Here is a 115,343-nt window from a genome sequence, read left to right as displayed (position 1 = left end):
CTGGTGGTGCTGTTTATCTATTTCGGCGCCTCTCAACTGCTGCTGACGCTCTCCGACGGCTTTGTGATTAATCTGGGCCTGGTATCACTGCCGGTACAGATGCAGATCGATAACTTTGACGTTAGCCCTTTCCTGTGCGGCGTGATTGCGCTGTCGTTCCTCTACTCCGCCTACGCTTCGCAAACGCTGCGCGGCGCGCTTAAGGCGGTGCCGGTCGGCCAGTGGGAATCGGGTCAGGCGCTGGGGATGAAAAAATCAGCGATCTTCTTCCGCCTGATTATGCCGCAGATGTGGCGTCACGCCCTGCCTGGGCTGGGTAATCAGTGGCTGGTGCTGCTTAAAGATACTGCGCTGGTTTCGCTGATTAGCGTCAACGATCTGATGCTGCAAACCCGCAGCATCGCGACCCGCACGCAGGAGCCATTCACCTGGTATCTGGTGGCGGCGGCTATTTATCTGATTATTACCCTGCTGAGCCAGGCGGTGCTGAAGCGTATCGAATTACGCACCACACGTTTTGAACGGGGGAACAGCTGATGCTGGCCTATCTTCCAGAACTGCTGAAAGGGCTACAGACCAGCCTGACGCTGACCATCGCTTCGCTGTTGGCGGCGCTGTTCCTTTCTCTGTTGTTTACCATGGTGCTGGCGCTGAAAACGCCGGTGGTAAGCCAGCTGGTGAAGGGGTATATCACGCTGTTTACCGGTACGCCGCTGCTGGTGCAGATCTTTTTGATTTATTACGGCCCAGGCCAATTTCCTGCATTGCAGAAAATTGACTGGCTGTGGCAGCTGCTTTCTGAGCCCTGGCTCTGTGCCCTGCTGGCTCTGTCGTTAAACAGCGCAGCCTATACCACCCAGCTGTTTTACGGTGCGGTACGCGCTATTCCTGCTGGTCAGTGGCAATCCTGTGCTGCGCTCGGCATGACGCGACGCGATACCCTGCGTATTCTGCTGCCCTACGCCTTTAAGCGCGCCCTTTCCTCCTATTCCAACGAGGTCGTGTTGGTATTTAAGAGCACCTCACTGGCTTACACCATTACGCTAATGGAAGTGATGGGCCACGGGCAGCTGCTGTATGGCCGCACCTATGATGTGATGGTCTTTGCCGCCGCCGGTCTGATTTACCTCTGCGTTAACGGTTTGCTTACGTTGCTGATGCGTGTGATTGAACATCGTGCGCTGGCCTTTGAGCGGCGAAACTAACAGCCGATCATCGCGATGCTGGATAAAAAAAGGGTGGGGAAACCCACCCTTTTTAATTATTTACCCACTTAAGTTGCATAATAATGCATTAAATGGCATCTTGTTCCTCGCCGCTGGGCACAAAATCATAATGAGAGACAGGAGCATTCGCGATGAAAAAATGGTTACTGGCCGCCGCGCTGGCAGGCATAGCGCTTAACGCAAGCGCAGCGGAAAAAATCCGTTTCGCCTCTTCGGCCACCTATCCGCCGTTTGAGTCCCTGAATAGCGAAAACAAAATCGTCGGCTTCGATATCGATTTGGCGCAGGCGCTCTGCGAAAAAATGAAAGCGGAGTGTACTTTTACCAACAACCCTTTCGATAGCCTGATCCCGGCGTTGAAATTTCGGCGCTATGATGCAGTAATTTCCGGCATGGATATTACGCCAGAGCGCAGCAAGCAGGTCGCCTTTACCCAGCCCTACTATGCCAACTCGGCGGTCGTGATCGCCGAGAAAGGAAAATATGCCGATATCACGGCGCTGAAAGGGAAACGCATCGGTATGGAAAACGGTACCACGCATCAGCGTTATCTTCAGGATAAGCACCCGGAGGTAAAAACCGTGGCCTACGACAGCTATCAGAATGCCATTCTCGATTTGAAGAATGGCCGTCTCGACGGCGTATTTGGTGATACGGCAGTGGTTAATGAGTGGCTGAAAGCGAATCCACAGCTGGGTACCGTTGGCCAGGCCATCACCGATCCGGACTATTTCGGTACCGGCCTGGGTATCGCGGTGCGCCCCGACAACCAGGCGCTGCTGTCCAAACTGAACGCCGCGCTGTCAGAGGCGAAAGCAGACGGCACGCTGCAAAAAATTAACGATAAGTGGTTTGCCCGGTAAGCATAAAATACGCGGATCGGAGAGCTCTTTCCCGTGGGTTCTGCACGCTCCCGGGAGTCGGGAAAGCGTCTCCGATCTGCTACTGACGCCGCTGTAACAGCGTCAGCACTTCGTAATGCGCGGTATGGGGAAACATATCAAACAGCTGTATCCGCCGAATCTGGTAATGTTCAAGACGCGCAATATCCTGTGCCATGCTTTCGGCATTACAGCTGGAATAGAGCAGCCATGAAGGCGCCATGCGGTTCAGATAGAGACACAGCTCAGCGCCAATGCCACGACGCGGCGGATTCACCAGCACCAGCTCCGGCACATCTCCTTCTCCTGTGGCAAAGCGCGTCGAATCCAGCGCCGCGAACTGTACCTTTTCCAGCCCAATCTGCTGCGCTGAACGCTGTGCGCAGGCAATCGCCTCAGCGCTGATCTCAATGCCGGTCAGCTGCATCTCTGGCGTGGCGCAGTGCAGGCCAAAGCCACCCACACCGCAAAAGAGATCCCACATCGACGCGACCTGTAACTCGCAGACCCACTGACGTGCGGTATCATACAGCCGCGCCGCTACGCCGGGGTTGGTCTGAAAGAAGCTGCGCGGTCGAATATAGAGCGGAACATGATTAAGTTGTTCTGCCAGTAGCTGATTTTCCGTTAGCGCAATCTCCTCTTCTCCTTCGAGGATCGCCATCGGCACCGGCTGGATATTGGCAGAAATCACCGACAGCTGCGGCAGCTGTTGCTGTAACCACGGCAGCGCCGCGCGCAGCTGTTCCAGCTTGGCAGTCGAGCGCAGCACAAAGCGCAGCATCAGCTTGCCATCCAGTGAACTCTCGCTGAGCAACAGAAATTTCAACTCGCCACGGCGGCGCGCCACGTTATAGGGTGTCAGGCCAGCACGCGCGATAAACGGCTTCAACAGCGCAAAAACCGGAGCAAAGCTGGCGGGATAAAGCGGACAGGCGGTTAAATCCACCGGCCCGTCAGGTTGCATAATGCCCAGCACCGGACGCTCCACGCTGCCGCTCACGACCATTTTGGCTTTATTGCGAAAAGCCTGCTGTGCGGAATCGACCGGCGGCCGCCAGTCGTCAACGGAAAATGCCTGCAGCAGCGCCTGCAAATGCGTCTGTTTCATTTGCAGCTGCTGAGAATAAGGTGTTGTCAGCCACTGACAGGAACGACAGCGGTCTGCATCGTAAAGTGCGCAATGCATGATTTAGCCTGTAATGAATGGTGGTGCCAGTTGCGGGGCTGGATTGTAGCACCCAGCGCTCAGCGGCGCTGGAAAAATTGCCGACTGCTGGCGGGAAGAAACAGCAGCAGCAGCACCAGCAGATCGGGCGACTTATGCAGAATCAGGCGATGAAAGATCTCTCCATTACTGGCACCGCTAATACTGAAAATCTCTGGGTAGATCCAGCCTATAGAAGCGGCCCACAAATAGAGCAGCACAACTGCCTGGCTGAGCGCATAGAGCAGGCGACCACGGCGCGAGCCACGCATCAGCGTCAGCGCGCAGCGCAGTTCGATAAAAAACAGCATCTGGCTGGCGACAAAAATCAGCGTGGAGTCCCAGGCCTGGGCACTACGATGAATAAAATCGGCTATGCCGTCATACCCCAGTTCATTAACCAGCAACAGCACGCTAATACAGCGAGTGGCGATAATCGCCTGACCGGCAATCATGACCGGCACCGGTGCCTGCTGCGGGCGAACTGCCGCCTTACCGAATCTGAACACTTCCGACATTCACCGAACTCCTCCCATTGCGACAAGGCGACTAAAACGGCGGAAATCCGCTCCATAAAGAAAACCGGACCGGACTAACCGCCTGTACAGCCTGTTGTTATAGTGGCAAAGGTTTCGGATTTTAGCTACGTTTCGCTTTCTGAATATCCCGCACCCGCTGTTTTTCTTCATGGGCCATAAAGCGCCAGGCGATAAAGCCCACCAGCCCGACCACAAACAAAATCAGCGACGCCAGCGCGTTGATTTCCGGGTTCACCCCGCGCCGCACGGTAGCGAAAATCGCCATCGGCAACGTTGTAGCGCCAGGTCCGGTAACGAAGCTGGCAATCACCAGGTCATCCAGCGATAGCGTAAAGGCCAGCAGCCAGCCGGTTACCAGCGCTGGCGCGATCATCGGTACGGTGATCACGAAAAATACCTTCAGCGGCGTTGCGCCAAGATCCATCGCCGCTTCCTCAATAGAGCGATCCAGCTCGCGCAGACGCGAATTAATCACCACCGCAACGTAAGCGGTACAGAAAGTGACGTGCGCCAGCCAGATGGTAAGCATGCCGCGATCGCTGGGCCAGCCGATTGCATGCCCCATCGCCACAAACAGCAGCAGCAAAGACAGGCCGGTGATCACATCCGGCATTACCAGCGGCGCGGTCAGCATAAAAGCGAAGCCGGTTGAGCCTTTGAAACGACCAAAACGCACGATCACCACCGCCGCGATAGTGCCCAGCACCACGGCCATGGTGGCGCTGAGCGCAGCAATAGTCAGGCTGAGCGTGACCGCGCTAATCATCGCGCTATCCTGAAACAGCACCTGATACCAGTGCAGCGAAAAGCTTTCCCAGACGGTAACCAGCTGCGAACTGTTAAAGGAATAGATCACCAGCAGCAGCATCGGCGCATAGAGGAAGCTGAAGCAGAGCAGCAGGATCACCAGCCGCCACGGAGAGCGAACCGCGGGCAGATTACTCATGCTTTTTCTCCCAGAGTCTTATTTTGATGCTTATGGAACCAGATAATCGGCAGGATCAGGATCAACAAAATAATGACCGCCAATGCCGACGCGACCGGCCAGTCACGGTTATTGAAAAACTCCTGCCACAGGATCCGGCCAATCATGATGCTATCCGGTCCGCCCAGCAGTTCGGGGATCACGTACTCCCCCACCGCCGGAATAAACACCAGCATCGAACCGGCAATGATGCCGTTTTTGGTCAGCGGCACAATCACGCTAAAAAAGGTTTTTAACGGGCGCGCGCCCAGATCGAGCGACGCCTCAACCAGCGAATAGTCGATGCGCGTCAAAGCGGTGTAGATCGGCAGCACCATAAATGGCAGATAGCAGTAAACGATACCGATATAGACTGCGGTATTGGTATAGAGGATCGCCAGCGGATGATCGATCACGCCCAGCCACAGCAAAAAGCGGTTAAGGATACCGTTGCTGTTCAGTAACCCCATCCAGGCGTAAACGCGCACCAGGAAGGAGGTCCAGGAGGGCAGCAGCACCAGCAGCAGCAAAATATTGCGCACCGAAGGTTTACTGTGCGCCACCGCCCAGGCCAGCGGATAGCCCACCAGCAGGCAGATCAGCGTGGAGATCGCCGCCACCTTCAGCGACTGCAAATAGGCTTCGATATAGAGCGGATCGTCCGTCAGCTGCAGATAGTTCGCCAGATTAAACACCAGCGTCAGCTGATCGTCCGCCCAGGAGAGCAGCTCGGTGTAGGGCGGGATCGCGCGCGCGATCTCAGCGAAGCTGATTTTCAATACGATCAGAAACGGCAGCAGGAAAAACAGCGTCAGCCAAAGATAAGGCAGCGCGATCGCCAGTTTGCGCCCGTGAGCGGTTTTTAGCCGGGTCAGCGTACGACGCAGGTTGCCGGAATGCGCAGCAGCAGCAGGTTGTTTCATATCGGCTCTCTTATACTGTCAGCACGACGCAGCTGTTGGCGTCCCAGCTAAGGCGCACTTCATCGCCCCAGGTCGGCGCGCCTTCGCGGAAACGATGCGCGTTTTGCAGCTGCGCGCTGATCATCTGTCCGCTATGCAACCGCACATGATAAATCGACAGATCGCCCAGATAGGCGATATGCACCACTTCACCCACGGCAAAGTTGCAACCGTCCTCCGGTACCTGATCGCACAGCATCACCTTTTCCGGACGCAGCGCGATAGAAACCGGGACGTTATCCATCACAGAGACGTCCGAAGCCACTTTCAGCGGATGCACCAGTCCGGGACTGTCGATCACCAGCCCGTCCGTGCGGCGTTCGCGCAGCAGGCCTTCAAACACATTCACGGAGCCAATAAATTCTGCGCTGTAGCGACTGGTGGGATGCTCGTAGATCTCTTCCGGCTCGCCGATTTGCACAAACTTGCCGCGATTCATAATGGCGATACGGCCAGCCATGGTCATCGCTTCTTCCTGGTCGTGCGTTACCATGACGCAGGTAGCGCCGACACGCTCCAGGATATCCACTACTTCAAGCTGCATACGATCGCGCAGCTTTTTATCCAGCGCGCCCATCGGCTCATCCAGCAGCAGCAGCTTCGGTCGTTTTGCCAGGCTACGTGCCAGCGCCACGCGCTGACGCTGGCCGCCGGAAAGCTGGTGGGGTTTGCGTTTGGCGAATTCCTGCATATGCACCAGCGCCAGCATCTCCGCCACGCGCTCGGCGATATCGCTCTTCGACAGCTTGTCCTGCTTTAAACCAAAGGCGATGTTCTGCTCTACCGTCATATGCGGAAAGAGCGCATAGGACTGAAACATCATATTAATGGGGCGCTGATAAGGCGGCACGTGGGAGAGATCCTGACCGTCCAGCAGAATCTGCCCTTGAGTCGGTGCTTCAAATCCCGCCAGCATACGCAGCAGGGTGGATTTACCACAGCCTGATGCGCCAAGCAGCGCAAAAATCTCGCCTTTATAAATGGTCAAACTGACATCGTCTACGGCGTGCTGTCCATCAAATGACTTGGTCAGATTACGGATTTCCAGCAGCGGCGTCAGGGCCTTTGCCGTTTTTTGGGGATGACGGGGGATCGCGTCGTTCACTAACATCTCTCTCCGGCAATTAGCGGAAACTCGCGGCACGCAGCCGCACAAATGAGACAACAGAGGCCGATACCGCGCCTCTGTTGTCGTTAACCTGCGATGATGATTCTTGTTAGTCGAATTACTTACCGCTTTTCACTTTGGTCCATGCACGGGTACGCACACGATCAAGTTTAGGTTCCTGTACTTTCAGCACGAACAGTTTGGACATGGTTTCCGGTCCAGGGAAGATGCCTGGGTTATTGCGTATTTCTTCACTAATCAGCGGCAGCGAGGCCTTGTTACCGTTAGCGTAGAACATCTTGTCGGAAATATGCGCAATCACTTTCGGATCCATGATGTAGTTCAGCCATTGATAGGCGGCATCCAGGTTTTTCGCATCTTTTGGAATCGCCATCATATCGAAGAAGGCCAGCGCGCCCTCTTTCGGAATGCTGTAGGCGATATCGACGCCGTTCTTCGCTTCCGCCGCACGCTCTTTCGCCTGCAGAATATCTCCGGCCCAGCCGATCGCCACGCAGGTATTGCCGTTGGCCAGATCGTTAATGTACTGAGAAGAGTGGAAATAACGGATGTTGGGTCGCAGCTTTAACAGCAGATCGGTCGCCGCACCTGAATAATCTTTCGCATCGCTGCTGTTGGGATCTTTGCCGAGGTAGTTCAGCACGGTAGCGAAAATCTCTTCTGGCGCATCCAGGAAAGAAACGCCGCAGCTTTTCAGCTTCGCAAGATTTTCTGGTTTCAGCACCAGATCCCAGCTGTCCACTGGCGCATCTTTGCCCAGCGCCGCTTTCACTTTTTCGACATTGTAGCCGATACCGGTGGTTGCCCAGAGGTAAGGGATCGCATACTTATTGCCCGGATCGTGCTGCTCAACTTTTTTCAGCAGCTCAGGATCAAGGTTTTTATAATTGGGCAGTTTGCTTTTATCCAGCTCCTGAAACACGCCGGACTGCAGCTGACGCGCCAGGAAGCTGGACGACGGCACCACAACATCATAGCCGGTGCTGCCCGCCATCAGTTTGCCTTCCAGCACTTCGTTGGAATCAAAAACGTCGTAAACCACTTTAATTCCGGTCTGCTTTTCAAAGCCCGGTACGGTATCCGGCGAAATATAATCCGACCAGTTATAGACATGCAGCGTTTTCTGCTCCGCCATCGTGCCGGCGGAAACCGCCATCAGCGCACCAGCTATCACACCAGACAACCATTTTTTGCTGTGGTTGTTTAACATGTTTTCCTTCCTCCAGAAACGGGGTCAATCTCAACGATGCAGAACAAAAGAAACCGGATGGCTTCCTGCGTGTAAAACAGAGAATGAATCATTATTCACCACAGGCATAACAGGAAAAGCGTATTGCTCAGTGTGGTTTAAGAGACTTCTTATGCAGCCTCGCAAGCATAGCCGCAGCGTGCCCTTCAGGCTATACCTCAGAGTAAAAAACGCCTTTTATCGATTATTTATGCATGTTTCATCTATGTGATACGCCAGACAGGGCATAAACGGCGATAAATATCTGGCATTAAAGGGCAAACTGCAGAATAAAAATGTGAATTGCGCCGCTTGCCCGGTAAGAATATCGGGAAGCGGTGCAAAAAGGGAAAGTGGGGTGTGAACAGAACTCAGTGCAGCACCGGCAGGCGGTTTCCGGGAACCACCAGATCGTCTTCTTCAGCCTCGCCGTTTATCAGCAGATTATTGGCGAAGGCTTCCATAATCACCATTGAGATCTGCTCTTCGCTCTGGCGCAGGAAATGCACAAACTGGCCATAGGTAATGCCCGCATTGGTCATTAACGACTGGCAAACAATCAGCTTGGGTAAATTATCGTCCTGAATATCAAGAAAGGCTTTTACGGTTAGCGAGGCGGCATTGATTTGTGAAAGATCGCCTACCAGCGGGATCAGCGCCGTTGGTTTAACCTCGGCGAGGGCGGAGAAAAGAATGACGTTATCTACCAGATCGATCTTGGCATCGAAAACGCCATCAAAATTCTGCATGTGCGGCAAATGTAGCGCCTGACAGGCGTCACATTCAAACCAGGTAATGCTCTGCTGATCCAGCCAACGTCGTAATACGTCTAAGTCTGGAACGACGAGTGAATCCATATGCTACTGCCCTATAATACCGCGATGAAATAAGCGCAATAGCTTACGGAAAAAGCAACCTGAAAACCACGTCCGAGGGTCAAAAAGGCGGGTTACCCGCCGGTTTTCAGACTGAAACCGGGGCGAGCATGTTGCTCTATCCAGTCAATCATCATCGCCGCGATATTCAACCCGGTAGTTTTTTCAATGCCTTCCAGACCCGGCGAGGCATTAACTTCCATTACCAGCGGGCCGCGCCGGGCGCGCAAAATATCCACCCCCGCTACGTCCAGCCCAAGCGTGGCCGCCGCCCTGACCGCAATCTCCCGTTCACGCGGCGTAATTTCGACGCAGCGAGCGCGGCCGCCACGATGTAAATTAGAGCGGAAATCGCCCTCTTTCGCTTCACGCTCAATGGCTGCCACCACTTCATCGCCGATCACCAGGCAGCGAATATCACGCCCCTGCGCCTCTTTAATAAACTCCTGCACCATAATGTGCGCGTTCAGACCGCGAAAGGCGTCAATCACGCTTTCCGCCGCCTGACGCGTTTCTGCCAGCACCACGCCGATGCCCTGGGTCCCCTCTACCAGCTTTACCACCAGCGGCGCGCCGCCCACCATCTCCATCAGATCGTGGGTATCGTCGGGAGAATGGGCGAAACCAGTAACCGGCATATCGATGCCCTGGCGCGCCAGCAGCTGCAGCGAACGCAGCTTGTCGCGCGCCCGGGTAATCGCCAACGATTCATTCAGCGGATAGCTGCCGCACATTTCAAACTGACGCAGCACCGCAGTGCCGTAAAAGGTGGTTGCCGGACCGATACGGGGGATCACCGCATCGTAATGCGGCAGCAGTTCGCCACGGTAGTGCACCGCCGCCGAAGCGGGATTGATATTCATATAACAGGAAAGCGGGTCGATGGTATCAACCTGATGACCGCGCGCCAGCGCGGCCTCGCGCAGCCGCTTACAGGAGTAAAGCGTTGCATCACGGGAAAGGATGGCAATTTTCACCCAGCGGTCTCCGCATCCAGTTATCGCGTTGCCCAACCCTGCTTATGCAGGTAATCCAGAATAAAAGGACGGCTTTCACGCACGATAGTGCGTCGAATATGGTTGCTGAAATTATCGCTGCGTTGATTGCTGTCACGCTGCTGATAGTAAGCCTCCAGCTGACGATCGTACTCATCAAGCTGGTGACGATCCAGCGGCTGATAGCGGTTTTCATGCACCAGCATCGTGGCGGGCATACGCGGTTTCACATCGGGTTCATGCTGCGGCCAACCCAGACACATGCCAAACAGCGGCAGCACATGCTGCGGCAAGCCCAACAACTCTGTGACCTGTTCAATGTTATTACGGATCCCGCCGATATAGACGCCGCCCAGCCCCAGCGACTCGGCGGCCACCATCGCATTCTGGCCCATGATGGCGGTATCAACGCAGCCTAACAATAGCTGCTCCGCCAGGCCCAGCTGCGCCTCGGGACAAATTTGCAGATTGCGCTGGAAATCGGCGCAGAAAACCCAAAACTCCGCCGCCTGCGCCACATATTGCTGACCGCCGCTGAGCGTCACCATCTGTTCCCGTAAGGCTTTATCGGTGATACGGATAATAGAAGAGCACTGTAAAAAGCTGGACGTAGAAGCCGACTGCGCAGCGGCGATAATCGCCTCACGCTGTTCATCGCTAATCGGTTGATCGGTAAAAGCACGAATCGAACGATGCGTACGTAACAGTTCAATAGTCGGCGTCATGTAAATCTCCGGAATTTTTTGATGAAGTATCGTCCCCACTGCAGCCAAAAACGTCAGGCGCCATCACCTGCTTAGGGCAGCGCATCAGCGCGATGGCGGCGGACACATCAGGACGATACGCTTAAAATAAGCGCACGGGGCTTAATAGTAAAACGTCCTTCCCGTTCTGGCGCATAGCCTCTGCACATTGTACCAACAGGCAGAGCCTTCTTTACAATGGTGAAGGTTGCGGTTCATGATGCGTTTACTGAGCTTAAAAGTGTGACATAATTCACACAAAAATATGACATAAAGGAGATAACGATGCTTGCAGTCATTTTTGGTCGCCCCAGCTGCCCTTACTGTGTGCGTGCAAAAGAACTGGCGGAGAAGTTGACCGCAGAGCGTGACGATTTTAATTTCCGCTACGTTGATATTCAGGCCGAAGGCATTACCAAAGCGGACCTGGAAAAAACCGTGGGCAAACCGGTAGAAACGGTCCCCCAGATTTTTGTTGATCAGCAGCATCTCGGCGGTTTCACTGACTTCAACGCCTGGAGCAAAGCGAACCTGGGCGTCGCACTGTAAATTACAGGCATAAAAAAACCGGCCCGCTACAGAGCGCGTCGGTTTTTTTATGGCGGTTAGCGTGTAATGCGCGAAGCCGCCAGCGTACGCCACAGCATCACCAGCAGCGCGCCAAAGCCGCACCAAAAGATGGCGCTGGTCATCCATGCCAGCTCCTGCAGCAGCGGAAAAGGCATAAAGGTGCCGCTGATGCCCATCAGCATGCAGAAGGGCGTTGCGGCTACCGCGGCCATTAAAGCCTGTGCCAGCGGCGTATGACGATTGATCATCGCGGCAATCAGGCCTGGCAACATAAACAGCAGCAGACCGGTTTGCTCAGAGGTTTGCCCTGGCGTCTCTTCAGCGCCGCCATAACGAGTCACGAAAAATGTTGCGCAGTAAAGCGTCATACAAATTACGACGCCCGGCCAACGGACGCTATACAACAGCATAATCTTTCCTCGTTTATTTGTGCGAACCAGGATTGTCAAAATAACTATTCACGCCAAAGGCTGTTAAAAAATTAACGAGTAAAAGTTAATAAATATTTTGTTTTGCTGCGGCTTTCTGCTGGAGGTCTGCTGAATAAATGAATAAAATGAATGCCACTCTATACTTACTCCTGAATACAGCTTTCCAGACGCTAACCTGTCTGGCTTACCATAGCGGCCACAGGAATAAACGTTAGCCTGGAATGCCATGAATTTCAACAAGTTACTGGTAAACAAGAAGTTAATACGTGAATATAAACGTCGCAGATTTGTTAAGTCGGAATGATATATTGTTATTATTCGTTGTGCTGGCTTTAGGACTGTGCCTGGGCAAATTACGCCTGGGGTCAGTGCAACTGGGTAATTCCATTGGTGTTTTAGTGGTTTCACTATTACTGGGCCAGCAGCATTTCTCAATTAATACCGATGCGCTTAGCCTGGGTTTTATGCTTTTTATTTTTTGCGTGGGAGTGGAAGCCGGTCCCAATTTCTTTTCTATTTTTTTCCGCGACGGTAAAAACTATCTGATGCTGGCATTGGTGATGGTGTCCAGCGCCATGCTGTTAGCGCTGGCGCTGGGCAAAGCCTTCGGCTGGGATATTGGACTGACGGCGGGTATGCTGGCGGGCGCGATGACCTCAACCCCGGTGCTGGTGGGCGCGGGCGATACGCTGCGACAGTCAATGAGCGACAGCCATCTGCTTGACCAGATGCAGGATCACCTCAGTCTTGGCTACGCCCTGACCTACCTGGTTGGCCTGGTCAGTCTGATTTTTGGCGCGCGCTATCTGCCGCGCCTGCAGCATCAGGACCTGCCGACCTGCGCCCAGCAAATCGCGCGTGAGCGCGGTCTGGACACCGACAGCCAGCGCAAAGTTTATCTGCCGGTGATCCGCGCCTATCGCGTAGGTCCGGAGCTGGTCGCCTGGGCGGATGGAAAAAACCTGCGTGAGCTGGGCATTTACCGTCAGACCGGCTGCTATATTGAGCGTATTCGTCGTAACGGTATCCTGGCCAGCCCTGACGGCGATGCGGTGCTGCAGCTGGGCGACGAAATTTCCCTGGTGGGCTATCCCGATGCCCACGCGCGGCTCGACCCCAGCTTCCGTAACGGTAAAGAGGTTTTCGATCGTGACCTGCTGGATATGCGCATCGTAACGGAAGAGATCGTGGTCAAGAATAACAATGCGGTGAACCGACGCCTGAGCCATTTGAAGCTCACCGATCACGGCTGTTTTCTTAACCGTGTTATTCGCAGCCAGATTGAAATGCCGATTGATGAAAGCATTATGCTGAACAAAGGCGACGTGCTACAGGTAAGCGGCGAAGCCCGTCGAGTGAAAAGCCTGGCGGATCGCATCGGCTTTATCTCTATTCACAGTCAGGTCACCGATCTGCTGGCCTTCTGCGCCTTTTTTATTATCGGCCTGATGATTGGCATGGTGAGCTTTCAATTCAGTGCGTTTAGCTTTGGCATTGGCAACGCGGCCGGTCTGCTGTTTGCGGGCATCATGCTGGGTTTTTTACGCGCCAACCACCCTACTTTCGGCTATATCCCGCAGGGCGCGTTAACCATGGTTAAAGAGTTTGGCCTGATGGTATTTATGGCGGGCGTCGGCCTGAGCGCTGGCAGCGGTCTCGGCCACGGGCTGGGCGAAACCGGTCTGCTGATGCTGCTGAGCGGGCTGCTGGTCAGCCTGCTGCCGGTGGTGCTCTGCTACCTGTTTGGTGCCTACGTGCTGCGCATGAACCGCGCGCTGCTGTTCGGAGCGATTATGGGCGCGCGTACCTGTGCCCCGGCGATGGAGATCATCAGCGATACGGCGCGCAGTAATATACCGGCGCTGGGCTATGCCGGCACCTATGCCATCGCCAACGTTTTGCTGACGCTGGCGGGTACGCTTATCGTGATTATCTGGCCGGCGCTGGGTGGTTAAAAAATATTTGAATTCGGCTGCGAACTTCTTTAGCGAGAGACAGTCTGAATAAGTGCCACTGCTTTTCTTTGAAATCCCAAATTGTGGAGCCCGTTAATCAATGATTAGCGGGTTTTTTTATGGCTGTTTCCCTGCCTCTTAATGTTTTCCTAAGCGCCGCTGCGCACTATAGCCTGTCTGTAATGAGCTATGGACACTGTCATGCAACTTTCTTCAAAGTTAAACCAACACGAAACATTACCCCCGATTAGGATTAACGCGCTTTACCCTTTATCCGCACGCTTTTACGCTATCCACGCTGTTTTACTGGCAGTTTTTGGCCTGCTGTTTTTATGGCTCGCTCGTGACGGCACTCTGGACAATGCGCTAGCCGGTTACTGGTTCGATCCACTGACGCAGCGCTTTCCATGGAAAGATAATCGCTGGCTGGATCTTATCAATCACCGGCTGCTGAAGGATATGGTGATCGCGACCGGCGTTACGCTGTTGATCGCCGGGTTGCTGCGTCGCCAGCCTCGCTGGATTCTGGTGGCATTGCTGACAGGTATCGGTCCGCTGGTGGTGGGCGTGCTCAAAGCGACCAGCGCGCATTCGTGTCCGTGGGATCTGGTGATGTTCGGCGGCAAGGCCGTTGCCTGGCCGCTGTTTGGCGTTGTGCCGCCAGATAGCGGGCCTGGCCGCTGTTTTCCGGGTGGTCATGCTTCAAGCGGCTTCAGTTTAATGGCGCTGTTTTTCCTTTACTGGCCGACGCGCCGACGCCTTGCCTGGCTGTGCTGGAGCGGAGCCGTAGTGCTGGGCTTAGTGATGGGTTACGGGCAAATGATGCGCGGCGCGCACTTCCTTACTCATAATTTATGGGCAGGCTGGTGGGTTTGGCTGGCGCAGCTGTTGACTTACAGGTGTGTAACGTACCTGATGAATAAGATGAGGAAGAAATAATGATGGAAGAGTTGAACCGGATGCTGTTTCTCTGGATCAACGCCACGCCGCAGTCAGCGGCCTGGTTACTGGAACTGGCGATCTTTATCGCCAAAGACTTAATCGCTATCGTCCCGCTGCTGATCGCCGTGCTGTGGCTATGGGGGCCGCACCTTGGCATTCGGACATTGGTATTGAAAACCGGTATCGCTCTGCTTTATGCGCTGGCGATCTCCTGGTGCGTGGGACAGCTGTTTCCGCATCCACGTCCTTTCGCCATTGGACTGGGCCATCAATTTCTGTCGCATGCGCCGGATGACTCTTACCCCAGCGACCACGGCACCACCATCTTTACTTTTGCCCTGGCCTTTATCTTTTGGCATCGCATCTGGTCTGGCATGGTGCTGATGGCGATCGGCTTAGCTATCGCCTGGTCACGAATTTATCTGGGCGTACACTGGCCGATGGATATGCTGGGCGGACTGCTGGTAGGCCTGCTGGGCTGCCTGTTCTCGCAACTGGCCTGGCCGTGGTACGGCGAGCCGCTAATGAAATTACTGCATCAGATTTATCGCCTGCTTTTTTCCCTGCCGATCAGAAAAGGCTGGGTGCGCAATTAATTTACCTTCTTTCACAGGCCTGTTTAACAGGCCTTTTTTTATCTCTTTTTATTTATCGCCAGTTGTATCTTTGCCCGTTCTTATTGCGCAAAAGATGCCTTTTCTAATTAAATAGGTTGCGCAAAAGGGATAAATATTAAACAAATGATATTTTAATTGATTGATTTAAATAGAAATAAAATCTTAAGCGCTTAAAAATCGGACAAAAGGAGACGCTATTTGCTACCGCTAAAAAGATAAGAGTTCAGCCTTATCCTCTATGTTTCACAACAAACTTAGACAATTAAATTAAAAATAATTAAACATCCAGCTTATCAAGCCTAATTTATTCTTTGTATTGTGATCGTTATCACCTGATAGCGCTCTGCTGGCACTTTTAACTTATTTAGATGGTGGTAGAGTGTGCCGCGAAAATGGAGAATTCCAATATTCATTCTGTTTGCCGACGGCGGAAATTTCGCAGGATTTAACTGAGCGCTGGCGGTTTTATATTCATACGTTACTCATGGAGATGGTAATGGCTTCACAGCAAACCGCAATCCAGAACGGGCGGACGGCAGCACGCGTTAGCAGCTGGCGTAAAACCGATACCATGTGGATGTTAGGACTGTACGGCACCGCCATTGGCGCGGGTGTCCTCTTTTTACCGATTAATGCCGGCATTGGTGGGCTAATTCCGCTGATCATCATGGCCCTGCTGGCCTTCCCAATGACCTATTATGCGCACCGTGGCCTGTGCCGCTTTGTGCTTTCCGGCAGCAAGCCAGGCGAAGATATCACCGAGGTAGTGGAAGAACATTTCGGCGTAGGCGCCGGTAAAGTCATTACCCTGCTCTACTTCTTCGCGATTTACCCTATCCTGCTGGTCTACAGCGTGGCGATCACCAATACCGTAGAAAGCTTTCTGACCCACCAGCTGCACATGCAGGCACCGCCGCGCGCGCTGCTGGCTCTGCTGCTGATTGTCGGCCTGATGATGATTGTGCGCTTCGGTAAAGAGGCGATTGTGAAAACCATGAGCATGCTGGTATTCCCGTTTGTTGGAGTGCTGATGCTGCTGGCGCTGTGGTTAATCCCTAACTGGAGCACAGCGATTTTCCAGCACGCCTCATTAAGCGGCAGCGGTAGCGGCCTGGGAATGACCTTATGGCTGGCGCTGCCGGTAATGGTTTTCTCTTTTAACCATTCGCCGATCATCTCCGCCTTTGCCGTAGCTAAACGTCAGGAATATGGCGAAGAGGCTGAAGCAAAATGCTCACGCATTCTGGCGCTCAGCCATATGATGATGGTGCTGACGGTAATGTTTTTCGTCTTTAGCTGCGTGCTGTCACTGTCGCCAGCCAACCTGGCGGAAGCCAAAGCGCAAAATATTTCGATTCTTTCCTATCTGGCTAACCACTTTAATACGCCGATGATGGCGTGGATGGCGCCGATTGTGGCTATCGTGGCGATCACCAAATCGTTTCTGGGCCACTATCTTGGCGCGCGCGAAGGCTTCAATGGGTTAATTATCAAAAGCCTGCGCAGTCGCGGCAAAAGCATGGATGAGAAGAAGCTGAACCGCTTTACCGCCCTGTTTATGCTGCTGACCACCTGGCTGGTGGCGACCTGGAACCCCAGCATTCTTGGCATGATTGAAACGCTGGGCGGTCCGATTATTGCGGTCCTGCTGTTCCTGATGCCGATGTACGCTATCAATAAAGTACCGGCGATGCGTCGCTACAGCGGTGCGCTGAGCAATATCTTTGTCACGCTTATTGGCCTGATCTCCATCTCCGCTATCGTCTTTTCCCTTCTGGGTTAATTCGCTACAAGCCAGGCCAGCACACTGCTGGCCTTCCTTATTTTCTACGGCAGTCCAGGCCTCAACTATCTCCGGAACACAAAGCGTGGAAAGTTCAGGCCACAGCTATCGCGAGCACAAGGCGCAGAAAGTCCAGACAGAAGAGTAAAGCGTCCCGCGCCATGGGCGGCGCGGGTCGAGCTGTCAGGGATGACATATTTTGCGTTTTTACGATCGACCTGAACTTTTCACGCAGGCGTCTATCAATCTGGACTTTCCGTGCTGACACCGAAAACTCAGACTTCAAACAGACACAGAACGGCCTGAACTTCTCTCGCCGGCGGCAAACGCGCCTACGAGAACCACTGACCAAACCAGCCGTTCAGCTTCATCATCACAAAATCAAACATCCGGCTAAAAAAACTGCCCTCCTGCACCGGCTCCAGTACCACCAGCGGCCGTTGCGCAATCGTCTTGCCATCCAGCTGGAAATTAATCGTTCCCACCTGCTGATGCTTTTTCAGCGGTGCCTCCAGCTGCGGCGAACTCAGGGTAAAACTGGCTTTCAAATCTTTCATTTGCCCTTTCGGGATAGTCAGGGCAGCATCTTTTGCCACGCCAAGCGCAACCTCATTGCGATCGCCAAACCAGACGCGCTGCTGAGTAAAAGGCGCATCGGCCTTAACCGGCGTGACCGTTTCATAAAAACGGAAGCCCCAGGTCAACAGCTTTTCACTTTCGCGAAAACGGATACTGTCGGTCTCCGCGCCCATAACCACGGAAATCAAACGCATATCCCCTTCGGTAGCCGAGGCCACCAGATTATGGCCTGCGCCTGACGTATGACCGGTTTTAATCCCATCAACATGCAAATTGCTGCTCCACAGCAGACGATTGCGGTTACGCTGGGTAATGTTATTGAACGTAAACGACTTCTCTTTATTCAACGCATACTCTTCCGGCACATCACGAATCAGCGCCTGCCCCAGCAACGCCATATCGCGCGCGGTACTGTACTGACCTTCCGCATCCAGCCCGTGAACGGTTTTGAAATGGGTATTTTTCAGCCCCAGCGCGTTAGCATAATTATTCATCAGCCCGACAAAGGCATCCTGACTGCCCGCCACGTAATCCGCCAGCGCAATACTGGCATCGTTACCTGACTGAATCACTATGCCTTTATTCAGCTCCGACACCGGAATCCGGTCGCCGGGCTTGAGAAACATCAGCGACGATCCCTTAAGAACCGGATTACCGGTCGCCCAGGCATCCTGCCCTACGGTAACCATATCGTCGCGGGTAATCTTGCCGCTTTTAAGCGCCTGACCAATCACATAGCTGGACATAATTTTCGTCAGGCTGGCGGGATCGAGACGCTGATCGGCATTGGCCTCCGCCAGCACCTGGCCGCTGGCGTAATCCATCAGTACCCAGGCTTTAGCCTCAACCTGTGGCGCAGCAGGCGCCTGTACGGCATTAACAACAACGGGAAGCAGCAACAACGTGCCGCAGAGCGCCAGCGAACCAACGCCGGCGTGAAGACGCAATTTTTTCATGATGGAATCAGATAACCTGTAAAAAATATCATAAGTTTCATTAGGATATGAAACGCAGCGTCTTACGCTAACCTGTCGGCGCGCTGATTAAAACGGCTGCATCGTAAAGTTTCTTAGAGTTTATTAGATAAACCTTATCCTGTGCCTTAACACAAATCACACAGACCAGGGTTGATTCTGATTTTGCATAAATCAAGTAAGACGATCACAAAATTCCGCTAATCTGATTAAACCCGCTCCGAGGAGAATCACCATGGATTTAGCGCTTTTCGATCTTGATGAAACGCTGATTTGTGCAAACAGCAACAGCCTGTGGATGCGCTGGCTGGCATCGCAAGGCTACGCGCCTGAAAGCTTAATTGTTGAAGAGCAGAGATTAATGGCGCAGTATCGTCAGGGAGAGATCCCGCTGGAAACCTATATGAACAGGACGCTGGCACCGTTAACCGGGATGGCGACGCTAACCGTCAGCGGTTGGGTTCGCCGCTTTATACAGCGTGATATTGTGCCGCGCGTCTACCCCGCCGCCCGTGAACGGCTTGCCTGGCATCAGCAGCGCGGCGACACCATTATGCTGGTCTCCGCCGGAGGCGAGCATCTGTTAACGCCCATAGCGCAGCGGCTTGGGCTACACGGCGCGCTGGCGGTGGGCGTGGAGATTATCAACGATCGCTACAGCGGCCAGCCTTGCAGCACCCTAGACGGGCGAGCAGGCAAAGCGCCTCATTTGGCTGACTGGCGATCGCTGCAACATGAGAAACGTTTTCAGCATACCTGGGCCTACAGCGATTCGATTACCGATCTCCCGCTGCTGGAACAGGCGGATCACGCCTGCGTTATCAACCCTGATATTCAGCTATTGCAGGAAGCGCGGCAGCGCGGCTGGGAAGTCACACACTGGGAAAAATAATCCCGCCAGCCTGACCCGCATGCCACAGGGTCAGGCTGGATCCCGTCTGTTGGCTCAGGGCTGCAAACCCACCTTCAGCAGCTTGCCATTGCTCTCATCGGTCAACACATAGAGATAACCGTCCGGTCCCTGACGCACATCACGGATCCGCTCGCCGCGATCCTGCAACAAACGCTCTTCTTCAATCACCTTGTCGCCATTCAGACTCAGACGAATCAAATTTTTCTCTTTCAGTGCGCCGATAAACAGCGAATTTTTCCAGGGCTGAAAACGTGCGCTATTGTAAAAGGCCATGCCGCTGATGGCGGGTGAATTTTTCCACCAGTAAACCGGCTGTTCTGTACCCGGCGCTTCGCCGCCTTTTGATTCAGGCACCTTATCGCCGCTATAGTCAACGCCCCAGGTAGCCAGCGGCCAGCCATAGTTTTTGCCTTTTCGCGGAATATTGACCTCATCACCGCCGCGAGGGCCATGCTCGCTTTCCCACATCTCCTGCGTCCAGGGGTTAAGCGCCAGCCCCTGTGGATTACGCAGACCATAGGCCCAGATTTCCGGGCGCGCATTGGGCCGCGTAACAAAAGGGTTATCCTGCGGTACCGTACCATCGCCTTTCAGGCGCACCAGCTTGCCGGTGAGCTTATCCAGATCCTGCGCGGTTGCGCTCTGGAAATTATCGCCAAAGGCGATCCACAGATACCCTTCGCGGTCAAAGGCGAGACGGGTGCCAAGGTTAGCACCGCCGGAAAGCCTGGGCTGCTGACGCAGCACTACCCTGAAATCCGCCAGCCGACGCCCGTCTTCGCTCAGCCTGCCGTAGCCAACCACCGCTCCGGCGCGCCCGCTTTTATCCGCTTCGGTATAGCTGAGCCAGACGCGGCGGCTTTGGGCAAAATCGGGCGCCAGCGCCACATCCAGCAGGCCGCCCTGACGCTGATGCCATACCTCCGGCACGCCTTCAACAGGCTGCGACAGCCCTTTTTCCGGCTGCCACAGGCGTAGTGAGCCTGACCGCTCGGTCAACAGAATGGTTTTATTATCGGGTAAAAAAGCCAGTGACCAGGGGTGATCGAGTTTGTCCTGCAGCTGCTGCACCGTAACCTGCGCCGCCAGAGAGGAGGCTGAAAACAGCAGCGCCCCGCTTAATACCAGAGAGATTAATGGACGAGACATCATGCACTCCTTCAGGAATCAGAGAGTAAACTGTGATTATTTTCACGCTTTGGCGCTTAAAAAAGCTAAAAATTCGCCAAAAAGTCAAAGTTAACTAATCTTTTAACTAACGTTAATATTTAGTTTCCCTGGTGTTTGGCCCGTCCTGTTGGCGGGCTTTTTTTTATCCTGCAACGGCTCTATTCCTGCTCTGCGGCTAAATCGGTGCTCACGCGCAATTTATATAAATCGATCGCTTTGTCCCGGATCACCTTTAATTTTGATTCTGCCGCCACCAGCGGCCATACCGTTCCCTGCTGCTGCTGATAATAGGCGGAAATCGCCGCGTTATAGCTGTCACGATAGTGCAACCAGCTACGCTGCGCTGCGGTTATTTTCTGCCTGACGCTCTGCGGCTGCGCGTTAAGCAATAGCTGATACTGCTTATTCAGCTCACCATCCCACTGCTGAATGGCACTGCTGTAGCACTGCGCATTATCGGCCGTGCTGTTGGCATGCAGCTTACACGCCAACAGCTGCTGATCAATCTCCTCGCCCGGCTCTGCCGCCAGGCCAACCACGGGAAAGGTCAGCGACAGCAGTACTAATGCGGTTAACTTCATTTGATTACCTCAATCGGTGCCGCAATGTAATCAGGATTCAAAGGGGTAACAGATCCCCCAGCGCTGACGAATCTCCGTCATCAGGGCCACCACATCATTGGTGAGATAGTGCAGCGGATTTACGCCTTCGGCGGCATATTTTTCCAGCGCCAGAATTTCATACTGTAGCGCACGCCCGCTTTGCCCCGCTTCAAGGGTTTGCGTGGTGCCATCCGCCCAGCTTAACTGCGCCTGCTGCGCGCGCGGAAAATCATCAACGGTAATAAAACCATGCTCGCAGGCGATAATGCCGCGCTTCGGCATTTTGGCGCGAAACGCCAGCGAGATGGTGGCCATTTCGTTTTGGCTGTTTTGCAGCAGAATGCCGCACTGTTCGTCAACGCCGGTGCTGAATTTAGCCACTGTGGTAAACAGCTGGTTCGGCTGCTCGCTCAGGAAAAAGCGGGCAAACGAGAGCGCATAGGTGCCGATATCCAGCAACGCGCCGCCTGCCAGCTGTGGATTAAAGAAACGGTTATTGGGATCGGCTTCTTTAACGGTGCCAAAAGAGACCTGAATCATTTTCAGCTTGCCCAGTTTTCCGCTTTCAATCAGCGTTTTTAGCTGATGAAACAGTGGCATATGAAACAGCGTCATCGCCTCGGCTACGATCAGCTTCTTCTCTGCCGCCAGCTGGTTAATCTCACTCAGCTCATCGCTGCTGACGGTTATCGCCTTTTCCACCAGCAGATGCTTGCCCTGCTCCAGCGCCTGCTTCATCCAGCTGAAATGGCTGGCGTGTGGCGTAGAGATATAGACCGCGTCTATTTGCGGATCGGCCAGCATTTGGGGAATATCATCAAATACCCGCTCAATACCGTAGCGTTGCGCAAACGCTTCACCTTTCTCGCGGCTTCTGGCGCCTACCGCATAAATTTGCCTGCCCATTGCGCCCTGAGCGGCGGCAAACTGATGCGCAATGGCGCCCGGTCCAATAATTGCCCATGTTAACGGCTTCATTTTTCCTCTCTTTTTGCTGTCCGAAGGGTAAGTGTAGACAGCGAAAGGCGCGACGGGTGAATTTGCCCGTCGCGGGCAGTTTTCAGCTTTTCAGTTTCGGATCGAGCGCATCGCGCAGGCCATCGCCCAGCAGGTTAAAGGCCAGCACCGTCAGAAAAATCGCCAGGCTGGGGAAAATCGCCACGTGCGGCGCCATCACCATATCTGCTCGCGCCTCGTTGAGCATCGCACCCCACTCCGGCGTAGGCGGCTGCGCGCCCAGCCCCAGAAACGACAGGCTGGCAGCGGTGATAATCGAGGTGCCAATGCGCATGGTGAAATAGACCACAATCGATGAGACCGTGCCGGGCAGAATATGGCGCACCATCAGAGTCCAGTCCGATGCGCCGATACTACGTGCCGACTCGATAAAGGTTTGATGCTTCAGCACCAGCGTATTGCCACGCACCAGACGGGCAAAGGCGGGCACGCTGAAAATCGCTACCGCCACGATAACGTTGGACATACCGCTGCCCATGATCGCCACGACCGCAATCGCCAGCAAAATCCCCGGAAAGGCGAACAGCACATCGCAGATGCGCATAATAATACGGTCCCACCAGCCCTCATAGTAACCTGCCAGCAGACCAAGCGCGGTGCCGATCGCTCCGCCGATAGCGACGGAAAAAAAGCCCGCCAGCAGCGAAATGCGGGTGCCCACCAGTACCCGACTAAAAATGTCGCGGCCAAGGGAATCCACGCCGAACCAGTGCATCGCGGAAGGGCCTTCTGTCAGCCGGTCATAATCAAAGTAATTTTCAGCATCAAATGGCGCAATCCACGGCGCGCATATTGCCAGCACAATCAGCAATAACACAAAAACGCCAGCCGCCAGCGCCACAGGCTGACGGCGGAAACGTCGCCAGAATTCGCGCCACGGTGTACGTACCCGCTCGTTCTGTTGCAGGGGCATCGCCTTCAGAGCTGCCTCTCGTCGCCAGTTTTTCATCGCAGCTCCTTATTTGTACCGTATCGCCGGGTTAATGGCGGCATACAACATATCCACGATCAGGTTGATCAGGATAAACTCCAGTGAAAACAGCAGTACCTCCGCCTGTATCACCGGATAGTCGCGCATCTCCACCGAATCCACCAGCAGGCGTCCCAGGCCTGGCCAGTTAAACACCACTTCCACGACAATCGAACCGCCCAGCAGAAAGCCAAACTGCAAGCCCATCATGGTGACTACCGGAATCATGGCGTTGCGCAAGCCATGTTTAATCAGCACCTTCGACTCGCGCACTCCTTTGGCACGTGCGGTGCGCATATAGTCTTCCTGCATCACCTCAATAAAAGAGGCGCGGGTAAAGCGCGCCATAATCGACGCCACCGCCGCGCCCAGCGTAATAGAGGGCAAAATATAGTGCTGCCAGCTCTCCGCGCCGACGGTCGGTAGCCAGCCCAGCTCCACGGAGAAAACCTGCATCAGCAACATGCCGAGCGCAAAAGCGGGAAAAGAGATGCCCGATACCGCCAGCGTCATGCCGATACGATCCGGCCAGCGATTACGCCACACGGCGGAGATAATCCCAATCCCCATGCCAAAAATTACTGACCAGATCATACTGGTCAATGTCAGCCACAGCGTCGGCAGAAAGCGTGAAGCGATCTCCTCCGATACCGGCCTTTTCGATACCATCGACGTGCCAAAATCCCCCTGGAGCGCGTTGACCATAAAATGCAAAAACTGCTGCGGCAGCGGCTTATCCAGTCCCAGATCCTGACGCACCAGCGCAACCACGCTGGCATCTGCTTCAGGCCCGGCCACCAGCCGCGCCGGATCCCCTGGCAGTAAATGAACAAACAGAAAGACCAGCACCGCCACGATCAGCAGCGTAGGTATCAATCCCAGCAGGCGTTTAAGGAAATAGTTCAGCATGCGTTTCCCTGCGTCGCAGACGCCAGCCTCAGCGGCTGGCGGCGCGGACATTACTTCAGATCGGCTTCATCAAAATTAAAAGAGGTGTCAGGCATCATGTAAAAACCGCTCAGCGATTTGCTATGAGCCGACACCAGCTTTTCCACCACCAGCGGCGCCCAGGGGCGATCGTTCCAGATACGGTCCTGCGCATCTTTATACAGCTGCGCTTTTTTCGCCGTATCGGTGGTTTTCAGCGCGTCGTTCAGATCTTTATCCACCTGTTCATTGCTGTAAAAGGCGGTGTTAAAGATTGCTGGCGGCCAGGAGCCGGTGGCAAACAGCGGCGTCAGCGCCCAGTCAGCTTCACCGGTCGAGGCGGACCAGCCGGTATAGAACATCCGTACGCCGCTCTCTTTTTGCCCTTTCCCTTCTACTTCCGCCGCGCGCTGCCCGGCATCCATCGCCGTGACCTTGACTTTAATGCCCACCTGCGCCAGCTGCTGCTGAGTAAACTGCAGCACTTTCTGCGCGGTGCTGTGGTTGTGAGAAGACCAGAGCGTGGTGCTGAAACCGTCCGGGTAGCCCGCCTCTTTTAGCAACTGCCGCGCTTTCGCCGGATTGTACTCCATCGCCGGATAGCTTTGCGCAAAGGCAATCGACGGCGGCACGATGCCGGTTGCTGGCGTGGCGTAACCGGCAAAGGCGACTTTGCTCAGCGCCTCGCGGTTAATCGCGTAGTTAATCGCTTCGCGCACTTTCGGGTTATCGAACGGCTTCTGCGTGACGTTAAAACTGATATAGCGCTGCATGATCGACGGCGTGCTGACTAAATCGAGCTTGCTGTTTTGCTCCAGCCGTTTCGCCTGCTCATAAGGGATCGGGAAGGCAAAATTGGCTTCACCGGTTTGCAGCATCGCGGCGCGGGTATTGTTATCCACAATGGGTCGCCAGGTGATGCTGTCGAGTTTCGGATAGCCCGGCTTCCAGTAGCCGTCCCACTTTTTCACCTTCACAAAATCGGTCTGGTTCCAGGTCACAAACTGATAAGGACCGGTGCCGACCGGATGGAAGCCGATCTCCTTGCCATATTTTTTCAGCGCGGTAGGGGAAATCATCGCCGCCGCCGGATGGGCCAGAATATTAATAAAGGCGGAGAACGGCTGCTTCAGGGTAATCTTCACCGTGGTGTGATCGAGCACCTCGGTGGTGGCGATATGTTTAAACAGGTTATAACGCTTCAGATGGTTATCCTGGTCGCTGGCGCGATCGAGATTCACCTTTACCGCCTCGGCGTTGAACAGGGTGCCGTCCTGAAACTTAATACCGGAGCGTAGCTTGATGGTCCAGGTCAGGCCGTCGGGGCTGGCCTGATAGCTTTCCGCCAGCACGTTTACCAGCTTCATGTCCTTATCAAAGCCGAACAGCCCCTGGTAGAAGGATTTCGCCACCGCCTGCGACAGGGTGTCATTGGCATCATAAGGGTCGAGCGTGGTGAAGTTAGAGCCTACGGCGATCACGGCATCCTTTGCTGCCCAGCCGGGCGCAGCGGCGAAACTACTAAGCAGGCCGGCGGTTATCAGCCATCTGCGGGTCGTGAGTTTGGTCATATGCTTGTTCTCCTTAGTCCCTTGCGGGTTGTGCAAAAGCCGGGCCGTCAGGCGCCGCTGATGATATGCCGGGCCACGTAATGATCTGCCCCAACCTGGATTAATGGCGCAACCACCGGCTCATCGCCGGGCGTGCGCAGCGGGCTGGGCAACTCATCCGCCAGCAGCGCTCGCTCGCGGCGGCGGTGGCCCGGATCGGCAACCGGCACCGCTGACATCAGTTTGCGCGTATAGGGATGCTGGGGATTTTCAAATACCGCCTGGCGCGGACCGATTTCTACAATCTGCCCCAGGTACATCACCGCCACACGATGGCTGATGCGTTCCACCACCGCCATATCGTGTGAAATAAACAGAAAGGCGATACCAAATTCGCGCTGCAAATCCAGCATCAGATTGATGATTTGCGCCTGAATAGAGACATCCAGCGCCGAGACCGACTCGTCGGCAATCACCACTTTGGGATTCAGTGCCAGCGCGCGGGCAATACAGATGCGCTGGCGCTGGCCGCCGGAAAATTCATGCGGATAGCGTTGGGCATGTTCCGGCAGCAGCCCCACTTTTTCCAGCAGCCAGGCGACTCGTTTTTCCGCTTCAGCGCGTGACATGACCTTGTGGATCAGCAGCGGCTCCATAATGGAAAAACCAATGGTGAGACGCGGGTCGAGTGAAGCGTAAGGATCCTGAAAAATAAACTGAATATCGCGCCGTAAATGCGCCAGCTGATGCGCCTTCAGCCGATCGATACGCTGCCCGTTAAAGGTAATGCTGCCGCCCTGGCTCTCTACCAGCCGCAGCAGCGAGCGGCCGGTAGTGGATTTACCACAGCCCGACTCCCCCACCAGCGCCAGCGTTTCACCGGCATAAAGGCTGAAGCTCACCTTTTCTACCGCATGCACCCGCCACTTCACGCGGTTCAACAGACCGGCGCGAACATCAAAACGCGTGACTAAATCACGCACTTCCAGGATCGGCGCTTCATGATGCTTTACCGTATCCACCTGCGCCCCGCTGTTCTCCTGCTCGCCCGGCAGCGGAAATTTACGCGGCAGGGGCTGCCCCTGCATAGCGCCAAGACGCGGCACCGCTGCCAGCAGCGCACGGGTATAGGGCTGCTGCGGCGCGCTAAACAGCGTGGCGGTATCGGCGCTTTCGACCACGGCGCCACGGTACATGACCTGCACCCGGTCGGCCATTTCCGCCACTACACCCATGTCATGGGTAATAAAGATCACCCCCATCGCCATCTCTTTTTGCAGCACGCGGATCAGCTGTAAAATCTGCGCCTGGATAGTGACATCCAGTGCGGTAGTGGGCTCATCGGCAATCAGCAGCGCCGGACGACAGGAGAGCGCCATGGCGATCATCACCCGCTGGCGCATGCCGCCGGAAAGCTGATGGGGATAGCGCGTCATGACATTTTGCGCTTCGGGAATGCGTACCAGATCGAGCATTCGCCGCGCCTCCGCCAGCGCCTGCTGGTGGCTTTTGCCCTGATGAAGCCGCACCGATTCAGCGATCTGCTCGCCAACCGTAAACACCGGATTCAGCGAGGTCATCGGCTCCTGAAAAATCATCGCCATATCCGCGCCGCGAATGGTACGCATCTGCGACTGTCGCAGCTGCGCCAGATCCACCAGCGCGTTATCACGCCGCCGCAGCCACAGCTCACCGCTATCCAGACGGCCGCCGCTCTGCTCAATCAGACGCATCAGCGCCAGCGAGGTCACCGATTTTCCTGAGCCGGACTCGCCCACCAACGCCAGGGTTTCACCGCGTCGGACCTCCAGCGAGAGCTGACGTACCGCCTGAATGATATGGCCCTGCTGGTTAAAGCTGACGCTAAGATTACGTACCGCCAGCACGCACTCTTCGGCCAGCGGTAAAGAGGATGACTGTTGCATGCTGGCTCCTTAAGCTTGCCGGTAAATCGCGACTACCGGGCCTTGATCCGCGTAACCGTAGCCGCGATACATGCCTTCAGTATTGAACGGCAGCGCAATGTTTCCCTCAGCGTCGACAGCAATCAGGCCGCCGTTGCCGCCCAGCGTTGGAATTTTATCGAAAATAACCCGTTCGCAGGCTTGCTGCAGGCTGAGCCCGCCATACTCCATCAGCGCGGCGACGTCGCCAGCCGCCAGGGTGCGGATAAAAACTTCCCCGGTGCCGGTACAGGAGACCGCTACGCGGCGATTGCTGAAACAGCCTGCGCCCGGTAACGGCGAATCGCCAATGCGCCCGACCCGTTTATTGGTCATGCCGCCGGTTGAGGTGGCGGCAGCGAGATTGCCCGCGCTGTCGCAGGCTACCGCGCCGACCGTACCCAGTTTGCGGTCGGCATCCAGCGGTGCGGATCCCTGCGCCGCTCCATCATGATCCAGCAGCGTTTGCTGGCTGGCGCGGGCGCGCTCCAGCTGCTGCCAGCGTTCATCCGTGGAGAAGAAGTCCGCCGCAACCGGCGCCAGGCCCTGTTCCTGGGCAAACTGCTCTGCACCGCTGCCGCACAGCAACACATGCGGGCTGTGCTCCAGTACCGCGCGCGCCGCCAGGATCGGATTACGAATATGCGCTACGCCAGCCACTGCACCGGCATCCTGAGTGCGCCCGTCCATGATGCAGGCGTCCAGCTCATGCGTGCCCTGATGGGTAAAGACGCTGCCTTTCCCGGCATTAAACAGCGGACACTCTTCCAGCAGGCGCACCGCTTCGGTAACCGCATCTAACGCGCTGCCGCCAGCGGCAAGGATCCTCTGGCCGCTGGCAACAATTTCGCTTAGCGCCTGGAGATAACGCTGCTCCTGCTCCGCGCTCAGCGCCGAACGTGCAATCGCGCCCGCGCCGCCGTGAATGGCAATGGCTGCTCTGCCCATCATTATTTACCCTGTGTTCTGAAACCGCCGGAAACGGCTGAATGGATGTGATGTTATGATTTTTCGGCAAATTTTGACTATAGGTAGCCGCCGGGGTGATGTAAAGCGTAAAGCCAGGTAAGGTTTAATAACAAAGCGTTATATCTCATAACTAAAAGCACATCATAAGCCTCTGGTGCGCTGGCGGGGTGATCGTCAGGGCATTTCGCGCCATAATAGGCGCTATCTGTAGGTTCTGGCCGGAGGCCAAATGGAAAGTTTTACTGCGGGATTAATCTCCCTTGAAGAGGCCCGGCAAAAAATGCTGGATCGGCTCTCACCGCTTAGCGAGAGCGAAACCCTGAGTGTCTACGCTGCTGCCGGGCGGATTACCGCCGCTCCGGTTATTTCACCGCTCAACGTTCCGCCATTTGATAACTCGGCGATGGATGGCTATGCGGTGCGTATGGCGGATATTGCACGCGGTGAAGCGCTGCCGCTGGCTGGCAAAGCCTTTGCCGGCGCTCCCTTTAGCGGCGAATGGCCCGCAGGCAGCTGTATTCGCATTATGACCGGCGCGCCGGTGCCGGAAGGCACGGAGGCGGTGGTCATGCAGGAACAAACCACAACGGAAGGCGAACGTATCCGCTTTACCGCTGAGGTTAAAGCGGGGCAAAACATTCGTCGCGCCGGAGAAGATATTCGTCAGGGCGACAGCGTGCTGGCGGCGGGCGTGCGCCTCGGCGCAGCGGAGCTGCCGCTGATCGCGTCGCTGGGCATCGGCGAGGTTGAGGTGGTGCGTCGGCTGCGGGTCGCCATTTTTTCTACCGGCGATGAGCTACAGCCGCCAGGTCAGCCGCTGGCGGCCGGACAAATATATGACACTAACCGCTTTGCCGTACGGCTGATGCTGGACCAGCTGGGGTGCGAGGTGATCGATCTCGGCATTATTCGTGACGATCCACAGGCGCTGCGCGCCGCCTTTATCGAGGCCGATCGCGCGGCGGATGTGGTGATCAGCAGCGGCGGCGTCTCGGTAGGTGAAGCAGATTACACCAAAGCGATGCTGGACGAGCTGGGCGCTATCACTTTCTGGAAGCTGGCGATTAAGCCAGGCAAACCTTTCGCCTTTGGGCGGCTGAGCAACAGTTGGTTCTGCGGCCTGCCAGGCAATCCGGTTTCCGCCGCCGTGACCTTCTATCAGCTGGTACAGCCGCTGCTGGCGAAGCTGAGCGGTCAGCAGCGCGCCGCTCTGCCGCCGCGTCAGCGCGCTCGCGCCGCTACGCGCCTGAAGAAAACGCCTGGCCGCCTCGACTTTCAGCGCGGTATCGTCAGCCGTGGCGAAAATGGCGAACTACAGGTGGTCACCACCGGTCATCAGGGCTCGCACGTATTCAGCTCTTTCAGCCAGGCCAACTGCTTTATTGTGCTGGAGCGCGAACGCGGCCATGTCGAGCCGGGCGAATGGGTAGAGATCGAGCCATTTAATCACCTGCTGAGAGGCTGACATGCTGCCGGAGCTGAGCGATAGCGAAACCCTGCGTTATAACCGGCAGATCGTGCTGCGCGGCTTTGACTTTGATGGACAGGAGCGGCTGAAAGCATCGAGCGCGCTGGTAGTAGGTCTGGGCGGTCTGGGCTGCGCCGCCAGCCCTTATCTGGCCTCGGCGGGCATCGGCACGCTGACGCTGCTCGATTTTGACGTCGTTTCCCTCTCTAACCTGCAGCGTCAGGTGCTGCACAGCGATGCAGAGATCGGCGAAGTAAAAGTCGAGTCGGCCCGGCGGCGGCTGGCGCAAATTAATCCGCTGACCCAGCTACGCACCGTCAATGCCCGGCTGGATGATGCGGCACTGGATGCGCTGGTGGCGCAGCATCAGGTAGTGCTGGACTGTAGCGATAACGTCGCCACGCGCGAACAGCTGAATCGCCTCTGTCGGCAGCGACGGATCCCGCTGGTGTCGGGGGCCGCAATACGTATGGAAGGCCAGATCAGCGTTTTTAGCTGGCAGGATGAAACCCTGCCCTGCTACCGCTGTATCAGTCGCCTGTTCGGCAGCGATACCCTGAGCTGTGTCGAAGCGGGGGTGATGGCCCCGCTGGTTGGCGTAATCGGTTCGCTGCAGGCGATGGAAGCGATTCGTCTGCTAACGCATTACGGGGCGGCCGCCTCCGGTAAGCTGCTGATGTATGATGCCATGACGCTGCAGTTCCGTGAAATGAAGGTGGCCAAAGATCCTGCCTGTGAAGTCTGCGGCACCGCTTCCGGTTAATTAAAGTTGGTTATTCAGCAGCTTCCCTTTCCCTGGCTATAGTTGAAACATGGAAAATGGAAATGCGCCCCAGGCGCAGGCGTTGAATAAAGCAGACAGCGAAAGCCGTGCTGCAAAACCAGTGCTGCGTCAGATGATGCTGGTCTTTCTGCTGGTTATCAGCAGCGCGGTAATCGCCATCAACGGCTGGAGCCTGTGGAGCAGCTGGCAACGAACACTCCACCTTACCGAGGAAAACGCACGTAACCTGTCGGTGTCGCTTGCACGTCAGGCAGAAGATACCTTTCTGCAAATTGACCTGACCCTGCAGGATGTGCGCGATCGTATTAACCAGGACGGGATTGAGCAACAGGCCGCTAATCTGCATCAGCTGCTGATGGCGCGAAAAGCCGCTCTGCCTCCCCTGGACAGCATTATCATTTATCACGCTTCCGGCTACCCCGCGCTCTCCTCCTCCCTGGCGACGCTGTCGAAAACCAGCGTCGCCGATCGGGAATATTTCCGCTTTCATCAACGTTCTCCCGACAGCAAACTGCATATCGGCGACGTGGTGCGCAGTCGTGTTAGCGGCAATATGGTGATCCCGGTGACCGAACGCCTGAGTAATCCCGACGGCACCTTTCGCGGCGTGGTGATGGCCTCGATTCGCCTCGATTATTTCCGCCAGGTTTATGATTACTACAACCTGGGCGAACGCGATCTGATGGCGCTCATGAAGGCAAACGCTAACCTGGTCTATATTCGCCCCTACAGCGAAGCGCTGATTAATCGCAATATTTCCCTTAGCCCGTTGTTTACCCAGCTGTTAACCACGACCGCCAGCGGGGCCGCTATTTATCGTGCGGCAGTTGACGGCAGGCCACGCATTTTTGGCTATGCCCGGCTGACCAATTATCCGCTGGTCGTGACCGCAGGCTACGATTTGCAGGAGGTGCGACAGGACTGGATCGCGGATTCTATCGGCTTTGTTTTGCTCAACCTGGTTCTGCTGGCGTTGCTGTTTCTGCTTGGCTTTATCGTACTGCACCATATCCGCCTGAACCTGCATAACCAGATGGAGTTAACCCGGGTGCACGATCAGCTCACCCATATGAACCGCACCCTACAGAACATGGCGCTGGTGGATGGGCTCACCGGGCTGGCAAACCGCCGTCAGCTGGACTGGTTTATCCCCAGAGCGATGGAGCGCGCGATAAAGCTGCATACGCCGTTAACGATTGTGCTTATCGATGTCGATTCGTTTAAGGCCTATAACGATACCTATGGTCATCAGGCGGGCGATGCATGCCTGCGTAACGTAGCCGATTGTTTGAACCGCCTGCCGCTGCGTCATGATGAGCTGATTGCCCGTTACGGTGGCGAAGAATTCATGCTGGTACTGACGGATAAAACACAGCCGGAAGCACATCTTATTGCAATGCAGGCGGTGCGTGCGGTAGCGTCGCTCAGGATGCCGCATCAGGCAAGCAGCGTGGAGGAGAAGGTCGTCACCATCAGCATTGGCATGCACTGGCAGCCACGGGTGTTCGCCGGGGTTTTACCTGCGGAATTTATCGACAAGGCGGACGAAGCCCTTTATCAGGCGAAACGTCGGGGGAAAAACCGGGTCTGGATGAGCAATATGCCGCCGACGGCAGGATAAAAGTAAGGCCGCCATTACGGCGGCCCTGGGTTGGCATTTTGACACCAGCTGGCGCGTCAGCGCTTACTGAACGCCTTTGCTGCGCAGATAATCTTCATAGCTGCCGCTGAAGTCGATGACTTTCTCCGGCGTAATTTCCAGCACGCGTGTCGCCAGCGAGCTAACAAATTCACGGTCGTGAGAAACAAAGATCAGCGTGCCCGGATAGATCTCCAGCGCCATGTTCAGCGACTCGATCGATTCCATATCCAGGTGGTTAGTCGGCTCATCCATAATCAGGATATTGGGGCGTTCCATCATCAGCTTGCCAAACAGCATACGGCCCTTTTCACCACCCGACAGCACTTTCACCGGCTTTTTGATCTCATCCTGACCGAAGAGCAAACGGCCCAGCACGCTGCGCACCGCCTGCTCATCGTCGCCTTCCTGCTTCCACTGGCTCATCCAGTCAAATACATTCAGATCGGTATCAAACTCTTCCGCGTGATCCTGCGCGTAATAACCAATGCGCACGTTCTCAGACCATTTCACCGTACCGCTGTCAGGCTGCAAATCGCCCACCAGTGTTTTCAGCAGCGTGGTTTTACCCACACCGTTGGTGCCCAGTACCGCCAGCTTTTCGCCGACTTCCAGCAGCAGATTCAGATCGCGGAACAGCGGGCCGTTGTCGAAGCCTTTGGTCAATGCTTCCACTTCCAGCGCGTTGCGGAACAGCTTTTTATCCTGCTCAAAACGGATAAACGGGTTCTGACGGCTGGAGGCTTTGACCTCGTCCAGCTTGATTTTATCGATCTGTTTGGCGCGTGAAGTGGCCTGACGCGATTTAGAGGCGTTGGCGCTAAAGCGGCTGACAAATGACTGCAGCTCGGCGATCTGCGCCTTTTTCTTGGCGTTATCAGACAGCAGACGCTCACGCGCCTGGGTGGCGGCGGTCATATATTCATCGTAGTTGCCAGGATAGATACGCAGCTCGCCGTAATCGAGATCCGCCATATGGGTGCAGACCATGTTCAGGAAGTGACGGTCATGCGAAATGATGATCATCGTGCTGTTGCGGTCGTTCAGCACCTGCTCCAGCCAGCGGATGGTATCGATATCCAGGTTGTTGGTTGGCTCATCCAGCAGCAGAATATCCGGGTTCGAGAACAGCGCCTGCGCCAGCAGTACGCGCAGCTTCCAGCCCGGCGCCACTTCGCTCATCAGACCGTAATGCTGCTCAAGCGGGATCCCCACGCCCAGCAGCAACTCACCGGCGCGCGCTTCGGCGGTGTATCCGTCCATTTCGCCATACAGCACTTCCAGATCGGCGACTTTATAGCCATCTTCTTCGCTCATTTCCGGCAGCGCATAGATACGATCGCGCTCCTGCTTTACCAGCCACAGCTCATCGTGTCCCATAATCACAGTATCCAGCACGCTGAATTTTTCAAACGCGAACTGGTCCTGGCGCAGCTTACCGATACGCTCATTCGGGTCACAAGAGACGTTGCCGGCGGACGGCATTAAGTCGCCGCCCAGAATCTTCATAAAGGTTGATTTACCGCTACCGTTCGCGCCGATCAGACCGTAACGGTTGCCGCCGCCAAACTTAACGGAGATATTTTCAAACAGCGGTTTGCTGCCAAACTGCATGGTAACGTTGCTGGAAACTAGCACAGGGATTGCCTTACTTATGCGGGGAAGAGTCCCGTTATAGTTCACATAACAGGGGCGTTAACGCTATGCGCTGACTCGGGCCGTGCCTGAGATGCGCCGGTTCGTCGCCTGCCTGCTGTTGAATTATTTCAGGGAATAACGAAATTTGGCGGGCATTGTGCCATAAAAAAAGGCTGGCGAATACCGCCAGCCTTGCGTAACCCCATCAGCTACCGTGCTGTTCCGTCTTGTGCTTGAGCGGCGCAGGCAGTGGAGGCGTTTCACGATCGGGTGAAAGCCAGTCGCGCAGATAGTGCTCAATCTGCTCCAGGCTGCGGTTGCGCGTTTCCGGAATACAGTTAAGCACAAAGATCGCGCCGCCGATGCCGATAGCGCCGAAGATAAAGAAAGCGCCTGCCAGCCCCACCGATGCCAGCATCACCGGGAACATCAGCGAGATAAGGAAATTGGCGATCCACATGGCGAATACCGCGCCGCCCATAAAAATACCGCGCAGGCGCGTCGGGAAAATTTCTGACAGCAGCAGCCAGGTCACCGGCGACAGTGCCCCCTGCTGGAAACAAAGAAACATCAGCATGCCCAGCAGCACCATATAGCTACGCAGCATATCGGGCTGGCCGTTAAGGGTTTCCGGCATCAGCCAGCTTACCGCGCCGATAAAGAACAGACAGGCGGTACAGCCAAACTGTCCGATCATGGTCATGGTGCGACGGCCGATTTTCCCCAGCAGCCAGATGCCGACAAAAGTCATCAACACCGAAATCACGCCATTGGCGATAGTGGCAAACAGCGCGGCGCTGTTGCTCATGCCGACGCTGGTTAATACCGTCGGCGCATAGTACATAATGGTATTGACGCCGGTCAGCTGCTGGATCACCGCCACGCCGATACCGATCAGAAACAGCTTAAACAGCCAGGGCTGTTTAAGCTCGCGCAGCCGTGGTTTTCCCTGATTCTCCTGCTCCTGTAGCGTCTCCTCGATTTCGGTGAGTTCCCATTCAACATCCTCTTTGGCACGGGTACGCTCCAGCACGTGGCGCGCTTCCGCCAGGCGACCTTTCATGGCATACCAGCGCGGCGTATCGGGCATAAACATCATGCCGAACCACAGCAGTACCGCCGGTAAGGTAGCCACAGCCAGCATCCAGCGCCAGGTATCCGCCCCGCCCCAGATAGCGTCAAAGGAGGCGTTAGAGATATAGGCCAGCATCTGACCGGAAACGATCATCAGTTCCTGTAAGGTTACCAGTTGACCGCGCTTATTCGCCGGAGCGATTTCAGCAATATAAACCGGCACCGTCGCCGCCGCGCCACCGACCGCTACGCCCAGCACCAGACGGAAGAAGATCATCCAGTTAACGTCTGGTGCCAGCGAGGTTCCCAGAGCGCCAATGGCAAAGATCACAGCCAGCACCAGAATGATTTTTCGGCGTCCGGCGGCAGAGGCGAAATGCCCGGCAAGCAGCGCGCCAAAGGCGGCGCCGAACAGCAGCGAACTGGTTACCAGCCCGGTGGTGAAAGGCGTGAGATGCAGTTCATCGCCCATAAACAGCAGCGCACCCGAAATAACCCCGGTATCGTAGCCAAACAGCAATCCACCCAGCGTTGCGACCACCGCGATCACTTTAACGAAGGGTTCAGCGGGCGTGCTGCTGTTTGGCCCGGAGGCTTTGCTCAGCGTAATGTATTGTTCTTTTGGCATAGTGACTCCAGCAACCTGGTTGAAGTGGAAATCCGATCTGCGCCCTGCTGACAGAACACAAACCTTTCACAGCACAACATAGATTATTTTTTTCATTTCAAATAATAGTGAAATATCAATTTTGTGGAGAGAGTCATAATCTTCGGTCTGAAGGCTGATCCTGGTCACACTATTCCGCTTGCAGGGTTGTTAAATCGCCACAAAACCCGTTACAGGCGTTAACGGCATACGTTTCGTTTTCAAGATAAAAAGAAATGTTTATTTTAAATTATGCTGTGCGGCGGGCCAGGTACAAACCGCGCAAAAAAAAAGCCGCCAGTAGCGTACTGACGGCTTGAGATGCATAACGCAGGCGACGACACCCCTTTGTTTTTATCCCTGCGCGTTAAGCGGTTAACCGGCGGGCGTCGCCGGACCAAACAGGTTAAATTGCGGCAAGGCGACGTTTTGATAATTTTCCCAGCCGCCGCCAAGCGCTTTATAGAGCGCGACCAAATCCAGGCTGCTTTGTACGCGCGCCTGCTCCGCCTGCTGTTTTGCCTGCGCCAGCTGACGCTGCGCATCCAGCACCTCAAGGAAGGTAGAGAGACCTTTTTTATAGCTGTCGCTGGCCAGATCAAAGCTGCTCTGCAGGGCGCTAACGGTTTCATCCATCTGCGTTGCCCGCTCCTGATCGGTACGGTAGCTGACCAGCGCATTTTCCACATCCTGCAGCGCGGCTAGCACCGTTTGCCGATAATTTAATGCAGAGCTGGCCTGCTGGGCACGGGTAAGCTTCACGCTGGAGACCAGCCTGCCCCCCTGAAAGATGGGAATCGACAGCGCCGGACCATAGCTGTAAAAGTGGCTACTCCAGTTATCCAGATAGCTGGCGTCCGTATTGCGCACGCCCAGCTGGCCGGTTAATGAGAGGCTGGGGAAAAGCTGCGCAACCGACACGCCGATATTTGCCGTTGCGGCATGCAGGCTAGCTTCCGCCTGACGAATATCGGGACGACGACGCGCCAGCGTTGAGGGAATGCCTACCGGCACGGCAGCAGGCAGCGCGGGCAGCGCTTTTTCGGCGCTCAGTTCGCTATCCAGCGCGCCGGGCGGTTTGCCCATCAGCACCGCCAGCCCGTTCATCGCCTGACGCGCCTGCGCCTGATACTGCGGCAGCTGAGCGCGTAGCGAGCTAAGCTGCGCGCGGGCGTTTTCCACATCCAGCTGCGGCGCAAGGCCGTTACGCTGCTGGCTTTGCGTCAGCGCCAGCGTCTGCTGCGCCACATCGATTTGGGTTTGCAGCGTGCGCGTTACCGACTGCGCGCCGCGCAGCTGCAGATAAGCGCGCGCGACTTCAGCCTGCAGCGAAACCAGCGCATCGTTGCGGCTCTCTATCGACTCCTGCTGCTGCGCACGGGCGGCTTCTGCCTGTCGGCGTACTTTGCCCCACAGATCCAGCTCCCAGGAGGCGTCAAAACTGCCCTGGTAGAGATTAATCGGCTGCGTCAGGCTATCCAGCGAGGAGCGCAACTCCGGTGCGTTCGCATCCAGCTGATCATATGCGCCGTTGGCTTCCAGCACGCCTTTTGCGCCCAGCTGCTGACGTCTTGCGGATAGATTGCCGTTAACAGCAGGCAACAGTGCGCCGCGCGCCTGCGCCAGCTGCTCCCGCGCGCCGGCAATGCGCAGTACCGCCTGCTGCAATGAGAGATTACCGGCAATGGCGCGGTCGATCAGGCTATTTAGCTGCGGGTCGTTAAAGCTGCGCCACCAGCTGAGATCGATGGCGCGGGGCTGCGGCTTTGACGCTGCCGTTGAAGAGAGATCGCGCCAGCTCACAGGCATTTGAGGCCGGGGCGGCTGGTAATCAGGCCCCACCGCGCAGCCCGCCAGTAGCAATGATAAAGCCAGCAGGCCAGGGCGCGAACGCATTATCCCCTGAGTAACGTTCATGTCAGTGTGCTCCTGCGCTGCCTTCGCTCTTGACCGGCGAAAGCAGGAAACATAAAGGAATCAAAATAAACGCGACAATACCCAACCCGACAAATACATCGACATAGGCCAGGATACGCGCCTGCACAATCATTTCCTGATAGAGCTGACCGGTAGCCAGCGTCAGCGGATCGCCAGCGGCCGAGGTAAAGTCGCGGATACTCTGCGCCCAGCGTTCAACAGTGATATTGAACTGCTCATTCAGTGGCGTCATGTTATGCACCAGATGCGCGCTACGTACCTGTTCGCGCTCGGTTATCGCTGCGGTAGAGAGCGAGATGCCAATCGATCCAGCGACGTTGCGGAACATGGTGAACAGCGCCGAGGCGTCGGCATTCAGCCGCTGCGGAATGGTGGCAAAGGCGATAGTGGTTAATGGCACAAACAGGAACCCCAGGCCGATAGACTGGGCGCTGCGCATCAGCACCAGCGTCGCGAAGTCAACCTGCGGCGTTAAACCAGAAGAGTAGAACATCGACACCGCCAGACAGGTAAAGCCGAAAGCGATAATCCAGCGCGTTTGCACTATCGGCATCAGCTTTAGTACCAGCGGAATGGTGAGCACGATCAGGATCGCGCCCGGCGACAGCACCAGACCGGACCAGGTCGCGGTATAGCCCAGATCCTGCTGCGCCAGCTGCGGCAGCACCACGGAGCTGCCATACAGGATCATCGCCATACCCGCCATCAGCAGGCCGGAAACCCAGAAGTTACGATCGCGTAACACACCGATTTCCACCACCGGCTTACGCGCATACATCAGCCAGTAAATCGCGCCGGTCAGGCCAATCAGGGTCATCACGCCGAAAAACTGAATAAAATGCGAGGCGAACCAGTCTTCATCCTCGCCGCGATCCAGCATGACCTGCAAGCAGCCGAGACCCAATGTAATCAGGCTGATGCCGATATAATCGATGGTTAATTTACCTTTGGCCCAGCGCCGCTCCCACGGCGGATCTTCCAGCAGCTGATAGATCGCCAGCGTAGCGAGGATGCCCACCGGCACGTTAATAAAGAAGACCCAGCGCCAGCTGTAGTTATCCGTAATCCAGCCGCCCAGCGTCGGCCCTATCACCGGCGCCACAATAATCGCAATGGAGGAGAGGCCGAACGCCTTACCGCGATCTTCCGCCTTAAAGTAATCGAGCAGCACCGACTGCTGTACCGGCTGCAGTCCGCCACCAAAAAAGCCCTGCAGAATACGGAACAGAATAATTTGCCACAGCTCCGTGGCGATGCCGCACAGAAACGAGCAAACGGTGAACATCACAATACAGATCAGAAAGTATTGTTTGCGTCCAAACAGGCGGGAAAAGAATGCGGAAATCGGTAGCACGATGCCGTTGGCCACCAGATAGGAGGTGAGTACCCAGGTTGATTCGTCGTAGCTGGAGGAGAGCGTGCCGGCAATATGCGGCAGCGCCACGTTAACGATGGTGGTATCCAGGATTTCCATGAATACCGCCAGCGTTACCGTTACCGCCACCAGCCAGGGATTACTGGCCGGCTGCCAGCTTTGGCTCTGGCTCATTCCACCGTAACCTTAGGCACCACGGAGAGTCCCAGCGGCAGAGGCCTGTTTGGATCAAGCCCTTTATCAATGACAATCTTAACCGGCACGCGCTGTACGATTTTCACGAAGTTGCCGGTGGCGTTCTCCGCCGGGAAGGTAGAGAAACGTGATCCGGAGCCCATCTGAATACTGTCTACGTGCCCTTCCAGCTCCATGTCTGGCCAGGCATCCACGCTAATAGTGACCCTGTCACCAGGTTTCATGCGCTCAAGCTGTGACTCTTTAAAGTTAGCGGTTATCCAGATATCCGGCGAAACCAGTGAAAAGAGCGCGCTACCCGCCTGCACTAACGATCCGGACTGTACATTACGTTTGGTCACAAAGCCATCATAAGGCGCCCGTACTTCGCTATAAGAGAGATTCAGCTCGGCAACATTGAGCTGTGCCTGTGCCTGCTCAACCTGACGACGTCGCGCTTCAACATTGGTCTCCTGCTGACGAATCTGTAATGCCACCTGCGAAGCCACTTCGACCTGTGCCTTCGCACTTTGCAGCTGCGCCTGAGCAGAACGTAGCTGAGCGCTGGCGGTATCAATATTACGTTGTGACGTCGCCCGTGGATCAACGCCGCGCAACCGACGATAGTCTGACTGAGCATTGAGCAGATTGGCTTCGGCCTGCGCCTGCTGCGCCAGCGCCTGATCGCGCTGCGCCGGATACTGTACTTTTGCCAGCGCCAGCTGTGCTTCAGCCTGATGCAACTGCGCCTGCGCCAGTCCCAGCTGTGCTTTTGCCTGATCGCGCTGCGCCTGCGTATCACGCGGGTCAATCAACAACAGCAGATCGCCTTTTTTAACCCGCTGGTTATCGTTAACCAGCAGTTTCACCGCATAACCGGAGGTTTTGGCCGCAATGGTGACCGCATTGCCTTCGGTAAAGGCATCGTCTGTGGTCTCTTCATTTCGCGTGGATAGCCAGAAGAAAAGCGCAACGATAATCATCACCACGACCACCACGCCTAAAACAATCAGCGGTTTTTTACCAGGGCGTTTACGCGGTTGTTCTTGTTCCTGCTGGCCTTCGTCAGGGTCCTGATGCGTTTTATCATCACTGCCCGGCGTATCGTTTGAATGAGTCATAGGTTCCATTTTCCTGCAGTACCAATCCTGAACTTACGATTTGAGATTAGCCGTAGAAGTAAAAATTACAAATGCCAGGATTAATTGACAAATTGAGTGTAGCGGGAAATGGGCAGGGATAAAGGAAAGAAGCCGCATTAGTGATCGGCAGAAAAACAGGTAGCGGAGCGTCTAATCAAGCGCGGCGCTGAAAACGCGCCGCAGAAAAGCATACGGTCAGGGTGGCCCTGGATAAGGCGATACCAACGAAAATTGCCGCCTGGCTGGTCGTATTGGCAGGAAAGTTACTGACGGCTCTCGTAGAACTCACGAAAAATAGTCAGGGTTTCATCGCTGACGTGGTGTTCAATTCCTTCGGCGTCGCGTCGTGCGGTATCGGGGCTAATGCCCAACGCCAGCAGAAACGTCTCAACCACATGATGACGCGCCCGACTCTCTTCAGCCAGCTTCTCCCCTTCGCTGGTTAAAAAGACGCCGCGATAGGGCACCTGCTCTACCAGGCCTACGCTTCCGAGGCGTTTCAGCATTTTCGCCACGGTAGGCTGCGATACGCCCAGGCGTGCCGCCATATCAACCTGACGCGCTTCGCCAAATTCGCGAATCAAATCTGAAATCAGCTCAACATAGTCATCAATCAACTCACGGCGATGCGCCTCGCGAACCTGTCGAAACCCTTCGACATGTTCTTCAATTTCTTTTAACGGCCCATTTATCCTGGCAGGAGCGGGCTTTGCGCGACGACTCATTCAGCTTCCTCTTATTCTTCAACCGGTCATTATCAGGCCCTGCCGGCGTGTTGGCGCATCATTGTAAACCATCAGCAAAGAAGCACAAATTTTAGCTGATTAGCATTGGCTAAAGGATATAGCCAGTGCTATATTTGTAGATAAAGTAGTCAGCCAGTATTAACAGCGGAGGAGCCAAAATGAACGAGCCTTACCTGTTGCTGTTAATTTTTCTGCTGTTTATCGCAGGGCTGTGTCTCTTAATTGTCAGACGTTAATCGGGAGGTTCCCATGAACACAACAAAACACTGTCTGGACTGTGGCAGATGTGTTCAGCGCACGCACCAGGCGAATATAAGCTGGAGAGGTATTCTCTGCTTGCTGACGCAATCGCCTTTTCGTCTGCGCCTGATGCTGCTGGAACGTCTCACAGGCGAATGCGCGCAAAGCGCTAACTGTCCACGTTTAATCTGGCGCGGTTAAACGCGCGGCGGTTCGCTGTACATACCGGCTTTATCTGAAAAGAATATTTCTGTAGGTAACAGCCATAAAAAAACGGCCCTTCAGAGGGCCGTTTTTGTTATCCTGCCAGCGGCAAGATTAGAAGCTGTAGCCAACGCCTGCGATCCAGGTGCCAACGTCAACGTTGCGGATACGGCTCTGCTCGTAGCCTACGTCGATAGCGAAGTTTTCATACGGGTTGAACTGCAGACCAGCACCGTAAGAGAAGCCAACATCGCTGGTGTCGGACTTGTTACGTACAGCCTGTTCGTTCTGCTGGAATTTACCGTAGCCGATACCTACTACGCCGTAGATGCTGGCCCAGTCGTTCAGACGGTAAGCCGGACCACCGGTGATGCCGTAGTACTGGCCTTTGTTGTAAAAGCCATCTTCGCTACGGTCTTTCTCGGTGTAGGTGAAAGAACCGATCCAACCCAGCGGGTTAGAGCCATCTTCGTAACGATATTTCAGGTTGAAGCCGTTAGCTTTATTAGCAACGCCCTGCATATCGCTCTGAGCGTAACCGCCAGTAACGGTGCTTTGAGCCATTGCGGAACCGGCAGATACAGCCAGTACACAAGCCAGTGCTGAAAGACATGCAATTTTTTTCATAACCACCTCAAATGTGATAGTACTTCTCTCCTGACAACGCTGAAAATATAACAAAACTTAGCGGGAAACTCTGCCTCGAAATGGTTGTCTAACCGATAGTTTGGTGTAACAGAAAGTTAATGAAATTTCGTATGTCATTCTTTTTTCTTATGAATTTTACCTTTAAAACCCTCTGAATTCTCTGATCAAAAAAAGGTTCATTAAGATTGTTCTTAAATAAACCTGACGTTTCTTTACGTAAAAACGCCCTTTCTGGTTAACAATCACCCGCTTCGCACGCTTACTTTTAGACGTAAAGCGCAAAATTTCCTCTCGTCGATGACTTTTTTTAGCCTGACTGTACACTGTGGACTTTTAACATCTGATGGATATTTAAGGCGGATTACAGGATGTCTTTGCGCGCTTTGCAAAAAAACCTTGTTTCTTCACAAACTATCATGCCGATAATGGTGATTCTGATCGCCATGATCTCTATACAGTGCGGTGCGGCGCTGGCAAAGACGCTGTTTCCCACCGCGGGCGCAACCGGTATTACCGCGCTGCGTCTGGGTATCGGCACGCTTATTCTTAGCCTGATCTTTAAACCCTGGCGTTTACGCTTTTCCCCACAGCAGCGCAAGGCGCTGATTTTGTATGGCGTTGCGCTGGGTGCCATGAACTATCTGTTCTATCTCTCTATTCGTACTGTTCCGCTTGGCGTGGCGGTTGCGCTGGAGTTTACCGGTCCGCTGACGCTGGCGCTGTTTGGTTCGCGCCGGGCGACTGATTTTATCTGGATTTTGCTGGCAGTGCTCGGGCTCTGGTGGCTGCTGCCGCTGGGCCATAGCTTTAGCCATGTTGATCCGCTCGGCGCAGCGCTGGCCATCGCTGCCGGCGCCTGCTGGGCAGTTTATATTCTGGCTGGCCAGCGCGCTGGCGCAGATCACGGTCCGGCAACGGTGGCGATGGGATCGATTATTGGCTCGCTGATTTTTGTTCCGCTGGGATTAACCTTTGCCGCCGACACCATTTGGCAACTCTCTATCCTGCCGATGGCGTTTGCGGTAGCGGTACTTTCCAGCGCCCTGCCCTATTCCCTGGAGATGGTGGCGCTGACAAGGTTGCCTGCGCGCACTTTCGGTACTCTGATGAGCCTGGAGCCAGCAATGGCAGCAATCTCCGGCATGCTGTTTCTTAACGAATTACTGACGCTGATGCAGTGGATGGGGTTACTGGCAATTATCATTGCCTCGGCGGGTTCTACTATTACCAGCCGCCCGCGTCATGCCGTGGTAACGGAAAGCGGAAAAATAACAGAGTAGTGTGATTACGAATATTCTTATTCAGCCTGACTTAACAGGCTGAATAAGCGCTTTTTTATTATTTTGTAATATTCTTAACGCCGTAATGATATTGGCTTGTTTATATTTTGTTATATTTCATAAAATTTATTATCAATATTTTCCATCTGTACAGTAATGAAAAATAAATATTTAAATTCATAAATTTAAATAATTAACTTTTTGTGCCCGCCATTTTCTTTGCTGGTTCTCTGACGAAAGCGCTAAAAAATTTCTTTACCCAACAGTTTGATAAGCGCTATCTGTTCAATAGGCAGTAACTTTCCTGCAGCCTCTAAATCCGGTGCTATACTTAATTCCGTGCTTAATTAGGACATACGACATTAGAGGATATTAATGATGAGTACCGCAAAACTGGTAAAAAACACATCTTCCGATCTGATCTACACCCGTAATGACGTGGCAGAGAGTGAGAAAAAAGCCACCATCGAGGTACTTAATCGTCTGGTTGTTGAATTCATCGACCTGTCGCTGATCACTAAGCAGGCGCACTGGAATATGCGTGGCGCTAACTTTATTGGCGTACACGAGATGCTGGACGGCTTCCGTACTACGATCACCGACCACCAGGATACCATGGCAGAACGTGTGGTACAGCTGGGCGGCGTGGCGTTGGGTACCGCACAGGTAGTGGTAGATAAGACGCCGCTGCAGAGCTACCCGCTGAATATTCATAGCGTACAGGATCATCTGAAAGCGCTGGCAGATCGCTACGGTCTGGTAGCTAACGACGTGCGTAAAGCCATCGGCGAAGTTAAAGATGAAGACACAGCGGATATTCTTACCGCAGCGTCACGCGATCTGGACAAATTCCTGTGGTTTATCGAATCAAACATCGAATAATCTGACATTGATTTAGCAAAGAAGCGGATGGTTGCCATCCGCTTTTTTTTTTGCATTTTTAACATATATTTATGACATATTTAACAATATAAACACTTCAAGGTTCACCTTCCGCTCTTTTTCTGGCTCAATCCCTGAGGGCATTGCACCAAATTACGGCAATGCACCAAAAAGGGTCACAACTTTAGTGCATTGGCAGAATTATCTGAATCTTTGGGCTTATCCTGTCCGTTAAGCACTGGTTTCTTCCAGTGATGTAAAGTTGGCATAGATTTTTCATATGACCATCAGCAACAGCGGTGCAACAGGTACCGCATCGGTAATAAGGATAAAATGATGAAGTCTGTTTTTAAGCTTTCCCTTGCTGCTTTAGCGTTAACGTTTGCCGTTTCCGCCACCGCGGCGGAGAAAAAACTGGTTGTCGCAACCGATACAGCGTTCGTCCCGTTTGAGTTTAAGCAGGGCGACAAGTATGTCGGTTTCGACATTGATTTGTGGGATGCCATCGCAAAACAGCTCAACCTTTCCTATAGCCTGAAGCCGATGGATTTCAGCGGTATTATTCCTGCCCTGCAGACGCGTAATGTCGATCTCGCACTGGCGGGCATTACCATTACCGATGAGCGTAAAAAAGCGATCGATTTTTCTGATGGCTACTACAAAAGCGGTCTGCTGGTGATGGTGAAAGCCAACAATGATGAAGTAAAAGGCATCAACGATCTTAACGGCAAAGTGGTTGCCGTGAAGAGCGGTACCGGCTCGGTTGACTATGCGAAAAAGCATATTAAAACCAAAGATCTGCGCCAGTTCCCGAACATTGATAACGCCTACATGGAGTTGGGCACCAACCGTGCGGATGCCGTGCTGCACGATACGCCAAACATCCTCTATTTTATCAACACCGCAGGCCGTGGACAGTTTAAAGCAGTAGGCGACTCTCTTGAAGCACAGCAATATGGCATCGCCCTGCCGAAAGGAAGCGATGAACTGCGCGAGAAGATTAACGGCGCGCTGAAAACGCTGCGTGACAACGGCACCTACAATACCATCTATAAAAAATGGTTCGGCAGCGAGCCGAAATAAACCTGAAGCCTGAAAGCGTTAGCCACGTCAGGGATGCCTACGCATCCCTGCGTTTCTTTATTGCAACAATGACGGATTTTTTCCGGAGAAAACACCATGGAATTTGACTGGAGCGTGATCTGGCCAGCCATTCCCCTTCTGCTGGAAGGGGCCAAAATGACCCTGCTGATCTCAGTGCTTGGCCTGATTGGCGGCCTGGTTATCGGCGTTATCGCCGGTTTCGCCCGCGCTTACGGCGGCTGGCTGACCAATAATATCGCGCTGGTTTTCATTGAGCTGATTCGCGGTACGCCGATTGTGGTGCAGGTGATGTTTATCTATTTCGCCCTGCCAATGGCCATACCTGACCTGCGTATTGATCCCTTCACTGCGGCGGTAGTGACGATTATCATCAACTCTGGCGCCTATATTGCGGAAATTACCCGTGGCGCGGTGCTGTCGATTAACAAAGGATTCCGTGAAGCGGGTCTGGCGCTTGGCCTGTCGCGCCGGGAAACCCTGCGCTATGTGATTATGCCGCTGGCGCTGCGCCGTATGCTGCCGCCGCTGGGCAATCAGTGGATTGTCAGTATCAAGGATACCTCGCTGTTTATCGTTATCGGCGTTGCCGAGCTGACCCGTCAGGGGCAGGAAATTATTGCCGGTAACTTCCGCGCGCTGGAAATCTGGAGCGCGGTGGCGATTATCTATTTGGTTATTACGCTGGTGTTGAGCTTCGTGCTGCGTCGCCTTGAAAAAAGGATGAAAATCCTGTGATTGAATTTAAAAACGTTTCCAAGCACTTTGGGCAAACTCAGGTGCTGCACAATATCGATCTGAAGATTAATCAGGGCGAAGTGGTGGTGATTATCGGCCCATCCGGCTCGGGTAAGTCTACCCTGCTGCGTTGTATCAACAAGCTGGAGGAGATCACCAGCGGCGAGCTGATCGTCGATGGTTTAAAAGTTAACGATCCCAAAGTGGATGAGCGTCTGATTCGTCAGGAAGCGGGCATGGTTTTCCAGCAGTTTCATCTGTTTCCACAGATGACCGCCCTGGAGAATGTTGCTTTCGGCCCAATCCGGGTACGCGGCACCAAAAAAGAGGCGGCGCATCAGCTGGCGAAAACGCTGCTGGCGAAGGTTGGCCTGGCGGAGCGCGCTCACCACTATCCTTCCGAGCTATCGGGCGGTCAGCAGCAGCGCGTCGCCATTGCGCGTGCGCTGGCGGTTAAGCCCAAGATGATGCTGTTTGATGAGCCGACTTCCGCGCTCGATCCAGAGCTGCGTCATGAGGTGTTAAAGGTGATGCAGAATCTGGCTGAGGAAGGGATGACGATGGTTATCGTGACGCATGAAGTGGGCTTTGCGCAACAGGTGGCTTCACGACTGATCTTTATTGATAAGGGCCGCATTGCGGAAGATGGCCCGCCCGATACGCTGATCTCTAATCCACCCAGCGAACGTCTGCGCGAGTTTTTACAGCACGTTTCTTAATCGCCCCCTTGGTCTGGCCTGTCAGACAAATGAGCAGCTGAGGCGCGGGCAGCCCAGGCAGAAGAGTAAAGCGTCCCGCGCCATGGATGGCGCGGGACGAGCTGTCAGGGATGACGTTTTTTGCGTCTTTACGATCGGCCTGGGCTCTCTGCGCAGGCACGATGTTATTACCCTACATAACTCATCTGCTGATGGTTCTGCCCTGGCTACTAAGCCGTGTAAAGGGGAGAATTAACCCTCTGCATGCCCTTCCCCTGCAACCATAAAAGTCATTTTCTCCGCCAGTCTGACCTCAGGATTCAGACTATTGCCTCAGCATCAGCGTCTATACTTTTCAGACGCTTCTGCCGTACCGGTTGCTATTGGGGAGAAAGATGTTGGGAATAAACGTCGTGTGGTGTCGTCTGCGTCAGGGGGTTCTGTGTGTATTACTGCTATGCCTGATATCGGCAGCACAGGCCGTGTCGCTGCCCGCTGCCGCCGTTGCCAGCCAGCAGGCTCAGAAACCCGCCAGCGAAGCGGCAACGCATGAACCAACCATCGAAGAGAAAAAAGCGGCCTGGCTTGCTCTGGCAACCATTCTGGAAAACGATGAATCGCGTCAGGCGCTGATTAAACAGCTGCGCGAAGCCGCCGCCAGCCCCTCCACCACTAACGAGCCAGCGCTAACGCCGCCGAACGCCGCCGAAGAGCAGGAAGATAAAACCGTTCTGCAAAGCATTACCGACGTCACGCGCGAATATGGCGGACAGTTCGCCGGCAGTTTTATTCGTCTTTATAACAATATCCTCTCCGCGCCGCAGAAAGCCTTTAACAAGGCCACCTTCTTTAACGCGTTTAACCACTTCCTGATGCTGGCCGTGGCGCTGTTCGCCTTTTACTGGGCGATACGCATGCTGGTCACGCCGCTTTACCGCCAGATGGGCCGCTGGGGCCGCAAAAAAAGCAATCAGCCAGACAGCTGGCTGCATCTGCCGTTAACCATTATCGGCGCCTTTGCGATTGACCTGCTGCTGCTGGCGCTGGCGCTGTTTGTTGGACAAATCCTTAGCAACAATCTGAATGCGGGCAGCCGCACCATTGCCTATCAGCAGGGCCTGTTTCTGAATGCCTTTGCGTTAATTGAATTCTTTAAGACAGTGCTGCGCATGATCTTCTGTCCGCGCTTTCCTGAACTACGCCCGTTTTCATTTAACGATATGCGGGCACGCTACTGGCATACCCGCCTTAGCTGGCTCAGCGGCGTGATTGGCTATGGCTTACTGGTGGTAGTGCCGATTGTCTCTAATCGGGTCAATGTGCAAACCGGCGCGCTGGTCAACGTCATTATTATGGGGTTAATGACCGGCTGGGCGCTGTGGCTGATATTTCATAACCGCCGCAGCATACAGCGCGAACTCATTGCGCTTTCCGAACGCTCGTTATCCTTTTTTACGCTGTTTATTCGCGCCTTCGCCTTTGTCTGGCACTGGATCGCCAGCGCCTACTTTATTGTGCTGTTCTTCTTCTCCATCTTTAACCCCGGCGGCAGCCTGAAATTCATGATGTCGGCGACGCTGCGCAGCCTGGTAATTATCGGCCTGGGTGCCGTGGTGTCCGGCATGCTGACGCGCTGGATCAGTAAAACCATTACCCTTTCGCCTGAGCTGCGCCGCAACTATCCAGAGCTACAAAAACGGGTCAATAGCTGGATCTCCTTTATGCTGAAAGCCGCGCGTATTCTCACGGTCTTCGCCGTGCTGTTGCTGCTGCTGAATGCCTGGCAGCTGTTCGACCTCTGGTACTGGCTTACCGTGGGCGCGGGTGAACAGCTGGTGGATGTGCTGATCCGGGTATTTATGATCCTGCTCTTCTCTGCCGTAGGCTGGACCTTACTGGCCAGCCTGATAGAAAGCCGTCTCTCTTCTGATATTCACGGTCGTCCGATGCCCAGCGCACGCACGCGTACGCTGCTCACGCTGTTTCGCAACGCGCTGGCGGTGGTCATCAGCACCATTACCATCATGATATTGTTATCGGAAATCGGCGTTAATATCGCGCCGCTGCTGGCGGGGGCCGGCGCGCTGGGTTTGGCGGTCTCTTTTGGCTCGCAAACGCTGGTCAAAGATATTATTACCGGGATTTTTATTCAGTTTGAAAATGGTATGAATACCGGCGATCTGGTTACCATCGGGCCGCTAACCGGCACCGTGGAACGTATGTCGATCCGCTCGGTTGGGGTGCGCCAGGATACCGGGGCGTATCATATTATTCCCTGGTCTTCGATCACCACCTTCGCCAACTTTGTCCGTGGCATTGGTTCCTTTGTGGCGAATTACGATGTCGATCGCAGCGAAGATAGCGATCGCGCTAATGCCGCGCTGCGCTCCGCCGTGAATGAACTGATGGCGCGTGAAGATATCCACGCCTTTATTATTGGCGAGCCAAATTTTGCCGGGCTGGTTGGGCTAACCGAGCGCGCCTTTACCGTGCGCGTATCAATTACCACTCAGCCGTTAAAGCAGTGGACGGTGCGCTTTGCGCTGGATGAACTGGTGAAAAAACATTTTGATGCGGCAGGCATTAAGGCGCCGCGCCAGACGGTACAGGTTGTCCCATCCGGCGGCGACAGCACCGACGCGGCGGCAATAAAAAGCCTGCCGGCACCGGACTAAGTGCCTCAGGGACGCGGCTTCATCAGTCGCGTCCGCGCCGCGCTCTCCTGAAAGGTCCAGGCGATAAAGCGGCTCTGCTTCTGCCCCTGCGCCATATCAACAATTCGTACCTCGTGCGCGCCTGCGTCGGTTAACGCCTGGCGCAGCGCAGGCAGATGCTCGCGGCGTGACACCAGTGAGGTGAACCATATTACCTGGCGCGCATAACTCACGCTTTCGCTGATCATCTGACCGATAAAGGCTTTTTCACCGCCTTCGCACCACAGCTCCGCCTGCTGGCCGCCAAAATTGAGCGGCGCATCTTTCGCCAGGCCCAGATTACGCACCTTGCGGGCGCTGCCTTCCGCAGCCTGCTCGCTGGAGGCGTGGAACGGCGGATTACAGACCACGGCGTGATAGAACTCATTTTTATGAATAATGCCCTGGAACATCCGATCGCTGTTTGGCTGACGACGCAGGCGAATGGCGCGACGCAGTGCTGGGTTAGCTTCCAGGATCGCCCCGGCGGCCTTCATCGCCTGCGCGTTCACTTCAGAACCGGTAAAGCGCCAGCCATACTCACGGAAACCAATCAGCGGATAGATGCAGTTCGCGCCGCAACCAATATCCAGCACGTTAATATCGCGCGGCACCTGCTGTGCATTATCCTGCGCCAGCAGATCGGCCAGCCAGTGCAGATAATCTGCACGTCCCGGCACCGGCGGACACAAAAAGCCATCCGGAATATCCCAGCTGTGGATCTGATAAAAATGTTTTAGCAGCGCCTGATTCAGCGTTTTCACCGCCTGCGGATCGGCAAAATCGATCGAGCTGTCGCCGCGCGGCGTGGTGATAATAAAGGGCTGCAGCGGCGGATGGGCCGCGCTCAGCGCAGCAAAATCATAGCGCTCGCGATGACGGTTTCGGGGATGCAGTTGGTTTTTAGTGGCGGGCTGTTTCATCAGGCTCTCTCTTGGGTAACGGCGCGTAAGATACCCGCTCCGGAAAAAACCGTAAACAATTGACGTGCATTTTTTCACGCCGAAGCGGCTAAGATGAAGCTGTCGCTTAACTCTAAGGATAATTATGTCTCGTCAACGTTACTCCTATCAACCCCGTGCGGGCCACGGTCTGCCGCACGATCCCTTTAATGCGATCGTTGCGCCGCGTCCTATTGGCTGGATCAGTTCACTCAGCGCTTCTGGCGTGCGCAACCTGGCTCCCTACAGCTTTTTTAACAGCTTTAACTATCAGCCGCCGATTATTGGTTTCGCCAGTCTCGGTAAAAAAGACAGCTTGCGCAATATTCTGGAAACCAAAGAGTTTGTCTGGAATCTGGTCACGCGCCCGCTGGCGGAAGCGGCCAATGAAAGCTCCGCTTCGGTGGCGCAGGAGGTAGATGAGTTTATGTTAGCAGGCGTGACGCCCATCAGCGGCGATCTGGTCAGGGCGCCGATGGTGGCGGAAAGTCCGGTTAACTTTGAATGCCGCCTGACGCAGCATCTGCAGTTACAGAATGCCGACGGCGCGCCGCTGGATAGCTGGCTGATCCTCGGCGAGGTGGTTGCGGTACATATTGATGATGCGCTGCTGGAAGAGGGCATTTATCAGACCAGCAAAGCGCAACCGGTTCTGCGCGCCGGTGGCCCCAGCGCCTGGTACGGCATCAGCGAAGCCCAGCGCTTTGAGCTGCAACGCCCGGACGCGCGCAAAAAGTAACTACCCAGCGCCGCGATTTAGCCATTAAATAACCACGACTGTTTTACGTCGCAACCGATAGACTGCACCGGTTCTCTCTTCTAGAGTGAAGTTATTCCGCTGCGCAAACAGGCGCGGCTCGAAGAGAGGACCGTTATGAGTTTACCCGCAGCGTTAATTGAAGAGGCGGTGCAATGGCGCCGTCAGCTGCACGCTCAGCCAGAGCTGGGCTACCAGGAACAGCATACTGCCCATTTTGTTGCCGAACAGCTACGCAGTTTTGGCTTACAAGTGGCGACCGGCATCGCCAAAACCGGCGTTATTGGCACCCTGGAGTGTGGTCCTGGCCCTACGATTGGCCTGCGCGCCGATATGGATGCTTTACCCATTACGGAACGAGGAGAGCAGCCCTGGCGATCGCAGCGCCCCGGCGCTATGCACGCCTGCGGTCACGATGGTCATACCGCTATTTTGCTGGCCAGCGCGAGGTGGCTGGCGCAGACGCGCCGCTTCAGCGGCACGGTGCATTTTATTTTTCAGCCTGCCGAAGAGAATCTGGGCGGCGCACGTCAAATGGTGGAGGAAGGGCTGTTCCAGCGCTTTCCGATGGATGCCGTTTATGCGTTGCACAACTGGCCTGGCCTGCCGTTAGGCACGCTGGCGGTCAACGATGGCGCAATGATGGCCTCCCTCGATTCGTTTGAAATAACCCTTACCGGCAAAAGCTGTCACGCCGCCATGCCGGAGTGCGGTGCCGACCCCATTGTAGCGGCGGCCCAGCTGATTCTGGCATTGCAAACGATTCCTGCGCGCCGGCTGTCACCGCTGGCCTCGTCCGTGGTCAGCGTTACCCAGATCCAGGGCGGAGAAGCCATTAATGTGATCCCGGAGGCGGTGACGCTGCGCGGTACCGTGCGCTGTTTACAAAGCGAGGTCAGGGAGAAAGTACGCGGGCTTATCGGGTCGTTTGTGGAGGTTCTGCCGCAGCCGCTGGGAGTTGAGGGAACGATTTGCTGGTATCCCGGCTATCCGGTGACACAAAATCATGCTCTGCCCGCCGCACGCGTGCGCGAGGCGGCTATCGGGTTGTTCGGCGCGGAACAGGTACGCTGGCAGGTGGATCCCTCAATGGCGTCAGAAGATTTCGCCTGCATGCTGGAAGCCTGCCCCGGCGCCTATTTCTGGATCGGTGCCGATGGCGATACGCCGTCCCGTGCGCTACATAACGCCAGCTATGACTTTAACGATGCGCTGATTGAACCGGCTATCGCCTTCTGGCAGCGGCTGGTTGAGAGCCATTTGCCGCTGCCGGTAAATCAACGCTAGCGTCGGCTCAGTATCCCGCCGCCGCCAGCGCCGCCAGGCCCTCATCCAGCGAGGCGCTGCGACCGCTGGCCAGATAGCAGCAGGCGATCTGCAGCCGTAATGATTGCGGTACCGGACGAGATTTTTCCAGCACCTGCTGGATCCAGGCGGCAGTGACTGTCGCCTCTTTGCTTTCCGGCAGATCGCAGGTGCACTCCGGCTGACGCGCCACCAGCTCCTGCGGTTCCGCCGCCGCACCGTGGATCAGGTTAATAGCGGGGCAGCGCAGCGGATTGGCGTAAACTTCCCCTTCCGTGCCGTTCAGTAGTAATGCCCTGCCGCCCTGCGCGCTGAAAAATTTTGCCACGCGTGGAATATATTCGGGATGGGAAACGCTGGCGAAACGCAGCGCTGCGGCCTCGTCAAAAGGGGTAATCAGCTTAGCCAGCGTGTGCGCGCTGTTACGCACGCCCAGACGCCAGCGCAGCCCCAGCTGTTTGGCCAGCGGCGCACAAAGATTGTCTACGGTGATAAACACCGGCTCGCCCTGCTCCAGTTTCGCCTGCGCGTTTTGCGCATCGCTGACGGCAGCAATGCCAAGCGCCTGGAAAACGGTCTCGCTGGTCACGCGCGTGGCATCGTCGCTGACGCCATGTACCACCACCGGGAAGCCAAGACGAGAGAGCAGCAGCGCCAGCAGCGGCGTCAGATTGCCCTGACGGCGTGCGCCATTGTAGCTGGGGATCACGATGGGCAGCGGCTTGCCCGCCGGTGGCGTCAGCGAAAGCACTCGCTCCTGTACGGCGCGATAGAAACCGGTCATTTCCGCCTCGCCTTCCCCTTTGATACGCATCGCAATCAGCAGCGAACCCAGCTCCAGATCCGGCACTTCGTCGTTAAGCATGGCGCGATAAAGCTGATACGCGCTCTCTTCATCCAGATCGCGCGCATGGTTTTTGCCACGGCCCACTTCTTTAATCAGTTTGTTGTACTGCAACATTTAATGCTTTTCCTTTTTTCGACGCCGCGCCGCCGGTACGGGCCTGGGTTTGCTGGTGCTTACCGGTGCTATGGTGCCTTCAGGCATCGGCGGCTGCTCTATGGGGAAAACCGGCAGGGCTTTTAACAGGCGTGCACCGTATGCTTTGGTGATCAGCCGCCGATCGTAAATCACAATTTCACCAAAGCACTGATGGCTTCGGATCAATCTCCCCACCTGCTGGATCAGACTAAATGAGGCGCTGGGCAGACTTTGCACCTCAAACGGGTAGCGCTTCAGGCTCTTCAGCCACTCCCCTTCGGTTAAAATTACCGGACTGTCCACCGGTGGAAAAGCGATTTTGTGAATATGTACCTGAGAGAGTAACTCGCCTTTTAAATCCAGCCCTTCAGCAAAAGATTGCAGGCCCACCAGCACGCTCGCCTCGCCCTGCTCTACCCGCTTGCGATGCAGCTCTACCAGCCGGTAGCGCGGCTGATCGCCCTGCACCAGCAGCATCAGCCGCAGATCGCTCAGGTGCGTCAAAAACTGCTGCATGGCGCGGTTGCTGGCAAACAGCACCAGCATGCCTTTGTGCTGGCCCGCTTTCACCTGATGGCGAAAGAAATGAGCCATTTCAGCGATATGCTGCGCCTCATTTGCCATCAGCGGCTCAAAGCGCATCTGGGGGATAATCAGCTTGCCTTGCTCAACATGATTAAACGGCGAGCCGAGCGCCACAAAGCGATCTCCCACCTTTTCGTTAAGCCCGGAAAGTTCCTGTAATCGGTTAAAGCTGTTCAGCGATTGCAGCGTTGCCGAAGTCAGCACCACATGCGGCACTTTTCGCCACAGTAGCTTCTCCAGCTGTTCACTCACGCGAATACCGGCGCAGTGGAAAAAGAGGTGTGGCTGGCCTTCCCGCAGTTCGCGGCTGACCCATTTCGAAACCGGCGCGCCGGAGGCCTGCTCCATCGACGCCAGCCGCCACAGTTTGCTGATGCTTTCAAACCAGCCGAAAGCGCGGTTCATCTGCAGCATCGTACGGTGCAGGCGCACCACATCGTATTGTCCGCTCTTTTCGCTGAGATCGTTTAACAGCCCTTCCGCCAGCCCGCGCAGCCCGTCGCTCAGTTTGAAAAGGCGGGCGCATAAGGTTTGCATCTCTTCCGGCAGTTGCCCCATTTCAAAGCGATGTTCACCTTCCTGCGGCTCTGGCGGCAGCCACAGCGCCAGAATACGCGTCAGGCTGGCGAGATGTTCGCGCCATTCGTCACAGTGGGTTTTTAACCGCTCGGGATTCGCCAGCGGCGGCGGTGATTTTGGCCGAAACTGCGCCATACAGGTTTCCACCAGGCGCACAAACAGATCAAGTTGCAGGCTGGTCCAGGCGGCGGTGATGTCAGCGCTGGTTTCCAGCGCATCGCGCGCTACTTCCGGCAGATGGTGGCCTTCATCCAGCACCAGCAGCAAATGCTTTGCTGGTGGCAGCACCGATTCGCTCTCCAGCGCCGCCATCACCAGCGCATGGTTAGCCACCACCACGTCCGCCTGCTCGATCTCCCGCCGGGCGACAAAAAAGGGACATTCGCGATACCAGTGGCAGTTGCGCGCCAGGCAGTTAGCCTTATCGGTGCTTAAGCGCTGCCAGAGCGTATCGTCGATCGCCTCTTCGCAGTGATCGCGCAGGCCGTCCCACTGATGCCGATCCAGCGACTTTTCCAGTTTGGTACAGAGCTTGCGCTCATCTTTGTTGGCCACCAGATTGTCATCGAGAAACAGCAGCAGATCGCCCTGCTTTTCGCTGTCGGTCGCCAGCGCGTTCAGGTTACGCGGGCAAACATAGCGCCCGCGCCCAAAGGCGGCGGTGAATTTCAGATCGGGGATTATTTTTCGCAGCAGCGGCAGATCTTTACTAAAAATCTGATCCTGCAGCGCGACGTTCGCGGTGCTGATCACCAGCGGTTTCTCTTCGGCACGGCCAACGGCAATGCCCGGGATCAAATAGGAAAGGGTTTTGCCCACCCCGGTCGGCGCTTCGATCGCCAGATGACGCCCATCGTCACCGGCCAGGGTTTTTGCCACTTCGGCAATCATCTGCCGCTGCGGCGCGCGTGGAATAAAATCGGGAACCTGCTGCTGCAGCGCTTTATACCATTCGCCAATCTGCGCTTTTAACGCTGCGGTTAATGCCATCTTGCTCTCTTCCTGCGTTGATAACCTGTATTTTTACACAGTATGACGCTGGCGTCAGCCGCTTATCAGCGAATATGGAAGAGCGCTTCCGGCATTTATAGCTGCACAGCAGCGGCGTTGCGTTCAGCCGCCAAGCGTAAAATCAGGCCAGCCGCTTATACATCACGGTGGTGGCATCCATCGCGCCTTCCGTTGACTGCGCGTAATAAGGAATAGCTCCGGCAACTTCCCAGCCCAGCGACAGGTAAAGCAGACTGGCGATATCGCCGCTGCGAGTATCCAGCACCATCAGGCTGCGCCCTGCCTGTTTAACCAGTTGCTCCGCCCGCTCCATCAACTCACGCGCAATGCCCTGCCGCCGCGCCGCCGGATGTACCAGCAGCTTGCTGATTTCAGCGCGATGGCGTCCGTTGGGCATCATATTCCATAACACCATCACCGTGGCGACAATCTGCTGTTGCTGACGCGCCACCAGCAGCAGCCGATCGCCCTGTTCAAGGCCATTAAAATTATCCTGCCAGAAATTTCTCATCACTTGTCGATCGTCAGGATCGATAAATCCCACGCTGGCACCTGCGTTGACGCACCCCTGCAGAACATCGGTTAATGCTTCCAGCTCGTTTATCGCCTGCTGCCGATTAATAATTTGATATTCAATCATCTTTGCTCCACCAGTAAATGATGCGCCTGTTTGGCCTCTGGCGCGTAACGTTCAGAAACAGGAAATGTGTCTCTGAGAGTTACCGGCTTTGCGGCCTGGATCAAGTTGTACAACTAAAAAAACTATGTACACGTTAACTCAGCTCCGCTAAGGTTAACGCAGATAATGTATTTAAAATGCAAGTTGAGGCAGTCAATGGCCCTGTACAGCATCGGTGATGTCGCCGAACGCTGTGGTATAAACCCTGTAACGTTACGCGCATGGCAGCGTCGCTATGGGCTGCTTAAGCCACAGCGCACCGAAGGCGGGCATCGACAGTTTGATGAGGAAGATGTTCAGCGTATCGAAGAGATCAAGCGCTGGATAGAGAGCGGCGTACCGGTAGGCAAAGTCAAATCGCTGCTGGAAGGCGAAAATATTGATACGCACGACGGCTGGCTGGCGTTGCAGGAAGAGGTAATGAGCGTACTACGCCACGTTCGCCCGGCGAAACTACGGGCTAAAATCGCCAATATCGGTCGTGAGCATTCTGTAGATGCGTTAATTGATCATGTGTTTGTGCCGGTTCGTCAGCGGCTTGGGCTTGATCAAAACACGGCGAAAACCATGTGCAGTCTGCTGGATGGCGCCCTGATCGATTATGTCGCCTTTTACCTGAGCAGCGTACGTAAAAAGGCAGGAAAGGATGCGCTGCTGCTCGGTTGGGGGGTGGAAGACCGTACCCGTATCTGGCTGGAAGCCTGGCGTTTGTGCCAGCAGGGCTGGCGTGTCGACGTGCTGGCAGAACCGCTGGATAACCCCCGCCCGGAACTCTTTCCGGGTCAGCAAATTTTTGTCTGGACGGGTAAAAAACTGACCCGCCGACAAGCAGAGCAGTTTACTCACTGGCATGAGCAGGGCTTCTCAATCAGCCTGCACGGGCCGAGTTAAAAATGGCGTAAATTGCCTGGTCGCCAGTCACGGATCGGGTTATGATCCGCTCTCTTGTTTGATCGTTACAGGCAGTATTATGAACTGGCAAAAATTTCTGGTTGGCACCCTCTTTTTCATTATGGCAGTCGGCGGTACCGGCGGCCTGATGCTGGTGGGCTATACCATTATCTTACATTCCCGCTAAGGCAGCGCTGCAGGCGTTCAAACAGCCGGTCCACCACCAACGCCAGTAGCGCTACCAGCAACGCTCCCTGAATCACATACGCCGTATTAAACCCGCTCAGGCCGATAATAATCGGCGATCCCAGGCTTTTCGCGCCTACCGTAGAGGCGATGGCGGCGGTGCCAATATTGATGATCACCGAGGTGCGCATCCCGGAGATAATTACCGGCGCAGCCAGCGGCAGCTCTACACGGGTTAAACGCTGCCAGTTGCTCATCCCGACCCCCTGCGCCACTTCTTTAACGCTGGAGGGCACTGATTCGATCCCGGCCAGGGTGCCTTGCAGCACGGGTAAGATTCCATACAGCATCAGCGCGATAATCGCTGGCTGCTCGCCAAAGCCGATTACCGGCACGGCCACCGCCAGCACCGCTACTGGCGGAAAGGTTTGCCCGGCGGCAGCCAGCGTCTCCACCAGCGGACGAAACTCCTGTCCGCCACGGCGCGTCACGGCAATGCCTGCGCCCAGCCCTGTCAACGCCGCGCCCAGGCTGGAGATCGCCACCAGTTGCAGATGCGCCAGCGCCAGCTGGAAAAAACGCTCTTGCTGATAGACCGGACGCTCCAGCTCAGGGAACCAGTGGGCGAAAAGCGGCCCGCTCCAGGGCATCAGCAACAGCAGCGCGATAAAAAGCGCAATCAGCCACAGCAGCGGATCGCGCGTTAGTCGTTTCATGCACCCTCCCGCTGACGCAACAGATCGCTGAAGTGCAGCACGCCCAGCGGCACGCCCTGCGCATCGGTTACCGGCAGCTTATCGGTTTGTCGGGCGATAAACAGCGAGAGTGCCTCACGTAACGAGATCGCCGCCGACACCGACTCCTCCTCCAGCCATTCGCCGCGCCTGGCCGCGCTGCCCGCGCTGCCCAACGAGAGCAGGCGCACGCCCAGCTCGCTGCGGCCAAAAAAGTCACGGACAAAATCGTTGGCGGGACGGGTTAACAGCTCCACCGGCCTGCCCTGCTGTACGATGCGTCCGTTATCCATCAGCACAATGTTATCCGCCAGCGCCAGCGCCTCATCAATATCGTGCGTTACCAGCACAATGGTACGTCCGGAGAGCCGATGAATACGCAGCATCTCCTGCTGCAGCGCGCCGCGCGTGACCGGATCAAGCGCGCCGAACGGCTCATCCATCAGTAACACCTCAGGATCGGCCGCCAGCGCCCGCGCTACGCCCACCCGCTGCTGCTGCCCACCGGAAAGCTGATGCGGATAGCGCTGACGCAAGCCCTCATCCAGGTTAAGCAGCGCCAGCAGCTCACTTATTCGCGCCTGTTTCTTCGCCTGCGGCCACCTCAGCAATCCCGGTACGGTGGCGATATTTTTTTCAACCGTCCAGTGCGGAAACAGCCCTATCGACTGAATGGCATACCCCATTCGTCGTCGCAGCGTTTGCGGGTTAAAGCTACGGATCTCTTCGCCGGCAAACAGAATTGTCCCTTCATCATGCTCAATCAGCCGGTTAATCATTTTCAGCGTGGTGGATTTACCTGAGCCGGAGGTGCCAATCAGCACGGTAAATTCTCCGGCGGCGATATGCAGATTGATGCCGTCCACCGCCGCCTTACCGGCAAAGTATTTGCTCACCTGGTTAAACTGAATCATAAGGCGTTCCTTTGCAGCAGGGAGATAACAATTTTAAACAGCGTATCCACCAGCACCGCCAGTGCGATAACCGGGATCACGCCCAGCAGCACCAGTTCCAGCGCGCTGCTGAGCAGTCCCTGAAAAATAATTGCGCCGAAGCCGCCTGCGCCAATCAGGGCGGCGATAACGGCCAGGCCAACTGTCTGAATGGTCACTACACGCAGGCCGCTAAGCAGCACCGGCAACGCCAGCGGGATCTCTACCTGCCAGAAGATTTGCGCCTGCGACATGCCCATGCCGCAAGCGCTTTCGCGCACGCCCGCCGGCACCTGTTGCAGCCCCGCCACCAGGCTACGCACCAGCGGCAGCAGCGCATACAGCACCAGCGCAATCAGCGCTGGTGCAAGACCGATGCCGCTAACGCCAAGCCGCCCCAGCCAGGGAAAATGCGCCGCCAGCCCTGCCAGCGGCGCGATCAACAAGCCGAACAGCGCCACCGACGGCACGGTCTGGATAATATTCAGCACGGAGAAAATCACGCTCTGCCAGCGTGCGCGGCGATAGCAGATCAGGCCCAGCGGTATGCCGATAAGCAGCGCCGGCAACAACGTCGCCGCCAGCAGCAACAGGTGACGCGCCAGCGCCTGGTCAAACACCTCCTGACGGTTGGCATACTCTTTCAGCAACGAGAGCTGATCGAGCTGTCCGCCGAGCAGCAGCGCCAGCAACGGTAGCCAAACCTGAGCATTCAACAGCAGCCGCCACGGTACGCTGCGCGTCAGGCGCGTCACGCTGTCTGCGGCAATCAGCAGGCAAAGCGCGATAGCCGCCCACAGACCGCTGCCGAAACCGGTACGCGCCAGCGCGCTGCCCTGCCCGGCCAGCGTTTGCGCCGCGTGGCCGCCAAGCGCCACCAGCAGGGTGAGCAGAATTTCGCTCAGCGCCAGCGTCAGGATCAGCGTTGGACGATTAAGCGACTGCCAGACCAGCAGCAACAGAAGCGGAAGAATCAGCAGGATCAGCCAGCTCGCCCCCTGCAGCAGTTCGGTCAGCATCACCGGCTGGCCCGATACCAGCCGGTTCGGTGCAAAACTGGCGAAGGGTAAAAGAAACAGCGCTGCAATCAGCAGCGCGGTCAGCAGCAGCAGTACGCGATTACGGGGGATCAAACGCCGCATGGTTTCGTTGCTGTGAATTACAGCAGTTTTTGCTGTTGCAGCCATTCAGCGGCCACCTTTTTCGCATCCTGCCCTTCAACGGCAATTTTGGCGTTCAGCGACTGCAAGGTTTTTTCATCCAGGGCGCTAAATACCGGTTTCAGCCAGGCGGCGATTTCCGGGTACTGTTTCAGCGCTGCGGCACGGATCACCGGCGCGGGCGCGTAGATTGGCTGGACGCCTTGAGGATCGCTTAATGTTTGCAGCCCCAACGCCGCCACCGGTCCGTCAGTACCGTAGGCCATCGCCGCATTCACGCCGGAAGTTTGCTGCGCCGCCGCCTTGATGGTGACCGCCGTATCGCCGCCCGCCAGTGACAGTAGCTGGTCCTGACTGAGCTTAAAGCCATACGCTTTTTCAAAAGCAGGCAGCGCATCGGCACGTTCGATAAATTCGGCAGAGGCAGCCAGCTTAAGGGTGCCGCCCTGCTTAAGATAACGGCTGAGATCGGCCAGCGAAACAAGCTGGTTTTTCTGCGCCAAATCGCCGCGTACCGCGATAGTCCAGGTATTGTTAGCCGGTGCGGGCGTCAGCCAGACCAACTGATTTTTCTGCTCGTCCAGCGCTCTGACCTTTTCATAGCCCGCCTGCGCATTTTTCCATGCCGCATCGCCAGCCAGATTAAAAAAGAACGCGCCGTTGCCGGTATATTCAGGATAAATATCCAGCTCGCCGGCGGTTATCGCACCGCGCACCACCTGCGTATTGCCCAACTGAATTTTATTTACCGTTGGCACGCCATGCTTATTCAGCACCTGCAAAATAATGTTGCCCAACAGCGAGCCTTCCGTATCGATTTTCGAGCCGACACGCAGCGGATCGGCAGCCTGTGCGGTGCCAGCCAGCGTCATCAGGGCGGCAAAGAGCAGTATCCCGCGACGCGCAGTAGCAAAAGCCATGGCAGTTTTCCTTTTCAGCAAAGTGAGTCTGTCAAAGCGTAGCGCAAATGTTTGCAGTGCGAAAATAAAACGGCCTGACATGGCGCAACGGCGTGCGGGCGACGGGCTTCTCTGATCTATCCGTTGGATGCGCCAGGCTTTAGCTGGCCCGCATGCTGAATAAAGCGCGTTAGCTGCGCGGGAATGCGGGCGAACGTATATAAAAACCAGGGAGTAAAGCGGGCAGGATCGTGTGTTATCTCCTGTTGGATAGCCTCCAGTGAAAGCCAGCGGCAGGCATCCGCCTCTTCAGGATTGAGCTGTGGCTGGGCGTCGCTAATGGCAAAAAAAACATGCCCATATTCATGCTCGGTCAAACCGTTACTTAACGGCAGGTTATAGCTCAGTTCAAACATCGCCGTCAGGGTTAAATCAAGCCCCATCTCTTCCCGCAAACGCCGTTCGGCGGCATGCTGAGTGGGTTCCGAAGGATAAGGATGGCCGCAACAGGTATTGCTCCACAGGCCGCCGCAGTGATATTTAGCACTGGCGCGGCGTTGCAGCAACAGTTGATGTTGATGGTTAAAGACATAAACGGTTACCGCGCGATGCAGTAACCCTTTTTCATGCACTTCCTGTTTTTCCATTATGCCGACAGGACGATCAAGAGGATCAACAAGAATAACTTCAATAGCGGACATACGGGCTCCTTCAGACTAATCCCAGCTATTGTGGCATAACCACTCGCTCTTAAGCCGCAAAAAAGTCCCGCGTATTCATCAGAATATGTACAAAAAAGTAACCTGACTTACTCCTTCGCTCCGCTGCCCACTTGCACAGCGGAGCCTGTGGATTTATCGCTTACAGTTTGAAACGGGTTACTACCTGCTCCAGCTGAACGCTCTGCTCTTCCATTGCCTGAGCGGCGGCGGAAACCTGTTCAACCAGGGAGGCGTTCTGCTGCGTGGTGTTATCCAGTTGGTTAATCGCCACGTTAACCTGTTCAATTCCCATGCTCTGTTCACGGCTGGAAGACATGATTTCGTTCATCAGGGTCGTCACGCTGCTGACACCCTGCATCAGTTCATCCATGGTGCGGCCCGCTTCATTGACCAGCTGGCTGCCCGCATCAATATTTGCCACCGACGTTTCAATCAGCTTTTTAATCTCACGCGCCGAGTTGGCCGAACGCTGCGCCAGATTACGTACTTCGCTGGCAACCACCGCGAAGCCGCGCCCCTGTTCACCGGCTCGCGCCGCTTCTACCGCTGCGTTCAGCGCCAGGATATTGGTCTGGAAGGCGATACTGTCAATCACGCTGATAATATCCACCACCTTACGTGAGGATGCGTCAATTTCGCCCATGGTGGTCACCACCTGTCGTACCACGCCGGTACCGCGCTCCGCCACTTTCGCGGCTTCGCCCGCCAGCTGGTTGGCGTGGGTGGCGTTATCAGCATTCTGACGCACCGTGCCGGTTAACTCTTCCATCGACGCCGCAGTTTGCACAATAGAGCTGGACTGCTCTTCCGTACGTGCCGAGAGATCAAGGTTGCCGCTGGCAATCTGGCGCGAGGCGGAAGTAATAGCCAACGCGCTGTCGCCGACCTGTCGCATCAGCCCCTGCAGATAGCTAATAAACTGGTTAAAGCTCTCTGCAACGGCGTTAAATTCCGGGCTGTTACTGGCTGGCAGACGCTGGGTTAAATCCGCCCCGCCAGTGGATAAGGCCAGGATATTTTCGTTAAGCAGGCTCAGGCGCTTCATCATGCTGCGAATAAAGCCCAGCAGCACCAGCAGCAGCACAATAGCTAACGGGATCTGAACCATGCCCAGGCGCGTCATCATTGAGTGGGTCTGCTGCGTCAGCAGGCTGGTCGGCACATCGCTGGCCAGATACCAGGGGCTGCCGGCGATCTGCTGAACAAACAGTGTGCGGTCGCCCTCTTCGCTCTGATACTGGCTCTCTATCGGCTCTTTCCCGGCATTGGCCAGCAGCGTCTTCAGCGGCGCGGCCATTGGCAGGGAAAGCTCATTGAGATATTGCAGTTTCGGCGTCCCCTCAACCAGCGCTGCGTTGCCGACGACTTTGCCATCGGCCTCTACGATCAGTACGCGTCCTTGAATCGCCTCACCCATCTCTTTCGCCAGATGGTTAAAGAACCCCAGCGTCACGTCGATGGTGGCAACGCCCCAGGCTGCGCCGTTGCGATAGATCGCCATGGCGCAGTTGGTACGCGGCTGCGGGCTGGCGGCATCCTGATAGGCGTTAGCCCAGGCGCACTCTCCTTTGCTGGCAGCAAGACCGGCTTTATACCACGACTGTTCATAGTAGCGATCCGCCTCTGGTGAGTTCCAGAAGGTGTTTACCTGTAGCTGATTGCTGGCGTCACGGGCAAAGAAGGTGCTGAATTTTTCCCGGTCTGCGGCGCGCATGTTCGGCAACGGCCAGATACCGCCGCCAAAGACGTTGCTGTCATTATATTGATTAACCAGCGCCGGCAGCAGGCTGTCGATAGCGGCGCTATCCAGTACGCTAACCGCTTCGGTAATGGTGCGTTGCTGAGCCTGAACCCGGTTCATCTGTTCGATAATCCGGGCGGCGAGCGTATCAACTTCGTAGCGCACCAGGCGCTCTTCATTGGTTTTTAATTGTGGAGCAACAAAAAGATTGATGACCACCACGGTGATCGCCATCAATAACAGAAAAAATGCCACGATCGCCGCGGTAAAGCGTGCCTGCGTTGTTTTTATCATGTTCACACCACATAACAGGAAGGGCCATATTGCCCTTCTCGTGTTAACGGCATGTAACCTTTTTACTTGAGGCGATCGCCATCACAATTTACAAATCTTCTCTCTGGTCAAAGAAAGTCGTGACAGCCAGCGGTGGCGAGCATCACCACAACAGACGCAGCCCTCATGTTTCCTGTTCAACCACCTGCTGGCGCGGCCGGAAGATATGATTCGCGCCATACTGCAACAGACGCGTAACCAGTTGAATACCGCCCTGGTCATCCGCCTGAGCAAAGGCCTGTTCGGCGGCCGTCACTGGCGTGGTCCACAATAAATTTACCCGCTCGCCTTCGCGTTTTGGCAAGGCAAACTGTCCACCTTCTGCACCCAGCGTGGCAGAGAGCAAAAACCCTTCAAAGCCTACCGGCGCAACGGAAGAGGGCAGCGTATGGCCTTCGCCCAGCCAGTTCAGGCTGCTCCAGGGATAGTGCGCATAATTCGCCAGTGCGCTGGCCATCTGGATAGCATTATCCTCTGTCATTACTTCCGCATCGATCGCCATCGCCAGTTCAGTGCGGCGATACTGCGGAGCCAGATCCTCATAGAGAAAATCTACCCACGGCATCGGACGGATGCACATACCAAGCGTGAAGAAATACCAGACGCCCTGATGATAATGTTGTGAAATCGCCATCGGCGGCCACTTGCCCTGGTCGATAGCATAATATTTAAGCGACGGGCCGTAGTGTGATTCGTAGCACTGCAGCAGATCGTGCTCGACCGGCTGCCAGAGATGCCCGTCATGCCAGTCGCGCCAGAACTGGCGATGCGCCAGCGCCTGAGCGTAATAGTGGTTGGTTGATGCCGATCCCAGCGGCGCAGTCAGGCGATTCTCCTTGATGCAGCCTGCCGAGAAACTCACCTGTTTATTTTGATACAGGCTCCAGCCCGGGATCACCGCCAGCAGTTGCCCCTGATACCAGACCGCCGCGCCATCATCGGTCGGTTCCCAAATGATTTGCAGACCGGCCGGATCAAGCGGCGGCTCAGCCTCCAGCGTGCGACAACAGTCGGCGCTTAACAGCGGCGCAATCCCCTGCTCTATGGCCGCGCTGTCCTCTTCAAATGGCGCGGGCAGCAGGTTACGCAGCCAGCAGCCGCGTACCGCAAAGCGGGAGCGAAACGGCTCGGTGGGCCAGATATAAAAATAGGCGGCCCGTTCGGTCTGTTCGATGATGGCGGTTAACGTCTGTTGCTGATTAGTCACCTCAGCAATCAACTGCGAATATGTCATAGTGCCTCAACGCAACGTGGAGGAATCCAGCTTCCCCGAGAATAGAGCAGGATCTCCCTTATTGCGACACAGCGGCAAGGGTAATAATCTCAAAAATCACGCCCCATGCGCCGCATTGCGCGCGGAAACGCGCCGTTACGCACCGACCAGCGTAGCAAGCGTGCCAGTAAGCGGATGCGTCGATCGATAATGGCCTGACGGCGCGCGCTCAGGGTCAGATCGCTCATCTGCTGCGCCCAGTCGGGCAGCAGACCCATACCCGCTTCCATCAGCGTGCCCATAACCAGTTTTGCTGGTCTGCTGGGCGCGGGAGCCTGGCGCAGCAGCCTGATAACTTCGCGGGTGCGCGCGTCACAGCAGAGCTGGGGGCGCATCCGCTGCAGGTACTCCTCTACCGCCTGTACGCTTTTGGGCACCTGCTGCGCGCCCAGCGCCTCGGCAACCCGCGCCGCCTGTGCATAGTAGAGATCGCGGTCGGTCAGGCTAAGCGCCGGGTTTTTATAACGCAGATGGCCCGCGAGAAAACAGCTGGCCTCGGCAACATGCACCCAGGTTAACAGCTCAGGATCGCTGGCCGCATAAGGATTGCCGTAAGCATCGACGCCGTTAACCTGTAGATGGATACGCTTTACCCGTTCAATTAAGGTAAGCGCATCGGCGCGGTTGCCAAAGGTAGTGACCGCGACAAACTGGCTGGTACGACGCAAACGTCCCAGCATATCCTGACGAAAGGATGAGTGATCCCAGACGCCTGCCAGCGCCGAAGGATGCAGCATCTGTAACAGCAACGCGCCAATGCCACCGCACAGCATAGAGGTGAAGTCGCCATGCACCGGCCAGACCATGCTATCAGGGCCAAACAGCCCCGGATCGCCCGGCGGCTGAGAGAGATCGAACTCGTTAAGTGACAGGCCGTTTACCCGGAAAACCTGCTTTTCAATGCGCCTGCGTAATAATTCCATTAAATATCCATCACTTCTTTGCCTGCCGGTGCGTTCTGCAATAAACAAATACACTCTTTTACGCAGAATTACGTCTCTGGCAAGCGCATGATTAATAAACCAAAAATTTAATAAGCAAAGTACAAATGAGCACAAATCCTTATCTTTCATCTGCTTGTAAGCGAAGCGCAGATTATTTGCCTGTTTTATCACCTTCTACCAGGCTTTTATGGCAACCGCAGCACACCAACACCTAATTAATAGGGAGATAAGCGTTATGACTATGCAATCGTTAAACGATCTGTTTGTTCATACTCTAAGCGATGTTTACAGTGCTGAAGTTCAGTTAACCAAGGCACTGCCAAAAATGGCCGAGGCCGCCACTGAAACTCAACTTGTCGAAGGCTTTAGACAACACCTCGAGGAGACCAAAGGCCATATCGAACGCCTTGATCAGGTTATCCAGTCTCTCGACAATGTGGAAATGGAAAATGTTACCTGTGTAGCAATGGAAGGGCTGATCAAAGAAGGCGAGGAGATTATTCAGGAAGTGGAAGAAGGGCCGGTGCGCGATGCAGGCCTGATTGTCGCCGCTCAGAAAGTTGAACATTATGAAATCTCCAGCTACGGTTCGCTGATGGCGCTGGCGAAAAATCTGGGCTACGACAATGTCGTCTCTATCCTGAAAAATACCCTGGATGAAGAAAAAGCGACCGATGAAAAACTCACCATGCTGGCTGAACAACAGGTTAATCAGCACGCCGCCTGACGGCGCTAAGCGTGAAGTGATCTCATTAGGCGTTTTTAACAGAGCATAGATACCAGATAAGCCGATCGGTTGGCTGCCGATCGGTTTTTTTATGCCGGTTATCGTGATCCTGTCCTATGCGCATTCATTCCTTTTTCATTCGTTGTGCCTGCGCCTCTCCGCACCGCCCTGTTAGCAACACTCAACTGAAGTGACAAGACCGTTCGTCATAATATTTATCGCTATCGCCTTGCTGAGTTTGAACATTACATTAATGATGTTTATCACCGGGAATCGATAAACAGGCGAATCGCACAGAACCAATGAAAAAACACATTACTTTAATTACCGGCGGCGATCGTGGTATTGGACGCGCTACCGCACTGCTGTTAGCGCAAAAAGGCCACACGATCTGTATCGGCTATCGCAGCCAGCAGGCGCAGGCTGAAGAAGTGGTAGCGCTGATTCGGCGCGACGGGGGCAATGCCATTGCGGTTCAGGCGGATATTGCCGACGAGGAGCAGGTAGTAGCGATGTTTCAGCAGATTGACCGCGAGCTTGGCATTCTGACCGGCCTGGTGAACAACGCCGGCATTCTCAAACCGCAGGCCACTATTGAGCAACTGGACGCGCAGCGCATCGCCTCTATTTTCGCCACTAACGTCAGCGGCAGTTTTATTTGCGCGCGCGAGGCGGTAAAGCGCATGGCGCTGCGTCACGGCGGCCAGGGCGGCGCAATTGTTAACGTCTCTTCTGCCGCCTCGCGGCTCGGCGCGCCCCATGAGTATGTCGACTATGCCGCCTCAAAAGGCGCCATCGATACACTGACCAGCGGCCTGTCGCTGGAAGTGGCGGCGCAGGGCATCCGGGTAAACGCCGTGCGGCCTGGTTTTATTTATACCGGGATGCACGCCGATGGCGGCGAGCCAGGGCGTGTTGATCGGGTAAAGGAGAGTTTGCCAATGAAGCGCGGCGGCCAGCCCGAAGAGGTGGCGCAGGCGATCGCCTGGCTGCTGTCCGATGAGGCCTCATACGTCACCGGCAGTTTTCTCGATATGGCGGGCGGCAAATAGACGTAAAAAAAACCGACCCTGAAGGGTCGGTTTTAAACAGAGCCATATGCCTGCATCAGGCGTTGGTTGCCTGTAAGGCTGCAAGCACCCTACCGCTGAGATGCTGCATTACAGGTAAGTGAATTCCGCATTCTGCGTTCTCACCGAATCCAGGCCAATCATCACTTTGAACTTGCCTGGCTCCGCTACCCACTGCATCTGCTGGTTCCAGAATTTCAGCGCTTCCACATCAATCGGGAAGGTCACGGTTTGTGACTCGCCTGCTTTCAACATGATGCGCTTAAAGCCGCGCAGCTCTTTTACCGGACGGCTGATGCTGGCAACTTCATCGTTCAGATAGAGTTGCACCACCGTTGCACCGTCGCGTTTGCCGGTATTGGTTACCGTAACGCTGGCTTCAACCTTGCCATTATGCGGCATGGTCGATGAGGAGAGCTTCACCGGCGAGACGCTGAAGCGGGTATAGCTCAAACCGTAGCCAAAGGGATAGAGCGGCCCGTTAACCGCATCATAATAGTGCGAAGTATATTTGTTCGGTTTTGCTGAATTATAAGGACGGCCGGTTGGCAGGTGATTGTAATAAATCGGGATCTGCCCCACCGAACGCGGGAAGGAGACCGGCAGCTTGCCTGACGGGTTATAGTCGCCAAACAGCACGTCGGCAATAGCGTTGCCCCCTTCGGTGCCGCTAAACCAGGTCTCCAGCAGCGCATCGGCCTGCTGATCTTCACGCTCCAGCGCCAGCGCGCGTCCGTTCATCAGTACCACCACCAGCGGTTTGCCGGTGGTTTTCAGCGCCGCCAGCAGCTTTTGCTGGCTCTCAGGCAGCGTCAGGTCGGTACGGCTGGAGGCCTCATGCGCCATGCCCTGCGCCTCGCCCAGCGCCACCACCACCACATCCGCTTTTTTCGCCGTGGCCACCGCTTCGTCAATCATCTGCTGCGGCGTGCGGCTATCCACGCTGACCGCCTGCTCATAGAGGTTCAGAAAATCCTGAATCCCTTTATGATCGGTAATATTCGCGCCTTTGGCATACAGCAGCGTTGCCTTGTCGGCGGTGGCGTTTTTCATCCCCTGCAGCAGCGTTACCGACTGCTTCGCCACGCCCGCTGCCGACCAGCTGCCCATAATGTCGCGCTGGCTGTCCGCCAGCGGACCGATCAGCGCAATGGTGCCCGACTTTTTCAGCGGCAGCGTTTCCAGCCGGTTTTTCAGCAGCACCATACTTTTACGCGCCACTTCACGCGCATCTTCACGATGCAGACGGCTTTCCGCATTGGTATCTACCGGATCGCTGCCTTTCGGCCCTAAATGGCTGTAGGGATCGTTAAACAGCCCCATATCATATTTCACGTTCAGCACATGGCGCGCCGCATCGTCGATTTCCTGCTGCGATACCACGCCGCGCTTCACCAGCCCCGGCAGATACTGGCTGTAGTAGACATCACCCATGCTCATATCGATACCGGCTTTTAGCGCTACCCGTACCGCATCTTCAGGATCGCTGGCGACGCCATGCTTGATCAGCTCTTTAATCGCGCCATGATCGCTGATGGTAATGCCTTTGAATTTCCATTGTTCGCGCAGCAGATCTTTCAGCAGCCAGCTGTTGGCGGTGGCCGGCATGCCGTTGATGGAATTCAGCGACACCATCACCCCGCCGCTGCCAGCGTCCAGCGACGCCTTATAGGGCGGCAAATAATCCTGGAACATGCGCTGCGGGCTCATATCCACGGTGTTGTAGTCGCGACCGCCTTCAATCGCGCCATACAATGCGAAATGCTTAACGCTGGTCATCACAGAATAGCGATCCGCCGGGCTTTTACCCTGCATCGCCTCAACCATGGTGCTGCCCATTTTAGAGGTCAGGAAAGTATCTTCGCCAAAGCCTTCTGAACCGCGGCCCCAGCGCGGTTCACGCGTGACATCCACCATCGGTGCCCAGGTCATATTCAGGCCATCGTCTGCTGCCTCCCAGGCAGAGACGCGACCAACGCGGCTGACCGCATCCAGATCCCAGGTGGCCGCCAGGCCTAACGGAATCGGGAAAATGGTGCGTTGACCATGCACCACGTCATAGGCAAAGAATAACGGGATTTTCAGGCGGCTAAGCTGCATTACCTGATCCTGCATAACACGGATGTCGGGACGGGTAACGGTATTAAATATCGCGCCGACCTGTCCTTTCTGGATCATGTCGCGGATCGATTCTTTTGGGTTGTCCGGTCCGACGCTAATCAGCCGCAGCTGACCAATTTTTTCATCCAGCGTCATTTTCGCCAGCAGATCGGTGACAAACGCATCGCGCGCTTCTGGCGTCATAGGATGGGGACCGAAAAGATCGTCAGCGAAGGCGGGCTGCACCGCCAGAGAAACAGCGAGACTCAGGGAGTAAATCCATTTCATCAGATTGGGCTCTCAACAAGAACGCGGAACGGGTTTTGTACCCTAAATAGTTGGCGTTGCAGGAAGGCGGCCAGCGCGTAAATCCCCGGGCGCTGACGCAAATCAGTGGCCGGGATAAGCGAGCGCAGCCAACATACCTGCAGCGTGAAGTATGAAGGGTAATTAGTGCTACAGCAATAAGATAGCTACAGCGTGCAACAGCAAGAGAATAGCAGGTAGTTTTGCCGTTGAACGCTTTTGTGTCGGAGCTGCTACAGTAAATTTGACCCACATAACAGGACAATGGATATGCACCCTCATACTCAATCTGCCAGTCAAACCCTGGTTAATGAACTGCGCCGTATCGTTGGCCGTAGCCATCTGCTGACCGATCCGCGTAAAACCGAACGCTATCGTAAAGGCTTCCGCTCTGGTCAGGGCGAGGCGCTGGCGGTGGTTTTTCCCGGCTCGCTGCTGGAACTGTGGCGCGTGCTGAAGGCTGCGGTCGCGGCGGATAAAATCATTCTGATGCAGGCGGCGAATACCGGCCTGACCGAAGGCTCAACGCCCAACGGCAACGATTATGATCGCGAAATCATTATTATCAGCACCCTGCGCATGGATCGTATTCAGCTGCTGGATAAAGGCAAGCAGGTGCTGGCGTTTCCCGGCAGCACGCTGTTTCAGCTGGAGAAAATCCTTAAACCGCTGGGACGCGAGCCGCATTCAGTGATCGGCTCCTCCTGTATTGGCGCTTCTGTTCTCGGCGGCGTGTGCAATAACTCCGGCGGCGCGCTGGTGAAACGCGGCCCGGCCTATACCGAAATGGCGCTTTACGCTCAGCTGGATGAGCAGGGACAGCTAAAGCTGGTGAATCATCTCGGCATTGAACTGGGCAGCACGCCGGAGCAGATCCTGGGGCGTCTGGATGATGAGACCTGGCGCGAGAGCGATGTGCGCCATGATGCGCGCCAGGCGTCCGATCACAACTACGTCGAGCGTGTGCGCGACGTAGAGGCAGACACACCGTCGCGCTTTAACGCTGACGCCAGCCGCCTGTATGAAGCCTCCGGCTGCGCCGGCAAGCTGGCGGTGTTCGCTGTGCGTCTGGATACCTTCGAGGCGGAGAAAAAGCAGCAGGTATTTTATATCGGCAGCAACGATACGGCGGCGCTGGAGGATATTCGTCGCCATATTCTGGCCCATTTTAAAAACCTGCCGGTGGCGGGCGAATATATGCATCGCGATATGTATGACATCGCCGAAAAGTATGGGAAAGATACCTTTATTATGATCGACCGGCTGGGCACCGATAAGATGCCGCGTTTCTTTACCCTGAAGGGACGTATCGATGCGATGCTGAGCCACATTCCGCTGTTCCGCCCCCATTTTACCGACCGCATGCTGCAAAAGCTGAGCGTGCTGTTTCCGACGCACCTGCCGAAAAAGATGAAAATCTGGCGCGACCGCTATGAGCATCATCTGATGCTGAAAATGTCCGGCGACGGCGTGGAGGAGGCGCGTCAGTTTTTAAGGGACTTTTTCCGCGAGGGCGGCGGCGACTATTTTGAATGCACCGATGAAGAGGGCTCGAAAGCCTTTCTGCATCGCTTTGCCGCAGCGGGCGCGGCGGTGCGCTATCACGCGGCGCATCATGATGAAGTCGAGGATATTCTGGCGCTGGATATTGCGCTGCGTCGTAACGATCGCGACTGGTTCGAGAAGCTGCCACCGGAGTTTGACGATAAGCTGGTGCATCGCCTCTACTATGGCCACTTTATGTGCCATGTGTTTCATCAGGATTACATCGTGAAGAAAGGCGTGGACGCGCATGCGCTGAAAGAGAGAATGCTGGAGATCCTTAACCAGCGCGGCGCGGAATATCCGGCGGAGCATAACGTCGGCCATCTTTACCAGGCGAAGCCGCAGTTGAAAGCGTTCTATCAGCAGCTTGATCCGACTAACAGCTTTAACCCCGGCATTGGTAAAACCAGCAAACTAAAACACTGGGCGGGCTGCGGCTGCGATGCGCATCACTCGGCCGATTAAACGCCCAAAGGCCGCCGTTTCCATGCGAAAAGGCGGCCCTGGCGCGGCTTAGCTTTGCTGTGGATCTTTAACGACCACCTCACCATTCTTGCGCTCAATGATCATGGTTTGCGGGCGCGATAGCACGATGCCCTCTTTACGCAGGCGCGTCAGCAGATCGAACAGCAGATCGCTTTTCACGCCGCCAATCTGCCGCTGGTTAGAGACATTTCCGGTTACGCTCAGCACAATTCCCTGCGGGGTAAGATCTTTGAAACTGACCGAGGGCTCTGGCGTATCCAGAATGCGTTCGTTTTCCTGATAGACCCCCAGTAAAATCTCCCGCACCTGCACCGGATCGATATCCAGCGGGAACGTCAGCGTAATGGTAACCACGCCCTGAGCATTACCCATGGTGGCGTTACGCACGTTCTGCGAGATCAGCTGCGAGTTCGGTACGATCACCGTAGATTTGTCACCCAGCTGAATCTCTGTGGCGCGCACGTTGATCCGGCGAATATCGCCTTCAATCCCGCTGATGCTTACCAGGTCACCCACCTTCACCGGACGTTCGGTCAACAGGATCAGGCCGGAGATAAAGTTTTTCACAATCTCCTGCAGGCCGAAACCGATACCCACCGACAGGGCGCTGACAATCCAGGCCAGCTTGTTCCACTGCACGCCCATGGTTGAGAGCGTTAACAGAATAACCAGCACATAGCCGATATTGCTGAACAGCGTTACCAGCGAAACGCGCATGCCGATATCCATGGTGGTTTTCGGCAGAAAATCGTTATCCAGCCAGCGACGCACCGCGCGCAGCACATAGATGCCAATAACCATGCACAGCAGCGCATTGACCAGATGTGCAGGCACGATATTCAGCGACTCCAGCCCTTTGCCGCCCCAGAACTCTACCGCCTTTTGCAGCAGTTCAATCGGCGTCGAGGTGCCGAAAGTGCCGTTCAGCACCGCCACTACCGCAAACAGCAGCAGTATGGTTTTTCCCAGCGCCGACAGCAGCGCCGCCGCCTGCGAAAGATGCCGCTCATCGATGTTCAGCGAGGTCTGCATCCGCTTGCCGGTCAGGCTATTTACCGACAGCAGCGTTTCGCAGCCATCGCTCACCAGATGGCTAAGGAAATAGTAAGCGCCGCAGACGATACCCAGCCAGACCAGCTCATAGCTGAGAAAGCGCGCCAGGGTAACGTAACCGATAATCAGCGACAGCATGATTGCCAGACCGATAAGCGTAATCGACATCTGAACCAGGCCGACTAAGGTGGATCGGGCCTCTGGCGTCTGCCCTTCCTGCACCAGACAACGACGAACGCGGCTGGAGCGGAAACTGATAGAGAGCGCGGTAGCGCCCACCAGTAGCGCCGTCATGCCGTTTGCCAGAATGGTGGTGCCGACGCTGGTGCCAACGGTGGTATTCAGCGCTTCTACCGTTTGGAAAATAAATACCAGAAGCGCGGTCAGCGGCGGGTAGGGTTTCAGCGCCTGCGCCACCTCGTTGGAAATCGCCGGCAGACGCCATGAAGGGCGACGCGTCGACAGAAACGCCCGTCCCAGCCCGGCAATCAGGCCGCAGAACAGGCTGAGCTGTACCAGACGATCAGCAAAGCTCTGGACGTCATCAGAAACTTCCTCGCGGCGGGTAAACGCCTGATCAAGAAAGTTAAACGCCAGCACCACCGCCACCAGCGTGGTAAGGGCGATCGCCGCCGCCAGGAAGCTGCGCCGCAGACGCCCTTCCGGCAACTTGTTAATACTAATCCACGCGAGGAACTCCTCTCCGTAGCGGCGGCCCAGCGTAGCGATTAGCACCGCGGCTACCAGCCACAACACGGTGCCGAGCCGCCAACCCGGCTCCCAGGCCAGCGCCACGGTGTCCGTTAGCTCATCGCGGAAGTTAGCCAGCTTATCGCCATCTCTTTGCTGCATACCAAACAGCGGTGCCCAGAAACGCGGACCAAAAATACTGCCAGAGTTCAATGCCAGCTGGGTTTTCAGATTATCGCGCCGCAGACTAACAATCTGCGCGCTGAGGTTAAGCGAGCCGCTTTTGATCGTCTCCGCTTGTTTAATCTGTTCGTCCAGCTTTTGCTTTTGATTTTCCAGCGTGCTTCGCTTGCGCGTCACCTCCGGCGTCTCTTTCACGCCGCTGTCCGCTTGTGGCACCGGGCCTAATACTGCCAGCTGCGCCATTAACTGTTGCCGTTGCGGGATCAGCGCCTGTCCCAGCGTATCGGCATTGCCCGACAGCTCCAGCGCCATTTCGTTGAGCTGGGAAAGCTGTGCATCATTGGTTTCGCCGGAAACCTGCCCTTTGATTTTATCGAGGATTTTTTGCATTTTCGGCAGTTCTGCCGACGCATTTACCTTTACTACAGTCTCTTCACCTGCCGCCGCGCTATCCTCAGCGTTTTCCGCCGCGTGAATCACAAATGACGCCATTACCAGCAGCGCCAGCAGGCTTGTGCGCATTAATCGTAACCACTTTGACATCGAAGGTCATTCCACTCTGTTTCTGTTCCACGGCCTCGCCGCGATCGCGCGCCAGTTTATGCTTTTGCCTGCCGCTTCACTATAGGAAAGCGTGAAGAAAAATCGCTCTTTTTGCATAAGAATTTGTTATGAAGGGCTACCGCGCGCCTGTGTCAAAGTAAGACTTTCATCCGGTATAAGGAGAAGTTATGTCTGAGAAGGTCGAACCCCTGCTGATTCGTGATGCATGCGCGGCTGATATCGCCGCTGTCAGCGAAATTTACGCCTGGCATGTGCTGTATGGCTGCGCCTCTTTTGAGGAGACGCCGCCCGATACGGCGGAAATGCAGGCCCGTTTTCTCAAGGTGCAGGCGCTGGAAATGCCGTATCTGGTCGCTGAACAGGCAGGCCGCCTGGTTGGCTTTAGCTACGCTTCACCCTATCGCCCGCGTCCTGCTTACCGCTATAGCGTGGAAGAGTCGATCTATCTGGCACACGACACGGCAGGACGCGGCATCGGTAGCGCCCTGCTGGCGGCGCTGATCGCGCGCTGTGAACAAGGTCCCTGGCAGCAGATGCTGGCGATTATCGGCAACGGCGAGCAGAACATCGGCTCGCTGAAGCTACATCTCAGGCTGGGATTCTGTCAGGCGGGCGTATTAAAAGGGGTGGGATATAAGCATGGTGCCTGGCGCGATACGCTGATCATGCAGCGTGCGCTCTCCTCCGCTGACCGCCCAGCGGAGGAGTAACACACTAATCGATCGCGTTATTGCTGGCGGTATTAGCGGTTTTTTGCTTTTTATACGCCAGCGCCGCCGCCGGAACCGGGGCGGATTTGCCGGTCTCCAGCCAGTCGCGTAGCCGTTTGGCATCGGCAAAATGGGTATATTTGCCAAAGGCATCCAGCACCACCAGCGCGACCGGACGCTGTTTGATCATGGTGCGCATCACCAGACAGTGCCCCGCCTGATTGGTAAAGCCGGTTTTGGTGAGCTGAATGTGCCAGTCCGGCTTATAGACCAGATGATTGGTATTACGGAAAGGCAGCGTATAGTCCGGATTGCTGAAGTGCGCCATCTCCTCATGGGTGGTGCTGAGCTGACCCAACAGCGGATAACGTTTCGTAGCGATCAGCAGCTTTGTCAGATCGCGGGCGGTGGAAACGTTATGAATCGACAGGCCGGTCGGCTCCACATAATGGGTATTGGTCATGCCCAGCGCACGCGCTTTGGCATTCATGGCGCGAATAAAGGCGTCATAGCCGCCGGGATAATGATGCGCCAGGCTGGCGGCAGCACGGTTTTCCGACGACATCAGCGCCAGCAGCAGCATATTTCTGCGACTGATTTCACTCTTCAGGCGTACGCGAGAAAACACGCCGCGCATTTCCGGCGTATGGCTGATATCAATATTCAGCATCTCATCCAGCGGCTGATGCGCATCCAGCACCACCATCGCCGTCATCACTTTGGTAATCGAGGCGATTGGCCTTACCCGATCCGGATGCGAGGCATACAGCACTTTATTAGTATTCAGATCGACAATCATCGCGCTGCCGGAGGCGATTTGCGGCTGGGAGAGCGGCGCAAGCGTGCTTAATGGCGAAGCGGCCAGCGCCTGACCCACCAGGCTCTGCGCGGAGAAAAGAAAAGCCAGGCTCAGCAACGAATAACGAAATTTTGCGGGCATCGTTTAACAACTTACCGGTTCAGGATTGCGCGCTGTGTGTAACACAGGCCGCCGTCACAAGAGTCAACAGGTGCAACGGCTGGCAGACAGAATAATACGCCGGGCGCTCAGTAAATTCCTATCAGAGATTCGTTTCCGGGCGTAAACGGGCAAGAAATTGTCTTTATGAAAAAGCGTCACCGCGCCCACGCACCTGAGCACGGTGCATGAGTGCGTTAAGATTAGCGCACAGGGATTAGAAGGATAAAAGGGAATATTAAAAAGCATTGGAAGCTTCCGTGATGCCTGGCTGGACGCCTTTTTTCAATACGCAACGCCAGCCAGCAAAATACCGCCTGATCTTCAAACTACGCTTGCACGTAAACTTGATATGATCAATGCGGCAGCCTCCTTTAACGTCCACCGCAATACGGTCAGCGCTTTAGTTAACAATCATCGCAAACTCACTACAGATATGGCGTTTCGTCTGGCAAAGGCTTTCGATACAACCGTGGATTTTTGGCTAAATATTCAGTCGGCTGTAAATATATGGGAGGTAGAAAATGATACCCGTGCCCAGGAAGAACTTAACCGTATAGGTACAGTAAGTGATTTCCTGGCTCGCCGTGAAGTGGCGATTAAAGATATCGCATAAAGCTTTAAAAGCATGATTAAGCCACCCGCAGGTGGCTTTTTTAGCAAGACCAAAATATCGGCAGTGTCTGTGCGCAGGCAAGCGGCTTATCCCATACGGAAGCCGTAGCCCCACAGCAGCACCGTTAGCGCCAGCAACACCTCAAACAGCAGAATGCCGATGGCCAGCGTTGAGCCGGAAAAACGCAGGCTTTCATCGCGATCGATATTAAGCAATTGCGGAATGCCCACGTAGAGCAGATAGCCGGTCCAGGCAAGCGCGATTGCTCCTGCCAGCACGCAGAGCCAGACAACCGGATAAAGCGCGATGATGCCGCTCAGGAACAGCGGCGTAGCGACATAGCCGGCAAAAACCGTACAGCGCTGCATGCTGGGACGCTGCGGATAATCACGCGCCATCCAGTGAATGACCCGACCCATTACCGCCACGCCGCCCAGAATTAACAGATAAAACAGCACGGCAAGCATCAGTCCGGTCGACAGCGCGAGCGGAACCGAGCGCCCTCCGCCGAGATACCATCCCATCTGGGTGGTACCAATCAGGGAGCAAATCACCGGAATCGCCGCCATCAGTAAAACGTGATGGGTGTAATGGTGGGAAACGCTTTCGTTTTCCCGTTCGATATTGCGCATTTCCCGATCGGGATGCGCCAGCAGGCCCCAGACATGATTCATGATATAGCCCTCAGTACCTTGCCGCCAATCTGGCGACGGTGACTTAAGTATACGTCATCTGCCTATTTTTTCACCAATCACGGGCGCAACCTTTTCCCCGTATCGCCTTTTTTCGCAAGGCAGAGTTAACGAGGTGTACACTTACCCTGACGCTAAGGCTAAAAGGGACGGTACGTTTTGCATTTCGATATCAACCAGTTTATTCAGCAGTATGGTTATCTGGCCGTGGTTATTGGCTGTATTGCCGAAGGGGAAACGTTCGCGCTGCTGGGCGGCATCATGGCGCACGAAAAGCTGCTGCGCTATAGCGGCGTGGTGCTGGCGGTGATGCTCGGCGGCTTTCTTGGCGATCAGCTGCTTTACTATATTGGTCGTCGATTCGGTTCCCGCATACTGCGGCGCTTTAAGAAACATCAGGGCAAACTGAAGCGCGCCAATCGCCTGATCCGTCGTTATCCGGTGCTGTTTATTATTGGCGTGCGCTTTATGTACGGCTTTCGCATTATCGGACCCATTATTATCGGTGCCAGCCGCCTCAGTCCGCTGAAATTTATGATTTTTAATGCCATCGGTGCCTTTATCTGGTCACTGGTCTTTGTAACGCTCGGCTATTTTGCCGGTGAGATGATCACGCCCTGGCTGCATCGCCTCGATCATCATCTGAAGCATCTGCTGTGGTTGGCTGGTGCGGTGGTGTTTGTGCTGCTGCTGCGTCTGGCGTTTCGCCGCTGGTCGCGGCGAAACGCCGATTAAAATACCAGCTGCGAGCGGGCGTTATAAAAGCGCCGATAGCCGAGCCAGGCGGCGATGATTGTTGAGATCGCCGCCGTTCCCAGCAGCATAAAGGTCACCATGATCTGATATTTAATCGCCAGCACCGGATCGATACCGGCAAAGATCAGGCCTGACATCATGCCCGGCAGGCTAACCAGCCCCACGGTTTTCGCCGCATCCACCGTTGGGCTCATCGCGGCGCGAATGCTGTCGCGTACCAGGGTTGCCGAAGCCTGTTTAACCGATGCGCCAAGACTCAGCATCTCTTCCACTTTCTGACGATTATCAGCGAAGCGTTGATTTAACTGGGCGTAGCATAATCCCACTGCCACCATCGCATTACCGGCAATCATGCCGGAAACCGGAATCACCTGCATCGGCACAAAATCAATCGCGCCGCTTGATACCAGAATGGTCAGCGTCAGGGCGGTGCCGGAAGTAATGGCGGTAAAAGAGATAACAAAGGCGTTACCGATGCGTTTACTGCGTTTGCGTGCATGCAGCGCCGCATTGATACAGATAAACAGCACCATCAGCAGCGTCAGCCAGCGGTTATTAAAATCGAACAGCGTGTGCAGGACGTAGCCCACCAGGGTGAGCTGAATGATGGCACGCGCCACGCTCCATAAAATATCTTTATGCAGTCCCAGCTTCTCTTTCTGGCTGACAAACAGGGCCACCAGCACCAGCATAAAGGCCAGCGCCAGCGAGGTATTGCTAATTTCGGGATGATTCATTGCGCTGCGTCCATGCGGGTTAAAGAGATAATGCGGGAGCCATCGTCGATCTCCTGCGGGTCGTGACTGATCCAGAGCACGCTCATCGGCTGCTGCTGCACCGTCTGGCGAATAAGCTGTTTTACCTGAGCTTTATTCTCTGTATCCAGCGCGCTGGTAACCTCATCCAGCAGCAGAACCGCCGGAGGAAACTGTAAATTGCGCAGCAGCGCCACCCGCTGCCGTTCGCCGCCGGAAAGATCGCCGATGGGCTGCTCGAGTATTTCCGGGTCTACATTCAGCTGCGCCAGGCTGGCGCGCAGCGCCTGCTTTTCAGGCCGCTGCTGACGGATTAGCCAGGGAAAAGCCAGGTTGTCATAGACGCTTTCGCCAAACAGCTGCGGCGTCTGGAAACAGTAAGAGACCTGGCGACGCCAGGTCTCCGGCTTTAGCGTGGTGCTCTCCTCGCCGCGAAGCGCGATGCTGCCGCTGCTGGGCGGCAGTAACGAAGCAAGAATTTTCAGTAATGTGGTTTTACCGCTGCCCGAAGCACCGGTGAGCCAGACGATTTCATGTTGCTGCAAAGTAAAAGAGAGAGGCGCCAGCAGCATTTTATCCGCCAGACGATAGCTGACGTCACGTACCGCCAGCAGTGGGATCTCCATAGCCATATACGCTTCCTTCTTGATTGTGCGCCAAATAATAACGCGGAAGGAGGCGGAACGGAAAAGCAAAACGGGGCAGCAGCCTGCCCCGTAAGCGCGCTAAAGCGCCGGAAATTACTGAGCGGCCTGCTGTTGCGCGGCGGCATACTGCGGATTAGCGAGCATAAAGCCGCCGTCAATAATAAAAGACTGACCAGTGGTATAGCCAGACCACTCAGAGCAGAGCCAGGCAACCATGCTGGCGATTTCGCGCGTATCGCCGGGGCGACCGGCAGGAATAGTGGGCAGGGAAACCTTGTGCGCGTCGGCATTTTCCATATCGTTCATTGGCGTGGCGATAGCGCCCGGCGCGACCGCGTTAACCAAAATTTTCTGTGGCAGCAGGCTAAGCGCCATCGCCTTGGTCAGGCCGCCCAGCGCATGTTTAGCCGCGGTATAAGAGACCGAACCCGGCAGCGGCGTATGCTCATGCACCGAGGTGATATTGATAATGCGACCGCCTTCGCCCTGTTTGACCATCTGACGCGCAGCAATCTGCCCGCAAACAAAAGCGCCGTCGACATCCACGGTAAAAACTTTGCGCCAGTCATCAAAGGCAATATCCAGAAAGTCGCCCTTAACGTTGGTACCGGCATTATTCACCAACACATCGATGCGACCCAGCTTCTCAATCAGCGACGCCAGCGCTTCCCCTCCCAGCTGCGGATCGGAAAGATCCATCTGCACCAGTTCCGCCTGGCGTCCCAGCTTACGCACCTCTTCAGCTGTCTCCTGCGCGCCCTTCTCATCCGAACGCCAGGTAATGCCGATATCGTAACCCTGCTCTGCCAGCATCACCGCACAGGCTTTCCCGATACCGGAATCCGATGCGGTGACCACTGCAACCTTGTTTGTCGGCATAGCTTTACTCCTCTGTCACGCTCAATAAACGAACAGCAAGTATAGCTGCTCTGCCCGCCGCCGCCGCCCAGCCTGGCTATAGTAATAGTTCACACAGCGCAACCGGGGAACGGCATGGCTGATATCAAACGACCTATCGGTAATCACGGCGTCATTGGCGATCTGCGTACCTGCGCACTGGTGGCGGACGATGGCACTATCGACTATTTTTGCTGGCCCAATCTGGATAGCCCTTCGATATTCACTGCCCTGCTGGACAGTGACGAGGCGGGCGTCTTTAGTCTGACGCCAGAGTGGAAAGCGAGCCGCCGCCAGCAGCTCTACCTGCCGGATACCAATATTCTGCAAACACGCTGGCTGGCTGCCGAAGGCGTAGCGGAAATTACCGATTACATGCCGATCTGCGAGCAACAGGACACCAAACCGCGCATTATTCGCCGGTTGAAGATGGTTCGCGGCGAGGGGCGTTTTTCGCTGCGCTGCGCGCCGGTGCATGACTATGCACGCGCCACACCCAAAGCGAAGCTGCGCGATAATGCCGTGTTGTTCAGCGCCGACGGCCAGCCTACGCTGCGCCTGACCGCCACCGTACCGCTCTCTCTGGATCGTCAGGCGGCAGTAGCGAGCTTTACCCTGAAAACGGGCGAGCACGCGGAATTTATTTTCGGCTGCGCGCAGGATGAGCATCTGGATAACCTGCAAACCGATATCTGCTTTAAGGAAACGCTACGTTACTGGCGCAGCTGGTGCCATCAAAGCAACTGGCGCGGACGCTGGCAGGAGATGGTGAAACGCTCGTCGCTGGCGCTGAAGCTGCTGACCTCGTGGCAGCACGGTTCGATTGCCGCCGCCGCAACCTTCGGACTGCCGGAAGAGCTGGGCGGCGAACGTAACTGGGACTATCGCGCCTCCTGGATCCGTGACGCCTCTTTTAGCGTTTATGCCCTGATGCGCCTTGGCTATGTTGATGAAGCGAAACGCTTTACGCACTGGGTAAGTCATTGCGTGGAAAACAGCCATCATGACAAAGAGCGGCTGCAGGTCATGTACCGCCTTGACAGCGCCACCGAGCTGCATGAAAGCGAGCTGCCGCATCTTTCCGGCTATGGTGATTCGCGTCCGGTACGTATCGGTAATGATGCCTGGCGGCAAACGCAGCTCGATATTTACGGCGAACTGATGGATGCGGTTTATCTCGCCAACAAGTATGGCGAGGCGATCTCTGAGCGCGGCTGGCGCAACGTCTGCAGCACCATTGATTATCTGTGCGAGCACTGGCAGGAGCCGGACGCCGGAATTTGGGAAATGCGCGGCGAACCGCAACACTTTTTGCACTCGCGCCTGATGTGCTGGGTGGCGCTGGATCGTGCGCTGCGCCTTGGCATGAAACGATCGTTACCGATGCCCTATGAGCGCTGGGATCGCGTGCGCAGCGAAATTCGCCAGGAGATCTGGCAGGATTTTTGGGATCCTGAACAGGGACACTTTACCGCTACGCGCCACGGTAAATCGCTGGATGCCTCGATGTTGCTGATGCCGCTGGTGCGCTTTGTGGGCGCAACCGATCCCGACTGGCTCTCAACGCTGGATGCGATCAAGGCGAAGCTGGTGCGCGACGGTATGGTCTGGCGCTATGACCGTGAAGAGACGCCTGCCGATGCGCTAAGCGGTCGTGAGGGATCCTTTGTGGCCTGTTCATTCTGGTACGTGGAGTGTCTGGCGCGGGCCGGACGGGTTGAGGAGGCGCATTTCGAGTTTGAGAAGCTGCTGAGCTACGCCAGTCCGCTGGGCCTGTATGCCGAGGAGTTTGATTTTCATGGCTACGCATTGGGCAACTTTCCGCAGGCGCTCAGCCATCTGGCTTTGATCAGCGCCGCCTTTTTCCTGAATCGCAAACTGGATGGCGATGACCCGCAATGGCAGCCCTGAATGTAAAAAATGCCTTCAGGCCCGGCAAGATTGTGTGAAATGACATAGAGTTAAGGAAAGCTGGTGCGGTTACGAAAAATCCTGGTTCCACAATCAGAGGTTATGCACATATAATGTGCAGCCGGTCACAATGGCCGCACCTGGGTCGACTCTCTAACAAGCCATTTAATGGCATTAATCAATTGAAATAAGATGAAAAAGAGCATTCGCGCGATCGCTTCACTGGCAGTAGCACTGGTGGCATTTAGCCAGCAGGCGCTTGCTGTGGTTTATCCTCTGCCTCCGGCCAACAGCCGTTTGACGGGAGAAAACCTGGAAATTACCATCCCGCAGGACAGCAAACTTCCTCTGGAAGCTTTTGCTGCACAATATCAAATGGGCCTGAGCAATATGCTCGAAGCCAACCCCGGCGTTGACGTTTATCTGCCGCAGGCCGGTTCAAAACTGATTATTCCCCACCAGTTGATTCTGCCCGACGCGCCGCGTGAAGGGATTGTCATCAACAGCGCCGAAATGCGTCTCTATTATTACCCGAAAGGCACCAAAACCGTTGTCGTGCTGCCTATCGGCATTGGCGAACTGGGCAAGGATACCCCAGTAGACTGGACCACCACCGTGCAGCGCAAAAAAGCGGGCCCGACCTGGACGCCAACCAAAAAAATGCATGAAGAGTACGCCGCGCGCGGCGAGACGCTGCCTGAAGTGTTCCCGGCCGGTCCGGATAACCCGATGGGACTTTATGCGCTTTATATCGGTCGCCTCTATGCGATTCACGGCACCAACGCTAACTTCGGTATTGGCCTGCGCGTAAGCCACGGCTGCGTACGTCTGCGTGCTGACGATATTAAATGGCTGTTCGATAACGTGCCGGTTGGCACGCGCGTGCAGTTTATCGATCAGCCGGTTAAGGCGTCGGTAGAGCCGGATGGTTCGCGTTATGTTGAGATCCATAATCCGCTCTCCACTACTGAAGAGCAGTTTAAATCGCGTGCGCCGGTACCGATCACGTTAACGCCTGCGGTGAGCAAAATCTTGTCTGACGCCAGCGTAAACCAGACGATCGTCGATCAGGCGATGAGAGCGCGCTCCGGTATGCCGGTGAAGGTTAACGGATTAGCGGAAGAAGCGCCGGTTGAGCCAGTGGTTCCGCAAAATGCTGATACCCAGGCACCAAATCAGACGCTGCCGACCAATGCTGCCGAGCAAAACGGCAACCCTGCGCCTGTGGATCAATCTCAGCCTGTAGCGCCTGCTGACGAAAATAGTGGTTCCTGAGCATAAAGCAGTATCAAAAAGGGCGATGATTATCGCCCTTTTTTTTACCATTTATCCCAGAATTGATAGCCTGGCCCGGTGCCGATGAGCGCCTGATGCGCCAGATCTTCAACCCAGTCACGCTTATAGCTGGCGCGTCCCTGCCAGAAGAACTGTTCACGAAAGGTATAATCAATCGCATAGCGCAGGCTGTAATTATAGGTTTTGACGCTGGCGTCTTCTGTTTCGCGATTCCAGGTTGCGCCGGAATTATGCCGCCATTTACCCTGGCTAATTTTATTGTTGAAAGAGAAATGGGTATCCTGCGTTTCGGTCGATGCGTGTTTCAGGTTAATGCCTGCATCCACGTTGCCGCTCCAGTTAAGCCGCTCGCTTTTGACTTTCGCTTTCATAAAATCGTCGATACGGGAAACCGCGACCTTCTCTTCCTGCTGATTACTGCTGACCACCGTCAGCCAGCCCGCTTCAGCCGCCTCCAGTTTGACGCTATAACTCTCTCCAGTCTGACTATTGCGTAAAGTAACCAGGTTTTTACTGTTAAGCGTGCTGACTGCGCGCCAGTTTAGTGACAGCGTACCGCCCCAGTCGGTATCCATAATTAATTTTCCGTCTTCCAGCGAGCGTACGTTACCGCTAAGGCGATCGCCATTTTTTAGCCAAACGGTGTCGGCCATCGCTGCGCTGCACCACAGCGCAACCAGCCAGAGGGCAGGAAAAAGGAGGCGGGAAATGTTGAAATAGAGCATGGCCTGGTTTCTTAGATCCCTGACGGGCAAAGGAGTAAGCCTGGCAGCGAACCGGCAGCAGTAAAAGAGAAGATAATTCTGAAACCACTATTTACCGGCGCGGTGAACGTCACTTTCTCGTCGCTGGCGGGATGATAAATAACGCCATCTCGTTTGAATAATAATATGTCTTTTATTTTAAGGTTAATTATTAATTAGCACAAAATCAATTATCATTAAGCAGACATTAACCGTAAATAAAATTATCTATTTTTATCCTGTAGCCTACAAATAAACGGTTGACGGAAAATAAAACTTTATCAATAATCCTTTCATCACCTGAAAGGTGATAAATAAATATCTTCTTTCTTTTTTTTCACACCAGGGAATGTTATTCCTGCTCCGTCACGCAGCCCGCCACCGTTTATCTCGGCGGGCTGCGACTAATTGCCACTCTCTTTTTATCACCCTGATATGCTATTTCATCAGGCAGCACTGATTTATTCGCTAATCGTTATCTGAACAACAGATCATAACAATATGAAAGCGGCTTACTGTTATTAGGCCGCATTAATTTCTCCCTTGACGCTTTATCTCACTCTCTTTGCGGTTGTGGCTTGCCGTGCGCAGGGAATGTCTTTGCTGCCGGCCTTTCCATCACGTCATACTGTTGTCATATAAAAAGCGTATCACCACAGGAGCATTCCATAATTTTACGGTGTGATATGAGCGATTACAGCACCTTTGCCCGCTATACCTCACGCTTCCCCACGCTTTATCCGGCACGATCCGGTCGACAACAGCGTCTGCGAATGGCAATGGCTGGCCTGCTTTTGCTGGTAGCGATCGGCTGGATGATGGCACAGCTTGCGGCTGAGATGCGCGCCTCGGGCAACGTTTTTACTCCTGACCTGCTGCTGAGCGGCGCCCTGCTGTTGGCTCTGGGCTTTGTTTTTGTTAACGGCGTGCACGATACCGCCAATGCCGTTACGACAGTAATTTATACCGGTACGCTCTCCCCGGGGCGGGCAGTGCTGATTTCCGCCATTGCGAATATGTTGGGCGTGCTGCTGGCAAGCGGCGTGGTGGCCTGGGGCGTCATATCTCTGCTGCCAGCAGAGGGACTGCTGCAACTGGATGCCCGTCATGGCTACGCGCTGATTTATGCCCTGCTGCTGGCGGCGATTAGCTGGAATCTTGCCAGCTGGTATTTCGCTATCCCTTCCTCCTCTTCTCATGCGCTGCTGGGAGCGATGGTAGGCGTGGGCGGTGCCAGTAGCTTGCTGAACGGCAATGGCGCGTTGACCGGCATCGACTGGCATCAGGCTGGCTGGGCTGGCTGGGCGCTGCTGCTGTCGCCGGTGCTGGGTTTTGTCGCCGCCGGGCTGCTGCTGCTGGCAATGAAGGCGCTATTGCCGAATCGCCAGCTCACTCAGGCTGCCGATCTGCAACGCCCTCCTCCGCTCTGGCTGCGCGGCATGCTGCTGCTGACCAGCAGCGGCGTCTCTTTCGCGCACGGAGCCAACGACGGGCAGAAAGGTATGGGATTGATTATGGTCATCCTGCTGATCGCGCTGCCGGGCACGTTTGCCCTGAACCGCACTCTGCCGGAGCGCGAAATAGCCAGCTTAACCGTGCTGACCGCACAGGCGCAGGCGCAGCTGCCGCAGCGCAGCGATCTCACACTGCCGATGGCAGAAAGTGAACTGCAGCGCTATTTACAGCAGCAGCGCTGGCAGCAAGAGGTATTGCCAGCGCTGGGCAAAGTGACGGGCAGCCTGCATCAACAGCTGAGCGCCCTGACCCGCTTCGATCGGCTCTCAACAAGTGAGGCAACCCGCCTGCGCCTGCAAATGTCGCTGACCAGCAAAACCCTGCATCAGCTGGTAAACAGCCCTGTGCCGCTGACGCATAATGAGCGCGCACTGCTGACGGCGATGGCCGGACAGTTAAATCACGCCAGCAGCCTAATCCCCTGGTGGGTAAAAATCATGGTGGCGCTGGCGCTGGGATTGGGTACCTTGACCGGCTGGCAGCGCATCGCTATTACCATTGGCGAACGCACCGGTAAAGCGCCGCTTAGCGCAGCGCAGGGCGCCAGCAGCGAACTGGTCACCATGACAACATTAGGCGTGGCGGAGCAGTTTGGCCTGCCGGTTTCCACTACTCAGGTGCTGACCTGCGGCGTCGCAGGCAGCATGGTGGCGAATCGCAGCGCCCTGCAGTGGCAAACGCTGAAACGCATGGGCCTGGTATGGCTGCTGACATTACCGGCTTGCGCGCTAATGGCCGCGCTGTTTTATACGCTGCTGGTAATGCTATAACGCCTCGTTAAGTGATAAAGCCTCGGCCAGCTGGCACTGACGATCGATCGCCGCCGCGATCTCCGGGGAGTTTTTCAGGGTGCGGACGGTAGTAAACAGCATATCCGCCTGCGGATATGCTTTGCGCAGATAGCCCAGCCACTGTTTGATACGTGCCACATGGTACATCCCGGTATCGCCCTGCTTTTCCAGCCGGGTGTAGCGATGCAGCAGCGCCATCACCTGCGGCCAGGGCATCGGCGGCGCATTCTCTTTAATAACCCGGCTCAGGTTAGGCACGTTAAGCGCGCCACGACCAATCATTACCGCATCGCAGCCGGTTGTCGCCATACATGCCTGTGCACTTTGCCAGTCCCAGATTTCACCGTTGGCAATCACCGGGATCGATAAACGCTGACGGATTTCACCAATCGCCTGCCAGTTAATCGCCTCGGCACGGTAGCCATCCTCTTTGGTGCGCCCGTGCACCACCAGTTCGCTGGCGCCTGCCTGCTGTACCGCATCGGCAATTTCAAAACGTCGCTCGCCAGAGTCCCAGCCAAGACGCACCTTTACCGTTACCGGCAGCGTAGCGGGCACCGCTTCGCGCATTGCTTTAGCCGCGCGATAGATCAGCTCCGGATCTTTCAACAGCGTAGCCCCGCCACCGCTGCCGTTCACCAGCTTCGAGGGGCAGCCACAGTTGAGATCGACGCCCCACGAACCCAGCTCTACCGCCCGCGCCGCGTTCTCCGCCAGCCACTGCGGATGCTGTCCCAACAGCTGAACTCTGACTAAGGTGCCGGAAGAGGTACGGCTCTGGTGCTGTAGCTCCGGGCAGAGACGCAGAAAAGATTTTACCGGCAGCAGCTGATCCACCACGCGTAAAAATTCGGTGATGCAAAGATCGTAATCATTCACTGAGGTCAGTAATTCGCGTACCAGAGAATCAAGTACGCCTTCCATCGGCGCCAGTAACACCCGCATGAGAAATACCTTTGACAAAATTGACGCGCAAGTTTACGCCTTTTGCCTGAAAGTGAGAATCACCCGGGCAGGCGTTTATTACAGAAGCGGATAAAAAAACAGCGGGAAGCTAACGCGGTATGTAGCAAAAAAAACGGCTACCGCAAGGGTAGCCGTGTTTAGCCAGGCGAAATTAACGATTGCCGGAAGGCTTATCGCTACGCGCCTGTGCCGGGCGCTGGCCGGAAGTACGGCGCGGCTGATTGCCATCGCCGGAAAGACGGCGTGGATGGCTGCCATCGCCAGAAGCGCGACGCGGCTGATTGCCATCACGTTCGCCGGAAGCGCGGCGCGGATTGCTGCCATCGCCAGAGGCGCGACGCGGCTGATTGCCATCACGTTCGCCGGAAGCGCGACGCGGATTGCTGCTATCGCCAGAGGCGCGACGCGGCTGATTGCCATCACGTTCGCCGGAAGCGCGACGCGGCTGACGATCCGCTGAAGCGGATTGACGCTGGCCTGAAGGCTGACGATCGCCGCCCTGAGCGCGACCGCCCTGGCTACGTCCACCGCCGCCACCACGCTGCTGGCGGCCATTGAGGATCGGCTCCGCTTTAATGCTCGGATCCGGCTCAAAACCTGGCTGCGCCATACGTGGAATTTCACGCTTCAGTACACGCTCAATATCACGCAGCAGCTTGTGCTCATCCACACAGACCAGCGATATCGCTTCGCCGGTTGCGGCGGCGCGACCGGTACGACCGATGCGGTGCACATAATCTTCCGGCACGTTGGGCAGTTCATAGTTAACGACGTGCGGCAGCTCTTCAATATCCAGGCCGCGCGCGGCGATATCGGTCGCCACCAGCACACGAATCTGACCGCCTTTAAAGTCGCTCAGCGCACGAGTACGCGCGCCCTGGCTTTTATTACCATGGATCGCAGCGGCAGTAATGCCATCTTTATTCAACTGCTCGGCTAAATGGTTCGCGCCATGTTTGGTGCGGGTAAATACCAGCACCTGCTGCCAGTTGCCCTGGCCAATCATCAGCGACAGCAGTTCCCGCTTGCGTTTTTTATCAACAAAATGCACATGCTGAGTAATCTGTTCAGAAGCGGTATTGCGACGCGCAACTTCAACCTGGCTGGGGTTATCCAGCAGTTTTTCCGCCAGACCTTTAATTTCGTCGGAGAAGGTGGCGGAAAACAGCAGATTCTGACGTTTCGCCGGCAGGCGCGCCAGAACGCGGCGGATATCATGAATAAAGCCCATATCGAGCATGCGGTCCGCTTCATCCAGCACCAGGATTTCTACCTGTGACAGATCGACTGCATTTTGCTGCGCCAAATCGAGCAGACGGCCCGGCGTTGCCACCAGCACATCCACGCCGCCACGCAGTTTCAGCATCTGCGGGTTGATGCTGACGCCGCCAAATACCACCAGCGAGCGCAGACTCAGATATTTACTGTAGTCGCGTACGTTTTCGCCTACCTGCGCCGCCAGTTCACGCGTCGGGGTAAGAATTAATGCGCGTACCGGGCGACGGCTTTTCGCCGCCAGCGGTTTCGCGCTCAGACGCTGCAGAATAGGCAGCGTAAAGCCTGCCGTCTTGCCGGTGCCGGTTTGGGCACTGGCCATCAGGTCGCGACCTTCCAGTACCACCGGGATAGCCTGGCGCTGTACAGGGGTAGGCTCACGATAGCCTTGCTCGGCCACGGCACGCAAAATATCGGCGTTCAGGCCGAGAGAATCAAAGGACATAGGGGTTCAACTCCGGTTCCACCCTGACCGTCGTTAACGGTGCAGTTTCCAGGGGGGAGATCATGACGCTTGTTGAGCAAGCGGTTGAAAGGGCACAAACTACGGTGCGTAATGAGATCAGTGTAACAGTTTACACGTCGGGGCGATAGCGGCGTGGCGCTGTGGCGTCAAAAAGCGTGTGCGGCAGAAAAAACCAGGGCCGCACAAGGCGGCCCTGACAGCAGAAGAACAGCAGGCTTAGCTACGTTTCTTTTCGATACGCGGCGGCGGCTCTTTCACCAGCAGCGAAACCAGCGCCGGTCCTGCCAGCATCACCAGCCCCAGACAGGCCAGCAGCAGATTGTTATGCAGGATGCGTGAAACCAAAAACAGCAGCAGCATCGCCGCGCCGAAATAGTAGGTGGTGGTGATCTCTTCTAAAAAATCACCGGTGCGCCGCAGACGCGGTATACGCTGCGTCAGCAGCATAGCGATAAATACCGCAGCATAGGCGGCAACCAGTACGCTGCTCACTTCAACCAACGCCCGTTCCCGCCAGCCCCAAACCAGAGCCACAAGCATCACCAGATGCAAAGAAATGTGCAGACAGGGTTGGCCAGTGGCAATCTGTATACGGTTAAACCATTTCATTCTCTTCTCCTGATCGCGTTTAAATGCGATCCAAGTAGTCGGCAAAGCCAACGACGGATGTCCATAATGTAACGCAGTTTTCGGACAATGCCGCAAAACGCGGCGGAAGTCAGCGCCCTTTTGTGACAAAGACTACACTTTATCGGAAATCAAAATCAAAAGGAGAGCGCCCCCAGTATGTCACAAAAAGCGCAAGGATTTTCCTTTAAAGTCCTGACAATTAATACACATAAGGGTTTCACTACTTTCAACCGGCGCTTTATTTTACCTGAACTGCGCGAAGCAGTACGCGCGACGTCCGCTGATATCGTTTTTTTACAGGAGGTAATGGGTACGCACGCTGTGCATCCACTGCAGGTGGAAAACTGGCCGGACACCCCGCACTATGAGTTTCTCGCTGATACCATGTGGAACGATTTCGCTTACGGACGTAACGCTGTCTATCCTGAAGGGCATCACGGCAACGCAGTGCTTTCCCGCTTCCCAATCGTTGAGTATGAGAACCGCGATATTTCAGTAGCGGGCACCGAGAGGCGCGGCGTACTGCACTGTCAGTTACAGCTTCCTGACCGCGATCAGACGCTGCATGTTATGTGCGTTCACCTTGGTCTGCGCGATGCGCATCGCCATGCGCAAATGAAGATGATGTGCGAGATGATCGCCGCCCTGCCCTCCGATGCGCCGCTGGTGGTGGCAGGTGATTTTAATGACTGGCAAATGCGCGCCAATAAAATGTTAAAACGTTGCGCCAATCTTGATGAGGTATTCAGCCGTAAGCACGGACGCCCGGCGCGCACTTTCCCGGCGCGTTTTCCGCTGTTGCGCCTCGATCGTATTTATGTGCGTAACGCCGCAACCAGTCATCCCTGGGCATTACCTGTGCGGCCCTGGTCTCATCTTTCCGATCATGCGCCGCTGGCTGTGGAGATTCACTTATGACAATGAACTGGCGCGATGGTAACCGTATCCAGTTACTGGAAAACGGTGAACAGTTTTTCCCACGCGTATTTGGGGCGATTCAGCGCGCACAGCAAAGTGTGCTGTTGGAAACCTTTATTCTGTTTGAGGATAACGTTGGCAAGGCGCTGCATCGCGAACTGCTGGCTGCCGCGAAGCGCGGCGTAAAAATCGAGCTGATGGTTGATGGCTACGGTTCACCCGATCTGTCTGATGAGTTTATTTCCAGCCTTACCTCTGCTGGCGTGCGCTTTCTCTATTATGACCCTCGCCCGCTGGTGATGGGCATGCGCACCAATGTCTTCCGTCGGCTGCACCGTAAAATTGTGGTTGTCGACGGCGTTATCGCCTTTGTCGGCGGCATTAACTTTTCCGCCGAGCACAACACCGATTTCGGCCCGGAAGCCAAGCAGGATTACGCTGTTGAGGTTAAAGGGCCGATTGTCGACGATATCGGTGCTTTTGTAGCGGAGGCTTTTGGCAGCGAAGCGAATACGCGCCGCTGGTGGGGGCAACGTTCTCATCGCCCGGCGCGCAACCAGAAGCCCGGCGATGCACAGGCGCTGTTTGTTTTTCGCGATAATGATAAACATCGCGACGATATTGAACAGCATTATATGGAGATGCTCAGCAACGCTAAACAGGATGTGATTATCGCCAACGCCTACTTTTTCCCCGGCTATCGCCTGCTGCGCGAGATGAAAAATGCCGCCCAGCGCGGCGTGCGCGTGCGTCTGATCGTACAGGGCGAACCCGATATGCCGATTGTTAAAGTAGGCGCGGAGCTGCTGTATAACTACCTGGTAGGAGGCGGCGTGGAGGTGTATGAATATATTCGCCGTCCGCTACACGGAAAGGTAGCGGTACAGGATCAACAGTGGGCCACGGTCGGCTCCAGTAATCTCGATCCGCTTAGCCTGTCGCTGAATCTGGAAGCAAATTTGATTATTCATGATCGACAGTTTAACCAGACGCTGCGCGATAATCTGGAGCAGCTGTTACAGAAAGACTGTGTGCGCGTACGGGAAGATAAACTACCGAAGCGCACCTGGCTGCAGCTGACTAAAAGCGTGATTGTTTTCCACTTCCTGCGCCATTTCCCTGCTATTGCCGGCTGGTTGCCTGCCCATACGCCTAAAGTAAAGCAGGTACCGCCGCCGGTTCAGCCGGAACTGGAAACCCAGGATCGCGTTGATAGCGAAAAACAAGGGGTAAAATCCTGATGTCAAAAGCCCATCCCAAATGGAAGCTGGCCAAAAAAATCCTCACCTGGCTGTTCTTTATTGCGGTTATTGTACTGCTGGGAGTCTATGCCGGCAAAGTAGACTGGGAAGATGTCTGGAAAGTGATCGTCAACTATAACCGCATAGCGGTTCTCAGCGCGGTGGGTCTGGTGATCCTGAGTTATCTCGCTTACGGCGGCTATGATCTGATTGGCCGCGCCTACTGCGGTCATAAGCTGGCCAAACGTCAGGTGATGCTGGTGTCGTTTATCTGTTACGCCTTTAACCTGACGCTAAGTACCTGGGTGGGCGGCGTTGCGATGCGCTATCGGCTTTACTCCCGGCTGGGGCTGAGCGGCAGCACTATCACCCGTATTTTTTCTCTCAGTATCGCCACCAACTGGCTCGGCTATATCCTGCTGGCGGGAATTATTTTTACCGCCGGTATGGTGCCGGTACCGCCCGGCTGGTTTATTGGCGAAGGGACGCTGCGGTTGATCGGCGGCATTCTGGCGCTGCTGGTTCTTGCCTACCTGGGCGCCTGCGCCTTTTCTAAACGACGTCGCTGGACAGTCAAAGGGCAAAAACTGGCGTTGCCTTCGCTGCGTATGGCGCTGTTTCAGTTTGCTATCTCCAGCGCTAACTGGATGGTCATGGGGGCAATCATCTGGCTGCTGCTGGGACAGGAAGTGAATTATCCGGTAGTGCTGGGCGTGTTACTGATCAGCAGTATCGCCGGGGTGATAGTCCATATCCCGGCCGGTATCGGCGTGCTGGAAGCGGTATTTCTGGCGTTGCTGCGTGATGAGCATACTGGTCATGGGCAGATTATCGCCGCCCTGCTCGCCTATCGCGTGCTCTACTTTATCCTGCCGCTGCTACTGGCACTGGTGCTTTACCTGTGGCTGGAAAGCCGGGCGAAACATCTGCGGGTAAAAAACGAGCGAAAAATGCAGCAGCAAGATAACGAGCAACCGGCGGAACAGGATAAGCACCAGGAACGACACGAAACGGACGACAGGCTAAACTCGCACAGCAAACTCACACAGTAACCATATCACCCGGCATCACGCTGATGATGCCGGGTTTGAGCTACATGCGCAGACAGCACGCCTTTCCGCTAAAAACGGCAGCTATAGATCCCTGAATGTTCCCAGCCGATAACCCCGTTCGGCAATCGCATATTTCAACGATGCTGACGTAAGCACATCAAGTTCATCCAGCCGTGGCCAACAATAACTGCTGGTAAGAAGCGGGCGATCGATAAAGGCGGGATGACACATAACCTCAAGAGATTGCACCCCGCGTGCCTGCGCCCTATCCAGCGTCTCCAGCAGTAACGCTTCCGTAATCGCCTCCCCGTAAAAGTCAGTGGCGAAATCCTGCGTGCTTTTTGCGCCCTGAAGCTTAATGCCATGCGCGGTTATCTCGCGACGATCGATGCGTATCGCTACCCCCTTCTCTTTCGCGAACGCTTCGACGATAGGAAAGATTTGCGGGATCATATGGACATGGTGATGGCTGTCGATGTGGGTCGGCGCATGACCAAACAAGGCGATAAAGCGTGCAAACTGCCTGGCCAGTTCTTGCTGGATCTCTTCCAGCGGCAAGGTATCCGTCTGTGCTCTTTGCCAGATCCCTTTATCAAGTTCGCCCTGCGCATTGACTAATTTCGGCATCGCTGAAAGCGGCTTCCCCAGCGTTAAGACAAAGTGCATGCCCACGGCCAGTTCAGGATGGAGCTTGCTTAAGGCTGCGGCATGCTCTGCGCCTGCCGCATTCATCATGGCGGTCGTGGAGGTCACAATGCCGTCGCGGTATGCCTCAATGATGCCGTAATTTTGCGCTCTGCTAAGGCCAAAATCATCGGCGTTTACGATCAACAATTTATCCATAATTCTCCCTTTGAGAACGCCTCGCCGAAGCAGGCGCCGATACCGGGTTATTTCAGCTGAGCTATCGCCTGGGCAAATTCAGGCAGATAGGCCTGATGCGCCAGCAGCATATCGCGCGCCAGGCTTTCCGCATCCTTATCGGAGTGAATCAACGGATTCAGGTTCAGCGCCAGCAGCACATCATTAAATTCACCGCTCAGCGCCGCCCTGCTGGCCGCCACCTCAAAGCTCTTGATGGTATAAATCAGCCCGAGGACGTTCTCATCAAAATGTTTGATGCGTGAGGTGGGCGTGGCACCGTCGCGCCCGATGGTACAGGTCATTTCAATCGCCCAGTCGGCTGGAATGTTATCGATATGGCCCTTATGCGGGAAGTTGACGTAATGTTCGGTTTGCTTGTTGTTATAGATGGCGCTTATCACTTCGCATGCCGCATCGGAGTAATAAGCCCCGCCGCGCAGCTCAAGCTCTTTGGGTTTCGTGTCTAACTCAGGATTTTTATACAGCTCGAAAAGCTGCTTCTCAACCTGTTGCACCACCGTTGCGCGCGCGCCGCCCTTGTAGAACTCGGCCGTCTCAATAGCCAGCATCTCTTTTTGCCTGAAGTAGTAAAGCAGATAAGAACAGGGGATCAGCTTCAGCGAGCGGATTAACCCGGCGCTGAACGGCAAATCAAAAATGTTTTTTACGCCGCTGGCCTTCAGCGTTCCGCAAGCCACGCCTTCCAGCAGTTCAGCAAAACGCGAGGTGCCGTTAACCAGAACATCTTTGATAAACACCATATGGTTTAGGCCAAAGAGATCGATCGACAGGTTATCCTGCGGCGCTACCTGCAGCACGTTGCGGATAAACATTTTCATCCCAACCGGGATATTGCATACGCCAAGAAATCGTTTAAAGCCGGTATGGCGAAACACCGCTTCGGTTACCATGCCTGCCGGATTGGTAAAGTTGATGATCCACGCCTGCGGACAAATCTCCTCTACATCTTTGATGATGTCGAAAATCACCGGAATGGTGCGCAGCCCTTTGAATAACCCGCCAGCCCCGTTGGTTTCTTGTCCCAGATAGCCATAGCTGAGCGGAATACGCTCATCCAGTTCGCGCGCTTTTAATTGCCCTACGCGTAGCTGCGTGGTAACAAAATCAGCATTAACCAACGCGGCGCGACGGTCGAGGGTTTTATAGAGCGTAATCGGCACGCCGGCACGTTTAATCATGCGCAGGCAGAGATCGAATATAATATCCTGCTTCTCTTTACCCGCCTCAACATCCACCAGCCATAACTCGCTAACGGGTAATTCATCGTAGCGCTTAATAAAACCTTCCAGTAATTCCGGGGTATAACTGCTGCCTCCGCCAATGGTGACGACTTTCACTTTTTTGCTCATAGGAACTCCTGTACAGTGGCGCGGCACTGCAAATTAAATCAGCAAATAAATATTTGAATCCAGCCTGAGACGGTTAGCGCCAGGCTAATTCATACGGCACAGCTGTTTTCGGTAATGCTTCGGCGTAAAAGAGGTTAGCCGTTTGAAATTTTTAATAAACAGGCTTGGGCTGCTATATCCAGACTCAAAAGCGATATCCGTTACCGAGTAGTTGGTTATTTCAAGTTGTTTTTTCGCAAAGTCGATACGTATCTCATTAATGATTTGCATTGGCGTCTTGCCATAATAACGCTGTGTGGCGCGATTTAAATACTCCTGCGACTTTCCGGAGATCGCTACCATATTTGCCAGCGCATTATCGCCGAACCAGGCTTTATCATGCATTTTCTCAACCGTGGTCTCCAGCCAGGGTGGAATATGCGTTATCGCTTCCGTTTCGCGGTAATGCCGCAGCCGGTTGACAATATAAAAGGTTACCATCTCCAGAAACTCATTAAACTCGCCGTTTCTGAAGTTGAGCGAAGAAACCATGGTTTCGATATAGTTAAGAAACTCGCTTTTGATCTGATAAACCTGCGAAGCGACAAAATGAGGCGGCAGCAGGCGCAAATAGTGGCGATCGAAAAAGGCCTTGCTGATGCCGACATTTAATATTCTGGCAGCACCAAACTCATAAAAGCTCTGATGGTTTGAACCCAACGGAATAAAAACAAAGTCGCCCCGCTCTAACAGCACCCTTTTGCCGTTTATCTCCTGATAATAACGTCCGGTAAGCACCACGGTGAATTCATAATAGTCATGCTCATGCAGCCCGGAGATGCTTTCGGTTTTGTTGTAGATAAACACATGAAAATTTTGGCCGTCAAACAGTTGGCTTTCATGCGCCGTTTTAATCTCCATACTCAATACCCGTGGCTGCATCATTGTGACTCCACACGTTATTTTATTTTTTCATGCAGCTCAATGAGTTCCGTCACAAGCTCACGCGCCAGCATTGAGGTCATCAGATGATCCTGCGCATGCACCAGGATCAGGCTAAGGTGGGTTTTACCGGTGCCCTGATCCTCTTCAATCAGCCGGGTTTGTATGCGGTGCGCCTCATTTAGCGCCAGACGGGACGATGTCATCAGCGCCTGCGCCTGTGCAAAGTTTCCCGCTTTTGCCTGTTTCAGGGCGGCGTAGGCCTGACTGCGGGCCTGCCCGGCGTTGATGATTAACCCCATCACCACCTCTTCCAGCTCCTCGGTTTGCTGTGCGGCTTCAGCCTGATTATCCAGATTAAACATGTTTACCTCGCAACATTAAGGGAGTTAACGCGGGCTGAAAGGGTTTCAGCCCCGGTAATCAAAATTTCAACGCCTTAGCGATATCTTCTTCGCTCTCTTGCTGGGCAATAGCGCTGTTGGCTTTGTTGGAAATCACCACGAAAGGCAGATAGATCAGCGTGGCGATGCACAGGTTGAACAGCGCCAGCAGCAGAGCCGCAATACTTCCGTTGGTATTAAAGAAGGCGCCAAGGCCGGTTGGCATGGTCCAGGGCGCGATATTGGTAATGGGCGGAATGATCCCTAAGTAATATGCAGCCAGCGTTATCGCCGCCAGCACGGGCTGGACCAACATAAAGGGGATAAACATCACCGGGTTCATGATAATCGGCAGGCCGAAAAGCACGGGCTCGTTGATCTGGAAGATGCCGGAAGGAAGCGCCAGTTTTGCCACCTGACGATGATCGTCACGTCGCGAGCCGATAAGAATAGCGATAATCAAGCCCAGCGTGGCGCCGGTGCCGCCAAGAAAAATATAGGAATCGAGCATGGGTTTGGCCCAGACATGAAAGGTTTTACCAGCAGCCAGCGCCGCCTCGACCGAACCATATTGGGTGTAGATGGCGACATTCTCCAGCGCCCACGGGGTCATAATACCGCTGTCCAGCGCCGCCAGCGCCAGCGAGCCATGCACGCCAAAGAACCACAGCAGCGAGGTGAAGATAACGTAGGTCCAGCCAACCACCGCGCCCATTGAGGCCAATGGCGTAGAGATGGAGTCGATAATAATTTGATGGAAATTGCTGCCGGATAGTGCCAGCACCCACGAAACAATGCCGAAAACAGAGAGGATAATAAAACCGGGAATCAACGCCGAGAATGAACGGGATACGGATTCAGGTACGCTTTCCGGTAGCGTAATCACCCAGTTGCGCCGGATAATAAAGGCAAACATTTCAGCCGTAATCAAACCAATGACAATGCCGGAAATAATATTAGCGCCGCCCAGCCAGTTTGCCCCAACGGCATAGGCGTCCCCTGCGTTATAGGGTGTGACGGTCATAAAGGCGGCTACGGCCAGCACGCCTGCCGCCAGCATATCAACTTTACGCTCTTCCGCCAGCGCGCCGCCGATAAAAAAAGGCGCCATTAACGACATAATGCCCAGCGTGCCGTTATAAACGTTGCCGCCGATGCTTTTTAATCCATTTAGCGTTTCAATGGTTGCCGGATCCAGGCGAATTCCCAGGGAATAAAAAAATGAGCCAGCGCCAAAGCTCAGAAATACGTTATTAATAAGAACAAACATCGCTCCGACCAGGGTCAGCGGCATCAGTTTAATAAATCCGTTTTTAATGGCGTTAACATGCGGCTGCTTCCCCAGTTTTATGGCGCAGGGAAGCAGCACCCTTTCAAGTGAATCAATGAGTTTACTCATTTTATTTTCCTTTTATGCCGCCAGTCTGGCGGCCAGGCGTGGAAAGAGTCTCTTTGACGAAAAAATAAACCTGCTTTAATTTCCGGCTGCTTTTTTTATTGCGGCGACGGCCGATTTTAATACGCCTAATCCATCTATTTTTCCATACAGCGCTGAATCAATAACCTCAACCGGTTTCTCTGGCACGATTTTTTGAATATCCTTCAGCATCCAGGCTATTTGCGGCCCCAACAGAATAAGATCCGCCTCGGGAGCTTTTTCAGCCGCCAGCGACTCCGGGAATGCTTCAATGATGACCGGGACCTCATATTTCAGCGCCTGCGCTTTCATTTTAGAAACAAGCAACGAAGTAGACATTCCAGCGGAACAAAACAAGTAAATCGTTTTCTTTCCCATAACAAAATCCTTATATCCCGAATAAATCACTGATTCGAAGAAGCGCCTCTTTGCCTGTTAATCTAACGGAACAAGCGTTAAACAATAAATAAGCATTTCATTGCCTGAGAGGAGTATACGACATCACTTAAGGAGGGAATATTTATCGGCCACGGAAAATTGTCTCTGCTTGACCTGGCCTTATGACTCTCTTCACATTTTAGCGAAATAATAGCCGGCATGAAGGTGCCTCTTGCAGCTCTGCTTTTTCACCAAAAAACAAAGCACCGAAAACGGGATCTTTCGGTGCTTTGTTTACCTGCAGAGAGGTGACTCTACAAGGGGCTCTGGCCTGGGTGCGGGTCTGGTGCTGCTCTGCCGACGGTTGTCGCAGATGCGCAACATGCCCTGGTGGCGATTGTGAAAGATGCGCAGCATACCTCTAGCGACGGTTGCCAAAGATGCGCAGCAGCATCAGGAACAGGTTGATAAAGTCCAGATAGAGCGTTAACGCGCCCATAATTGAATAGCGGCGCAGGTTCTCTTTATCACGCGTATCAATATTTTCTCCTATTGCCTTTAGCTTTTGCGTGTCATAGGCGGTCAGGCCGACAAACACCAACACGCCAATATAGGTAATCGCCCACATCAGCGCCGGGCTTTTCAGCCAGAAGTTAACCAGCGAAGCCAGCAGCAGGCCAATCAGCGCCATAAATAAAATGCTGCCCATTTTGCTGAGATCGCGTTTGGTGGTGTAGCCCCAAAAGCTCATGGCACCGAACATCCCGGCGGTGACAAAAAAGGTGCTGGCGATAGATGAATAGGTATACACCAGAAAAATACTGGCCAGGGTTAAACCGGTCATTGCTGAATAGAGCATAAACAGCGCGGTGGCCACCGCACCACTAAGCTTATGCACCATGCCTGAAAGCACAAACACCACCGCCAGTTGCGCAATGATCAGCCCAAAAAACGTAATGCGATTGGCGAATACCAGCTCCATTACCGCAGGTGTATTCGCCGCATACCAGGAAATAAAGGCAGTCAGCAGCAGACCACAAGTCATCCAGCCATAAACCTGCGCCATGTAAGTTTGCAGGCCGGTACCGGCGCGCTGCACGATAGTCTCTTGCGAGTGTGGAAATCGATTCATTGATCCCCCTAATTATGTGAAGTAACAGGTCTCTCAAGTGTGGCATAGATTTGACGAACTATGCATATCTCGCTAATAAACGCAACGGATAAAGTAAGTATATGTAATCATCACTCAACTTTATTAATTTATTGCCGATAAGCTGTACAGAAGGACACTCACTGACAGGAGGTTATTTTAATTTTTTACTTTTCCGGGGAATGACATGACCACTTTATCTGCCAGTCGGCGCAAAATGCGCACCCAGACCCTGATGCTGCTAACCGGCGTCATTACCATCTCCCTCGGGTTTATTCTCACTATCGGCTTACTCAGTAGCCAGTCACGCGATCAGCAGCGCCAGCTGGCGCAGGATTACCTGCAGCAAATCGCCAGGGCCAACGCGCAACAGGTGCAAAACAAGCTCGACGAGGCATTACACACTGCGCGTGCATTGGGTAATGACAGCTGGAGCTTAAAAGAGGCGGGCGTGCCGGAGCGCCGGGCGCTGGATCGTATGCTGACCGCTACGCTGGGTTCGCATCAGGATTACCTTTCAGTCGCACTGGCCTTTGAACCCAACGCGTTTGACGGCAGAGATGCGGAATTTGCAGGCCAGCCGGACCAGGATGCTACCGGTCGCTATGCACGCTATACCGATCGCAACAGTGAGGGTCAGCTCGCGCTCCATAACCTGGTGGACTATGAGAAGCCGGGTATTGGTGATTATTACCTGCTGCCGCGTCAGCGCATGAAAGATGTGATCCTTGAACCTTATCATTATCCCTATAACGGCGTAGAGGTGATGCTGACGTCGGTTGCCGCGCCGATCATCAAGGATGGTCAGTTCAAAGGTGTGGTCACCGCTGACTTCTCGCTGGAGACACTGCAAAAAGTGATTGGTGCCATCAAGCCGTGGCAGGGCAAAGGTTATGCGATGCTGCTGTCGCATCAGGGTAAAGTAATCGCCAGCCCCGATGCATCGCTGGCAGGCAAAGCCTGGCAGGGAGAAAAAGGTGGAAACCTCACGGTACATGAATATCAGGATACGTTTCTGAAGGAAGCCACGTTTATTAGCTGGCAACCAATCCATATCGGTAACAGCGAAACGCCATGGCAGCTGGCGATTGTCGCACCAGTCAGTGATGTCATGGCCGCCGCTAACCGTCAGCTTATCTGGGCACTGGTGTTGATGCTGGTCAGCATTGTGGTGGTCTGCGGCGTGCTGGGCCTGATCTTCAGTCGTAAAATCGCACGTCCCGTTGGCGGCGAACCGGCCGAAGCAGCAAGCCTTGCTCTGGCGGTTGCACAAGGCGATTTAAGCCGCACCATCAATGTGCAGGCGAAAGATCAGCAAAGTATTTTTTACGCCATGCAAACCATGCAACAGCAGCTGCGTAGCATGGTGAGCGAGATCATGACCGCCAGTGCCTCGGTACGCAGCGGCGCAAGCGAAATCGCCAGCGGCAACCTCGATCTCTCTGCACGCACTGAGCAGCAGGCTTCCGCGCTACAGGAGACGGCAGCCAGCATGGAGGAGCTAACCGCCACGGTGAAGCTGAATGCCGATAACGCGCACCAGGCCACGGAGCTGACCGACAACGCCACGGCAATAGCCGGACGCGGCGAGGCGCTGGTACAGCAGGTGGTAGAGATCATGGCGCAGATTGACGAAAGCTCGCGCAAAATTGGTGATATCACCAGCCTGATCAGCAGCATCGCTTTTCAGACCAATATTCTGGCGTTGAACGCAGCAGTAGAGGCGGCGCGCGCCGGTGAACAGGGACGCGGCTTTGCAGTAGTGGCTTCTGAAGTGCGTAATCTGGCGCAGCGTTCCGCCAATGCGGTAAAAGAGATCACCGCGCTGATCGACGAGTCCTCGTCACGGGTCAGCACCGGCGTCTCGCTGGTGAATGAGACCGGCAAAACCATGAAAACCATGACCGAGTCCGTGGCGGCGGTGCAATCGATTATCGACGAAATCGTTAATGCTTCCGATGAGCAGTCGCAGGGCATCAGTCAGGTCAGCGTGGCGGTCAATGAGATGGATGGCGTTACGCAGCAAAACGCCGCGCTGGTGCAGCAAATGTCGGCTGCCGCCGCCTCGCTGGAAGATCAGGCGCGCCAGCTGGCCGATACGGTTTCCACCTTCCAGCTGGAGCAGCAGCGCTAAGCCAGAGCATAATCCCTTATAACAAAACGGCCCGCCCGTGATGGATTAACGTCACGGGCATTTTTTTAACGCCGCGCCATGCATTGCTGATAGCGGCTGTTGACCCGCTGGGCAAACCAGGCGGTAGTGAGGTTGCGGGTGATTTTCGGGCTTTCCAGACGGATGCCGGGCAGCATTTCACGCGGCATTCGGCGCCCGGCCTGTTTATCGGCCAGCGCGAAGACCTGCTTCCACAGTTCGCTTTTTTCAAACTCCAGCTTATCGCCCTTTTCTAAATCGCGACGGATCGCCCGAGGGCTCATATCGATTTGCCCCGCCAGCGTGCGTACCGCCAGTTCTGTTGCACCCGCCTTATCGGAGCCATAGATAATCAGATCGCCGTCCAGCGCCAGCTTCATGCCGGTAGTGCGCGCCACCGCTGCCTGAAATGCTGCATTGCGGCTGGCGTACCAGCCTGCGTTAAAGTCGGCGAAACGGTACAGCGGCGTGCTGTAATTAGCTGGATAGCCCAGCAGGTGTTTAACGCCAAACCAGATGCCGCCATGACCAGTAAAGACTTCCTGCCGGATGGAGGTTTCCACCGGCCACGGATAGCCTCGCGCATTCGCCTCAGCAAAGGCGATACTTACCTGCATCGGGCCGCCGGTATGAATTGGGTTCAGGTTGCCAAACAGCGTCTGCCCCATCGGTACCATATTAATAAAGTCATCAAAAATGGCGCTCAGCTCTTTTTCTGTACGCACGCTGTCCAGCCGATCGGCATAGCTACGCCCGTTGGGCGATTTAATCAGCAGCGCGGTACGGACCAGAAAGGCGGGAATATGCAGCCGTGCCGCCCGTTTGTTGATCTCGCCCCAGGCAATTTTTGGCAGGCCGGGCACCGGTGAATCGGCGTTAAAATTGGTTTCCTGATCGGCTACGGCAATCACGGCGCAAATATTGCTGTCGCTGGCCTCGATCTGCTGGGTACGAAAAGCAGTGGCCATATCACTGGACCAGTCCGCTTTTTGCCGCACATGCCCCGGCATTAACGCGGTAATGCGCGCCTGCATCTGCTGCGGCGTTTGCTGCGGCGTCTCTTTCTGTTTGCTGGTACAGCCCGCCAGCGCCAGCAGCGCAACCAGCGGCATAAGGCGAAGTAACTGAGATGACATACCTGTCCTTATCGTTTTTGAAGATAAGCGCACCTTAACCACTGCCGCAGCGAAATGCCAGCACCGCTTTCATTCATAGCCCCCTCGCCTTCCCATTTCTCAGTTTTACGCTAACGTTAAGTTTTGTTAATTGTTATTACAGGAGTTATCAATGAAAACCTCATGGTTACCGGTGGTCGCAGCGCTGATGCTGGCTGGCTGCGGCGGCAATAATACCCCGGCGCAGGTGAACACTCCCGGCGCGCCGACTTCAACAAAAATGAAGCTGCTGGATACCGGCGCCGCCGCAATGCAGTCACGCCCGCCGATTGATGCCATTAACGCCTATCTCGACGGCTTTCATTTTTACAACGGCGACAAAGATGGTCAGATGGAAGCGCACCACTACGTCACTATCCTGAATGATGATGTAATGCAGGCGCTGATTTATGACGGCAACACACGCGATGCCCGTTTAATGGGCGTGGAATATATTATCAGCGAGCGGCTGTACAAAACGCTGCCGCCGGAAGAGAAAAAGCTCTGGCACAGCCACAGCTATGAGGTGAAATCGGGCACGCTGGTGGCACCGGGACTGCCGGACACGGCAGATAAAGCGCTGATGACCAAACTGGTTAACACCTATGGTAAAACCTGGCACACCTGGCATACCGACCGCGATAAAACGCTGCCGTTTGGTATTCCAGCGCTGATGATGGGCTTCACCGCCGACGGTCAGCTCGATCAGCGCCTGCTGAAAGATCGCGACGAACGAATGGGAATTGATACACGTAAGATGCGCCAGCAGCGTGCTGATATCATCGCGCATCCGGTAGTCAAAGGCGCTAACGCCTGGCAGGATGGTGAGGTGATCCAGCTCCAGCGCGTCAAGGGCGGCGGTGAGCATGCCCACGGCAGTACGGAATTTGGCACCTCAGAACAGACGAAGCGCCACAAAACCCCTCACTGATCCCAGCGTCCGGCCGCCTGCTGGTCGCTGTGGCGCGCCTCAACCCAGCGATCGCCTTCGGGCGTCGCTTCCCGTTTCCAGAACGGCGCGCGGGTTTTCAGATAGTCCATGATAAATTCGGCGGAAGCGAAGGCCGCACCGCGATGCGCCGCGCTAACGCCGACAAAAACAATCTCATCGCCGGGAAACAGCTCGCCGATGCGATGGATCACGCTCACCCGTTCCAGCGGCCAGCGCGCGCGCGCCTGTTCCACAATCTCTGCCAGCGCTTTTTCCGTCATGCCGGGATAATGCTCCAGCGTCAGAGCGGAAACGTGCTCCCCCAGATTGTGATTGCGCACTTTGCCGGTAAAGGTCACCACCGCGCCATCCTGGTCGCAGGCGGAGAGCCACTGATACTCTTCGGCCATATTGAATGGCGCCTGCCCCACACGAATACGGGTCGTCATATTAACCTCCGGTGACCGGCGGAAAGAAAGCGACCTCGTCGCCATCCTGTAACGGATGCTGTAGCGATACCAGCGTCTGGTTTACCGAGGCCAGCAGTTTGCCCGCGCTCAGCGCCAGATCCCAACGATCGCCACGGGCGGCCAGCGCCGCGCGTAGCTCTTCTACCGTGGCATATTCCGCCGGCAGCGATAAAGAAGAGGTCGCCACCAGTTCGCGTACCTGCGCGAAAAACAGCACGTTAATCATTATCCACCGCCTGAAAATCCCCTGATTTGCCGCCGCTTTTCTGCAGCAGGCGCACTGACTCAATAACCATATCTTTCTGTACTGCTTTACACATATCGTAAATGGTCAACGCAGCTACGGACGCGGCGGTTAACGCCTCCATCTCTACGCCAGTTTTGCCGGTTAGCCGACAAACCGACTCAATCCGCACCCGATTTTTTTCCGGCTCGGCGGTGAGTTCCACTTCAACTTTGCTCAGCATCAGCGGATGACAGAGCGGGATCAGCTCCCAGGTGCGTTTTGCTGCCTGAATACCGGCGATACGGGCGGTGGCAAAGACGTCGCCTTTATGATGACGTCCCTCAATGATCATTTGCAGCGTGGCGGGCGCCATCACGACGCAGGCTTCCGCGCGCGCTTCACGCAGCGTTTCCGCTTTGGCAGAAACGTCAACCATATGCGCTTCGCCTGCGGCATTAATGTGGGTTAATTGCGACATAGTTATGATTTTTTCAGATGTGATACAAACTGGCAGGGGCGCGTGCGGGCGTCGAGCTGCTCACAGATAATACGTTCCCAGGCGGTCTGGCAGGCAGAGGTCGAGCCTGGCATCGCGAAAATCAGCGTCTGGTTAGCCAGACCGGCCACCGCACGTGACTGCAGAGTTGAAGAGCCAATCTCCTCCCATGACAGCATGCGAAACACTTCGCCGAAGCCTTCAATTTCCCGGTCAAACAGCGGCAGCAGCGCTTCCGGCGTACTGTTTTTGCTGTTAAAGCCGGTGCCGCCGTTGATCAGGATCACCTGAATATCATCGCTGGCAATCCAGCTGGAGACCACCGCACGGATGCGGTAGAGATTGTCTGCAACAATCGCGTGATCGAGCACCTGATGACCCGCTTCGGTCACCGCCTCGCGTAAATAGTCGCCTGAGGTATCATCTGAGGCGTCGCGGCGATCGGAAACGGTCAGTACCGCAACCTGTAGCGCCTGAAACTCCATTGTGGCTTTGCCCATGCTTTACTCCGCGTTTAACCGCCGATAAATGAAAGATTCTGCGTAATGCCGGTGTTGCCCTGATGCAGGAAGTGCGTCTGCTTTTTATGCCCCAGGCTTTCGGCGATGCGCGCCTGTAGCTCAGGCTGCTGCGCATCAGAAACCAGAAGATCGCGTAGCGGCACGCCGCCATCACCAAACAAACAGAGATGCAGATTGCCGGTGGCCGATACCCGCAGGCGATTGCAGCTGGCGCAAAAATCGCGTTCATAAGGCATGATCAGGCCGATTTCGCCCTGATAGTCAGGATGGCTAAACACCTGCGCCGGACCGTCGCTGCGCGCCCGAATCTGGCGCTGCCAGCCCTGCATAATCAGCTGATCGCGGATCACTTCGCCGGAAATATGGTGACGTCGAAACAGATCGCTACCCTCCCCGGTTTCCATCAGCTCAATAAAGCGTAGCTGAATCGGGCGGTGGCGAATCCAGTCGAGGAAGGTTTGCAGGCTGTGATGGTTAACATCGCGCATCAGCACGCTATTGACTTTCACTTTGCTGAAACCGGCCTCCAGGGCTGCGTCAATACCGCGCATGACCTGGTGAAATTTATCCTGACCGGTAATGGCGTGGAATTGACGCGCATCAAGACTATCGACGCTAACGTTAATGGAGGTCAGGCCTGCATCGCGCCAGCGTGCGACATCGCGCGCCATACGGTAGCCGTTGGTCGTGACCGCCAGCTGACGGATCCCCCGGTTTTCACGCACGGCAGCGATGATGTCGACAAAGTCGCGGCGCAGGCTCGGTTCGCCGCCGGTCAGACGGACTTTTTCCGTACCGGCATCGGCAAATGCGCGCGTAACGCGCCGGATCTCATCAAGCGAAAGGAAACTTTTGTTTGTCGCGCCCTGCGGCTTATAGCCATCGGGCAGGCAGTAGGTGCAGCGAAAGTTGCACACATCCGTGATCGACAAACGCAAGTAATAGAACTTGCGGGCATAGGAATCAATAAATTGGGTCACCAGAACACCTTTCCAAATGGGAGATGCAGTCATTTCTTTCTGCACCCTGGCAGCTCGCGGCTGCGGCCAGTGCCCCCTATCTGTCGACGTAGGCGCAAAGGCTTGAGTGTGGTTTTGCCTGTTAAACAGGAATCTGCAAATAGTAACGCCATTTGTCCGGGTATGCCACGGTGAATTTCGTTATATAATTAGATACATATCGCTACTTCGGTGCATTTATCTGCATAATAGCGACAGTTTGCTGCATGATGATTTTAATTAGTCACAAGCGAAGCCCGAACGATGATTGTGATAGCACATTTTTGCGCGTTGTTTGGCAAATCACAGCCGTACTGCTACGGCCAGAGAGTATTAAACGCCCAGAGAAACGATTATCCTGTGGCAATTCGACGGTTAAGATTACCGTCACTTATTGTCAGGAGAATTATGCGTAATCGTACCCTTACGGATCTGGATCGGGTGGTGGCCCTGGGCGGCGGACATGGACTGGGGCGCGTGATGTCGGCCCTTGCTTCGCTGGGCTCACGTCTGACCGGCATCGTAACCACCACCGATAACGGTGGCTCTACCGGTCGTATCCGACAATCGGAGGGCGGCATAGCCTGGGGCGATACGCGTAACTGCCTGAACCAGCTGATTACCGAGCCGGGTGTGGCGTCGGCAATGTTTGAGTACCGCTTTACCGGCAATGGCGAGCTGTCGGGACATAACCTTGGCAACCTGATGCTGAAAGCGCTCGATCATCTCAGCGTGCGCCCGCTGGAGGCGATTAATCTGATACGCGATATGCTGAAGGTGGATGCCATGCTGATCCCTATGTCGGAGCAGCCAGTGGATTTAATGGCAACCGACTGCGAAGGTCATATGGTTTACGGCGAAACGGCAATCGATACGCTGGCGCGGGTACCGCAGGATTTAATGCTGCATCCCAACGTGGCGCCAACGCGCGAGGCGATAGAGGCGATTGCCGAAGCCGATCTGATTTTGATCGGACCCGGCAGCTTTTTTACCAGCCTGATGCCGCTGTTGCTGATGGATGAAATGGCGCAGGCGCTGCGCCGCACGCCCGCTCCGCTGATTTTTATTGCTAATCTGGGCCGGGAACTTAGCCCCGCCGCAGCCAGCCTCAGGCTGGAAGATAAGCTGGCGATCATGGAAAAGTATATTGGTAAAAAGGTGATTGACGCGGTGGTGGTCGGCCCACGAGTGGATGTACAGGGCGTTCAGGATCGGCTGATTGTGCAACAGCCACTGGAAGCGGCGGATATCCCCTACCGTCACGATCGCCAGCTGCTGCGTCTGGCGCTGGAGCAGGCGCTTCAGGCGCTCGGCTAAGGCGCGCCGCCCGCAGCGAAGCCGTCTCCGGGCGGTGGCTTCTGACACGGCCATAAAAAAAGCCGCAGCGGTTCAGGCGGCGGCTTTTTTCGGGACGCATTATTTACGAAGCAGCGATAAACAGCTCGCGTAGCTGATGTAACTGATCGCGCACGTTGGCGGCTTCTTCGAACTCCAGGTTTTGCGCATGCTGCTGCATCTGCGTTTCCAGCTGGTGGATCTTTTTCTGCAGCGCCTGCGGCGTAAGCGCCAGATAACTGGCTTCGGTCTCAGCAGCGCCACGATTGCTGCTCTTGCCGCGTGTTTTCCCTTTGGTCGCGCTTTTACCCAGTTCAAGAATATCGGTAATTTTCTTGTTCAGGCCCTGCGGCACAATACCGTGCTCAGTGTTGTACTCGATCTGTTTCTCGCGGCGACGCTCGGTTTCGCCAATCGCTTTCGCCATCGAAGGCGTAATCCGATCGCCGTAAAGGATCGCCTTGCCGTTAACGTTACGTGCTGCACGTCCGATGGTCTGAATCAGCGAGCGTTCAGAACGCAGGAAGCCCTCTTTATCGGCATCCAGAATCGCCACCAGCGACACTTCCGGCATATCCAGCCCTTCACGCAACAGGTTGATGCCCACCAGCACGTTGAATACGCCCAGACGCAGATCGCGGATAATTTCCATACGCTCAACGGTATCAATATCTGAGTGCAGATAGCGCACCTTCTCGCCGTGCTCTTCCAGATATTCGGTCAAATCCTCCGCCATGCGCTTGGTCAGCGTGGTCACCAGCACGCGCTCGTTGATCTCAACGCGTTTGCGGATTTCCGACAGCAGATCGTCCACCTGAGTGGCGACCGGGCGCACTTCAATAATCGGGTCGAGCAGACCGGTAGGACGCACCACCTGATCGATCACTTCGCCAGCGGATTTTTCCAGTTCGTAGTTGCCCGGCGTCGCCGAAACATAGATGGTCTGCGGCGCAAGCGCCTCAAACTCTTCAAACTTCATCGGGCGGTTATCCAACGCCGACGGCAGACGGAAACCATACTCCACCAGCGTCTCTTTGCGCGCCCGGTCGCCACGGTACATGCCGCCGATTTGCGGAATAGTAACGTGGGACTCATCCACCACCAGCAGCCCATCCGCAGGCAAATAGTCAAACAGCGTCGGCGGCGGCTCGCCCGGCCCGCGCCCGGAGAGATAACGTGAATAGTTTTCGATGCCGGAGCAGTAGCCCAGCTCATTCATCATCTCCAGATCGAACTGAGTACGCTGCGTCAGGCGCTGCTCTTCCAGCAGCTTGTTGTTCGCCAGCAGCGTTTTACGCCGGTCGGCCAGTTCAAGTTTGATCTCTTCCATCGCCTGCAAAATACGTTCGCGCGGCGTAACGTAGTGCGTTTTCGGATAGATGGTAAAGCGCGGCACCACGGAATCTATCTGTCCGGTCAGCGGATCGAACAGCGACAGCCGCTCTACCTCTTCATCGAACAGCTCCACGCGCAGCGCCAGATCGTCCGATTCCGCCGGGAAAATATCGATCACTTCGCCGCGTACGCGGAAAGTACCACGCTGAAACGCCTGATCGTTACGGCTGTACTGCAGCTCAGCCAGGCGACGCAAAATACTGCGCTGGTCGATAAGCATACCGCGCGACAGGTGCAGCATCATTTTCAGATACAGATCGGGATCGCCAAGGCCATAAATAGCCGAAACCGATGCCACCACGATCACATCGCGCCGCTCCAGCAGCGCTTTGGTGGCGGAAAGACGCATCTGCTCGATATGTTCGTTCACCGAGGCGTCTTTTTCAATAAAGGTGTCGGAGCTGGGCACGTAGGCTTCAGGCTGATAGTAGTCGTAGTAGGAAACAAAATACTCGACGGCATTATCGGGAAAGAATTCTTTCATCTCGCCATACAGCTGCGCCGCCAGCGTTTTGTTGGGCGCTAACACCATCGTTGGCCGGTTAAGATCGGCAATCACGTTGGCAACGGTGAAGGTTTTCCCGGAGCCGGTCACCCCCAGCAGCGTCTGGTGTGCCAGACCGTCCTCAAGCCCCTCTTTCAGACGACGTATCGCCTCTGGCTGGTCGCCGGAGGGCTGAAAGGCGGAGTTAAGTTTAAAGGCTTTACTCATTAGGAATGATCTCTGCTGAAGAATTGCACGGACAGGAGGATAATTTTACTCCGCTTCGATGATTTTTCCAGCGCGTGACACTGGATAAATAATCAGTTATTTTGCCCGATACCCATGAAAAAGGCAAAGCGACAATTTAAAGACTTATCATTACATGGGGATAATATTAAGAGACGCAAGGTTATCCCCAACAGCGGGCAGCATTTAACATTTGTCAATAGGCGCAGCGCAAAAGCCATAGCGGAAAAAAGCGTACGCAATAGCAGGCTTGATTTTAACTAACATGTTGAAATTTAATAAAATATAAATAAAGCCCAGTTTCGCGCCAGTTCAGGAAAAAGCCGCGCCCGCTCTGGCTTGCACGTTGTTTTCACTCGGTAATGCACATGGTTATCCACAGGAATAGTGGATAACTGTTTACAGGCCCCGCAACATCGGGGATGGATAAAATTACGCCCCAGGCTGTAACACGGATGAAATATTTTTTTTTCGCGTTTTTCAGCCTGACCTGCCCCTGAATTTTCTGGTTTAACGCCTGCTATTCGGCGTTACCGCGATTTTTCTACCCTAAACGTCAAGCCGTTATTAATAAATTTTTCTGCCTTATGGTGGTTCTTCTGCACCATAAGCGTGGTCTCATTGGCACCGTCAGCGTGCAGCCCATTTATTACCCGATTAAATTATTAAGTATTTCTGACCATTCAACGTCTGCTGTGCATGCCATAACAGCCCGTCTTCTGCCCGTTTTCGATGATTTGGCCTGTGGATTGCAAGAAAGCATGAACCTCCCATCTGGATTGGCCCTTGAGCCTCCAGGGGATAAGGCGGTGATATCACCTCGCCGACATCTGTTACCTGCCTGACCTGAGGCAGGCGGCGGAATGATTTGAACTGTACGGAAGGAGAATATCAGATGCTGCGTTTACGTTCGGTGAATCAGTTTTACGGTAAAAACCATATCCTGTGGGATGTGGATCTGGACCTGCCGCCCGGCACCTGTACCGGCATCATCGCGCAGCCCGGCATGGGAAAAACCACCCTGGTAAACTGTATTATGGGCCACCTGCCGATTAACAGCGGCAGCATGATATGGCAGCAGGCTGGATCGCCGCCGGAAAATTTACTGATGCAGCCAGCGGCAACGCGCGCGCGGCTGGGGATCGGCTATGTGCCGCAGGGACGGCAGATTTTTTCCCAGCTCAGCGTGGAGGAGAATCTGCTGATCGCCTTGCTGGCTGGTCAGCAGGATCGCCACAGTGCCATTCCGCCGCTGGTTTATGAACTGTTTCCCACGCTGTGGCAGCTGCGCCATCAGCGCAGCGGCGATCTGACCCTGGAGCAGCAGCAGAATCTGGCGCTGGCCCGCGCGCTGGCACTGCAGCCGCAACTGCTGATTTTAGATGAACCAACCGAAGGCATGTCGCCGTGGCTGGAGGAGGAAACCGGTAATTTGCTGCATCGACTGAATCATGAGTTCGGCCTGACGATCCTGCTGCTGGAACAGCGGGTTTCGGTTATTCGTCGCGTAGCGGACTATTTTTTGCTGCTGCATCGTGGACGCAACGTGGCGCAGGGCCACGTTGCGGAACTGGATGAAAAGGTAGTGGATAAATGGCTGGCGGTGAGCTAAACGCGCGTCAGACGGGCAGACGAACATAGTCGCCCAGCGCGGCGTTATCAACCTGTTCCAGCCAGGGGATTTCGCCCAGCATCGGCGCAGGCAGGCGCTGTTGCAGGGTCGCCATATATTCCTGATGACGTCGGCCCGGCGGCTGAATATCGTTGGCGATCCAGCCCGCCAGCGGCAGCCCTGCATTGAGGATCGCTTCAGCGCTGAGCATCGCATGGTTGATACAGCCCAGTTTAATGCCCACCACCAGGATCACCGGCAGCTGCTCCTCGCGCACCCAGTCAGCATATGTCTGCTGCTCCGACAACGGCGTATACCAGCCGCCCGCGCCCTCGACCAGCACCCATTCAGCTTTTTCCCGTAGCGTCTGCAGCCCGGCGGAAAGCCGCGCAAATTCAATCGGCTGACCGGTATCGGCGCTGACAATATGCGGCGATGTCGGCTCCATAAACACCAGCGGATTCACCTCTTCATAGCTCAGCGGCACGCTGCTGTTACGCTGCAGCGCCAGCGCATCGCCGTTGCGGATGCCCTCCGGCGTCATTTCACTGCCGGAGGCCACCGGCTTATAGCCTGCGGTAAGAAAGCCCGCGCGGTTAGCGGCCTGCAGCAGCGCGCTGCTGGCAACGGTTTTGCCTACTTCGGTATCGGTTCCGGTCAGGAACCAGCAGTTACTCACAATCAATTACTCCGGTTACCAGTTGATAAGAGAGGCGATAGCCGCGTTCATCCTGCGGCCAGTGCTGTGCCAGCTGCTGCAGGCGCTGGCGCGTTAATAGCCCGCTGGCACGCCCCTGATGAATATGAGTGGCACCGATGCCTTTTAGCGATTGCAGCGCGCTGCGCACATCGGGAAAGCGCTGCTCAACCGTTTCGCTGCTCAGCCGCAGCCCCAGGTCGTCGCCAGCACGCTGGATCGCCGCCACGGAAAGAAAGGTATTCACATGTTGATAGTCATCCAGTGCCTGCCAGGCGCTGCGCATCTCATACAGCGAATCCTCCGCCAGAGTAGAAAACAGCACCCGTCCGCCAGGGCGCGTTACCCGACACAGCTCGCGCAGCCCCTGCGCCAGATCGTCGCACCACTGCATCGCCAGATTACTCCAGCAGATATCCACGCAACGCGCATGCAGCGGCAGCGCCTCAATATCACCCAGCAGATAGTGATGCGCGGTCTCATCGCGCCGCGCCTGTGCCAGCATGCCTGGCGAAAGATCGAGGGCAACGACCTGATGACCCTGCTCGCGCCAGCGTCGGCTGAACCAGCCGGTGCCGCAACCCGCATCCAGCACGGTTCCGCCGGATAACGCAGGCTGCAACGCCATAAGGCGTTCTCCGCTGTAGCGCTGCAGTTCGGCAAAGCGGTCGTAACCGCCTGCCGCGCGGCCAAATGCCTGCGCCACCGCCTGCTTATTCACTTTGTGCGTCATACAGCGCCTCCAGTAGCCGATCGATATCGTCCGCCGTGTGACTTGCGGTTAAGGTAAGACGCAGGCGTGCCGTGCCCGGCGGCACCGTGGGGGGGCGAATCGCTGTAACCCAGCAGCCGCGCTGACGCAGACGGCTGGCGAGCGTCATCGCCTGGCTATCCTCACCCACCAGCAGCGGCTGGATAGCGGTGGAGGAAGGCAGCAGCATCAAGGAGAGTTGCGCGGCGCCGTGACGAAAGCGGGCAATGTTCGCCGCCAGTTGTTGACGCAGATCGTCGCCCTGCTGGACAGCGTGCAATGCCGCACGCAGCGCTTCGGCCTGCGCTGGCGGCATTGCCGTGCTGTAGATCAGATGGCGGGCAAACTGCAGCAGATAATTAGCGGTGTCGTTATCGCACAGCAACGCCGCGCCGCTGATGCCAAACGCTTTGCCAAAGGTCACGATCAGCAGTTCTGGCCTGACGCCCTGCTGCCAGCAGCTGCCGCGTCCCTGTTCGCCCTGTACGCCGATACCATGTGCATCATCCACCAGCAGCCAGCCGCCTGCCTGCTGAGTAAGCTGATGCAGCGCGCCCAGCGGCGCGCTGTCGCCATCCATGCTGAATACGCCTTCGGTGACCACCAGCGTTTCGCCCGCCTCTTGCGGGGTTAACAGACGTTGCAGGCTCTCTGGCTGATTATGGGCAAAACGCCGCAGCGTGGCCGGACTAAGGCTGGCCGCTTCCAGCAGCGAGGCGTGTGACAGTTTATCCGCCAGGATACGGTCGCCCGCCTTTGCCAGCGCGCCGATCGCAGCCTGATTGGCGGCATAGCCGGAATTAAACAGCAGCGCACAGGGATAGCCAAGCCAGTCAGCCAGCTCCGCTTCCAGCTGAGCGTGCGGCAACGCATAGCCGGTGACATGGCCCGACGCCCCGGCACCCACGCCGTAGCGTTCAGCGCCCTGCTGCCAGGCCTGCACCAGACGCGCATCATGGCTCAGCCCGAGATAATCATTGCTGGCGAAGTTGCGGTAGCGTTTTCCGTTATGCAGCAGCCAGCCCGCGCGGCTCTGTTCCAGCAGACTGCGCTGACGAAAGCGCTGCTGCTGTTGACGCTCGGTCAGCGCTGCTGCAATCCGATGTTGCCAGCTCATTACTGGGCCGCGTTGTAATACTGTGGGGTATCGGCGTTAACCAGCTGCTGCGCCAGCGCCTGTTGCTGTTCGTTATCCCCGGCGTGAGTGTGGGTGTGCTCAGGATTAAGGCCCAGCTTACGGAACAGCAGCAGATCCTTATCCTCTTCCGGGTTAGGCGTGGTGAGCAGTTTGCAACCGTAGAAAATAGAGTTCGCGCCCGCCATAAAGCACATTGCCTGGGTCTGCTCACTCATCTGCTCGCGTCCGGCGGAGAGACGCACGTGCGAACGCGGCATCATGATGCGCGCCAC

The 115,343-nt window shown here is 55.4% G+C and carries 104 protein-coding genes and 1 riboswitch (2 of these 105 cut by a window edge); of the genes, 37 read left to right on the top strand and 67 right to left on the bottom strand.

The features are described from left to right. The 3 genes from artQ to ACQE3Z_RS13755 all read left to right on the top strand — a co-directional run. Nucleotides 1-537, top strand: partial view of an arginine ABC transporter permease ArtQ gene (gene artQ, locus ACQE3Z_RS13765; RefSeq protein ID WP_085067451.1) — the 3' portion only. 180 nt of this gene lie to the left of the window's left edge; the window shows 537 of its 717 coding nt (coding positions 181-717); the start codon falls outside the window, past its left edge; the stop codon is at nt 535-537. After that, complete coding sequence (artM, locus tag ACQE3Z_RS13760) at nt 537-1,205, top strand: arginine ABC transporter permease ArtM (RefSeq protein ID WP_085067452.1); 669 nt, start codon at nt 537-539, stop codon at nt 1,203-1,205. The genes artQ and artM overlap by 1 nt, the downstream gene beginning before the upstream one ends. A 152-nt stretch (nt 1,206-1,357) precedes the next feature. Next, nucleotides 1,358-2,089, top strand: coding sequence for an arginine ABC transporter substrate-binding protein (locus ACQE3Z_RS13755; RefSeq protein WP_426974217.1), 732 nt, complete (start codon nt 1,358-1,360; stop codon nt 2,087-2,089). A 79-nt stretch (nt 2,090-2,168) separates the two neighbouring features. Here the strand turns inward: ACQE3Z_RS13755 and rlmC are convergent, their stop codons facing one another. The 9 genes from rlmC to nfsA all read right to left on the bottom strand — a co-directional run bounded on the left by rlmC (nt 2,169) and on the right by nfsA (nt 10,731). Next, the gene (gene rlmC, locus ACQE3Z_RS13750) at nt 2,169-3,296 is read right to left on the bottom strand and encodes a 23S rRNA (uracil(747)-C(5))-methyltransferase RlmC (protein ID WP_426974216.1); all 1,128 of its coding nucleotides are present in this window, start codon (nt 3,294-3,296) and stop codon (nt 2,169-2,171) included. Nucleotides 3,297-3,355: 59 nt separating this feature from the next. After that, the gene (locus ACQE3Z_RS13745) at nt 3,356-3,832 is read right to left on the bottom strand and encodes a YbjO family protein (protein ID WP_085067455.1); all 477 of its coding nucleotides are present in this window, start codon (nt 3,830-3,832) and stop codon (nt 3,356-3,358) included. Between the two features lie 121 nt (nt 3,833-3,953). After that, on the bottom strand, nt 3,954-4,799 hold the full coding sequence (gene potI / locus ACQE3Z_RS13740; RefSeq protein WP_085067456.1) for a putrescine ABC transporter permease PotI: 846 nt from the start codon (nt 4,797-4,799) through the stop codon (nt 3,954-3,956). Beyond that, nucleotides 4,796-5,740, bottom strand: coding sequence for a putrescine ABC transporter permease PotH (gene potH, locus ACQE3Z_RS13735; RefSeq protein ID WP_426974215.1), 945 nt, complete (start codon nt 5,738-5,740; stop codon nt 4,796-4,798). The genes potI and potH overlap by 4 nt, the downstream gene beginning before the upstream one ends. Before the next feature lie 10 nt (nt 5,741-5,750). Then, nucleotides 5,751-6,884: a putrescine ABC transporter ATP-binding subunit PotG gene (potG, locus tag ACQE3Z_RS13730; RefSeq protein WP_426974374.1), complete on the bottom strand. Its 1,134-nt coding sequence runs from the start codon at nt 6,882-6,884 to the stop codon at nt 5,751-5,753. Nucleotides 6,885-7,005: 121 nt separating this feature from the next. Beyond that, complete coding sequence (potF, locus tag ACQE3Z_RS13725; protein ID WP_426974214.1) at nt 7,006-8,118, bottom strand: spermidine/putrescine ABC transporter substrate-binding protein PotF; 1,113 nt, start codon at nt 8,116-8,118, stop codon at nt 7,006-7,008. 389 nt (nt 8,119-8,507) lie between these two features. Beyond that, the gene (locus tag ACQE3Z_RS13720) at nt 8,508-8,993 is read right to left on the bottom strand and encodes a YbjN domain-containing protein (protein WP_426974213.1); all 486 of its coding nucleotides are present in this window, start codon (nt 8,991-8,993) and stop codon (nt 8,508-8,510) included. A 92-nt stretch (nt 8,994-9,085) separates the two neighbouring features. Beyond that, complete coding sequence (rimK, locus tag ACQE3Z_RS13715) at nt 9,086-9,988, bottom strand: 30S ribosomal protein S6--L-glutamate ligase (RefSeq protein ID WP_426974212.1); 903 nt, start codon at nt 9,986-9,988, stop codon at nt 9,086-9,088. Between the two features lie 20 nt (nt 9,989-10,008). Next, nucleotides 10,009-10,731 carry an oxygen-insensitive NADPH nitroreductase gene (gene nfsA / locus ACQE3Z_RS13710; RefSeq protein ID WP_250652234.1) on the bottom strand — a complete coding sequence of 241 codons (723 nt, stop codon included), beginning with the start codon at nt 10,729-10,731 and terminating at the stop codon, nt 10,009-10,011. Nucleotides 10,732-11,034: 303 nt separating this feature from the next. Between nfsA and ACQE3Z_RS13705 the strand changes: the two genes are divergently transcribed. After that, on the top strand, nt 11,035-11,298 hold the full coding sequence (locus ACQE3Z_RS13705) for a GrxA family glutaredoxin (RefSeq protein WP_085067463.1): 264 nt from the start codon (nt 11,035-11,037) through the stop codon (nt 11,296-11,298). A 56-nt stretch (nt 11,299-11,354) separates the two neighbouring features. Here ACQE3Z_RS13705 and ybjM read toward each other — a convergent pair whose 3' ends face one another. Beyond that, nucleotides 11,355-11,729 carry an inner membrane protein YbjM gene (ybjM, locus tag ACQE3Z_RS13700; protein ID WP_426974211.1) on the bottom strand — a complete coding sequence of 125 codons (375 nt, stop codon included), beginning with the start codon at nt 11,727-11,729 and terminating at the stop codon, nt 11,355-11,357. Nucleotides 11,730-12,016: 287 nt separating this feature from the next. Here ybjM and ACQE3Z_RS13695 point away from each other — a divergent pair, with 287 nt between their 5' ends. From ACQE3Z_RS13695 to ACQE3Z_RS13680, 4 genes are all read left to right on the top strand, one after another. After that, a complete protein-coding gene (locus tag ACQE3Z_RS13695; RefSeq protein ID WP_250652232.1) occupies nt 12,017-13,705 on the top strand; it encodes an aspartate:alanine antiporter in 1,689 nt (562 codons plus the stop codon). 201 nt (nt 13,706-13,906) lie between these two features. Continuing rightward, nucleotides 13,907-14,644 carry a phosphatase PAP2 family protein gene (locus tag ACQE3Z_RS13690; RefSeq protein ID WP_426974210.1) on the top strand — a complete coding sequence of 246 codons (738 nt, stop codon included), beginning with the start codon at nt 13,907-13,909 and terminating at the stop codon, nt 14,642-14,644. 2 nt (nt 14,645-14,646) lie between these two features. Continuing rightward, nucleotides 14,647-15,243, top strand: a complete 597-nt coding sequence (ybjG, locus tag ACQE3Z_RS13685; protein ID WP_426974373.1) for an undecaprenyl-diphosphate phosphatase — start codon at nt 14,647-14,649, stop codon at nt 15,241-15,243. A gap of 517 nt (nt 15,244-15,760) precedes the next feature. Next, on the top strand, nt 15,761-17,047 hold the full coding sequence (locus ACQE3Z_RS13680; RefSeq protein ID WP_426974209.1) for an HAAAP family serine/threonine permease: 1,287 nt from the start codon (nt 15,761-15,763) through the stop codon (nt 17,045-17,047). Nucleotides 17,048-17,379: 332 nt separating this feature from the next. On the opposite strand, the gene ACQE3Z_RS13675 is transcribed toward ACQE3Z_RS13680, so the two are convergent. Then, entirely contained in the window at nt 17,380-18,582 is a 1,203-nt protein-coding gene (locus tag ACQE3Z_RS13675; RefSeq protein ID WP_085067468.1) for a serine hydrolase, read from the bottom strand. 253 nt (nt 18,583-18,835) lie between these two features. Here ACQE3Z_RS13675 and ACQE3Z_RS13670 point away from each other — a divergent pair, with 253 nt between their 5' ends. Next, nucleotides 18,836-19,492 (top strand): HAD family hydrolase, encoded by a 657-nt coding sequence (locus tag ACQE3Z_RS13670; protein WP_426974208.1) that lies wholly within the window; start codon nt 18,836-18,838, stop codon nt 19,490-19,492. Between the two features lie 54 nt (nt 19,493-19,546). Here the strand turns inward: ACQE3Z_RS13670 and ACQE3Z_RS13665 are convergent, their stop codons facing one another. The 8 genes from ACQE3Z_RS13665 to ACQE3Z_RS13630 all read right to left on the bottom strand — a co-directional run bounded on the left by ACQE3Z_RS13665 (nt 19,547) and on the right by ACQE3Z_RS13630 (nt 28,640). After that, nucleotides 19,547-20,662 (bottom strand): PQQ-dependent sugar dehydrogenase, encoded by a 1,116-nt coding sequence (locus tag ACQE3Z_RS13665; RefSeq protein ID WP_426974207.1) that lies wholly within the window; start codon nt 20,660-20,662, stop codon nt 19,547-19,549. Between the two features lie 179 nt (nt 20,663-20,841). Then, a complete protein-coding gene (locus tag ACQE3Z_RS13660; protein ID WP_250652227.1) occupies nt 20,842-21,264 on the bottom strand; it encodes a lysozyme inhibitor LprI family protein in 423 nt (140 codons plus the stop codon). Nucleotides 21,265-21,294: 30 nt separating this feature from the next. Then, nucleotides 21,295-22,263 (bottom strand): Gfo/Idh/MocA family protein, encoded by a 969-nt coding sequence (locus ACQE3Z_RS13655; protein ID WP_426974206.1) that lies wholly within the window; start codon nt 22,261-22,263, stop codon nt 21,295-21,297. 82 nt (nt 22,264-22,345) lie between these two features. Further along, the gene (gene gsiD, locus ACQE3Z_RS13650) at nt 22,346-23,251 is read right to left on the bottom strand and encodes a glutathione ABC transporter permease GsiD (protein ID WP_426974205.1); all 906 of its coding nucleotides are present in this window, start codon (nt 23,249-23,251) and stop codon (nt 22,346-22,348) included. Nucleotides 23,252-23,260: 9 nt separating this feature from the next. After that, nucleotides 23,261-24,181: a glutathione ABC transporter permease GsiC gene (gene gsiC / locus ACQE3Z_RS13645; RefSeq protein WP_085067474.1), complete on the bottom strand. Its 921-nt coding sequence runs from the start codon at nt 24,179-24,181 to the stop codon at nt 23,261-23,263. 50 nt (nt 24,182-24,231) lie between these two features. After that, the gene (gene gsiB, locus ACQE3Z_RS13640) at nt 24,232-25,770 is read right to left on the bottom strand and encodes a glutathione ABC transporter substrate-binding protein GsiB (RefSeq protein WP_426974204.1); all 1,539 of its coding nucleotides are present in this window, start codon (nt 25,768-25,770) and stop codon (nt 24,232-24,234) included. Nucleotides 25,771-25,817: 47 nt separating this feature from the next. Further along, complete coding sequence (gene gsiA / locus ACQE3Z_RS13635) at nt 25,818-27,674, bottom strand: glutathione ABC transporter ATP-binding protein GsiA (RefSeq protein WP_426974203.1); 1,857 nt, start codon at nt 27,672-27,674, stop codon at nt 25,818-25,820. 9 nt (nt 27,675-27,683) lie between these two features. Next, nucleotides 27,684-28,640, bottom strand: a complete 957-nt coding sequence (locus ACQE3Z_RS13630; RefSeq protein ID WP_426974372.1) for an isoaspartyl peptidase/L-asparaginase family protein — start codon at nt 28,638-28,640, stop codon at nt 27,684-27,686. A gap of 250 nt (nt 28,641-28,890) precedes the next feature. On the opposite strand from ACQE3Z_RS13630, the gene moeA reads away from it, so the two are divergent. The 3 genes from moeA to ACQE3Z_RS13615 are packed head-to-tail and all read left to right on the top strand — an operon-like array spanning nt 28,891 to nt 32,534. Further along, entirely contained in the window at nt 28,891-30,126 is a 1,236-nt protein-coding gene (gene moeA / locus ACQE3Z_RS13625) for a molybdopterin molybdotransferase MoeA (RefSeq protein WP_426974202.1), read from the top strand. Between the two features lies 1 nt (nt 30,127). Beyond that, nucleotides 30,128-30,892 carry a molybdopterin-synthase adenylyltransferase MoeB gene (gene moeB, locus ACQE3Z_RS13620; protein ID WP_426974201.1) on the top strand — a complete coding sequence of 255 codons (765 nt, stop codon included), beginning with the start codon at nt 30,128-30,130 and terminating at the stop codon, nt 30,890-30,892. A 49-nt stretch (nt 30,893-30,941) separates the two neighbouring features. Next, nucleotides 30,942-32,534 (top strand): sensor domain-containing diguanylate cyclase, encoded by a 1,593-nt coding sequence (locus ACQE3Z_RS13615; protein ID WP_426974200.1) that lies wholly within the window; start codon nt 30,942-30,944, stop codon nt 32,532-32,534. 63 nt (nt 32,535-32,597) lie between these two features. Here ACQE3Z_RS13615 and ACQE3Z_RS13610 read toward each other — a convergent pair whose 3' ends face one another. The 7 genes from ACQE3Z_RS13610 to ompX all read right to left on the bottom strand — a co-directional run bounded on the left by ACQE3Z_RS13610 (nt 32,598) and on the right by ompX (nt 42,356). Further along, complete coding sequence (locus ACQE3Z_RS13610; protein ID WP_426974199.1) at nt 32,598-34,190, bottom strand: ABC-F family ATPase; 1,593 nt, start codon at nt 34,188-34,190, stop codon at nt 32,598-32,600. Between the two features lie 205 nt (nt 34,191-34,395). Beyond that, entirely contained in the window at nt 34,396-35,892 is a 1,497-nt protein-coding gene (locus tag ACQE3Z_RS13605) for a sugar porter family MFS transporter (RefSeq protein ID WP_426974198.1), read from the bottom strand. A 393-nt stretch (nt 35,893-36,285) separates the two neighbouring features. Then, nucleotides 36,286-37,827 carry an efflux transporter outer membrane subunit gene (locus tag ACQE3Z_RS13600; protein ID WP_426974197.1) on the bottom strand — a complete coding sequence of 514 codons (1,542 nt, stop codon included), beginning with the start codon at nt 37,825-37,827 and terminating at the stop codon, nt 36,286-36,288. 1 nt (nt 37,828) lies between these two features. Next, a complete protein-coding gene (locus ACQE3Z_RS13595) occupies nt 37,829-39,397 on the bottom strand; it encodes a DHA2 family efflux MFS transporter permease subunit (RefSeq protein WP_250652217.1) in 1,569 nt (522 codons plus the stop codon). Next, nucleotides 39,394-40,518, bottom strand: coding sequence for an HlyD family secretion protein (locus tag ACQE3Z_RS13590; protein ID WP_426974196.1), 1,125 nt, complete (start codon nt 40,516-40,518; stop codon nt 39,394-39,396). Before ACQE3Z_RS13590 ends, ACQE3Z_RS13595 begins: the two co-directional genes overlap by 4 nt. Nucleotides 40,519-40,802: 284 nt before the next feature. Then, nucleotides 40,803-41,264, bottom strand: a complete 462-nt coding sequence (gene mntR / locus ACQE3Z_RS13585) for a manganese-binding transcriptional regulator MntR (RefSeq protein WP_426974195.1) — start codon at nt 41,262-41,264, stop codon at nt 40,803-40,805. Nucleotides 41,265-41,843: 579 nt separating this feature from the next. Beyond that, nucleotides 41,844-42,356, bottom strand: a complete 513-nt coding sequence (ompX, locus tag ACQE3Z_RS13580; protein WP_426974194.1) for an outer membrane protein OmpX — start codon at nt 42,354-42,356, stop codon at nt 41,844-41,846. Nucleotides 42,357-42,745: 389 nt separating this feature from the next. Here ompX and rhtA point away from each other — a divergent pair, with 389 nt between their 5' ends. From rhtA to ybiO, 6 genes are all read left to right on the top strand, one after another. Further along, on the top strand, nt 42,746-43,657 hold the full coding sequence (gene rhtA / locus ACQE3Z_RS13575) for a threonine/homoserine exporter RhtA (protein ID WP_426974193.1): 912 nt from the start codon (nt 42,746-42,748) through the stop codon (nt 43,655-43,657). Between the two features lie 378 nt (nt 43,658-44,035). Continuing rightward, entirely contained in the window at nt 44,036-44,539 is a 504-nt protein-coding gene (dps, locus tag ACQE3Z_RS13570) for a DNA starvation/stationary phase protection protein Dps (protein ID WP_085067488.1), read from the top strand. A 336-nt stretch (nt 44,540-44,875) separates the two neighbouring features. Further along, complete coding sequence (glnH, locus tag ACQE3Z_RS13565; protein WP_085067489.1) at nt 44,876-45,622, top strand: glutamine ABC transporter substrate-binding protein GlnH; 747 nt, start codon at nt 44,876-44,878, stop codon at nt 45,620-45,622. A gap of 96 nt (nt 45,623-45,718) precedes the next feature. Next, nucleotides 45,719-46,378, top strand: a complete 660-nt coding sequence (glnP, locus tag ACQE3Z_RS13560; protein WP_085067490.1) for a glutamine ABC transporter permease GlnP — start codon at nt 45,719-45,721, stop codon at nt 46,376-46,378. Then, nucleotides 46,375-47,097 (top strand): glutamine ABC transporter ATP-binding protein GlnQ, encoded by a 723-nt coding sequence (gene glnQ / locus ACQE3Z_RS13555; RefSeq protein ID WP_426974192.1) that lies wholly within the window; start codon nt 46,375-46,377, stop codon nt 47,095-47,097. The genes glnP and glnQ overlap by 4 nt, the downstream gene beginning before the upstream one ends. A gap of 374 nt (nt 47,098-47,471) precedes the next feature. After that, nucleotides 47,472-49,751, top strand: coding sequence for a mechanosensitive channel protein (ybiO, locus tag ACQE3Z_RS13550; RefSeq protein ID WP_426974191.1), 2,280 nt, complete (start codon nt 47,472-47,474; stop codon nt 49,749-49,751). Nucleotides 49,752-49,756: 5 nt separating this feature from the next. Here the strand turns inward: ybiO and rlmF are convergent, their stop codons facing one another. Beyond that, complete coding sequence (gene rlmF, locus ACQE3Z_RS13545) at nt 49,757-50,692, bottom strand: 23S rRNA (adenine(1618)-N(6))-methyltransferase RlmF (RefSeq protein ID WP_426974190.1); 936 nt, start codon at nt 50,690-50,692, stop codon at nt 49,757-49,759. A 124-nt stretch (nt 50,693-50,816) separates the two neighbouring features. Here rlmF and ACQE3Z_RS13540 point away from each other — a divergent pair, with 124 nt between their 5' ends. After that, nucleotides 50,817-51,449 carry a flavin reductase family protein gene (locus tag ACQE3Z_RS13540; RefSeq protein WP_426974189.1) on the top strand — a complete coding sequence of 211 codons (633 nt, stop codon included), beginning with the start codon at nt 50,817-50,819 and terminating at the stop codon, nt 51,447-51,449. A gap of 135 nt (nt 51,450-51,584) precedes the next feature. Continuing rightward, nucleotides 51,585-52,754: a M20 aminoacylase family protein gene (locus ACQE3Z_RS13535; RefSeq protein ID WP_426974188.1), complete on the top strand. Its 1,170-nt coding sequence runs from the start codon at nt 51,585-51,587 to the stop codon at nt 52,752-52,754. A 7-nt stretch (nt 52,755-52,761) separates the two neighbouring features. Here the strand turns inward: ACQE3Z_RS13535 and ybiB are convergent, their stop codons facing one another. The 3 genes from ybiB to ACQE3Z_RS13520 form a co-directional block, all read right to left on the bottom strand. Beyond that, complete coding sequence (gene ybiB / locus ACQE3Z_RS13530) at nt 52,762-53,730, bottom strand: DNA-binding protein YbiB (RefSeq protein WP_426974371.1); 969 nt, start codon at nt 53,728-53,730, stop codon at nt 52,762-52,764. A gap of 3 nt (nt 53,731-53,733) precedes the next feature. Then, nucleotides 53,734-55,908, bottom strand: a complete 2,175-nt coding sequence (dinG, locus tag ACQE3Z_RS13525; protein WP_426974187.1) for an ATP-dependent DNA helicase DinG — start codon at nt 55,906-55,908, stop codon at nt 53,734-53,736. 142 nt (nt 55,909-56,050) lie between these two features. Further along, nucleotides 56,051-56,569: an N-acetyltransferase family protein gene (locus tag ACQE3Z_RS13520; RefSeq protein ID WP_426974186.1), complete on the bottom strand. Its 519-nt coding sequence runs from the start codon at nt 56,567-56,569 to the stop codon at nt 56,051-56,053. Between the two features lie 195 nt (nt 56,570-56,764). On the opposite strand from ACQE3Z_RS13520, the gene ACQE3Z_RS13515 reads away from it, so the two are divergent. Then, the gene (locus ACQE3Z_RS13515; protein ID WP_426974185.1) at nt 56,765-57,499 is read left to right on the top strand and encodes a MerR family transcriptional regulator; all 735 of its coding nucleotides are present in this window, start codon (nt 56,765-56,767) and stop codon (nt 57,497-57,499) included. Between the two features lie 167 nt (nt 57,500-57,666). Here ACQE3Z_RS13515 and ACQE3Z_RS13510 read toward each other — a convergent pair whose 3' ends face one another. The 8 genes from ACQE3Z_RS13510 to ACQE3Z_RS13475 all read right to left on the bottom strand — a co-directional run bounded on the left by ACQE3Z_RS13510 (nt 57,667) and on the right by ACQE3Z_RS13475 (nt 66,402). Next, the gene (locus tag ACQE3Z_RS13510) at nt 57,667-58,401 is read right to left on the bottom strand and encodes an ABC transporter permease (protein WP_426974184.1); all 735 of its coding nucleotides are present in this window, start codon (nt 58,399-58,401) and stop codon (nt 57,667-57,669) included. Continuing rightward, entirely contained in the window at nt 58,398-59,333 is a 936-nt protein-coding gene (locus ACQE3Z_RS13505; RefSeq protein WP_426974183.1) for an ABC transporter ATP-binding protein, read from the bottom strand. The genes ACQE3Z_RS13510 and ACQE3Z_RS13505 overlap by 4 nt, the downstream gene beginning before the upstream one ends. Next, nucleotides 59,330-60,493, bottom strand: coding sequence for an ABC transporter permease (locus tag ACQE3Z_RS13500; protein WP_426974370.1), 1,164 nt, complete (start codon nt 60,491-60,493; stop codon nt 59,330-59,332). The genes ACQE3Z_RS13505 and ACQE3Z_RS13500 overlap by 4 nt, the downstream gene beginning before the upstream one ends. 17 nt (nt 60,494-60,510) lie before the next feature. Further along, nucleotides 60,511-61,431, bottom strand: coding sequence for a glycine betaine ABC transporter substrate-binding protein OsmF (gene osmF / locus ACQE3Z_RS13495; RefSeq protein ID WP_426974182.1), 921 nt, complete (start codon nt 61,429-61,431; stop codon nt 60,511-60,513). Nucleotides 61,432-61,547: 116 nt separating this feature from the next. Beyond that, nucleotides 61,548-62,111: an isopentenyl-diphosphate Delta-isomerase gene (gene idi / locus ACQE3Z_RS13490; protein WP_426974181.1), complete on the bottom strand. Its 564-nt coding sequence runs from the start codon at nt 62,109-62,111 to the stop codon at nt 61,548-61,550. A 160-nt stretch (nt 62,112-62,271) separates the two neighbouring features. Then, nucleotides 62,272-64,167 carry a methyl-accepting chemotaxis protein gene (locus tag ACQE3Z_RS13485; RefSeq protein ID WP_426974180.1) on the bottom strand — a complete coding sequence of 632 codons (1,896 nt, stop codon included), beginning with the start codon at nt 64,165-64,167 and terminating at the stop codon, nt 62,272-62,274. Between the two features lie 163 nt (nt 64,168-64,330). After that, a complete protein-coding gene (locus ACQE3Z_RS13480) occupies nt 64,331-65,440 on the bottom strand; it encodes a suppressor of fused domain protein (RefSeq protein WP_426974179.1) in 1,110 nt (369 codons plus the stop codon). 89 nt (nt 65,441-65,529) lie between these two features. Next, nucleotides 65,530-66,402 carry an oxygenase MpaB family protein gene (locus ACQE3Z_RS13475; RefSeq protein ID WP_426974178.1) on the bottom strand — a complete coding sequence of 291 codons (873 nt, stop codon included), beginning with the start codon at nt 66,400-66,402 and terminating at the stop codon, nt 65,530-65,532. A gap of 256 nt (nt 66,403-66,658) precedes the next feature. Here ACQE3Z_RS13475 and ACQE3Z_RS13470 point away from each other — a divergent pair, with 256 nt between their 5' ends. Next, nucleotides 66,659-67,150, top strand: a complete 492-nt coding sequence (locus tag ACQE3Z_RS13470; RefSeq protein ID WP_250652201.1) for a ferritin-like domain-containing protein — start codon at nt 66,659-66,661, stop codon at nt 67,148-67,150. Nucleotides 67,151-67,452: 302 nt separating this feature from the next. Then, nucleotides 67,453-68,202: an SDR family oxidoreductase gene (locus ACQE3Z_RS13465; RefSeq protein ID WP_426974177.1), complete on the top strand. Its 750-nt coding sequence runs from the start codon at nt 67,453-67,455 to the stop codon at nt 68,200-68,202. Between the two features lie 108 nt (nt 68,203-68,310). Here the strand turns inward: ACQE3Z_RS13465 and bglX are convergent, their stop codons facing one another. After that, entirely contained in the window at nt 68,311-70,608 is a 2,298-nt protein-coding gene (bglX, locus tag ACQE3Z_RS13460; RefSeq protein ID WP_426974176.1) for a beta-glucosidase BglX, read from the bottom strand. Between the two features lie 288 nt (nt 70,609-70,896). Between bglX and dld the strand changes: the two genes are divergently transcribed. Beyond that, nucleotides 70,897-72,636, top strand: a complete 1,740-nt coding sequence (gene dld, locus ACQE3Z_RS13455) for a D-lactate dehydrogenase (protein WP_426974175.1) — start codon at nt 70,897-70,899, stop codon at nt 72,634-72,636. A 48-nt stretch (nt 72,637-72,684) separates the two neighbouring features. Here the strand turns inward: dld and ACQE3Z_RS13450 are convergent, their stop codons facing one another. Beyond that, nucleotides 72,685-75,126, bottom strand: coding sequence for a DUF3772 domain-containing protein (locus tag ACQE3Z_RS13450; protein ID WP_426974174.1), 2,442 nt, complete (start codon nt 75,124-75,126; stop codon nt 72,685-72,687). A 188-nt stretch (nt 75,127-75,314) separates the two neighbouring features. Between ACQE3Z_RS13450 and ACQE3Z_RS13445 the strand changes: the two genes are divergently transcribed. Beyond that, a complete protein-coding gene (locus ACQE3Z_RS13445; protein ID WP_426974173.1) occupies nt 75,315-75,857 on the top strand; it encodes an N-acetyltransferase family protein in 543 nt (180 codons plus the stop codon). A 4-nt stretch (nt 75,858-75,861) separates the two neighbouring features. Here the strand turns inward: ACQE3Z_RS13445 and pbpG are convergent, their stop codons facing one another. Continuing rightward, nucleotides 75,862-76,797, bottom strand: a complete 936-nt coding sequence (gene pbpG / locus ACQE3Z_RS13440) for a D-alanyl-D-alanine endopeptidase (RefSeq protein WP_426974172.1) — start codon at nt 76,795-76,797, stop codon at nt 75,862-75,864. Nucleotides 76,798-77,050: 253 nt separating this feature from the next. On the opposite strand from pbpG, the gene ACQE3Z_RS13435 reads away from it, so the two are divergent. Then, nucleotides 77,051-77,431: a HigA family addiction module antitoxin gene (locus tag ACQE3Z_RS13435; RefSeq protein WP_426974369.1), complete on the top strand. Its 381-nt coding sequence runs from the start codon at nt 77,051-77,053 to the stop codon at nt 77,429-77,431. Nucleotides 77,432-77,517: 86 nt separating this feature from the next. Here the strand turns inward: ACQE3Z_RS13435 and ACQE3Z_RS13430 are convergent, their stop codons facing one another. Beyond that, nucleotides 77,518-78,105, bottom strand: coding sequence for a Yip1 family protein (locus ACQE3Z_RS13430; protein ID WP_085067515.1), 588 nt, complete (start codon nt 78,103-78,105; stop codon nt 77,518-77,520). 177 nt (nt 78,106-78,282) lie between these two features. On the opposite strand from ACQE3Z_RS13430, the gene ACQE3Z_RS13425 reads away from it, so the two are divergent. After that, nucleotides 78,283-78,858, top strand: a complete 576-nt coding sequence (locus ACQE3Z_RS13425; protein WP_426974171.1) for a DedA family protein — start codon at nt 78,283-78,285, stop codon at nt 78,856-78,858. Here ACQE3Z_RS13425 and fetB read toward each other — a convergent pair. From fetB to ACQE3Z_RS13410, 3 genes are all read right to left on the bottom strand, one after another. Then, nucleotides 78,855-79,616: an iron efflux ABC transporter permease subunit FetB gene (gene fetB / locus ACQE3Z_RS13420; RefSeq protein WP_426974170.1), complete on the bottom strand. Its 762-nt coding sequence runs from the start codon at nt 79,614-79,616 to the stop codon at nt 78,855-78,857. The genes ACQE3Z_RS13425 and fetB overlap by 4 nt on opposite strands. After that, nucleotides 79,613-80,266, bottom strand: coding sequence for an iron efflux ABC transporter ATP-binding subunit FetA (gene fetA / locus ACQE3Z_RS13415; RefSeq protein ID WP_426974169.1), 654 nt, complete (start codon nt 80,264-80,266; stop codon nt 79,613-79,615). Before fetA ends, fetB begins: the two co-directional genes overlap by 4 nt. Before the next feature lie 108 nt (nt 80,267-80,374). Beyond that, nucleotides 80,375-81,160, bottom strand: coding sequence for an SDR family oxidoreductase (locus ACQE3Z_RS13410; protein WP_426974168.1), 786 nt, complete (start codon nt 81,158-81,160; stop codon nt 80,375-80,377). Between the two features lie 114 nt (nt 81,161-81,274). On the opposite strand from ACQE3Z_RS13410, the gene ACQE3Z_RS13405 reads away from it, so the two are divergent. Together ACQE3Z_RS13405 and ACQE3Z_RS13400 are read left to right on the top strand one after the other, a co-directional pair. Next, complete coding sequence (locus ACQE3Z_RS13405) at nt 81,275-83,089, top strand: glycoside hydrolase family 15 protein (protein ID WP_426974167.1); 1,815 nt, start codon at nt 81,275-81,277, stop codon at nt 83,087-83,089. Nucleotides 83,090-83,281: 192 nt separating this feature from the next. Next, on the top strand, nt 83,282-84,364 hold the full coding sequence (locus ACQE3Z_RS13400; protein WP_426974166.1) for a L,D-transpeptidase family protein: 1,083 nt from the start codon (nt 83,282-83,284) through the stop codon (nt 84,362-84,364). Between the two features lie 44 nt (nt 84,365-84,408). On the opposite strand, the gene ACQE3Z_RS13395 is transcribed toward ACQE3Z_RS13400, so the two are convergent. Further along, nucleotides 84,409-85,110 (bottom strand): DUF481 domain-containing protein, encoded by a 702-nt coding sequence (locus tag ACQE3Z_RS13395; RefSeq protein WP_426974165.1) that lies wholly within the window; start codon nt 85,108-85,110, stop codon nt 84,409-84,411. Nucleotides 85,111-85,814: 704 nt separating this feature from the next. Here ACQE3Z_RS13395 and ACQE3Z_RS13390 point away from each other — a divergent pair. Beyond that, nucleotides 85,815-87,413, top strand: a complete 1,599-nt coding sequence (locus tag ACQE3Z_RS13390) for an inorganic phosphate transporter (RefSeq protein WP_426974164.1) — start codon at nt 85,815-85,817, stop codon at nt 87,411-87,413. Here ACQE3Z_RS13390 and dusC read toward each other — a convergent pair. The 3 genes from dusC to ACQE3Z_RS13375 form a co-directional block, all read right to left on the bottom strand. Beyond that, the gene (gene dusC / locus ACQE3Z_RS13385; protein ID WP_426974163.1) at nt 87,408-88,379 is read right to left on the bottom strand and encodes a tRNA dihydrouridine(16) synthase DusC; all 972 of its coding nucleotides are present in this window, start codon (nt 88,377-88,379) and stop codon (nt 87,408-87,410) included. The two genes, ACQE3Z_RS13390 and dusC, sit on opposite strands and share 6 nt — an antisense overlap. A 172-nt stretch (nt 88,380-88,551) precedes the next feature. Further along, nucleotides 88,552-90,120: an ATP-dependent RNA helicase RhlE gene (gene rhlE, locus ACQE3Z_RS13380; protein ID WP_426974162.1), complete on the bottom strand. Its 1,569-nt coding sequence runs from the start codon at nt 90,118-90,120 to the stop codon at nt 88,552-88,554. 237 nt (nt 90,121-90,357) lie between these two features. Continuing rightward, complete coding sequence (locus tag ACQE3Z_RS13375; RefSeq protein WP_250652182.1) at nt 90,358-90,750, bottom strand: YbhQ family protein; 393 nt, start codon at nt 90,748-90,750, stop codon at nt 90,358-90,360. A gap of 177 nt (nt 90,751-90,927) precedes the next feature. Between ACQE3Z_RS13375 and ACQE3Z_RS13370 the strand changes: the two genes are divergently transcribed. From ACQE3Z_RS13370 to ACQE3Z_RS13360, 3 genes are read left to right on the top strand one after another with little or no spacing between them, the layout of a single operon-like run. Next, nucleotides 90,928-91,689 carry an endonuclease/exonuclease/phosphatase family protein gene (locus ACQE3Z_RS13370; protein ID WP_426974161.1) on the top strand — a complete coding sequence of 254 codons (762 nt, stop codon included), beginning with the start codon at nt 90,928-90,930 and terminating at the stop codon, nt 91,687-91,689. After that, nucleotides 91,686-92,930, top strand: a complete 1,245-nt coding sequence (gene clsB, locus ACQE3Z_RS13365) for a cardiolipin synthase ClsB (RefSeq protein WP_426974160.1) — start codon at nt 91,686-91,688, stop codon at nt 92,928-92,930. The genes ACQE3Z_RS13370 and clsB overlap by 4 nt, the downstream gene beginning before the upstream one ends. After that, nucleotides 92,930-93,982, top strand: coding sequence for a lysylphosphatidylglycerol synthase domain-containing protein (locus ACQE3Z_RS13360; protein WP_426974159.1), 1,053 nt, complete (start codon nt 92,930-92,932; stop codon nt 93,980-93,982). The genes clsB and ACQE3Z_RS13360 overlap by 1 nt, the downstream gene beginning before the upstream one ends. An 81-nt stretch (nt 93,983-94,063) precedes the next feature. Here the strand turns inward: ACQE3Z_RS13360 and chbG are convergent, their stop codons facing one another. The 7 genes from chbG to ACQE3Z_RS13325 form a co-directional block, all read right to left on the bottom strand. Then, nucleotides 94,064-94,825 carry a chitin disaccharide deacetylase gene (gene chbG, locus ACQE3Z_RS13355; RefSeq protein ID WP_426974158.1) on the bottom strand — a complete coding sequence of 254 codons (762 nt, stop codon included), beginning with the start codon at nt 94,823-94,825 and terminating at the stop codon, nt 94,064-94,066. A 47-nt stretch (nt 94,826-94,872) separates the two neighbouring features. Next, nucleotides 94,873-96,216, bottom strand: coding sequence for a 6-phospho-beta-glucosidase (locus ACQE3Z_RS13350; protein ID WP_426974157.1), 1,344 nt, complete (start codon nt 96,214-96,216; stop codon nt 94,873-94,875). 84 nt (nt 96,217-96,300) lie between these two features. After that, entirely contained in the window at nt 96,301-97,140 is an 840-nt protein-coding gene (gene chbR / locus ACQE3Z_RS13345; RefSeq protein ID WP_426974156.1) for a transcriptional regulator ChbR, read from the bottom strand. Nucleotides 97,141-97,154: 14 nt separating this feature from the next. Beyond that, nucleotides 97,155-97,502: a PTS N,N'-diacetylchitobiose transporter subunit IIA gene (chbA, locus tag ACQE3Z_RS13340; protein ID WP_426974155.1), complete on the bottom strand. Its 348-nt coding sequence runs from the start codon at nt 97,500-97,502 to the stop codon at nt 97,155-97,157. Nucleotides 97,503-97,560: 58 nt separating this feature from the next. Then, entirely contained in the window at nt 97,561-98,919 is a 1,359-nt protein-coding gene (gene chbC / locus ACQE3Z_RS13335; RefSeq protein ID WP_426974154.1) for a PTS N,N'-diacetylchitobiose transporter subunit IIC, read from the bottom strand. 75 nt (nt 98,920-98,994) lie between these two features. After that, nucleotides 98,995-99,315 (bottom strand): PTS sugar transporter subunit IIB, encoded by a 321-nt coding sequence (locus ACQE3Z_RS13330; protein WP_250652174.1) that lies wholly within the window; start codon nt 99,313-99,315, stop codon nt 98,995-98,997. 421 nt (nt 99,316-99,736) lie between these two features. After that, on the bottom strand, nt 99,737-100,447 hold the full coding sequence (locus ACQE3Z_RS13325; RefSeq protein WP_250652173.1) for a Bax inhibitor-1/YccA family protein: 711 nt from the start codon (nt 100,445-100,447) through the stop codon (nt 99,737-99,739). A gap of 205 nt (nt 100,448-100,652) precedes the next feature. Between ACQE3Z_RS13325 and ACQE3Z_RS13320 the strand changes: the two genes are divergently transcribed. Next, the gene (locus tag ACQE3Z_RS13320) at nt 100,653-102,599 is read left to right on the top strand and encodes a methyl-accepting chemotaxis protein (protein ID WP_426974153.1); all 1,947 of its coding nucleotides are present in this window, start codon (nt 100,653-100,655) and stop codon (nt 102,597-102,599) included. 65 nt (nt 102,600-102,664) lie between these two features. Here the strand turns inward: ACQE3Z_RS13320 and ACQE3Z_RS13315 are convergent, their stop codons facing one another. Continuing rightward, complete coding sequence (locus ACQE3Z_RS13315) at nt 102,665-103,753, bottom strand: DUF1615 domain-containing protein (protein WP_426974152.1); 1,089 nt, start codon at nt 103,751-103,753, stop codon at nt 102,665-102,667. A 151-nt stretch (nt 103,754-103,904) separates the two neighbouring features. Between ACQE3Z_RS13315 and ACQE3Z_RS13310 the strand changes: the two genes are divergently transcribed. Continuing rightward, nucleotides 103,905-104,702: an OBAP family protein gene (locus ACQE3Z_RS13310; protein ID WP_426974151.1), complete on the top strand. Its 798-nt coding sequence runs from the start codon at nt 103,905-103,907 to the stop codon at nt 104,700-104,702. On the opposite strand, the gene moaE is transcribed toward ACQE3Z_RS13310, so the two are convergent. The 5 genes from moaE to moaA form a co-directional block, all read right to left on the bottom strand. After that, on the bottom strand, nt 104,696-105,151 hold the full coding sequence (gene moaE / locus ACQE3Z_RS13305; protein ID WP_426974150.1) for a molybdopterin synthase catalytic subunit MoaE: 456 nt from the start codon (nt 105,149-105,151) through the stop codon (nt 104,696-104,698). The genes ACQE3Z_RS13310 and moaE overlap by 7 nt on opposite strands. A gap of 1 nt (nt 105,152) precedes the next feature. After that, nucleotides 105,153-105,398 (bottom strand): molybdopterin synthase sulfur carrier subunit, encoded by a 246-nt coding sequence (moaD, locus tag ACQE3Z_RS13300; protein WP_085067535.1) that lies wholly within the window; start codon nt 105,396-105,398, stop codon nt 105,153-105,155. Beyond that, on the bottom strand, nt 105,391-105,876 hold the full coding sequence (gene moaC, locus ACQE3Z_RS13295; protein ID WP_085067536.1) for a cyclic pyranopterin monophosphate synthase MoaC: 486 nt from the start codon (nt 105,874-105,876) through the stop codon (nt 105,391-105,393). The genes moaD and moaC overlap by 8 nt, the downstream gene beginning before the upstream one ends. A 2-nt stretch (nt 105,877-105,878) precedes the next feature. Further along, on the bottom strand, nt 105,879-106,394 hold the full coding sequence (moaB, locus tag ACQE3Z_RS13290; RefSeq protein WP_250652167.1) for a molybdenum cofactor biosynthesis protein B: 516 nt from the start codon (nt 106,392-106,394) through the stop codon (nt 105,879-105,881). A 14-nt stretch (nt 106,395-106,408) separates the two neighbouring features. Further along, nucleotides 106,409-107,428, bottom strand: coding sequence for a GTP 3',8-cyclase MoaA (gene moaA, locus ACQE3Z_RS13285; RefSeq protein ID WP_426974149.1), 1,020 nt, complete (start codon nt 107,426-107,428; stop codon nt 106,409-106,411). After that, a riboswitch (molybdenum cofactor riboswitch) is annotated at nt 107,385-107,516 on the bottom strand. (Overlaps the previous gene by 44 nt.) Nucleotides 107,517-107,821: 305 nt before the next feature. Between moaA and ACQE3Z_RS13280 the strand changes: the two genes are divergently transcribed. After that, complete coding sequence (locus tag ACQE3Z_RS13280) at nt 107,822-108,730, top strand: gluconeogenesis factor YvcK family protein (RefSeq protein WP_426974148.1); 909 nt, start codon at nt 107,822-107,824, stop codon at nt 108,728-108,730. Between the two features lie 103 nt (nt 108,731-108,833). Here ACQE3Z_RS13280 and uvrB read toward each other — a convergent pair whose 3' ends face one another. Continuing rightward, a complete protein-coding gene (gene uvrB / locus ACQE3Z_RS13275; protein ID WP_250652165.1) occupies nt 108,834-110,855 on the bottom strand; it encodes an excinuclease ABC subunit UvrB in 2,022 nt (673 codons plus the stop codon). 913 nt (nt 110,856-111,768) lie between these two features. On the opposite strand from uvrB, the gene ACQE3Z_RS13270 reads away from it, so the two are divergent. Further along, a complete protein-coding gene (locus ACQE3Z_RS13270) occupies nt 111,769-112,485 on the top strand; it encodes an ATP-binding cassette domain-containing protein (protein WP_426974147.1) in 717 nt (238 codons plus the stop codon). A gap of 7 nt (nt 112,486-112,492) precedes the next feature. Here the strand turns inward: ACQE3Z_RS13270 and bioD are convergent, their stop codons facing one another. The 4 genes in view from bioD to bioB are tightly spaced (each overlapping or abutting the next) and all read right to left on the bottom strand, a layout consistent with a single transcriptional unit that may run on beyond the window. Then, the gene (bioD, locus tag ACQE3Z_RS13265; RefSeq protein ID WP_426974146.1) at nt 112,493-113,164 is read right to left on the bottom strand and encodes a dethiobiotin synthase; all 672 of its coding nucleotides are present in this window, start codon (nt 113,162-113,164) and stop codon (nt 112,493-112,495) included. Then, nucleotides 113,157-113,915, bottom strand: coding sequence for a malonyl-ACP O-methyltransferase BioC (bioC, locus tag ACQE3Z_RS13260; RefSeq protein WP_426974145.1), 759 nt, complete (start codon nt 113,913-113,915; stop codon nt 113,157-113,159). Before bioC ends, bioD begins: the two co-directional genes overlap by 8 nt. Further along, nucleotides 113,896-115,050, bottom strand: coding sequence for an 8-amino-7-oxononanoate synthase (bioF, locus tag ACQE3Z_RS13255; protein WP_426974144.1), 1,155 nt, complete (start codon nt 115,048-115,050; stop codon nt 113,896-113,898). The genes bioC and bioF overlap by 20 nt, the downstream gene beginning before the upstream one ends. Beyond that, nucleotides 115,050-115,343, bottom strand: partial view of a biotin synthase BioB gene (bioB, locus tag ACQE3Z_RS13250; RefSeq protein WP_426974143.1) — the 3' portion only. It continues 738 nt past the right edge of the window; the window shows 294 of its 1,032 coding nt (coding positions 739-1,032); its start codon lies beyond the right edge, outside the window; its stop codon occupies nt 115,050-115,052. The genes bioF and bioB overlap by 1 nt, the downstream gene beginning before the upstream one ends.

Origin of the sequence: Pantoea sp. FN0307 (assembly GCF_050113815.1) — a bacterium.
Classification (GTDB): Bacteria; Pseudomonadota; Gammaproteobacteria; order Enterobacterales; family Enterobacteriaceae; genus Mixta; species Mixta alhagi.
This window is presented reverse-complemented; position numbering and strand designations above follow the sequence as displayed.

Bases quoted from the DNA above. Each gene is read 5' to 3' on its own strand.
- artM (WP_085067452.1), top strand. From the start codon at position 537: ATGCTGGCCTATCTTCCAGAACTGCTGAAAGGGCTACAGACCAGCCTG.
- ACQE3Z_RS13755 (WP_426974217.1), top strand. From the start codon at position 1,358: ATGAAAAAATGGTTACTGGCCGCCGCGCTGGCAGGCATAGCGCTTAAC.
- rlmC (WP_426974216.1), bottom strand. From the start codon at position 3,296: ATGCATTGCGCACTTTACGATGCAGACCGCTGTCGTTCCTGTCAGTGG.
- ACQE3Z_RS13745 (WP_085067455.1), bottom strand. From the start codon at position 3,832: ATGTCGGAAGTGTTCAGATTCGGTAAGGCGGCAGTTCGCCCGCAGCAG.
- potI (WP_085067456.1), bottom strand. From the start codon at position 4,799: ATGAGTAATCTGCCCGCGGTTCGCTCTCCGTGGCGGCTGGTGATCCTG.
- potH (WP_426974215.1), bottom strand. From the start codon at position 5,740: ATGAAACAACCTGCTGCTGCTGCGCATTCCGGCAACCTGCGTCGTACG.
- potF (WP_426974214.1), bottom strand. From the start codon at position 8,118: ATGTTAAACAACCACAGCAAAAAATGGTTGTCTGGTGTGATAGCTGGT.
- ACQE3Z_RS13720 (WP_426974213.1), bottom strand. From the start codon at position 8,993: ATGGATTCACTCGTCGTTCCAGACTTAGACGTATTACGACGTTGGCTG.
- nfsA (WP_250652234.1), bottom strand. From the start codon at position 10,731: ATGACGCCGACTATTGAACTGTTACGTACGCATCGTTCGATTCGTGCT.
- ACQE3Z_RS13705 (WP_085067463.1), top strand. From the start codon at position 11,035: ATGCTTGCAGTCATTTTTGGTCGCCCCAGCTGCCCTTACTGTGTGCGT.
- ybjM (WP_426974211.1), bottom strand. From the start codon at position 11,729: ATGCTGTTGTATAGCGTCCGTTGGCCGGGCGTCGTAATTTGTATGACG.
- ACQE3Z_RS13690 (WP_426974210.1), top strand. From the start codon at position 13,907: ATGCAACTTTCTTCAAAGTTAAACCAACACGAAACATTACCCCCGATT.
- ybjG (WP_426974373.1), top strand. From the start codon at position 14,647: ATGGAAGAGTTGAACCGGATGCTGTTTCTCTGGATCAACGCCACGCCG.
- ACQE3Z_RS13680 (WP_426974209.1), top strand. From the start codon at position 15,761: ATGGCTTCACAGCAAACCGCAATCCAGAACGGGCGGACGGCAGCACGC.
- ACQE3Z_RS13675 (WP_085067468.1), bottom strand. From the start codon at position 18,582: ATGAAAAAATTGCGTCTTCACGCCGGCGTTGGTTCGCTGGCGCTCTGC.
- ACQE3Z_RS13670 (WP_426974208.1), top strand. From the start codon at position 18,836: ATGGATTTAGCGCTTTTCGATCTTGATGAAACGCTGATTTGTGCAAAC.
- ACQE3Z_RS13665 (WP_426974207.1), bottom strand. From the start codon at position 20,662: ATGTCTCGTCCATTAATCTCTCTGGTATTAAGCGGGGCGCTGCTGTTT.
- ACQE3Z_RS13660 (WP_250652227.1), bottom strand. From the start codon at position 21,264: ATGAAGTTAACCGCATTAGTACTGCTGTCGCTGACCTTTCCCGTGGTT.
- ACQE3Z_RS13655 (WP_426974206.1), bottom strand. From the start codon at position 22,263: ATGAAGCCGTTAACATGGGCAATTATTGGACCGGGCGCCATTGCGCAT.
- gsiD (WP_426974205.1), bottom strand. From the start codon at position 23,251: ATGAAAAACTGGCGACGAGAGGCAGCTCTGAAGGCGATGCCCCTGCAA.
- gsiC (WP_085067474.1), bottom strand. From the start codon at position 24,181: ATGCTGAACTATTTCCTTAAACGCCTGCTGGGATTGATACCTACGCTG.
- gsiB (WP_426974204.1), bottom strand. From the start codon at position 25,770: ATGACCAAACTCACGACCCGCAGATGGCTGATAACCGCCGGCCTGCTT.
- gsiA (WP_426974203.1), bottom strand. From the start codon at position 27,674: ATGCAACAGTCATCCTCTTTACCGCTGGCCGAAGAGTGCGTGCTGGCG.
- ACQE3Z_RS13630 (WP_426974372.1), bottom strand. From the start codon at position 28,640: ATGGGCAGAGCAGCCATTGCCATTCACGGCGGCGCGGGCGCGATTGCA.
- moeA (WP_426974202.1), top strand. From the start codon at position 28,891: ATGGAAAGTTTTACTGCGGGATTAATCTCCCTTGAAGAGGCCCGGCAA.
- moeB (WP_426974201.1), top strand. From the start codon at position 30,128: ATGCTGCCGGAGCTGAGCGATAGCGAAACCCTGCGTTATAACCGGCAG.
- ACQE3Z_RS13615 (WP_426974200.1), top strand. From the start codon at position 30,942: ATGGAAAATGGAAATGCGCCCCAGGCGCAGGCGTTGAATAAAGCAGAC.
- ACQE3Z_RS13605 (WP_426974198.1), bottom strand. From the start codon at position 35,892: ATGCCAAAAGAACAATACATTACGCTGAGCAAAGCCTCCGGGCCAAAC.
- ACQE3Z_RS13600 (WP_426974197.1), bottom strand. From the start codon at position 37,827: ATGAACGTTACTCAGGGGATAATGCGTTCGCGCCCTGGCCTGCTGGCT.
- ACQE3Z_RS13595 (WP_250652217.1), bottom strand. From the start codon at position 39,397: ATGAGCCAGAGCCAAAGCTGGCAGCCGGCCAGTAATCCCTGGCTGGTG.
- ACQE3Z_RS13590 (WP_426974196.1), bottom strand. From the start codon at position 40,518: ATGACTCATTCAAACGATACGCCGGGCAGTGATGATAAAACGCATCAG.
- mntR (WP_426974195.1), bottom strand. From the start codon at position 41,264: ATGAGTCGTCGCGCAAAGCCCGCTCCTGCCAGGATAAATGGGCCGTTA.
- ompX (WP_426974194.1), bottom strand. From the start codon at position 42,356: ATGAAAAAAATTGCATGTCTTTCAGCACTGGCTTGTGTACTGGCTGTA.
- rhtA (WP_426974193.1), top strand. From the start codon at position 42,746: ATGTCTTTGCGCGCTTTGCAAAAAAACCTTGTTTCTTCACAAACTATC.
- dps (WP_085067488.1), top strand. From the start codon at position 44,036: ATGAGTACCGCAAAACTGGTAAAAAACACATCTTCCGATCTGATCTAC.
- glnH (WP_085067489.1), top strand. From the start codon at position 44,876: ATGAAGTCTGTTTTTAAGCTTTCCCTTGCTGCTTTAGCGTTAACGTTT.
- glnP (WP_085067490.1), top strand. From the start codon at position 45,719: ATGGAATTTGACTGGAGCGTGATCTGGCCAGCCATTCCCCTTCTGCTG.
- ybiO (WP_426974191.1), top strand. From the start codon at position 47,472: ATGTTGGGAATAAACGTCGTGTGGTGTCGTCTGCGTCAGGGGGTTCTG.
- rlmF (WP_426974190.1), bottom strand. From the start codon at position 50,692: ATGAAACAGCCCGCCACTAAAAACCAACTGCATCCCCGAAACCGTCAT.
- ACQE3Z_RS13540 (WP_426974189.1), top strand. From the start codon at position 50,817: ATGTCTCGTCAACGTTACTCCTATCAACCCCGTGCGGGCCACGGTCTG.
- ACQE3Z_RS13535 (WP_426974188.1), top strand. From the start codon at position 51,585: ATGAGTTTACCCGCAGCGTTAATTGAAGAGGCGGTGCAATGGCGCCGT.
- dinG (WP_426974187.1), bottom strand. From the start codon at position 55,908: ATGGCATTAACCGCAGCGTTAAAAGCGCAGATTGGCGAATGGTATAAA.
- ACQE3Z_RS13520 (WP_426974186.1), bottom strand. From the start codon at position 56,569: ATGATTGAATATCAAATTATTAATCGGCAGCAGGCGATAAACGAGCTG.
- ACQE3Z_RS13515 (WP_426974185.1), top strand. From the start codon at position 56,765: ATGGCCCTGTACAGCATCGGTGATGTCGCCGAACGCTGTGGTATAAAC.
- ACQE3Z_RS13510 (WP_426974184.1), bottom strand. From the start codon at position 58,401: ATGAAACGACTAACGCGCGATCCGCTGCTGTGGCTGATTGCGCTTTTT.
- ACQE3Z_RS13505 (WP_426974183.1), bottom strand. From the start codon at position 59,333: ATGATTCAGTTTAACCAGGTGAGCAAATACTTTGCCGGTAAGGCGGCG.
- ACQE3Z_RS13500 (WP_426974370.1), bottom strand. From the start codon at position 60,493: ATGCGGCGTTTGATCCCCCGTAATCGCGTACTGCTGCTGCTGACCGCG.
- osmF (WP_426974182.1), bottom strand. From the start codon at position 61,431: ATGGCTTTTGCTACTGCGCGTCGCGGGATACTGCTCTTTGCCGCCCTG.
- idi (WP_426974181.1), bottom strand. From the start codon at position 62,111: ATGTCCGCTATTGAAGTTATTCTTGTTGATCCTCTTGATCGTCCTGTC.
- ACQE3Z_RS13485 (WP_426974180.1), bottom strand. From the start codon at position 64,167: ATGATAAAAACAACGCAGGCACGCTTTACCGCGGCGATCGTGGCATTT.
- ACQE3Z_RS13480 (WP_426974179.1), bottom strand. From the start codon at position 65,440: ATGACATATTCGCAGTTGATTGCTGAGGTGACTAATCAGCAACAGACG.
- ACQE3Z_RS13475 (WP_426974178.1), bottom strand. From the start codon at position 66,402: ATGGAATTATTACGCAGGCGCATTGAAAAGCAGGTTTTCCGGGTAAAC.
- ACQE3Z_RS13470 (WP_250652201.1), top strand. From the start codon at position 66,659: ATGACTATGCAATCGTTAAACGATCTGTTTGTTCATACTCTAAGCGAT.
- ACQE3Z_RS13465 (WP_426974177.1), top strand. From the start codon at position 67,453: ATGAAAAAACACATTACTTTAATTACCGGCGGCGATCGTGGTATTGGA.
- bglX (WP_426974176.1), bottom strand. From the start codon at position 70,608: ATGAAATGGATTTACTCCCTGAGTCTCGCTGTTTCTCTGGCGGTGCAG.
- dld (WP_426974175.1), top strand. From the start codon at position 70,897: ATGCACCCTCATACTCAATCTGCCAGTCAAACCCTGGTTAATGAACTG.
- ACQE3Z_RS13450 (WP_426974174.1), bottom strand. From the start codon at position 75,126: ATGTCAAAGTGGTTACGATTAATGCGCACAAGCCTGCTGGCGCTGCTG.
- ACQE3Z_RS13445 (WP_426974173.1), top strand. From the start codon at position 75,315: ATGTCTGAGAAGGTCGAACCCCTGCTGATTCGTGATGCATGCGCGGCT.
- pbpG (WP_426974172.1), bottom strand. From the start codon at position 76,797: ATGCCCGCAAAATTTCGTTATTCGTTGCTGAGCCTGGCTTTTCTTTTC.
- ACQE3Z_RS13430 (WP_085067515.1), bottom strand. From the start codon at position 78,105: ATGAATCATGTCTGGGGCCTGCTGGCGCATCCCGATCGGGAAATGCGC.
- fetB (WP_426974170.1), bottom strand. From the start codon at position 79,616: ATGAATCATCCCGAAATTAGCAATACCTCGCTGGCGCTGGCCTTTATG.
- fetA (WP_426974169.1), bottom strand. From the start codon at position 80,266: ATGGCTATGGAGATCCCACTGCTGGCGGTACGTGACGTCAGCTATCGT.
- ACQE3Z_RS13410 (WP_426974168.1), bottom strand. From the start codon at position 81,160: ATGCCGACAAACAAGGTTGCAGTGGTCACCGCATCGGATTCCGGTATC.
- ACQE3Z_RS13405 (WP_426974167.1), top strand. From the start codon at position 81,275: ATGGCTGATATCAAACGACCTATCGGTAATCACGGCGTCATTGGCGAT.
- ACQE3Z_RS13400 (WP_426974166.1), top strand. From the start codon at position 83,282: ATGAAAAAGAGCATTCGCGCGATCGCTTCACTGGCAGTAGCACTGGTG.
- ACQE3Z_RS13395 (WP_426974165.1), bottom strand. From the start codon at position 85,110: ATGCTCTATTTCAACATTTCCCGCCTCCTTTTTCCTGCCCTCTGGCTG.
- ACQE3Z_RS13390 (WP_426974164.1), top strand. From the start codon at position 85,815: ATGAGCGATTACAGCACCTTTGCCCGCTATACCTCACGCTTCCCCACG.
- dusC (WP_426974163.1), bottom strand. From the start codon at position 88,379: ATGCGGGTGTTACTGGCGCCGATGGAAGGCGTACTTGATTCTCTGGTA.
- rhlE (WP_426974162.1), bottom strand. From the start codon at position 90,120: ATGTCCTTTGATTCTCTCGGCCTGAACGCCGATATTTTGCGTGCCGTG.
- ACQE3Z_RS13375 (WP_250652182.1), bottom strand. From the start codon at position 90,750: ATGAAATGGTTTAACCGTATACAGATTGCCACTGGCCAACCCTGTCTG.
- ACQE3Z_RS13370 (WP_426974161.1), top strand. From the start codon at position 90,928: ATGTCACAAAAAGCGCAAGGATTTTCCTTTAAAGTCCTGACAATTAAT.
- clsB (WP_426974160.1), top strand. From the start codon at position 91,686: ATGACAATGAACTGGCGCGATGGTAACCGTATCCAGTTACTGGAAAAC.
- ACQE3Z_RS13360 (WP_426974159.1), top strand. From the start codon at position 92,930: ATGTCAAAAGCCCATCCCAAATGGAAGCTGGCCAAAAAAATCCTCACC.
- chbG (WP_426974158.1), bottom strand. From the start codon at position 94,825: ATGGATAAATTGTTGATCGTAAACGCCGATGATTTTGGCCTTAGCAGA.
- ACQE3Z_RS13350 (WP_426974157.1), bottom strand. From the start codon at position 96,216: ATGAGCAAAAAAGTGAAAGTCGTCACCATTGGCGGAGGCAGCAGTTAT.
- chbR (WP_426974156.1), bottom strand. From the start codon at position 97,140: ATGATGCAGCCACGGGTATTGAGTATGGAGATTAAAACGGCGCATGAA.
- chbA (WP_426974155.1), bottom strand. From the start codon at position 97,502: ATGTTTAATCTGGATAATCAGGCTGAAGCCGCACAGCAAACCGAGGAG.
- chbC (WP_426974154.1), bottom strand. From the start codon at position 98,919: ATGAGTAAACTCATTGATTCACTTGAAAGGGTGCTGCTTCCCTGCGCC.
- ACQE3Z_RS13330 (WP_250652174.1), bottom strand. From the start codon at position 99,315: ATGGGAAAGAAAACGATTTACTTGTTTTGTTCCGCTGGAATGTCTACT.
- ACQE3Z_RS13325 (WP_250652173.1), bottom strand. From the start codon at position 100,447: ATGAATCGATTTCCACACTCGCAAGAGACTATCGTGCAGCGCGCCGGT.
- ACQE3Z_RS13320 (WP_426974153.1), top strand. From the start codon at position 100,653: ATGACCACTTTATCTGCCAGTCGGCGCAAAATGCGCACCCAGACCCTG.
- ACQE3Z_RS13315 (WP_426974152.1), bottom strand. From the start codon at position 103,753: ATGTCATCTCAGTTACTTCGCCTTATGCCGCTGGTTGCGCTGCTGGCG.
- ACQE3Z_RS13310 (WP_426974151.1), top strand. From the start codon at position 103,905: ATGAAAACCTCATGGTTACCGGTGGTCGCAGCGCTGATGCTGGCTGGC.
- moaE (WP_426974150.1), bottom strand. From the start codon at position 105,151: ATGACGACCCGTATTCGTGTGGGGCAGGCGCCATTCAATATGGCCGAA.
- moaD (WP_085067535.1), bottom strand. From the start codon at position 105,398: ATGATTAACGTGCTGTTTTTCGCGCAGGTACGCGAACTGGTGGCGACC.
- moaC (WP_085067536.1), bottom strand. From the start codon at position 105,876: ATGTCGCAATTAACCCACATTAATGCCGCAGGCGAAGCGCATATGGTT.
- moaB (WP_250652167.1), bottom strand. From the start codon at position 106,394: ATGGGCAAAGCCACAATGGAGTTTCAGGCGCTACAGGTTGCGGTACTG.
- moaA (WP_426974149.1), bottom strand. From the start codon at position 107,428: ATGACTGCATCTCCCATTTGGAAAGGTGTTCTGGTGACCCAATTTATT.
- ACQE3Z_RS13280 (WP_426974148.1), top strand. From the start codon at position 107,822: ATGCGTAATCGTACCCTTACGGATCTGGATCGGGTGGTGGCCCTGGGC.
- uvrB (WP_250652165.1), bottom strand. From the start codon at position 110,855: ATGAGTAAAGCCTTTAAACTTAACTCCGCCTTTCAGCCCTCCGGCGAC.
- ACQE3Z_RS13270 (WP_426974147.1), top strand. From the start codon at position 111,769: ATGCTGCGTTTACGTTCGGTGAATCAGTTTTACGGTAAAAACCATATC.
- bioC (WP_426974145.1), bottom strand. From the start codon at position 113,915: ATGACGCACAAAGTGAATAAGCAGGCGGTGGCGCAGGCATTTGGCCGC.
- bioF (WP_426974144.1), bottom strand. From the start codon at position 115,050: ATGAGCTGGCAACATCGGATTGCAGCAGCGCTGACCGAGCGTCAACAG.